Annotated in this window: 107 protein-coding genes (2 of these 107 cut by a window edge); 52 read left to right on the forward strand and 55 right to left on the reverse strand. The window is 54.6% G+C overall.

What is annotated here, in order from left to right; genetic code table 11:
- Both KP814_RS22155 and KP814_RS22160 read left to right on the forward strand, forming a co-directional pair.
- Positions 1 to 60 carry the 3' portion of a DUF3299 domain-containing protein gene (locus tag KP814_RS22155; RefSeq protein ID WP_216738822.1) on the forward strand. It extends 438 nt beyond the left edge of the window, so 60 of the gene's 498 nt are visible here — the last part of the coding sequence; its start codon lies beyond the left edge, outside the window; it ends in the stop codon at positions 58 to 60.
- Positions 61 to 163: 103 nt separating this feature from the next.
- Positions 164 to 1,312, forward strand: coding sequence for an HD-GYP domain-containing protein (locus KP814_RS22160; RefSeq protein ID WP_253938554.1), 1,149 nt, complete (start codon positions 164 to 166; stop codon positions 1,310 to 1,312).
- On the opposite strand, the gene thiI is transcribed toward KP814_RS22160, so the two are convergent.
- Positions 1,309 to 2,760 carry a tRNA uracil 4-sulfurtransferase ThiI gene (gene thiI / locus KP814_RS22165; protein ID WP_216738824.1) on the reverse strand — a complete coding sequence of 484 codons (1,452 nt, stop codon included), beginning with the start codon at positions 2,758 to 2,760 and terminating at the stop codon, positions 1,309 to 1,311. The two genes, KP814_RS22160 and thiI, sit on opposite strands and share 4 nt — an antisense overlap.
- A 382-nt stretch (positions 2,761 to 3,142) precedes the next feature.
- Here thiI and ppnN point away from each other — a divergent pair, with 382 nt between their 5' ends.
- Positions 3,143 to 4,510 carry a nucleotide 5'-monophosphate nucleosidase PpnN gene (ppnN, locus tag KP814_RS22170; RefSeq protein ID WP_253938555.1) on the forward strand — a complete coding sequence of 456 codons (1,368 nt, stop codon included), beginning with the start codon at positions 3,143 to 3,145 and terminating at the stop codon, positions 4,508 to 4,510.
- A 74-nt stretch (positions 4,511 to 4,584) separates the two neighbouring features.
- On the opposite strand, the gene hemB is transcribed toward ppnN, so the two are convergent.
- The 7 genes from hemB to KP814_RS22205 form a co-directional block, all read right to left on the reverse strand.
- Positions 4,585 to 5,568, reverse strand: coding sequence for a porphobilinogen synthase (hemB, locus tag KP814_RS22175; protein ID WP_216738825.1), 984 nt, complete (start codon positions 5,566 to 5,568; stop codon positions 4,585 to 4,587).
- A gap of 41 nt (positions 5,569 to 5,609) precedes the next feature.
- Entirely contained in the window at positions 5,610 to 6,812 is a 1,203-nt protein-coding gene (gene pcaF / locus KP814_RS22180) for a 3-oxoadipyl-CoA thiolase (RefSeq protein ID WP_216738826.1), read from the reverse strand.
- On the reverse strand, positions 6,812 to 7,471 hold the full coding sequence (locus tag KP814_RS22185) for an alpha/beta hydrolase (protein WP_216738827.1): 660 nt from the start codon (positions 7,469 to 7,471) through the stop codon (positions 6,812 to 6,814). Before KP814_RS22185 ends, pcaF begins: the two co-directional genes overlap by 1 nt.
- 22 nt (positions 7,472 to 7,493) lie before the next feature.
- Positions 7,494 to 8,345, reverse strand: a complete 852-nt coding sequence (locus KP814_RS22190; protein WP_216738828.1) for a 3-keto-5-aminohexanoate cleavage protein — start codon at positions 8,343 to 8,345, stop codon at positions 7,494 to 7,496.
- 30 nt (positions 8,346 to 8,375) lie between these two features.
- Positions 8,376 to 9,296 carry a DMT family transporter gene (locus tag KP814_RS22195; RefSeq protein ID WP_127968236.1) on the reverse strand — a complete coding sequence of 307 codons (921 nt, stop codon included), beginning with the start codon at positions 9,294 to 9,296 and terminating at the stop codon, positions 8,376 to 8,378.
- Positions 9,297 to 9,430: 134 nt separating this feature from the next.
- Positions 9,431 to 10,258: a helix-turn-helix domain-containing protein gene (locus KP814_RS22200; RefSeq protein ID WP_216738829.1), complete on the reverse strand. Its 828-nt coding sequence runs from the start codon at positions 10,256 to 10,258 to the stop codon at positions 9,431 to 9,433.
- Positions 10,259 to 10,464: 206 nt separating this feature from the next.
- Positions 10,465 to 10,788 carry a cytochrome c gene (locus tag KP814_RS22205; protein WP_216738830.1) on the reverse strand — a complete coding sequence of 108 codons (324 nt, stop codon included), beginning with the start codon at positions 10,786 to 10,788 and terminating at the stop codon, positions 10,465 to 10,467.
- Between the two features lie 299 nt (positions 10,789 to 11,087).
- Here KP814_RS22205 and hemH point away from each other — a divergent pair, with 299 nt between their 5' ends.
- Positions 11,088 to 12,089 carry a ferrochelatase gene (gene hemH, locus KP814_RS22210; RefSeq protein ID WP_253938556.1) on the forward strand — a complete coding sequence of 334 codons (1,002 nt, stop codon included), beginning with the start codon at positions 11,088 to 11,090 and terminating at the stop codon, positions 12,087 to 12,089.
- A 16-nt stretch (positions 12,090 to 12,105) separates the two neighbouring features.
- Here the strand turns inward: hemH and KP814_RS22215 are convergent, their stop codons facing one another.
- Both KP814_RS22215 and KP814_RS22220 read right to left on the reverse strand, forming a co-directional pair.
- Positions 12,106 to 13,755, reverse strand: a complete 1,650-nt coding sequence (locus tag KP814_RS22215) for a response regulator (RefSeq protein ID WP_216738831.1) — start codon at positions 13,753 to 13,755, stop codon at positions 12,106 to 12,108.
- A 123-nt stretch (positions 13,756 to 13,878) separates the two neighbouring features.
- Positions 13,879 to 14,598, reverse strand: a complete 720-nt coding sequence (locus KP814_RS22220; RefSeq protein ID WP_216738832.1) for an ElyC/SanA/YdcF family protein — start codon at positions 14,596 to 14,598, stop codon at positions 13,879 to 13,881.
- A 275-nt stretch (positions 14,599 to 14,873) separates the two neighbouring features.
- Here KP814_RS22220 and KP814_RS22225 point away from each other — a divergent pair, with 275 nt between their 5' ends.
- The 11 genes from KP814_RS22225 to KP814_RS22275 all read left to right on the forward strand — a co-directional run bounded on the left by KP814_RS22225 (position 14,874) and on the right by KP814_RS22275 (position 27,741).
- Positions 14,874 to 15,047, forward strand: a complete 174-nt coding sequence (locus KP814_RS22225; protein WP_216738833.1) for a hypothetical protein — start codon at positions 14,874 to 14,876, stop codon at positions 15,045 to 15,047.
- A 413-nt stretch (positions 15,048 to 15,460) separates the two neighbouring features.
- A complete protein-coding gene (locus KP814_RS22230; RefSeq protein ID WP_216738834.1) occupies positions 15,461 to 16,957 on the forward strand; it encodes a CoA-acylating methylmalonate-semialdehyde dehydrogenase in 1,497 nt (498 codons plus the stop codon).
- Positions 16,958 to 16,995: 38 nt separating this feature from the next.
- On the forward strand, positions 16,996 to 18,156 hold the full coding sequence (locus tag KP814_RS22235) for an acyl-CoA dehydrogenase family protein (RefSeq protein ID WP_216738835.1): 1,161 nt from the start codon (positions 16,996 to 16,998) through the stop codon (positions 18,154 to 18,156).
- The gene (locus tag KP814_RS22240; protein ID WP_216738836.1) at positions 18,156 to 18,938 is read left to right on the forward strand and encodes an enoyl-CoA hydratase; all 783 of its coding nucleotides are present in this window, start codon (positions 18,156 to 18,158) and stop codon (positions 18,936 to 18,938) included. Before KP814_RS22235 ends, KP814_RS22240 begins: the two co-directional genes overlap by 1 nt.
- A 42-nt stretch (positions 18,939 to 18,980) precedes the next feature.
- Positions 18,981 to 20,102: an enoyl-CoA hydratase/isomerase family protein gene (locus KP814_RS22245; RefSeq protein WP_253938557.1), complete on the forward strand. Its 1,122-nt coding sequence runs from the start codon at positions 18,981 to 18,983 to the stop codon at positions 20,100 to 20,102.
- 66 nt (positions 20,103 to 20,168) lie between these two features.
- Positions 20,169 to 21,059: a 3-hydroxyisobutyrate dehydrogenase gene (gene mmsB, locus KP814_RS22250; protein ID WP_216738838.1), complete on the forward strand. Its 891-nt coding sequence runs from the start codon at positions 20,169 to 20,171 to the stop codon at positions 21,057 to 21,059.
- A gap of 322 nt (positions 21,060 to 21,381) precedes the next feature.
- Positions 21,382 to 24,036, forward strand: a complete 2,655-nt coding sequence (locus KP814_RS22255; protein WP_216738839.1) for an ABC transporter substrate-binding protein — start codon at positions 21,382 to 21,384, stop codon at positions 24,034 to 24,036.
- 696 nt (positions 24,037 to 24,732) lie between these two features.
- Positions 24,733 to 25,221, forward strand: a complete 489-nt coding sequence (locus tag KP814_RS22260; RefSeq protein ID WP_011394613.1) for a type VI secretion system tube protein Hcp — start codon at positions 24,733 to 24,735, stop codon at positions 25,219 to 25,221.
- Positions 25,222 to 25,896: 675 nt separating this feature from the next.
- A complete protein-coding gene (locus KP814_RS22265) occupies positions 25,897 to 26,148 on the forward strand; it encodes a DUF2282 domain-containing protein (RefSeq protein ID WP_127968225.1) in 252 nt (83 codons plus the stop codon).
- The gene (locus KP814_RS22270; RefSeq protein ID WP_216738840.1) at positions 26,145 to 26,999 is read left to right on the forward strand and encodes a DUF692 domain-containing protein; all 855 of its coding nucleotides are present in this window, start codon (positions 26,145 to 26,147) and stop codon (positions 26,997 to 26,999) included. The genes KP814_RS22265 and KP814_RS22270 overlap by 4 nt, the downstream gene beginning before the upstream one ends.
- Positions 26,986 to 27,741: a DUF2063 domain-containing protein gene (locus KP814_RS22275; RefSeq protein ID WP_216738841.1), complete on the forward strand. Its 756-nt coding sequence runs from the start codon at positions 26,986 to 26,988 to the stop codon at positions 27,739 to 27,741. Before KP814_RS22270 ends, KP814_RS22275 begins: the two co-directional genes overlap by 14 nt.
- 52 nt (positions 27,742 to 27,793) lie before the next feature.
- Here the strand turns inward: KP814_RS22275 and KP814_RS22280 are convergent, their stop codons facing one another.
- The 3 genes from KP814_RS22280 to KP814_RS22290 form a co-directional block, all read right to left on the reverse strand.
- The gene (locus KP814_RS22280; RefSeq protein ID WP_127968222.1) at positions 27,794 to 28,246 is read right to left on the reverse strand and encodes a DoxX family protein; all 453 of its coding nucleotides are present in this window, start codon (positions 28,244 to 28,246) and stop codon (positions 27,794 to 27,796) included.
- A 78-nt stretch (positions 28,247 to 28,324) separates the two neighbouring features.
- Positions 28,325 to 30,394, reverse strand: coding sequence for a sensor domain-containing diguanylate cyclase (locus KP814_RS22285; protein WP_216738842.1), 2,070 nt, complete (start codon positions 30,392 to 30,394; stop codon positions 28,325 to 28,327).
- A 115-nt stretch (positions 30,395 to 30,509) separates the two neighbouring features.
- Positions 30,510 to 31,172, reverse strand: a complete 663-nt coding sequence (locus KP814_RS22290; RefSeq protein ID WP_253938564.1) for an ankyrin repeat domain-containing protein — start codon at positions 31,170 to 31,172, stop codon at positions 30,510 to 30,512.
- 237 nt (positions 31,173 to 31,409) lie between these two features.
- On the opposite strand from KP814_RS22290, the gene KP814_RS22295 reads away from it, so the two are divergent.
- On the forward strand, positions 31,410 to 31,697 hold the full coding sequence (locus tag KP814_RS22295; protein ID WP_216738844.1) for a SelT/SelW/SelH family protein: 288 nt from the start codon (positions 31,410 to 31,412) through the stop codon (positions 31,695 to 31,697).
- A gap of 116 nt (positions 31,698 to 31,813) precedes the next feature.
- Entirely contained in the window at positions 31,814 to 34,066 is a 2,253-nt protein-coding gene (locus KP814_RS22300; protein WP_253938558.1) for an ATP-dependent helicase, read from the forward strand.
- 6 nt (positions 34,067 to 34,072) lie between these two features.
- On the opposite strand, the gene KP814_RS22305 is transcribed toward KP814_RS22300, so the two are convergent.
- From KP814_RS22305 to KP814_RS22315, 4 genes are all read right to left on the reverse strand, one after another.
- Entirely contained in the window at positions 34,073 to 34,384 is a 312-nt protein-coding gene (locus KP814_RS22305) for a DUF2007 domain-containing protein (RefSeq protein WP_216738845.1), read from the reverse strand.
- A 40-nt stretch (positions 34,385 to 34,424) separates the two neighbouring features.
- On the reverse strand, positions 34,425 to 35,123 hold the full coding sequence (locus KP814_RS32910) for an ABC transporter ATP-binding protein (RefSeq protein ID WP_371824078.1): 699 nt from the start codon (positions 35,121 to 35,123) through the stop codon (positions 34,425 to 34,427).
- Positions 35,095 to 36,012 carry an ABC transporter ATP-binding protein gene (locus tag KP814_RS32915; RefSeq protein WP_253938559.1) on the reverse strand — a complete coding sequence of 306 codons (918 nt, stop codon included), beginning with the start codon at positions 36,010 to 36,012 and terminating at the stop codon, positions 35,095 to 35,097. Before KP814_RS32915 ends, KP814_RS32910 begins: the two co-directional genes overlap by 29 nt.
- A 166-nt stretch (positions 36,013 to 36,178) precedes the next feature.
- Positions 36,179 to 36,661 carry a DUF4442 domain-containing protein gene (locus tag KP814_RS22315; RefSeq protein ID WP_216738846.1) on the reverse strand — a complete coding sequence of 161 codons (483 nt, stop codon included), beginning with the start codon at positions 36,659 to 36,661 and terminating at the stop codon, positions 36,179 to 36,181.
- 129 nt (positions 36,662 to 36,790) lie between these two features.
- On the opposite strand from KP814_RS22315, the gene KP814_RS22320 reads away from it, so the two are divergent.
- Together KP814_RS22320 and KP814_RS22325 are read left to right on the forward strand one after the other, a co-directional pair.
- Positions 36,791 to 37,063: an acyl-CoA-binding protein gene (locus KP814_RS22320; RefSeq protein WP_127968214.1), complete on the forward strand. Its 273-nt coding sequence runs from the start codon at positions 36,791 to 36,793 to the stop codon at positions 37,061 to 37,063.
- A 199-nt stretch (positions 37,064 to 37,262) separates the two neighbouring features.
- Positions 37,263 to 37,580: a site-specific integrase gene (locus KP814_RS22325; protein WP_216738847.1), complete on the forward strand. Its 318-nt coding sequence runs from the start codon at positions 37,263 to 37,265 to the stop codon at positions 37,578 to 37,580.
- A 21-nt stretch (positions 37,581 to 37,601) separates the two neighbouring features.
- Here the strand turns inward: KP814_RS22325 and KP814_RS22330 are convergent, their stop codons facing one another.
- From KP814_RS22330 to KP814_RS22345, 4 genes are all read right to left on the reverse strand, one after another.
- Complete coding sequence (locus tag KP814_RS22330) at positions 37,602 to 37,976, reverse strand: hypothetical protein (protein ID WP_216738848.1); 375 nt, start codon at positions 37,974 to 37,976, stop codon at positions 37,602 to 37,604.
- Positions 37,977 to 38,081: 105 nt separating this feature from the next.
- Positions 38,082 to 39,053: a VanZ family protein gene (locus KP814_RS22335; RefSeq protein WP_216738849.1), complete on the reverse strand. Its 972-nt coding sequence runs from the start codon at positions 39,051 to 39,053 to the stop codon at positions 38,082 to 38,084.
- A gap of 17 nt (positions 39,054 to 39,070) precedes the next feature.
- Positions 39,071 to 39,574: a transcription elongation factor GreB gene (greB, locus tag KP814_RS22340; RefSeq protein ID WP_216738850.1), complete on the reverse strand. Its 504-nt coding sequence runs from the start codon at positions 39,572 to 39,574 to the stop codon at positions 39,071 to 39,073.
- A gap of 29 nt (positions 39,575 to 39,603) precedes the next feature.
- A complete protein-coding gene (locus tag KP814_RS22345; protein ID WP_216738851.1) occupies positions 39,604 to 40,041 on the reverse strand; it encodes a hypothetical protein in 438 nt (145 codons plus the stop codon).
- A gap of 590 nt (positions 40,042 to 40,631) precedes the next feature.
- Between KP814_RS22345 and KP814_RS22350 the strand changes: the two genes are divergently transcribed.
- The gene (locus KP814_RS22350; RefSeq protein ID WP_371824079.1) at positions 40,632 to 41,231 is read left to right on the forward strand and encodes a TetR/AcrR family transcriptional regulator; all 600 of its coding nucleotides are present in this window, start codon (positions 40,632 to 40,634) and stop codon (positions 41,229 to 41,231) included.
- 133 nt (positions 41,232 to 41,364) lie between these two features.
- A complete protein-coding gene (locus tag KP814_RS22355; RefSeq protein WP_216738853.1) occupies positions 41,365 to 41,661 on the forward strand; it encodes a hypothetical protein in 297 nt (98 codons plus the stop codon).
- A 69-nt stretch (positions 41,662 to 41,730) separates the two neighbouring features.
- Here KP814_RS22355 and KP814_RS22360 read toward each other — a convergent pair whose 3' ends face one another.
- The 9 genes from KP814_RS22360 to ftsY all read right to left on the reverse strand — a co-directional run bounded on the left by KP814_RS22360 (position 41,731) and on the right by ftsY (position 50,592).
- Positions 41,731 to 43,044 carry a HAMP domain-containing sensor histidine kinase gene (locus KP814_RS22360; RefSeq protein ID WP_253938560.1) on the reverse strand — a complete coding sequence of 438 codons (1,314 nt, stop codon included), beginning with the start codon at positions 43,042 to 43,044 and terminating at the stop codon, positions 41,731 to 41,733.
- A gap of 106 nt (positions 43,045 to 43,150) precedes the next feature.
- Positions 43,151 to 43,831, reverse strand: coding sequence for a response regulator transcription factor (locus tag KP814_RS22365; protein WP_216738855.1), 681 nt, complete (start codon positions 43,829 to 43,831; stop codon positions 43,151 to 43,153).
- A gap of 71 nt (positions 43,832 to 43,902) precedes the next feature.
- A complete protein-coding gene (djlA, locus tag KP814_RS22370; protein WP_216738856.1) occupies positions 43,903 to 44,709 on the reverse strand; it encodes a co-chaperone DjlA in 807 nt (268 codons plus the stop codon).
- Between the two features lie 133 nt (positions 44,710 to 44,842).
- Positions 44,843 to 45,610 carry a hydroxypyruvate isomerase gene (gene hyi, locus KP814_RS22375; RefSeq protein ID WP_216738857.1) on the reverse strand — a complete coding sequence of 256 codons (768 nt, stop codon included), beginning with the start codon at positions 45,608 to 45,610 and terminating at the stop codon, positions 44,843 to 44,845.
- Positions 45,603 to 46,493 (reverse strand): NAD(P)-dependent oxidoreductase, encoded by an 891-nt coding sequence (locus KP814_RS22380; protein WP_216738858.1) that lies wholly within the window; start codon positions 46,491 to 46,493, stop codon positions 45,603 to 45,605. Before KP814_RS22380 ends, hyi begins: the two co-directional genes overlap by 8 nt.
- An 84-nt stretch (positions 46,494 to 46,577) precedes the next feature.
- Positions 46,578 to 47,432, reverse strand: coding sequence for an RNA polymerase sigma factor RpoH (gene rpoH / locus KP814_RS22385; protein ID WP_216738859.1), 855 nt, complete (start codon positions 47,430 to 47,432; stop codon positions 46,578 to 46,580).
- Positions 47,433 to 47,672: 240 nt separating this feature from the next.
- Positions 47,673 to 48,707, reverse strand: a complete 1,035-nt coding sequence (gene ftsX, locus KP814_RS22390; RefSeq protein WP_216738860.1) for a permease-like cell division protein FtsX — start codon at positions 48,705 to 48,707, stop codon at positions 47,673 to 47,675.
- A 33-nt stretch (positions 48,708 to 48,740) separates the two neighbouring features.
- A complete protein-coding gene (gene ftsE / locus KP814_RS22395; RefSeq protein WP_216738924.1) occupies positions 48,741 to 49,403 on the reverse strand; it encodes a cell division ATP-binding protein FtsE in 663 nt (220 codons plus the stop codon).
- A gap of 58 nt (positions 49,404 to 49,461) precedes the next feature.
- Positions 49,462 to 50,592, reverse strand: coding sequence for a signal recognition particle-docking protein FtsY (gene ftsY, locus KP814_RS22400; protein WP_216738861.1), 1,131 nt, complete (start codon positions 50,590 to 50,592; stop codon positions 49,462 to 49,464).
- A 183-nt stretch (positions 50,593 to 50,775) separates the two neighbouring features.
- On the opposite strand from ftsY, the gene rsmD reads away from it, so the two are divergent.
- Positions 50,776 to 51,369 (forward strand): 16S rRNA (guanine(966)-N(2))-methyltransferase RsmD, encoded by a 594-nt coding sequence (gene rsmD / locus KP814_RS22405; protein WP_216738862.1) that lies wholly within the window; start codon positions 50,776 to 50,778, stop codon positions 51,367 to 51,369.
- A gap of 64 nt (positions 51,370 to 51,433) precedes the next feature.
- On the opposite strand, the gene KP814_RS22410 is transcribed toward rsmD, so the two are convergent.
- Positions 51,434 to 53,062, reverse strand: coding sequence for a hypothetical protein (locus tag KP814_RS22410; RefSeq protein WP_216738863.1), 1,629 nt, complete (start codon positions 53,060 to 53,062; stop codon positions 51,434 to 51,436).
- Between the two features lie 148 nt (positions 53,063 to 53,210).
- Positions 53,211 to 54,404, reverse strand: coding sequence for an acyl-CoA desaturase (locus tag KP814_RS22415; protein WP_127968197.1), 1,194 nt, complete (start codon positions 54,402 to 54,404; stop codon positions 53,211 to 53,213).
- A 315-nt stretch (positions 54,405 to 54,719) separates the two neighbouring features.
- On the opposite strand from KP814_RS22415, the gene mutM reads away from it, so the two are divergent.
- A complete protein-coding gene (gene mutM / locus KP814_RS22420; RefSeq protein WP_216738864.1) occupies positions 54,720 to 55,535 on the forward strand; it encodes a bifunctional DNA-formamidopyrimidine glycosylase/DNA-(apurinic or apyrimidinic site) lyase in 816 nt (271 codons plus the stop codon).
- Positions 55,536 to 55,737: 202 nt separating this feature from the next.
- Positions 55,738 to 56,082, forward strand: a complete 345-nt coding sequence (locus tag KP814_RS22425; protein ID WP_216738865.1) for a hypothetical protein — start codon at positions 55,738 to 55,740, stop codon at positions 56,080 to 56,082.
- Positions 56,083 to 56,176: 94 nt separating this feature from the next.
- Here KP814_RS22425 and cysQ read toward each other — a convergent pair whose 3' ends face one another.
- Positions 56,177 to 57,010 (reverse strand): 3'(2'),5'-bisphosphate nucleotidase CysQ, encoded by an 834-nt coding sequence (gene cysQ / locus KP814_RS22430; protein ID WP_216738866.1) that lies wholly within the window; start codon positions 57,008 to 57,010, stop codon positions 56,177 to 56,179.
- A 115-nt stretch (positions 57,011 to 57,125) separates the two neighbouring features.
- Here cysQ and yrfG point away from each other — a divergent pair, with 115 nt between their 5' ends.
- The 4 genes from yrfG to KP814_RS22450 all read left to right on the forward strand — a co-directional run bounded on the left by yrfG (position 57,126) and on the right by KP814_RS22450 (position 60,884).
- A complete protein-coding gene (yrfG, locus tag KP814_RS22435) occupies positions 57,126 to 57,803 on the forward strand; it encodes a GMP/IMP nucleotidase (protein WP_216738867.1) in 678 nt (225 codons plus the stop codon).
- A gap of 13 nt (positions 57,804 to 57,816) precedes the next feature.
- Positions 57,817 to 58,230, forward strand: coding sequence for a ribosome-associated heat shock protein Hsp15 (gene hslR, locus KP814_RS22440; protein ID WP_127968192.1), 414 nt, complete (start codon positions 57,817 to 57,819; stop codon positions 58,228 to 58,230).
- Positions 58,231 to 58,260: 30 nt separating this feature from the next.
- A complete protein-coding gene (gene hslO / locus KP814_RS22445; protein ID WP_216738868.1) occupies positions 58,261 to 59,118 on the forward strand; it encodes an Hsp33 family molecular chaperone HslO in 858 nt (285 codons plus the stop codon).
- A 230-nt stretch (positions 59,119 to 59,348) separates the two neighbouring features.
- A complete protein-coding gene (locus KP814_RS22450) occupies positions 59,349 to 60,884 on the forward strand; it encodes a phosphoenolpyruvate carboxykinase (protein WP_216738869.1) in 1,536 nt (511 codons plus the stop codon).
- Positions 60,885 to 60,961: 77 nt separating this feature from the next.
- Here KP814_RS22450 and KP814_RS22455 read toward each other — a convergent pair whose 3' ends face one another.
- The 3 genes from KP814_RS22455 to KP814_RS22465 all read right to left on the reverse strand — a co-directional run bounded on the left by KP814_RS22455 (position 60,962) and on the right by KP814_RS22465 (position 65,297).
- Positions 60,962 to 63,052 (reverse strand): TRAP transporter large permease subunit, encoded by a 2,091-nt coding sequence (locus KP814_RS22455; RefSeq protein ID WP_216738870.1) that lies wholly within the window; start codon positions 63,050 to 63,052, stop codon positions 60,962 to 60,964.
- Positions 63,053 to 63,131: 79 nt separating this feature from the next.
- The gene (locus tag KP814_RS22460; RefSeq protein WP_216738871.1) at positions 63,132 to 64,151 is read right to left on the reverse strand and encodes a putative solute-binding protein; all 1,020 of its coding nucleotides are present in this window, start codon (positions 64,149 to 64,151) and stop codon (positions 63,132 to 63,134) included.
- 63 nt (positions 64,152 to 64,214) lie between these two features.
- The gene (locus tag KP814_RS22465; protein WP_216738872.1) at positions 64,215 to 65,297 is read right to left on the reverse strand and encodes a hypothetical protein; all 1,083 of its coding nucleotides are present in this window, start codon (positions 65,295 to 65,297) and stop codon (positions 64,215 to 64,217) included.
- A gap of 341 nt (positions 65,298 to 65,638) precedes the next feature.
- Here KP814_RS22465 and KP814_RS22470 point away from each other — a divergent pair, with 341 nt between their 5' ends.
- Entirely contained in the window at positions 65,639 to 65,914 is a 276-nt protein-coding gene (locus tag KP814_RS22470) for an HU family DNA-binding protein (RefSeq protein ID WP_011394537.1), read from the forward strand.
- Between the two features lie 116 nt (positions 65,915 to 66,030).
- On the opposite strand, the gene KP814_RS22475 is transcribed toward KP814_RS22470, so the two are convergent.
- From KP814_RS22475 to gshB, 8 genes are all read right to left on the reverse strand, one after another.
- Complete coding sequence (locus tag KP814_RS22475) at positions 66,031 to 66,420, reverse strand: helix-hairpin-helix domain-containing protein (RefSeq protein ID WP_216738873.1); 390 nt, start codon at positions 66,418 to 66,420, stop codon at positions 66,031 to 66,033.
- Positions 66,421 to 66,496: 76 nt separating this feature from the next.
- Positions 66,497 to 67,792, reverse strand: coding sequence for a dihydroorotase (locus KP814_RS22480; protein WP_216738874.1), 1,296 nt, complete (start codon positions 67,790 to 67,792; stop codon positions 66,497 to 66,499).
- Positions 67,789 to 68,793 (reverse strand): aspartate carbamoyltransferase catalytic subunit, encoded by a 1,005-nt coding sequence (locus tag KP814_RS22485; protein ID WP_216738875.1) that lies wholly within the window; start codon positions 68,791 to 68,793, stop codon positions 67,789 to 67,791. Before KP814_RS22485 ends, KP814_RS22480 begins: the two co-directional genes overlap by 4 nt.
- Positions 68,794 to 68,852: 59 nt before the next feature.
- Positions 68,853 to 69,368, reverse strand: a complete 516-nt coding sequence (gene pyrR / locus KP814_RS22490; RefSeq protein ID WP_216738876.1) for a bifunctional pyr operon transcriptional regulator/uracil phosphoribosyltransferase PyrR — start codon at positions 69,366 to 69,368, stop codon at positions 68,853 to 68,855.
- The gene (gene ruvX / locus KP814_RS22495) at positions 69,352 to 69,828 is read right to left on the reverse strand and encodes a Holliday junction resolvase RuvX (RefSeq protein ID WP_216738877.1); all 477 of its coding nucleotides are present in this window, start codon (positions 69,826 to 69,828) and stop codon (positions 69,352 to 69,354) included. The genes pyrR and ruvX overlap by 17 nt, the downstream gene beginning before the upstream one ends.
- A gap of 43 nt (positions 69,829 to 69,871) precedes the next feature.
- Positions 69,872 to 70,429, reverse strand: a complete 558-nt coding sequence (locus KP814_RS22500) for a YqgE/AlgH family protein (RefSeq protein WP_216738878.1) — start codon at positions 70,427 to 70,429, stop codon at positions 69,872 to 69,874.
- A 94-nt stretch (positions 70,430 to 70,523) separates the two neighbouring features.
- A complete protein-coding gene (locus KP814_RS22505) occupies positions 70,524 to 71,417 on the reverse strand; it encodes an energy transducer TonB (RefSeq protein WP_216738879.1) in 894 nt (297 codons plus the stop codon).
- A 6-nt stretch (positions 71,418 to 71,423) separates the two neighbouring features.
- A complete protein-coding gene (gshB, locus tag KP814_RS22510) occupies positions 71,424 to 72,392 on the reverse strand; it encodes a glutathione synthase (protein ID WP_216738880.1) in 969 nt (322 codons plus the stop codon).
- Positions 72,393 to 72,773: 381 nt separating this feature from the next.
- Between gshB and pilG the strand changes: the two genes are divergently transcribed.
- From pilG to KP814_RS22550, 8 genes are all read left to right on the forward strand, one after another.
- Positions 72,774 to 73,160, forward strand: coding sequence for a twitching motility response regulator PilG (gene pilG / locus KP814_RS22515; protein ID WP_011394528.1), 387 nt, complete (start codon positions 72,774 to 72,776; stop codon positions 73,158 to 73,160).
- 59 nt (positions 73,161 to 73,219) lie between these two features.
- Complete coding sequence (gene pilH, locus KP814_RS22520; protein WP_011394527.1) at positions 73,220 to 73,582, forward strand: twitching motility response regulator PilH; 363 nt, start codon at positions 73,220 to 73,222, stop codon at positions 73,580 to 73,582.
- 18 nt (positions 73,583 to 73,600) lie between these two features.
- Positions 73,601 to 74,143 carry a chemotaxis protein CheW gene (locus tag KP814_RS22525; RefSeq protein ID WP_127968179.1) on the forward strand — a complete coding sequence of 181 codons (543 nt, stop codon included), beginning with the start codon at positions 73,601 to 73,603 and terminating at the stop codon, positions 74,141 to 74,143.
- A gap of 77 nt (positions 74,144 to 74,220) precedes the next feature.
- Positions 74,221 to 76,287: a methyl-accepting chemotaxis protein gene (locus KP814_RS22530; protein ID WP_216738881.1), complete on the forward strand. Its 2,067-nt coding sequence runs from the start codon at positions 74,221 to 74,223 to the stop codon at positions 76,285 to 76,287.
- A gap of 64 nt (positions 76,288 to 76,351) precedes the next feature.
- Positions 76,352 to 77,245: a protein-glutamate O-methyltransferase CheR gene (locus tag KP814_RS22535; protein ID WP_011394524.1), complete on the forward strand. Its 894-nt coding sequence runs from the start codon at positions 76,352 to 76,354 to the stop codon at positions 77,243 to 77,245.
- Positions 77,246 to 77,256: 11 nt separating this feature from the next.
- Entirely contained in the window at positions 77,257 to 85,437 is an 8,181-nt protein-coding gene (locus KP814_RS22540; RefSeq protein ID WP_216738882.1) for an Hpt domain-containing protein, read from the forward strand.
- Between the two features lie 4 nt (positions 85,438 to 85,441).
- Positions 85,442 to 86,488: a chemotaxis protein CheB gene (locus KP814_RS22545; RefSeq protein WP_216738883.1), complete on the forward strand. Its 1,047-nt coding sequence runs from the start codon at positions 85,442 to 85,444 to the stop codon at positions 86,486 to 86,488.
- Positions 86,489 to 86,624: 136 nt separating this feature from the next.
- Positions 86,625 to 87,095 carry a chemotaxis protein CheW gene (locus KP814_RS22550; protein WP_216738884.1) on the forward strand — a complete coding sequence of 157 codons (471 nt, stop codon included), beginning with the start codon at positions 86,625 to 86,627 and terminating at the stop codon, positions 87,093 to 87,095.
- Between the two features lie 49 nt (positions 87,096 to 87,144).
- Here the strand turns inward: KP814_RS22550 and malE are convergent, their stop codons facing one another.
- The gene (malE, locus tag KP814_RS22555) at positions 87,145 to 88,374 is read right to left on the reverse strand and encodes a maltose/maltodextrin ABC transporter substrate-binding protein MalE (protein WP_216738885.1); all 1,230 of its coding nucleotides are present in this window, start codon (positions 88,372 to 88,374) and stop codon (positions 87,145 to 87,147) included.
- A 364-nt stretch (positions 88,375 to 88,738) separates the two neighbouring features.
- Between malE and KP814_RS22560 the strand changes: the two genes are divergently transcribed.
- The 5 genes from KP814_RS22560 to KP814_RS22580 all read left to right on the forward strand — a co-directional run bounded on the left by KP814_RS22560 (position 88,739) and on the right by KP814_RS22580 (position 93,745).
- Positions 88,739 to 89,227, forward strand: a complete 489-nt coding sequence (locus KP814_RS22560; RefSeq protein ID WP_216738886.1) for a Fur family transcriptional regulator — start codon at positions 88,739 to 88,741, stop codon at positions 89,225 to 89,227.
- A complete protein-coding gene (gene znuC / locus KP814_RS22565) occupies positions 89,224 to 89,991 on the forward strand; it encodes a zinc ABC transporter ATP-binding protein ZnuC (protein ID WP_216738887.1) in 768 nt (255 codons plus the stop codon). Before KP814_RS22560 ends, znuC begins: the two co-directional genes overlap by 4 nt.
- Positions 89,984 to 90,775, forward strand: coding sequence for a zinc ABC transporter permease subunit ZnuB (gene znuB / locus KP814_RS22570; RefSeq protein ID WP_216738888.1), 792 nt, complete (start codon positions 89,984 to 89,986; stop codon positions 90,773 to 90,775). The genes znuC and znuB overlap by 8 nt, the downstream gene beginning before the upstream one ends.
- A gap of 169 nt (positions 90,776 to 90,944) precedes the next feature.
- Complete coding sequence (locus tag KP814_RS22575; protein ID WP_216738889.1) at positions 90,945 to 92,690, forward strand: alpha/beta fold hydrolase; 1,746 nt, start codon at positions 90,945 to 90,947, stop codon at positions 92,688 to 92,690.
- A gap of 131 nt (positions 92,691 to 92,821) precedes the next feature.
- Positions 92,822 to 93,745: a hypothetical protein gene (locus KP814_RS22580; RefSeq protein WP_216738890.1), complete on the forward strand. Its 924-nt coding sequence runs from the start codon at positions 92,822 to 92,824 to the stop codon at positions 93,743 to 93,745.
- A 23-nt stretch (positions 93,746 to 93,768) separates the two neighbouring features.
- Here the strand turns inward: KP814_RS22580 and KP814_RS22585 are convergent, their stop codons facing one another.
- On the reverse strand, positions 93,769 to 94,770 hold the full coding sequence (locus KP814_RS22585) for an AraC family transcriptional regulator (RefSeq protein ID WP_216738891.1): 1,002 nt from the start codon (positions 94,768 to 94,770) through the stop codon (positions 93,769 to 93,771).
- Positions 94,771 to 95,432: 662 nt separating this feature from the next.
- Between KP814_RS22585 and KP814_RS22590 the strand changes: the two genes are divergently transcribed.
- Both KP814_RS22590 and KP814_RS22595 read left to right on the forward strand, forming a co-directional pair.
- The gene (locus tag KP814_RS22590) at positions 95,433 to 96,116 is read left to right on the forward strand and encodes an SIMPL domain-containing protein (RefSeq protein WP_011394511.1); all 684 of its coding nucleotides are present in this window, start codon (positions 95,433 to 95,435) and stop codon (positions 96,114 to 96,116) included.
- Between the two features lie 55 nt (positions 96,117 to 96,171).
- A complete protein-coding gene (locus tag KP814_RS22595; protein ID WP_216738892.1) occupies positions 96,172 to 97,218 on the forward strand; it encodes a succinylglutamate desuccinylase/aspartoacylase family protein in 1,047 nt (348 codons plus the stop codon).
- A gap of 50 nt (positions 97,219 to 97,268) precedes the next feature.
- On the opposite strand, the gene folE is transcribed toward KP814_RS22595, so the two are convergent.
- The 3 genes from folE to KP814_RS22610 all read right to left on the reverse strand — a co-directional run bounded on the left by folE (position 97,269) and on the right by KP814_RS22610 (position 99,554).
- Positions 97,269 to 97,835, reverse strand: a complete 567-nt coding sequence (folE, locus tag KP814_RS22600; protein WP_216738893.1) for a GTP cyclohydrolase I FolE — start codon at positions 97,833 to 97,835, stop codon at positions 97,269 to 97,271.
- A gap of 35 nt (positions 97,836 to 97,870) precedes the next feature.
- A complete protein-coding gene (gene folM / locus KP814_RS22605; protein ID WP_216738894.1) occupies positions 97,871 to 98,599 on the reverse strand; it encodes a dihydromonapterin reductase in 729 nt (242 codons plus the stop codon).
- Positions 98,600 to 98,711: 112 nt separating this feature from the next.
- Positions 98,712 to 99,554, reverse strand: coding sequence for a 23S rRNA (adenine(2030)-N(6))-methyltransferase RlmJ (locus tag KP814_RS22610; RefSeq protein ID WP_216738895.1), 843 nt, complete (start codon positions 99,552 to 99,554; stop codon positions 98,712 to 98,714).
- A 167-nt stretch (positions 99,555 to 99,721) separates the two neighbouring features.
- Here KP814_RS22610 and KP814_RS22615 point away from each other — a divergent pair, with 167 nt between their 5' ends.
- On the forward strand, positions 99,722 to 100,687 hold the full coding sequence (locus KP814_RS22615; protein WP_216738896.1) for a DnaJ C-terminal domain-containing protein: 966 nt from the start codon (positions 99,722 to 99,724) through the stop codon (positions 100,685 to 100,687).
- 3 nt (positions 100,688 to 100,690) lie between these two features.
- The gene (locus KP814_RS22620; protein ID WP_216738897.1) at positions 100,691 to 101,029 is read left to right on the forward strand and encodes a chaperone modulator CbpM; all 339 of its coding nucleotides are present in this window, start codon (positions 100,691 to 100,693) and stop codon (positions 101,027 to 101,029) included.
- Positions 101,030 to 101,079: 50 nt separating this feature from the next.
- On the opposite strand, the gene KP814_RS22625 is transcribed toward KP814_RS22620, so the two are convergent.
- The gene (locus KP814_RS22625; RefSeq protein ID WP_216738898.1) at positions 101,080 to 102,075 is read right to left on the reverse strand and encodes a rhodanese-related sulfurtransferase; all 996 of its coding nucleotides are present in this window, start codon (positions 102,073 to 102,075) and stop codon (positions 101,080 to 101,082) included.
- Between the two features lie 269 nt (positions 102,076 to 102,344).
- Between KP814_RS22625 and KP814_RS22630 the strand changes: the two genes are divergently transcribed.
- Positions 102,345 to 102,851, forward strand: coding sequence for a DUF1993 family protein (locus KP814_RS22630; protein WP_216738899.1), 507 nt, complete (start codon positions 102,345 to 102,347; stop codon positions 102,849 to 102,851).
- Here KP814_RS22630 and KP814_RS22635 read toward each other — a convergent pair.
- Both KP814_RS22635 and KP814_RS22640 read right to left on the reverse strand, forming a co-directional pair.
- Positions 102,833 to 104,680, reverse strand: coding sequence for an ABC transporter ATP-binding protein/permease (locus KP814_RS22635; protein ID WP_216738900.1), 1,848 nt, complete (start codon positions 104,678 to 104,680; stop codon positions 102,833 to 102,835). The two genes, KP814_RS22630 and KP814_RS22635, sit on opposite strands and share 19 nt — an antisense overlap.
- A 269-nt stretch (positions 104,681 to 104,949) precedes the next feature.
- Positions 104,950 to 105,885, reverse strand: a complete 936-nt coding sequence (locus tag KP814_RS22640; protein WP_216738901.1) for an alpha/beta hydrolase — start codon at positions 105,883 to 105,885, stop codon at positions 104,950 to 104,952.
- Positions 105,886 to 106,078: 193 nt separating this feature from the next.
- Here KP814_RS22640 and KP814_RS22645 point away from each other — a divergent pair, with 193 nt between their 5' ends.
- On the forward strand, positions 106,079 to 106,963 hold the full coding sequence (locus KP814_RS22645) for a LysR family transcriptional regulator (RefSeq protein ID WP_216738902.1): 885 nt from the start codon (positions 106,079 to 106,081) through the stop codon (positions 106,961 to 106,963).
- 381 nt (positions 106,964 to 107,344) lie between these two features.
- Positions 107,345 to 108,700, forward strand: coding sequence for a cytochrome-c peroxidase (locus KP814_RS22650; RefSeq protein ID WP_216738903.1), 1,356 nt, complete (start codon positions 107,345 to 107,347; stop codon positions 108,698 to 108,700).
- Between the two features lie 12 nt (positions 108,701 to 108,712).
- Here the strand turns inward: KP814_RS22650 and KP814_RS33480 are convergent, their stop codons facing one another.
- Together KP814_RS33480 and KP814_RS22660 are read right to left on the reverse strand one after the other, a co-directional pair.
- Positions 108,713 to 109,831, reverse strand: coding sequence for a GGDEF domain-containing protein (locus tag KP814_RS33480; RefSeq protein ID WP_216738904.1), 1,119 nt, complete (start codon positions 109,829 to 109,831; stop codon positions 108,713 to 108,715).
- A gap of 90 nt (positions 109,832 to 109,921) precedes the next feature.
- Positions 109,922 to 111,256, reverse strand: coding sequence for a DUF2235 domain-containing protein (locus KP814_RS22660; protein WP_216738905.1), 1,335 nt, complete (start codon positions 111,254 to 111,256; stop codon positions 109,922 to 109,924).
- A gap of 391 nt (positions 111,257 to 111,647) precedes the next feature.
- Between KP814_RS22660 and xdp1 the strand changes: the two genes are divergently transcribed.
- Positions 111,648 to 112,379, forward strand: coding sequence for an exosortase-dependent surface protein XDP1 (gene xdp1, locus KP814_RS22665; protein ID WP_216738906.1), 732 nt, complete (start codon positions 111,648 to 111,650; stop codon positions 112,377 to 112,379).
- Positions 112,380 to 112,493: 114 nt separating this feature from the next.
- Here xdp1 and KP814_RS22670 read toward each other — a convergent pair whose 3' ends face one another.
- The gene (locus KP814_RS22670) at positions 112,494 to 112,958 is read right to left on the reverse strand and encodes a MarR family winged helix-turn-helix transcriptional regulator (protein ID WP_216738907.1); all 465 of its coding nucleotides are present in this window, start codon (positions 112,956 to 112,958) and stop codon (positions 112,494 to 112,496) included.
- 191 nt (positions 112,959 to 113,149) lie between these two features.
- On the opposite strand from KP814_RS22670, the gene KP814_RS22675 reads away from it, so the two are divergent.
- Together KP814_RS22675 and KP814_RS22680 are read left to right on the forward strand one after the other, a co-directional pair.
- Positions 113,150 to 114,367, forward strand: coding sequence for a GGDEF domain-containing protein (locus tag KP814_RS22675; protein ID WP_216738908.1), 1,218 nt, complete (start codon positions 113,150 to 113,152; stop codon positions 114,365 to 114,367).
- Positions 114,368 to 114,640: 273 nt separating this feature from the next.
- A protein-coding gene (locus KP814_RS22680; RefSeq protein ID WP_256446070.1) for a methyl-accepting chemotaxis protein crosses the window boundary here: on the forward strand, positions 114,641 to 115,343 show its 5' portion. Its footprint extends 71 nt past the window's final position; the window shows 703 of its 774 coding nt (coding positions 1–703); the start codon lies at positions 114,641 to 114,643; its stop codon lies beyond the right edge, outside the window.

A 115,343-nucleotide genomic window follows, 5' to 3' on the forward strand; every position in this document is an offset into this window, starting at 1 on the left:
CTGGCGGAGAGCGGCTACAGCATGCAGGCGGACGCCTTCGAGCCTTATCAGTACAACTAAGCGGCCAGACATAATTCCAGAGCCAGCTCCTGATCTCGACTACACTTTAAGTATCCGCGCTCCTGCGGAGCTTTAATGGAAGTTGCATCGACAAACCGGGAGAATGTTTGTGGCCAGCGAGTATCAGCCGGATTCTCTGGATATCCTCAACCATCAGGGCAGCGTACAGCAAAAACTGGAATATCTGCTGGAAAATCTCCAGCAGACCTACCCTTATATCTGCCGCATCGCCATCGCCATTTACGACGCCTTGCAGGATCAGCTCAAAACCTTCGCCTCCGCCGGCTCCAGCCATCCCCTGCTGGAGCACTATCAGACGGCGCTGCACGAAGTCTCCTCCCTGCAACATATGAAAGACAACAGGTTCATCCGCGTCATCAATGACATCGGCGATGAACTGGGCGGTGGAGAGAGTCCAACCCAGCACACGGAAGCCCTGCTGAAAGCCGGGTTTCACGCTTCTTACACCTTTCCCATGCGCTACAACGAGCGCTTTCTCGGCTTCGTGTTTTTCAACGGCGCGGAAAAGGACTGTTTTCAGGGCCGGGCGCTGGTGGATATGGATATGATCGGACACATGATCACTCTGATCGTGTACAACGAGCGCAGCAATATCCGCACGCTGATCGCCACGGTCAAATCAGCCATGCTGCTGACCCACTCCCGCGACCCCGAAACCGGCGGCCATCTTGAACGCATGGCGCGCTACTCCAGACTGATCGCCGCGCGTCTGGCGCCGAAACACGGCTTCTCCGACGAGTATGTGGAGCACATTTGCCTGTTCGCGCCCTTGCATGATCTCGGCAAAATAAAAGTGCCCGACAGCATTTTGCTCAAACCAGGTCGGCTGGAGGAAGAAGAACTGGATGAAATGCGTCGCCATCCGATGTACGGACATGAATTAGTGGACGCCTTGATTAATAACTACGGCCTCAATGGCGTCAGTCATGTGAACATGCTGCGCAATATCGTGCTGTATCACCATGAGACTCTGGATGGTGGAGGCTATCCCGAGCATTTGCGCGGCGAAGATATTCCCATTGAATCCCGAATTGTCAGCGTCGCCGACGTCTTCGACGCGCTTACCAGCGCCCGTCCCTACAAGCCAGCCTGGGACAATGACAAAGCCTTCGCCGAACTCAAGCGTCTGGCGGGAAACAAATTAGACAGGGGGTGTGTGGTGGCGCTGATGGATTGCCGCAAACAAATTGAAGAAATCCAACAGCGCTTCCGCGAGAACGAATACGGTTAAAGTGGTCGATACACCAGCACTTTGCGCCCGTTTCCGTTGAGATGACTGGCGTGCAACTGACTCATAACGCCTTTGTCGCAGAACAGCAGGTAACGGGTTTCTCCGTCCAGCTCCGCCATGCGGATTTCCAGCTCGTAGAAAGGCACCTGCAGAATTCTGTTGTTGGTCAGCATCAACGGCGCCTTTTCCTGCTCGTTGGGGTGACGAATGTCGATAATCACGTCGTCCAGCGAAGGCGTCGACACCACTTCCACTTCATCCACGGTCAGTTCCGACTGCATGATCTCGTCGATGTTGATCGCCCGGCGGTTGGCCAGCGCCTGTTCCAGCACTTGCATATCGAAGCGCTTCTCATCGTTCTCAATGCGATAATCCCGCGCTTTGGTGGTGGGGCGGTCGGAGATGACGCCACAGTATTCCGGCATGTTGCGGGCGAACTCTTCCACGCCAATCTGGCTGGCCATGCGGATAATGTCCTGTTTATCGGTAACGATCAGCGGACGCAGCACCAGCATGTCAGTGGCGGAATCAATCACATTCAGGTTGGTCAGAGTCTGACTGGACACCTGCGCCACACATTCGCCGGTAACCAGCGCCGTGGCGGACAGATCACGCGCGACCTGGGTCGCCGCCCGCAACATCATGCGCTTCAGTACTACGCCCATGTTGGAGTGATAGATCTTGTCCAGAATTTCCGCCACCACGCCTTCAAAGGGAACAGTGATGAATTTGACCCGCTGGCCGCCGCCGTACTTCTCCCACAAATACAGCGCCGCCTGCTTCACTCCCACTTCGTGAGCGGTTCCGCCCAGATTGAAGAAGCAAAAGTGCGTGCGCATGCCCCGCTTCATGGTCAGGTAGCTCGCGACGCCGGAATCGTAGCCGCCGGACATCAGGGACACGACCGGCTCCAGACCGCCGACGGGATACCCGCCCAGGCCTTCGTAGCGTTTCTCCACCAAGTAATATTTATCGTCGCGCACTTCGATGGAAATAATGACTTCCGGATTCGACAGGTCCACCCCCGCCGCCTTGGTGTGCTGGCGCAGTCCTCCGCCGACGTAACGCTCCAGATCCATGGAGGTGAAATCATGCTTGCCGGCGCGCTTGACCCGCACCTGGAAGCGTTTGCCTTCCAGTTGCTCTTCGTACAACGCCTTCGCGTTCAGGTAAATAGTGTGGAAGTCCGCCAGGGGATATTCATGCACCACCAGGAAGTTGGTGATTCCGGACACCCTTTGCAGGGCTTCAATCGCCCGTTTACTGGTGCGCTCGTCGGCGTCCGGCAGCAAGACTTCAATTTTGTCCCAAGATCCTTCAACCACCACGTTTTCGTCAATTTGACGCAATACGCGACGAATATTTATGCGTAACTGCTTGACCAGATCCTTACGCACCGGTTTACTTTTAATTGTGATTTCGGGAAATAATTTGACGAGAAACTTCATAATCTGGCCTGATCCAAATCTCAGCGGGGGCGCTATTCTACTATCATTCCCCCTGTCATGCATGGGCCGATCGCCAAAAATCCCCCTGCGCGGACAACGCCAGGGAGTGATAGCCAACTTCGCCCAGACGACTTACTATTTAGACTCCATCCGGAAAACCCGCTTACCTGCGCCGCGCCGGTCATCCTTACATTACCCTGCTCCCGGATGGGCTCTTATAAATGATAACAATAGCAGATTAGGCTCTATTGGCATTGCAGCGTCGCCACCGTCACGCCTGCATACGCCGTCAGGCTCTGGCTTGCTCCCACAGCCGTCCGCCGGAATCGGAACCGCCGGCCCCGCCGGCAAGTAGAAGTATTAGAAAAGGAAAGATATAGATATGAGTAACAAAATAACCGCACGCATCGCCCCGGAAGGCAGCCTCGATCTGGTCTCACAACACGAAGTCAACCTGTTGAAGGACCGCAGCAATCGCGGCGTGTATCGCCTGTTCCGACAATGCGCCCTGGCCGTATTGAACTGCGGCAACGAGTCCGACGATCCCAACACCATTCTGGCTGAATTCGCCGATTTCGATATCCAGCTGATCCAACAGGCCCGCGGCATCAAGCTGGAGGTGATCAATGCGCCTCACAACGCTTTCGTCGACGGCAAGATGATCAAAGGGATTCAAGAGCACCTCTACGCCGTGCTGCGCGACATCATCTACGCCAACAACGTGCTGTCTCACAACACCCAGCTGAACCTGAACAACGGCGAGGATATCACCAACTTTATTTTCCATATGCTGCGGAACGCCGGCGTATTGATTCCCCGTCGTTACCCCAACATCGTCGTGTGCTGGGGAGGCCACTCCATCAGCCGGGACGAGTATGACTTCACCAAAGAAGTCGGCCACTCCCTGGGTCTGCGCGGACTGGATATCTGCACCGGATGCGGCCCCGGCGCCATGAAGGGACCGATGAAAGGCGCCACCATCGCTCACGCCAAGCAGCGCATTCAGACCGGACGCTACATCGGTTTGACCGAGCCGGGCATCATCGCCGCCGAGTCGCCAAACCCCATCGTCAACGAGCTGGTGATTCTGCCAGATATCGAAAAGCGTCTGGAAGCCTTCGTGCGACTCGGCCATGGCATCATCGTCTTCCCCGGCGGCGCTGGCACCGCAGAGGAGATCCTGTACCTGCTGGGCATTCTGCTGAACCCGGAAAACGATTCACTGCCTTTCCCGGTAATTTTCGCCGGAGCCAAGAAAAATGAAGAGTACTTCGGCCAGATCAACGAATTTATAGGCCTGACCCTGGGTAAAGCCGCTCAACGTCGTTATCGCATCATCATCGACGACCCCGAGCTGGTCGCCCTGGAAATGAAGAAAGGCATCCAGGACGTCACTTATCATCGTAAAGGCTCCAGCGATGCGTACTACTACAACTGGTTGCTGAAGGTTCAACCGCAGTTCCAGCACCCCTTCCAGCCGACCCACGAGAGCATGCGCGCGCTGGCGCTGCACCGCGAACAGCCCATTCATGAGCTGGCGGCGAACCTGCGCCGGGCGTTTTCCGGCATCGTATCCGGCAACGTCAAGGAAGAAGGCGTACAGCTGGTGGAACGTCTGGGACCATTCGAGATCAGCGGCGATAAAACTATCGTCGGCTCTTTCGGATCATTGTTAGAGTCTTTCGTGAAGCAACAGCGGATGAAACTGCCAGGCAGCAAATACGTGCCCAGCTATCGCATTGTGGATTAAGAATGCGTCTTTGCTAGAAAGGAGAAGCACTGGCGGCGGCGAGCCGCCAGCGCCCAGGGATCAGAAGTCAGCGATCAGGTTTCCTGCAGCCAACGCGCCGCATCCAGGGCGTGGTAGCTGATAATCATGTCCGCGCCCGCCCGTTTCATACTCAACAAGGTTTCCAACACCACGCTGCGTTCGTCGATCCAACCGTTGGCCGCCGCGGCTTTCACCATGGCGTATTCGCCGCTGACGTTATAAGCCGCCATCGGCAGATCGAAGCGATCGCGAAGTTTGCGCAACACATCCAGATACACCATCGCCGGCTTCACCATCAGGAAGTCCGCGCCTTCTGCTGCGTCCAGCTCCGCCTCCCGCATCGCTTCACGCAAGTTGGCCGGGTCCATTTGATAGTGCTTGCGGTCGCCGCCGGCGGGCGCGGAATCCGCTGCATCCCGAAAGGGTCCGTAAAAGGCGGACGCGTATTTCACTGCGTAGGACATGACGGATACGTTCTGGAATCCGTCTGCGTCCAGCGCACGCCGAATCGCCGCCACCTGACCGTCCATCATGGCGGCGGGAGCGACCACATCCGCTCCTGCTCGCGCGTGACTCAACGCCACCTTGGCCAACAGCGCCAGGGTGCGATCATTATCCACGCCATCGCCGCAGAGCACGCCGCAATGGCCATGTTCCGCATACTGGCATAGACATACATCCGTGATCAGCGTCAGCCCTGGCGCCGCCTGCCTGATCAACCGCAACGCCTGCTGCACCGGCCCGTCTTCCCACGCGCTGCGCCCCTGAGAGTCTTTAACTTCAGGCAGCCCGAACAGCAACACCGCCTTGATGCCGCTGCGCCAGGCGCCGACGCAAAGCTCTACCGCCAGATCCGGCGACAGGCGCTCAACCCCGGGCATCGACGCAACCGCTTCACGCTGCTGAACGCCAGGGATGACAAACAGGGGATACACCAAATCCTCCACCCGCAACGCAGTCTCCCGCACCAAATCGCGTATGGAGTTATTGCGACGTAGACGCCGGGGACGAGCCACTGGAAAAGAAGCCTGCGCCATGATCCGTTTTCCTCTCTTCGATTATTAAATTTCAGAGCGGGTTAAACCCGCTCCAGCACCATTGCAACGCCTTGCCCTACACCAACACACATGGTGCACAATGCATAGCGCAAATTATGCGCTTGCAAATAGTGGGCGGCGGTTCCCACGATGCGCGCGCCGCTCATGCCTAGAGGATGTCCAAGGGCGATAGCGCCGCCATTCGGGTTCACATGCTCGGCGTCTTCCTTCACGCCCAACTCCCTCAACACCGCGATGCCCTGGGAAGCAAACGCTTCATTCAGCTCGATCAAATCCATGTCTTCGATGCTCAGCCCAGCCAGCGCCAATGCTTTGTTCACCGCCGGAATCGGGCCGATCCCCATTACCCTGGGTTCGACGCCTGCGCTGGCGAACGCCACGATTCTGGCCAACGGCCGCAAGTGCTGGCGGTCCACCATCGCTCCTGAAGCAAGCAAAATAGCCGCCGCGCCATCGTTAACGCCGGACGCATTGCCAGCGGTGACAGTGCCGCCCTCGCCAAACAACGGTCTCAATTGCGCCAGCTTTTCAAGAGTTGTCGCTCGCGGATGTTCGTCGCTGTCCACGATTAAAGCAGGCTGCTTACGACGCTCAACCATGACAGGAACAATTTCACGATCAAAAGCACCTCGCGCCCTGGCGTCGGCATAACGTTCCTGACTACGCAACGCAAACGCGTCCTGGTCTTCCCTGCCAACGCCATACTGCACCGCCACGTTTTCCGCGGTCTCAGGCATAGAGTCGACGCCGTACTGCGCTTTCATCAACGGGTTCACAAAACGCCAGCCGATAGTGGTGTCGTATACCTCCATGTTACGGCTGAATCCTTGCTCAGACTTGGGCAAAACAAAAGGCGCCCGCGACATGGACTCAACGCCGCCGGCAATCCCCAGCCCTAGCTCTCCACATTTGATCGCCCGCGCCACACTGGCCACAGCTTCCATACCAGAACCACATAGACGGTTAACCGTCATAGCCGGCGTCGTAACGGGGAACCCGGCCAGCAATGCGCTCATTCTGGCGACATTGCGGTTATCTTCTCCCGCCTGATTGGCGCAGCCGAATACAATTTCTTCGACAACGCCTTCATCCAGGCCTGCGTTTCTTTCCAGGATGGCGCGTAAAGGAATCGCGCCAAGATCATCCGCCCTGACTCCGGCCAAAGCGCCCGCGTATCTTCCAATCGGCGTACGTACGGCGTCACAGATATAAGCTTCGCTCATTATGCGCACTCCACGGCGGTTTCCTGGACGAGCATCTTCGACAACATCGCCCTTGCAGCCTCCAGTTCATCCCGATTGACTTTGTGCTCCATGCCTGGATAGACGCGCATATCAACACTCGCCCCCATATTTATGAAGACCTCCGCGGAGTCGCGCACACGCTCCAGCGGCACCCAGCTGTCAACATCGCTGGTTCCCAGGAATACGGGCATCTCGTCAAAGCTTCCCACGCCTTCCCAAATCATGCCTTTAGGTCCGAACAGACCGCCGGTAAAGGCCACCAAACCGCCCCAACGATCAGGATTGCGGTAAACGAACTCCGCCGCCAGACAGGCGCCTTGCGAGAAGCCCATAAACACGATCTTGTAACGGGAAAATCCTCGCTCTTCCAAGGCTGCAACGGTCGCCGCCAAGGTCTCCAGGCCGTAATTCAGCCATGGTTGGTTGTCTTCCAGCGCCGCCATAAAGCCGTGGGGATACCAGGTTCTTTCCTGCGCCGAAGGCAAGGCGTACAGCACGTTATCCAAGCCGATGCGCTCGCCCACGCGGAATGTGTCTTCTTCGGTTTGCCGACGCCCATGCAGCAACACTACGGCGACTTCCGCCTCACCGGACGTATCGCCTAAGAAAGTGACTGGGGTTTTCATATGTGGATTCATTGTTTACTCCCTTAAACTAGCGTTAGGCGACTGAAGCCGCTGCGTTTTGCGGAACCTTAATGCCCAGCATCATTCTCGCCTCGTCCGGCGAGGCGATCTGTCTGCCGGTTTCCAGTGAAAAGCGGGCGATGCGCTCCACCAGCTGGGCGTTATCCCGGGCCAGCTCTTTGTAGCTGTAGTACACGTTATCTTCCATACCGGTACGGACATGTCCGCCCAGCAGGATCGTGTGCAGATTGACAGGGAGCTGGTCCTTACCTATTCCCAGGGCGGTCCAGATACTGTCTTCCGGGATGCTTTCCGCGAAGTGCAGCAGGTTCTTGCAGGTTGCCGCGGCGCCGCCGCGAATTCCCAGCGCGAAGGTGAAATACAATGGGCCGGATAAGAAGCCCTCATTACGCAGCAACAGCGATTCATTGATCACGCCGCTGTGATACACCTCGATCTCCGGCTTCACGTCATACTCACGCATGTCCAGCGCCAGCTCGCGAACCAATGCAGGGGGATTGATAAAGGGTTTGTCGCCGTGGTTGACGGAGCCGCAATTGAAAGAAGCGATCTCCGGTCTGTAACGCAGGTGATTCCAGGCTTCGTTCTTGGGCAAGTCAGCAGGCAGGTTCAAGCCTGAAGTGCTTAGGTTAATGAGTATGTCGCAGCGATCCCGGATGCGCTGCACGATCTCTCCGTAAACCTCCGCGCTGTAACTGGGACTGCCGTCATCGTTACGCGCGTGGATGTGTGCGATTGAAGCGCCTGCGTTCCAGCAGTCGTACACCGCTTGAGCGATTTCTTCCGGAGTGTAAGGCACTCCAGGATTTTTCTGACGGCTGGTGATGCCGCCGTTAACCGCAGCAGTAATAATCAGCTTGTTCACTTTTCAGATTCCATACAAAGCAATGATTAATCAGGTACAGGATGCCGACGCCTCGCCGCGTTGCGGCAGCGAGGCCAGATATATGCCAGCTCCAATTAACACGCCTCCTGCGATTTCCCGCATAGTGAGCAGGTTTCCTGTAAGAGCGAAAGTAATTAAGGTGGCGAACAAAGGAGACAGGAACAAAAAGCCGCTGGCGTGCACAGCGCTGCCCAGCCGCAAAACCTGAAACCAAAGCCCCATCGCTCCGGTGGTCGCCGGAATGGCGAGCCACGCAAATGCGCCCCAGACAGACAAACTGACCGGAGCGCCAAATGGTTCTCCATTCAGTAAGGCGATCAGCGCCAACGCGATCGCCCCGATTAACATCTGCCAAAAAGACAGCGCCCAGACGTCTAGTTCAGGCGCGAACTTCTTGATCGCTACCGTCGCCGCCGCCCAACAAAACGCGCCGCATATGACCAGCAGTTCGCCAACGCCTAAGGCGCTGCTTCCGATACTGTCGAGTCCCAGGCACAGCGCTACGCCAAACAGAGCCACTCCCATGCCGGCGTACGCCAACGCAAATACCGTTTCGCGCAGGATAAGCCGGGCCATGACCGCGACGATCAGCGGCGCGCAAGCCATTAATATCGCGGCCTTAGGCGGCGCGATGGATTGCAGCCCTAAATTGAGGAAGGCCATAGAGCCAGTGGTTTGCAAAAGACCAATGACGATCACCTGTCCCCAGACCACGGGTTTGAGCTTTAAGCGCCCGCCGAAGTCTCCCCGCCAGATCAGCAATGGCGTGATGGACAACGCCGCCGCCAGAAAACGCAGACACACCGCCCACAACGGCGAAACCTCCGTCAGCACCGCCTTGGTGGCTGGAAAGGAAGATCCAAACAGAAAGGTTGAGATAAGGATGAGCGTCAGATAACGCTTGCGATCGCGGGAAGCAACAGCGGCCATGGCTTACTCTCAGAAAGACTATCGGGGGACCTGAGCTGCGCAGGCCGATGATTTGCATCCTACGCCTGTGCAGCCCGCCCTACTACCTGGGAGAAGCCAATGTTTACGCCGAACCGGACAAACCTAATAAAAAGTCAGCTTTCTGGTTGGCGCTGAAAATAAAGACTGGGAGCGACGCCCATAATGCGTCGAAACATAGCGGAAAAGGCGCCCGGCGTTTCGTAGCCAAGATCCGCAGCGATCAGCGTCACCGGGTCGCCGGCGGCGAGACGGGGGATTGCGTTGAGCGCGGCGACCTGCTGACGCCAGTATTGATAAGACACTCCCAGCTCATTGCGAAACAAACGGGAAAGCGTACGTTCGGACGCCCCGATTACAGTCGACCAATCTTTCAGTTCGCGCGGATCAGCCGGATTGGCCAGGATAGCCCGACACAGGTTCTGCAAGCGGGAATCGCGGGTGGCGGGAAGCCGTAACGGGCGCTCATCAGACCATTCAATTTCCTCTAAAATCAGTGACATAATTCGACCATCCCGGCCACCTTCGTCGTAATTACTGGGAACTCGCATCGCACGAATGATCAACTCCCTCAGCAACGGCGATATCTGCAGCGTGCGCGGCTTTTGCGGAAAACTCACGGGACAGGCATGGGGCTGGATGTACATGGTGCGCAGAGACACGTCGCCACGGGCGCGCATGCCATGCTCCACATTGGGCGGCATCCACACCGCCCGTTGCGGGGGTATCAGCCATACCCCCTCGTCGGTGACCAGCTCCATCACGCCTGACGTGGCGAAAATAAGCTGGCAACACTCGTGTTTATGCGGCGTAACCCGATATCCGCTGGAAAATTCACGGGCCCTGGCGACGATAGGTCGCTCGCCCCTGATAGGCATATATTCTCCGGAATCAAAATCGGCTGCCGTCACATCGGTTTGCTGTCTGACTGTCTGTTCTGTCATAACGCCCTGTTTTAACTCCTTTGGCAGCGATAATCAGCGTAACGGCGCTAATTATCCATGGCGTAAAGACAAGCTCAAGAAAGGAAAGCGCCTGAACCGTGAAGATATATGGGAGAACGAAGGAAAAGCGGCGGAAATCTGGGACTTGAGAGTGGTTGGAGCGGGACAAGCGCAGCCGTTGATCCGCGGCTGCGCGAAAGGTCAGCTTACTTCAGGCCGGAGAAATACGCAGCCAGGTTGGCGATATCGTCGTCAGACAGCGCCGCCGCCTGACCTTGCATGATAACCGCCTGACCGCCATTACGGTTTTTGCTGCGGTAGGCTTTCAACGCCTCCACCAGATACTGCTCGTTCTGGCCCGCCAGGTTGGGATAAGTTGGGATAACGGCCTTGCCGTCCGCGCCATGGCATGCCGCACAGACTGCAGACTTGGCTTTGCCCGCTGCTGCGTCCGCCGCTTGTGCGGACACGGAAAGCAGTATGGAAGCCATGCCGGCCAGGATTAAAGGGACTTTCTTGGCTACTCTCATCAGTAATTCTCCTTCTTGGAGTGTTGGAATTTTTGTCAAGCCTTTATAGCATAGGTCGCTCGCCGCCCACCAGCCGCCAAAAACTTATGCTTGAACGGTTGTCTGGACGTCGAAAATGATCCGTCCGCGCATGGGAAGCGTAGACACATTTCGTTCTGCGAAGGCGCTATAATTCAACGCCATACGCTCGGGATCGCAATTGTAAATATTCAAACTGCGCGCTTGCATTGACGCATTGCAGTTTTCAAAGCGCTCTCCCGATATAAAATTAATATCCCTTAGCTGGAATGCCTATCTGAATGATCATTAGTCCCGATAACACCCGGAGCGCCGTGCTGCTTGTCAACCTGGGCACGCCGGACGCCCCAGACGCCCCCGCCATACGCCGTTACCTGAAGCAGTTCCTCAGCGATCCCAGAGTGATCGAGGTCCCGCGCCTGATCTGGTGGGCGATCCTGAATCTGGTCATTCTTCGTTTGCGTCCCAGAAAACTCATTCCCAACTATCGCAAAATCTGGACGCCAAAGGGCTCGCCGATCAAAACCATCACGCAACAACAGGCCTGCGGACTGCAAAACGCACTGGGACAAGAACTGGGCGCACGCGTGCTGGTGGATTTTGCTATGACTTATGGCTCGCCATCCCTGCCGGACAAGCTCGCAGCGCTGCAACGCCAGGGCATCGAGAAAGTCCTGGTGCTGCCCTTGTATCCGCAATACTCCGCCACCACCACCGCCGCCAGCTTTGATGCGTTGGCTCAGGCGCTGGCGAAGATGCGCGACATTCCAGAGCTTCGCTTCGTCAAGCGTTACCACAATCMCCCCGCCTATATCTCTTCTCTGGTGGATAGCGTGCGCGCCCACTGGCGGGTGAGAGGACGTCAGGGCAAATTATTGTTCTCCTTTCACGGACTGCCCAAAGCTTATGTGGAAAAGGGCGATCCTTACCGTCGTGATGCGGAAGAAACCGCCCTCGCCGTAGCGAGAGAGTTGAAGCTGGATGAATCGCAATGGCTGATGAGCTTTCAATCCCGAGTGGGCACGGCGGAATGGCTGAAGCCTTACACCGACGCCACCGTTACCGAGCTGGGCGCCAACGGCTGCGAAGCCTTGGACGTCATCTGCCCCGGCTTCTCCGCAGATTGCCTGGAGACGCTGGAAGAGATCGAAGAAGAAAACCGGGGGCTGTATGAACAGGCTGGCGGCAAGGATTTTCATTACATCCCCGCCCTAAATGCAGAACCGGAGCATATCGAACTGTTACAGGAACTCTGCGAACAGCACCTACGAGGCTGGATCTGACCTTAACGACTCACTGTTATCCGGCGCTTTGCGCCTGCACGCCGCCGCCATGAGTTCCTTCAAACTTAGTGCGCAGATGTTGAAAACGGGGATACTGCTTGTGCGTAGGCTTGATATGCACAATGCGGTCAAAACAGGCGGCGCAGGCTCTACGCGCTGCGCCATCGCCAGGAGAGGAACTCAGCTGTTTCAACAACACCTGAGCCAGATTCAGGTTTAGGGCGGGATGTCTGGCGGAATACTCCAGCGCCTCGTTAAAGGCTGCGACAGCGCCTTTAAAGTCTTCCTGTTCGGCCAGTTTAATCCCCTGTTTATTCAGTTCCGCCGCTTTCTGTCGCGCCGCTGGGCTGACCGGCTCGTCACGCATTTCCTCAATACGTTTTTGCAGCTCCGGTTCATCCCCGTGCATCAATGACAATTGCGACAGGATGAACTCCGCCTCCAGATCTTTGCCGCTGGCCAGCAGCACCTGAGCGTACTCCATGACCCGTGAGCTTGGCAGGTTGAATCCAACCGATTGATACAGGGTCTCCGCCAACGCCAGTCGCTCGTCCCGCTCCTCTTCATGCTTCAGCATGCAGCAGGCCTTCGCCGCCACCACTTCATATTGAAAACGCGCGGTGTCGTTCATGACAAAGCGCTCGTCCATATTACGCAGGACCTCAAAGGTTTCCTGCAGCGCCGCTTCACGCATGACTTTTGGCTGCGCGCCGGCACGCTCACAGAGACTGCGGGAAAACCCCAGATGGTTGTCGAGCCGGTCGAAGATGCTTTTGCGTCCCAGCTCAACCGCATTACGAAACGCCTCCACCGCGCAGTCCACATCCTGATTTTCCCAGGCGATATCCCCCAGCCTGGCATGCCTGAGGATGGCCGTCGGCGATAAACCCACCGCATCCACCAGCCATTCCTGCGCTTCTTTACCCCGGTGCGTGTCCACCAACACCCGCGCCAGCAAGTCATAGGCCACCAGACAGTTTGGCGCCGCCTCCACCACCTTGCGCAGTAATTCTTCCGCTAAGTCGTAATCCGCCTGGGCGATATAGACTCTGGCCACCCCAACCTGCGCCCAGATCAGCGTGCGTTCCGACAGCACCTGTTGATACACCCGCAGCGCCTCATTGAGCACGCCAGTCTGGAAGTACAGCTCCGCTACGGTTTTTTCACACCAGCGCAAGTACTTGCTGCCACGGGCGATTTTTTCTTCACAGCGGGAAATCGCTTCGCTCCAGCGCTCCATATCAATGGCGTGCTTCAGCTCATATAACACCTCGTTGTCCACCAACAGGTTATCCAGACGCTGCTTCAGGACATCGGAAGTGATCGGCTTGTTGATGTAAGCGTCAGGTTGATGGTCAATGGCCGCGAGCACCATTTCCCGGGTGGTTTCCGCCGACATCATGACAAACAGGGAGGTGTAACGCAGAATTTTGCGCTCCCGCAGCTCTTCCAGAACATGCTGACCATTTCTGCCCGAGAGCTGGTAGTCACAGATGACGACGTCGAACAGTCCATGCTCGCACTTGTTGATAGCCTCATCGCCATCCGCCGCCATATCTATGTACCAGGCGCCGAATGATTTCAGCATTTTCTCCAGAGCAAGACGCAATTGGGTATTGCCGTCCACTATCAGGAAGCGTGCGTTGCGATATTCCCTGTTAAACATCAGTCTTCAGCTCAGTTTGAAATCTAGTAGGAAGCGTGCGTCGAGATATTCGAAGCGAGAATGTTTTAAGCATAGCATCGCCGCCACGGAGCGTCGGGAGACACGCCCGTTTTTTGATCCATTTCAATTTATGCTTGCGACCAGGTTGGCCCACAACGCGCCTAAATATTCGTGCCAGGCCTTCTGTGTCGCGGCCAGTCCGCCGAGCGCCGGCCGAAAGCGTCGCCAATCCAGTTCCCGATGATGTTTGATGGTATGTCCTGTGGGCGCCGGAATGGGATGCAGTCCCACGCCTTCAAATAGCTGCATCGCCCGGGGCATATGATAAGCCGAGGTCACCAGCGCAAATGGCTGATCCCCCATTCGCGCCTGCGCCGCCAGAGCCTCTTCATGGGTATCCCGAGGATCTTCCTGCAGATCGATCCGTTCACGGGGAAAACCCAGCGACTCCGCCAGTCTCGCGTAGGCTTCCGCGTTAGAGAGAGGGTCCGTACGCGCATAGCCGGACACCAGCAACCTCGCCTCCGGATTTAGCAGAGCCACCCGTATTCCCTCAATAATGCGATATATCGCATCGCCCTCTATGTAACTGGTGATAGGAAGACTCGAATCCGACTCATGATAACCGCCCAGCACCACCACATAGCGCACCTTCTGACCGGCGTAAGGCGGATACTGACTCTCCAGCGGCTCCATCACTTTGTCAGAGAACCAGGGGGTGCTGATAGTGAGCAATCCCAGCCAAACCACGCCGAGCATTCCCAGCGCCAATTTTCGTCTGCGCCCCCTGATCAGCATCATTAGCGCAATAAATGAGATCAGCAAAGCAAGGGGTAAGGGCATTGCCCAGTAACTAATGAATTTTTTTATAAAAAACATAAACTTGCCACTTTTATCCTTGTATACAAAAGCATCAAAAAGGCCAAGCTTTGCACAATTTAACAAAGCTCCGCCTTGAACCGCCCGCTCTAATTGGTTATTCTGCGGCCGCTTTTTCGAACAGCCGTTTACTCCTTGAGAACGTTAAATTTTCACTAACACACAGGAGGAAAGCTTTGGTTAGCTCGATGCAGTCAGTGCGCTAACCAAAGTTTTCATCTTAAATCTCGGGAGAAACCATGTTATTGGAAGCGCCTATCGAATCAACTCTAGCTGCGGTCCTGACGTTGTTCGGCATAACCTATACTGTTCGCACCGTACTTAACCACATGATCAAGCGCGCGCAGGAAAAGCGCGACGCAGCCACCGTCGAAGCGGGAGACACAGGAGCCTCCTCCACCGCTGACGCCTGATCGGACACTCGTCCAGATTACTCAAGCAACTGACTCAATGTCAGTTGCTTCCCTTACTTCCCCAAACGCCCCTTCACTCTCAAAATGCAACCGCTTGGGAGCTCTAAAAACTTAACAGCGTTTACTCGCATACTCCGGGCCCTTCGCGCCACCGCCGCTTCCTTAAAACGTTTCCTGGCTATTCCGTTTAGCGCCCACAGCCACAAGATTTTCTCTTTTTAAATAACGCATTTACGTCACCTCTTGGCGGTTATGGCTAATTCCCGTGGTGGATTCTGCAATGCCGTTGCGCCGCCATAAGGTCTAGAATGGCCCTATGCGAGCCAAGGCTCAGAGCGTAGAGGAAGACCGTGTGACATCTTCCAGAGCAGGCTCATTCTATCCATAAAAATAAGATTACAAGGAGTCCCAAAATGCAAACCAGGGTCCCGTTATATATAGACGGCTCATTTACGGAAAGCGCAGCCACTCGCCACATCCCGAATCTGAATCCGGCCACCCAGCTGAATCTGGCCAACACTCCCTGCGCCACCCCGGACGAAGTCAACCGGGCGGTGGCCAGCGCCAAACAGGCGTTCGAAACCTGGAAGGACGTCCCCGTCATCGACAGGGCGCGTCTGATGATGAAGTTCGTGCAACTTCTCAAGCAAAACCAGGACGAAATCGCAGAAATTCTCAGCCAGGAAACCGGCAAGATTTTCGCCGACGCCAAAGGCGATGTATGGCGCGGCATTGAAGTCGTAGAACATGCCTGCAACATCCCTTCCATGATGATGGGCGAAACCGTTGAGAACGTGGCGCGGGATATCGATACCAGCTCCTACATGCACCCGCTTGGCGTTTGCGCCGGCATCACGCCGTTCAATTTCCCGGCGATGATCCCCCTATGGATGTTCCCCATGGCGCTGGCCTGCGGCAACACCTTCGTGCTCAAACCCTCAGAGCAAGACCCGCTCACTCCCATGCGCATCGCGCAACTGTTTGACGAAGCGGGCTTTCCCAAAGGCGTACTGCAAGTTCTGCACGGCGATCGCGAGCAAGTAGACATGCTGCTGACGCATCCAGATATCAAAGCCATTTCCTTCGTCGGCTCAGCGCCTGTCGGACAGCATATCTACCGCACCGGCACGCAGCACCTGAAACGGGTGCAATGTATGACCGGCGCTAAAAACCACATGGTCATCATGCCGGATGCGGATAAGAAGCAGGTTATCTCGCATCTGACCGGCGCCTCCGTCGGCGCAGCAGGGCAACGCTGCATGGCCATCTCCGTCGCGGTATTCGTGGGCGAATCCGCACAGTGGCTGGACGAACTCAAAGCTTCTATGGCGGAAGTGAAGCCCGGCGCCTGGAACGACGAAGCCGCCGGCTACGGCCCGCTGATCAGTCGCGGTTCCAGAGATCGCGTGTTGGGTCTGCTCGCCAAGGGCAAAGAAGAAGGCGCACAGTGTCTTCTCGACGGCTCCAGCTTCACCCACCCGGATTTCCCTGAAGGCAACTGGGTTGGTCCAACGCTGTTCAGCAAGGTCACTCCGGAAATGACGATCTATCGTGAGGAAATCTTCGGTCCCGTGCTGCTCGCCATGCAAGTGGACACCATTGACGACGCCCTCAAGCTGATCAATGACAACCCCTTCGGCAACGGCGTCTCGCTGTTCACCAATTCCGGCGGGGCTGCGCGCCACTTCCAGCGCAATGTGCAAGTGGGACAGGTCGGCATCAACATCCCTATTCCCGTGCCTCTCCCCTTCTTCTCCTTCACCGGCTGGCGTAACTCTTTCTATGGCGACCAGCATGCCTACGGCAAACAGGCGGTGCGTTTCTACACCGAAACCAAAACCGTGATCAGCCGTTGGTTCCATCATGGCGAAGAAGTGCAAGGCCCGAACCTGACCATTCAAATGCGGTAAGGGTGCGGTGATAGGCAACTGTTAAGAGTGTATGTATCGTGAATTTTGAACTATCCGAACAGCAAATTGCTTTCCGCGACAGCGCCCGCGCCTTCGCCGAGAAAGAACTGGCGCCCTTCGCCGCCGAGTGGGACGCCACCGCCCACTTCCCTGTGGAGACAATCCGCAAAGCGGGCGAAATGGGCTTTCTGTCCCTGTATACCCCGGATGAATGGGGCGGCCTGGGCTTGCCCCGTCTGGACAGCTCGATCATCTTCGAAGAGCTGTCACGCGGCTGCACCTCCACCACCGCTTACCTGACCATTCACAACATGGCCACCTGGATGATCGCCAGCTTTGGCCATGATGAGTTGCGTCAGGCCTGGCTGCCCAAGCTTGTCTCCGGCGAGCTGCTGGCGTCCTATTGCCTCACTGAGCCCAACGCAGGTTCAGACGCCGCCTCTTTGCGCACCTCTGCGAAGAAGGACGGCTCCGACTACGTCATCAACGGCTCCAAGATGTTTATTTCCGGCGCCGGCAGCACGGATGTGCTGGTGGTGATGGCGCGCACCGGTGAACCCGGAGCCAAAGGCGTGTCCGCGCTGGTCGTGCCCGCTGACGCCCCCGGCGTCACTTACGGTCGCAAGGAAGACAAGATGGGCTGGAATAGCCAGCCCACGCGCGCGATTACGTTCGATAATGTGCGCATTCCCCAAACCAACCGCCTTGGAGCGGAAGGCGAAGGCTTCAAGTTTGCGATGATGGGACTCGATGGCGGTCGCATTAATATCGCAACCTGCTCCATCGGCACCGCCCAGGCGGCGCTGGAAACCGCGCAGCGTTATATGCAGGAGCGTGAGCAGTTCGGGCGCAAGTTGTCCGACTTTCAAGCGCTGCAGTTCAAACTGGCGGATATGGCTACGGATTTAGTGGCGGCCCGCCAGATGGTGCGGCTCGCTGCGTTCAAACTGGACTCCAAACACCCGGAAGCCTCCACCTATAGCGCCATGGCCAAACGCTTCGCGACAGACGCCGGCTTCAAGGTCTGTAATGACGCATTGCAAATCCACGGCGGCTATGGCTACATCAAGGAATATCCGCTGGAACGCTTCGTTCGCGACAGCCGGGTGCACCAGATTCTGGAAGGAACCAACGAAATCATGCGCGTCATCATCGCACGCCGCCTACTCCTCGAACACGCCATGGAGACTATTCGCTAATGACAGGCACCGAGAAACTCCAACTTGAAATCATTGAGCGCACCGCCGTGCTCACTATCGCCAACCCGCCCGCCAACACCTGGGATGAAACCAGTCTGCCGGCGCTCAAGGCGTTAATTCAGCAACTCAATGACAACAAAGACGTTTATGCGCTGGTGATCACCGGGCAAGGCGAAAAATTCTTCTCCGCCGGCGCAGACTTGAACCTGTTCTCCGATGGAGACAAAGCCAGAGCGCGCCACATGGCGCGTATCTTTGGCGAAGCATTCGAAACCCTATCCAACTACCGCGGCGTATCCATCGCCGCAATCAACGGCTACGCCATGGGCGGCGGCTTGGAGTGCGCGCTCGCCTGCGACCTGCGCATCGCCGAAACTCATGCGCAAATGGCGCTGCCCGAGGCCAGCGTTGGCCTGCTGCCCTGCGCGGGAGGCACACAGAATCTTCCCTGGCTGGTCGGTGAAGGCTGGGCGAAGCGCATGATATTGATGGGTGAGCGAGTCAACGCTGAAACCGCGCTTAATATCGGACTGGTGGAAGCAGTCGTGGAAAAAGGCGCCGCCCGCGAGACCGCACTGGCCTGGGCGGAAAAAGTCGCGCGTCAGAGCCCACCCGCAGTGCGCGCCTGTAAAGAACTGATTCAGTCCGCCCGTAGCGCGCCGCAACGTATGGGCCTGCCGGTAGAAAGAGAACTGTTTGTGGATCTGTTTGATACCGAAGACCAGAAAGAGGGTGTAAACGCTTTCCTCGGAAAACGCTCGCCTCAATGGAAAAACCGCTAGAAGGCGACGCCTGACAATATTGAATAGATGGAAGAGAGTGGAATGAGCGAAAAACCTGTTTTATTTGAAGAGCGCGAATGCAGCGATGGTCACCGCATCGGCGTGATCACCCTGAACGTGGAGAAATCGCTCAACGCGTTGAAGCTGAGCATGATCGAGTCGATGTACAGCGTCATGCAGGAATGGCGGCTGGACGACAAAATCGTCGCGGTATTTATGCAGGGGGCGGGCGATAAAGCCTTCTGCGCCGGCGGCGATATCGTGCAGATGTATGAATCCATGTGCGACGCAGGCGAGGGTCCGCCGGCTTACGCAGAAGAGTTCTTCACGCGGGAGTATCGTCTCGACTACCTCATTCACGTCTATCCTAAACCTGTCGTCTGCTGGGGCAACGGCATCGTTATGGGCGGCGGACTGGGTCTGATGGCCGGAGCCAGTCATCGCATTGTCACGGAGTCTTCCCGTATCGCCATGCCTGAAGTGACCATCGGGCTCTTTCCCGATGTCGGCGGCACCTGGTTCCTCAACCGCATGCCCGACGGAGCAGGCCTTTATCTGGGACTGACCGGCGCCGCCTGTAACGCAGCTGATGCGCTTGAGCTGGGTTGGGCCGACGGCTTTTTACCCCATGCGCAAAAGGAAGCCTTTCTACAAGCGCTGACCAGAACCTCCTGGAGCAGCCCTGAAAGCAACCATACTCGTGTCACGCAACTGCTGCGCTCCTGGAATGAGCAGCATCAGTCGCAACGTCCGGGCGGTCAGGTGGCGCAGCATCGCGCCATGATCAAGCAGGTTACCCAGGGCGACTCCGTCACTCAGGTGGTGGACGCCATTTTGAACTACCCCACCGTGGATGAATGGGTTGGCAAAGCGCAGAAATCTCTGCGTAACGGCTGCCCGACCACCGCACATCTTGTGTGGCGGCAAATTCACGAGGGCGGCGGCCTGAGCTTGCCTGACGTCTTCAAACGTGAACTGATTATGGCAGTGCAGTGTACGATGCACCCCGAGTTCCGCGAGGGCGTGCGAGCCCTGCTCATTGATAAAGACTTCAAACCGCAATGGCGTTACCCGTCGTTTGCGGATGTTCCGGAGGCGTGGGTGGATGAATTCTTCTCTTCCCCCTGGGACATCAGTCCCTTGCATGACTTAGCAGTACTGTAAGCACAAGCAACGGTCCCGGACCTTCAATTAATCACCCAGACAAAAATAACAATCTGGAGGGAAACCATGAAAACTATCGGATTTATCGGCCTCGGGCACATGGGTGGCTCTATGGCTCACAACCTGCTGAAAGCCGGATTTGAGTTACGTGTTTTCGACTTGGTCAAAGATGCGGTCTCTGCTGCGGAGAAGGCTGGCGCCACTGCTTGCGGCAGCGCCCTGGAAGCCGCCCAAGGCGTTGATGCGGTGATCACTATGCTGCCGGCCAGTGAGCACTCTGAAGCCGTTTATCTCGGTGAAAACGGCCTGCTGAACCAGCTTAGCGAGCGCCCTCTGCTAATCGATTGCTCCACCATCGCGCCAGAGACATCTCGCCGCATCGCTGCGGAAGCCAGCAAGAAAGGTTTCGCCATGTTGGATGCGCCAGTTTCCGGCGGCACAGCGGGAGCCACAGCAGGGACGCTGACCTTCATTATCGGAGGCTCGCCTCAGGATCTGGAAAAAGCGCAGCCAGCTCTGTCAGCAATGGGTAAAAACCTGTTCCACGCAGGCGATCACGGGGCCGGACAAGCCGCAAAGATCTGCAACAATATGCTGTTGGCCGTTCACATGATCGGTACTGCGGAAGCGCTCCAACTGGGCGTCAATCTGGGACTCGATCCTAAGGTGCTTTCCGACATTATGCTGAAAAGCTCAGGCAGAAACTGGTCTTTGGAACTTTACAACCCCTATCCTGGCGTTATGGAAAACGCACCTGCCGGTCGCGAATATGAAGGCGGCTTCGCCGTTAATCTGATGAATAAAGATCTCGGCCTGGCTTTGGAGGCGGCTATTCAAAGCCGCTCCAGCACGCCAATGGGCGGCTTGGCCAAGTCTCTGTATCAAGCGCACAGCAGACAAGGGTCTGGACTGCTGGACTTCTCCAGCATCCAAAAATTATTCGCAGACAAAACGTGACAACTTTGTAAAATCTCGTCAAAAAAGGCGGCCTGAATGCCGCCTTTATTTTTCACGGAAGCCCCATTCCATGGGCTCTCGCACCTCACCCGAATAGCCTAGACCATACTCACTAAATAAATATGAGAGAATATCAGGCAAGATAAAAACTGATCAAAGTTGAATCGACTTTGAACAGATTCCGGCCACACACTTAGGCCCGGCAGTTGGAATCCAAAACCATCCTTCAGTCTCCGCGGAATCTTCCGGCGTCAACGCGCCCACCCCGCTTTTGTCCGGATGGGAGACAGAATAATTTGTCCAGATCTGAATAGGGACGTTGATGACGGCTATTGCAAAGTTCACAACAGACACTCCGGCGCCCGCCTCGTTCGAGGACGCGGCGAGCTATAACGCGGCCGACTCAATGATCGGCCGCGTGCTTAAAGGCATGTACCGCCTGGAATATCTCCTGGCCGATGGCGGCATGAGCCGGGTTTATGTCGCCCGTCAGTTGTCGCTGGACCGGCTGGTCGTCGTCAAAGTATTGCGCTCTGGCGCTCCGAATGTGGGCTATATCCAGCTCTTCTATCGCGAAGCCCGCATCGCGAGTCAGCTAAATCACCCCAATGTCATGCAGGTATTCGACTTCGGCGCCACCGAAGACAATATGCTGTATCTGGTGGCGGAGTTTCTGCAAGGAGAAGTCCTGTCCGACCTCATGGAAAAGCACGGGAACGGACTGCCGCTGGAAAATGTCGTCTGGCTTATCGAACAGATGGCCGCAGGTCTGCAGGCGGCGCATCAGCTCAATATCGTCCATCGCGATCTCAAGCCCGGCAACATCATGGTGGCCAAGGTATCGGGCAATCATTCCGTCGCCAAGCTGCTCGACTTCGGCATCAGCAAACCGCTGGAAGAACAGGATCTGCAATACACCCAGATGGGTCTGGTGGTGGGTACGCCGGGCTATCTCGCCCCTGAACAGATCGACAGCTCAAAAGACATCGACGGACGTGCGGATATCTATGCGCTCGGCGCCGTCCTTTATTACTGCATCACGGGCGAGCGTCCTTTCAATGGCGAGACGCATCACCACATCATGGCGCAACAGCGCAAATACCTGCCGCAGCCCTTAAGTGATAAAGAGCTGGCTGACCCGCGCAATAAAATACTGGAGCCTGTGCTCACCAAAGCCATGGCGATTGACCCTGCGGATCGCTACGAAAACTGCCTTGATATGGTCCGCGACCTGCAATTGCGGGCGCGAAACGCCGTACGCAACAGCAATGATCACGGCCTGAAGCTGGTCAACCTGACCACTTACGCGTTTGTCTTTGCTGGCGAACTGGCGGAAGGCGTCGAACGCACCATCGTCCTGAAAAAACTGAAGACCAAGTTTTCCATCAGTGACGCCGGCCTGAAAAAAATGTTCAGCGGTAAGCGTATTATCGTTCGCAAGAACCTGAACCTAAGTCAGGCGAAGAAGCTTCAATCCGCCTTTAAAGCCGCCGGAGCCATCGGCCATGTAGAAGATATGAACCCGGCGACGCTGGTTGACCCCGCTCATTCAAGAGAAGAGCGCGCTTTCAGTCAGCCTATTGAAGTAGACTCAACCACACTGACCAAGTCGCTTCACCTCACTCGTAACGGAACATCCGGCTCAACCAGCCAGTCTCATTCTGGTATTGCAACGCAATTGCCCCAGCCGCACGAGTCGAAGAAGCGCTCGGCATTCCGCCTCCCCGCCGCAGTTAAATACTTTTTTGCTGGGGCCGCCATTGTCATGGGCTTGTTATCAGCCAGCCTGTTATCGCCAAAAGTACGCTACCAGCTGTCCGATCTGAACGCAGAGCTTAATGGTTGGTCCGCGCCACGGGGAGTGAACGAGAATGAGATTCGCATAGGCATGAGCGCCCCGATAAGTGAAGAGGGCCAATCGCAAGGCAGTTCCGCCAGACGCGGAGTACAGGCCCGTTTTGAAGAACTCAACGCCAAAGGCGGCATCCATGGGCGTATGCTGACATTACAGGCCTTCGACGACGCAAATCAGCCGCTGAAGTCCCGTATCAACATGCAAACGCTGCTATCACAGAACGGCTCATTCGCTCTTATTGGCAATATTGGCGCACCGGAAGTCCTCCTCCCGGCAATTATGGAGCAACAGACGCTGGTGATCGGCGTGCAATCCGGCGCGGCTGCACTACGCCGCAATCCCCCTGATCGTTACGTTTTTAATTTCCGGGTTGGCTATGCAGATGAAACCTTCGCTATCGTGCGCCACTTTGTGGATATTCAGGAAGTTGAACCCAGCCGAATCGCCGTACTTTATGAAGACACCGCCTCCGGACGTGACGGGCTTGCTGGAATGGAGCGGGCTCTCGCTTTCTATAATGTGCACGCACGGGATATTCCGCAGTTCACCTACCAGCCCTATATAGAGCAAATCGAAGGTCCTGCCCGTCTTTTTCTCCAAGAGCAAAGTGAAATTCAGGCCCTGGTCGTTATCGGCAACTATGCCGCCACAGCGAGAACAATTAATCGCATCCGCAAAGCAGGTTGGGAAGGACGAATCGCCGTTGTATCCTCCGCCAGCACTGATGCGCTGGCGCAAGACTTAAAAAGTCTGGAAGCGCCGCACACAGCCGGACTTATCGCAACCCAGGCAACCCCTCCAGTGCATTCGTATGCAACCGGTGTCCTGCGCCACCGTCAGGCTATGCAGCGCTACTTCCCAAATCACAAACCTGACGCGCAATCCCTTGAAGGCTATCTGGCCGCATCACTATTTACCGAAGCCTTACAGCGGGCTGGTCGCAACTTTAATACGGAAACAATGGTCTCCACACTGGAAAGCCTGAAAGATATTGACCTCGGGATTGGAGAGTTGATCTCTTTCAGTTCCATTGATCATCAGGCCAGCGAAAACGTCTGGGCTCTTCAGCTCAACAAGTCCGGCGCTTTTGAACCGCTCACGTTGACCTCGAGAAGCTGGTGACGACCAGTCTTCTCGAATAAGCCTCTCTCCCTCAATCAATTCCATTCGCGAATAATTTCGTTTTCTTCCGTTACCTGCTTCCTACATTTATTTTCCTTACGCTCATAGCGAACAAAATATATACAGACCATTCATCGCGCCGGCAAAATCCAACTTAAATTCATTGTTAACACCACCCAGATAAAACAATAGGATTATGCCTTTTGATTGGTTTTATTTTAGTTACAACCCATCTTATGAAAGCACATAAAAATAATTTCAATTAATAATACTCAGAGTGAATAATTGGAATTTATATCAGGACAAATTAAATAGTGTCAGAGTGATTTAAAAAATGGGGACAGAGTGAAGATACAGGCATATAAGTAATTTAAGGACATCATTACACTCTCAACAAAATAAATAGGGTCAGAGTGAACTAGATTTGGTCAAAATAAAGCCATCAGAGTGGAGTAAAAGTCGTACTCCCTTTACAATTAAATAGTGTCAGAGTCGATTTAAGTTGTTAAAAAATAAGGATTTTACGTATTGCCACCCTTTACCCTCTTCTCTATTATGCTGTCTCAACGGGATGCCGCAGGCCTCTGAAAAAAATTTACTTTTTCATGAAATTTTTTGACGGCATTTCCAATTGATAGACGCTTTATATAATGTCGATCACAAAACATTCGTAAACTACAGAATAGGGAATACACCATGGCTATTTACATGAACTACGACGGTCTGAAAGTTAAAGGCAACGTAACTGCTGAAGGCTACAAAGACTGGATTCGTCTGGACAGCTTCCAATTCGGCGTTGGTCGCCACATCACTATGGAAGCAGGCCATATGTCCAACCGCGAAGCTACTCGTCCTAGCATCAGCGAAATCTCCGTTTCCAAGCTGATGGACAGCGCTTCTTCCGGTCTGTTCAAAGAGTCTTTGACTGGTACTGCTGGCGTTAAAGTTGTGGTCGACATCGTTCGCACCCAAGCTGACAAAATCGAAAAATACGTTTCCTACGAAATGGAAGACGTAATGATCAGCAGCTACAGCGTTTCCGCTGGCGCAGAGTCCGCTCCTAGCGAGTCAGTATCTCTGAGCTTCTCTAAAGTGACCATGTCTTACACTGCTTCTGACAAGAAGCACGCTGGCAAAACTCCAGAGCGCGTTGGTTACGACCTGGAAGCTGGCAAAAAACTGTAATAGTTTTTTCGCTAACCAGCAGAAAGTGCGGATGGGCTTCGGCCCCTCCGCATTTTTATTTGTCAGCCCAAAGCCGCTTCCCCCTTATTACTTCCTCACCAATATCCTCTCTTTATAAGCCTAAGTCATAGGCAGTTCAGACAGAACGCACTCGTCCATGTTCCTGATGTAAATCCGGGAAATCTCCCTACAATCTCAAGTTTTATTAACCGTTTAGATTCCGGCGGTTAGGACTCAGACTTTAAGTTGGAGGGGAAATATGGATTGGGAGATAGACTCTATCATGCAGGAGGCTGAGCACAGCTCAGGCTTAAAAGTCGCATTTAAACTCACTGGTGGCGAGCTCAGCCAGATAACGCCATTCAACGTGCCAACCAGTATGGACCCGACCACACTGTGTGCGCTTATACGATCCGCCCGTGAAACCATTCTAGCCCGCCAACACGTCAGGCCCTATAATTCCCGATATCCAGCCCAGAATTCGTCGCAGCCGCCTCGAACAGAAGTGAAGGTTATACGCCGTCGAAAACTGCTGGTTAAGGAAAGTTAATCAAAGAATTGGCTTCGTTGCAGAAGTGTTGTGAACTTTTTTCTTCGCAGCAGGTCAAAATTGCCAGCACCAAACATTCAGTGCATTGCAATTTATCAAACCAAATCAGTTAAAGGATAAAGTAGATGAAAGCTAAAAATACTGCCGCAGCCACCGCTATCGCAGCCGTTCTTGCTCTGGGCGTTGCAGGTTCCGCAAACGCAGCCAAACCAGGTTTCGAAAAATGCGCAGGCGTCGTAAAAGCTGGCATGAATGATTGCGCCGCAGGCAGCCACGGTTGTGCAGGCCAGTCTACAGCAGACAATGCATCTGATGAGTGGATCTACGTTCCCGCCGGTACTTGCGAAAAACTGTCAGGCGGCAAAGTTAAGTCATGATTCCAATGCCGCTTTGGCGGCAGGCGACTGGGCCGATTTCCGGAGCGGGAATCGGCCTCCGCTCTTGCCACTTCGGTCATATCCTCGAAAAACGCCCTTCTCTTCCCTGGTTCGAAGCCCTCACCGACAACTACCTGACTGCTGGCGGCGTAGCCAAAAAGCGCCTGCTTGATATCGCCTCTATCTACCCTGTCGCATTACACGGCGTCGGAATGTCTTTGGGCGGCACAGAGCCGTTAGATAAGGACTATTTACGTAAACTCCAAACCTTGAGCCGTGAGTTACGCCCGGCCTGGATCTCAGAACATCTTTGTTGGACCTCTGTCCACGGCGTCGATTTGCATGAGCTCATGCCGCTGCCATATACGGAGGAAACCATACGCCATGTCGCTGAACGCATAAAAATCGTGCAGGATACTTTTGAGACCCGGATTCTGCTGGAAAACGTGTCCAGTTATCTCACTTATGACAGCTCTTGCATGAGCGAGTGGGATTTCCTGAGTCAGATTGCAGAAGACGCGGATTGCCTGCTGTTACTCGACATCAATAATATCTACGTCAGCGCCATTAATCATGAATTTGACCCGCGCACTTATATCGACGCGATTCCTGCACAGCGTGTAGCTGAATACCATTTGGCGGGATTCGAAGACAAGAAGACCCACCTCCTTGATACCCACGGAGCCCCGGTGGACCAGCGCGTCTGGGATTTGTATGAATACGCCCTGAGAACCATTGGCGCAAGGCCGACTCTTATTGAGCGGGATAATGATATTCCCGGCTTTGAAGAAGTCGCCGCCGAGGCCGCAATCGCTCAGCGCATGTTGGAGGAAGTAGATGTCGCTGCGTGATTTACAACTCAGTATGCTCGCGGAGATTCGCCAGCAAGGCGAGTGCTTGCAGGTCAAGGACAAAACCAGCTTGAACGCACGCACCTGTGTGGATATCTATCGCGACAGTTTACGGGAAACCCATGTCCGCGCTTTGCAGACTATGTTTCCAGTCTGCCAGGAACTGTTAGGAGAAGAGTGCTTCCGCGCGACGAGTCGCCGCTATTTTGCAGAAGTTCCCTCTAAAGAAAACTCCTTCACAGAGTTTGGCGCCGCATTTGTCGCCTTTCTCGCTGATTTTACGCCTCTTCAACATATCGAATTTCTTACTGATGTAGCCAAGCTGGAGTTGCTGATCCATATTGCGGAAGAAGCAGACGATCATGTCAGTGATGACTGGGCGCAGTTCAATGACTACTGCGCTCAAGGTCTTCCGCTACAGTTTCGCCTGCCTGCAAACGCCACGCTTTTGCAATGCGCTTACCCGGCGCATGAAATATGGGCTGCGCATCAACCCGGTGGAGATCTTGCCTCCGTCGAGTTATCTGAGGACAACTTTTACTTGATGGTCTGGCGTCCGGAATGGAGCGCCAGAATAGATCCTTTGGACGCGCCCACTTTCCGTTTTCTGCTGTTCATCGAGGAACTCTCTGACTTTGAAGAGGTGTGTGAGCGGTTCGCCGAAAACTTCCCGGAAGCCGACTTGGGCAGCCTACTACAACAATGCATACAAGCAGGATTTATCGCCGGATATATTCCTTAAGCATTAAAAAAGGGAGCTAGTACAGCTCCCTTTTTTCGGTCAGTTATTGGAATCAGGCGGTCGGCAAATAACGTTTACGTAGCCAATGATCCGCAGACAGTAAACCAGGACCGTAGGCGACAATCACAGATAGCAGCCCGCCCCAGAACAACAGCTCTTTCACTCCCACTGCGCCAATTAACTCAGCCGCAGAGTAGATACCGACGATACTCAACGCCAACAAGCCAGCCGCGCCGACACGGGCGCCCAAGCCTACCACCAACAGAACAGAGCAGATCAGCTCAACCGCCGTAGAGGAATAAGCAGCGAAAGCGGGAGAAACAACAGGAACGGAGTACTCATACTCAAACAACGCCAATGTGGTGCTCCAGCTCTTTATCTTGGTCATTCCGGACATGAAATAGATTTTCGCCAGGTAAATCCGGATGGCCAGCAAATATACTGGCTGCAACATCTCCACTGCCTTGATTCCCCATTGAAAAGGCATGATTAGCGCGTTCGGCATTGTTATTTCCTCTAGATATATTGAATTGCACAGTTAGACCGGGCTGCTCGCCGAAGGTTCCCTGAGTATTACAAATGATCACGAATATTGCTTTTCCTGGTACATCCTGCTGTCCGCCACGTTCAACAATGTATCCAGGCAAACGCCGTCTCCTGGATAGGCGGCGTACCCGATGCTAACGTCCAGGTTACAGCTGACGTTTTTGATATGAATAGGACCGCGCAGGCTGTGTTTGGTCTTGTGGATAATGCCGTGGAGCTGATCTTTGGAACAGTGCCCATTCAACAGAACGACAAACTCGTCGCCACCAATTCTCGCCACCGTATCCGACTCGCGAAAGCTTTCCCGCAAGCGCTGCGCTACCGCCACCAAGACCGCATCGCCGACATCATGTCCATATTGATCATTGATCGGCTTGAACTTGTCCAGATCACAATACAGAACCACAATTTCGTTCGCGCATCGCCTGGCCATATGTTCCGCTTTGGTGAACAGCTCATCCAAAAGGCGGCGATTGGCGAGACCAGTCAGATCATCATGGTTCGCCATTTCTTTGAAGCGGGACTCCGCCTCTTTCAGCTGGGTGACGTCGATCACAGATCCCAGAATGGAGGTGCGCCCATCCCGGTGGGTGATGGGACGGCTGGTGTAATTGAAATAGCACAGTGAACCGTCTTTACGAATGGTGCGCAGGCAACCATGAAAAGGTTGATTGATCTTCAAGGCGCGCTCCGTCGCATTACGCAGCTCATCCCGATCCGAGGGATGGATAAAGCTCATGAAGGCTTCAACGCTGAGGCTTCTGGCTTCAAAAGGCAATCCAACCATAGAGCAAAACTCCGCGTTGCAGCATACGCTCCATTGTTCAGGCAAATACTCAAAAGAGCCTAGTTGGGCGATCGCCTGCACCAGACTGAGCTGCGTGTTTTTCTCCTCCAGTTGTTCCGTACGCTCCTTTACTTTGGACTCAAGATCCACATTGATTTTCATGACTTCACGTTGGGTTCTCACCCGCATACGCAAACTGACGATCAGCAGCATAACCAACAAAGAGAGAAAGCCGACAACCAGCACAACACCCCAAAACAACGTCTTGTGCTGCTGATACAAGGTCACCGGACGAAACAGCAACACGCTGTCCGCCGGCAACTCATCCTCTCCAATATCAAACCGCAGCATCTCACGATAATCAAACACGTAGCGGTTTGGGCTATCGGTTACGACCGGGATATCACCCACCGTTTCGCCCCTGAGCGCCCTCAGTCCGATATCGGCGGCGACGCGCGCCTGCTCGAAATGAGAGACGACTTTCCCTCCCAGAATGCCTTGACCGATTCCATGCATCCATAAATGAAACAAAGGCGCTTTAAGATGATCGCGGATCAAAGACAGGCTTTTCTGAAACTCAAGGGTTGCGCCATTCTTGTCCCGGAACAGAGAGATCAGAAGCACAGGCTCATTGGCGGGTATCGCGCGCAGCTCCGCATAAAGCTCACCAAAACTCAGTTGCTCCAATGACAGCACCCGAAAGTTGCGGTCCTGACTTCTCGTCATGAAGTGAATGAAACTACCAAGATCGTTACGCCCGGTGGTCGTCGCGTCCGTAATCACGGTAATCGGCGCCTTGGCGCCGTATAAGCGCCGCATCAACTGCACCGTGTCGTCCATTGAAATAGCCTCAACAACGCCAGTCACCCCACTTCTTCCGCTGAGACTAGCGGCGAGACGTTCGTCATTGACGCCGAAAAAGACGATTGGCGTCACGGCGAAGAGTTCCGCTTGTCGCTCCAGAGCAAAGTGAAGCGCATTATCATCGCCCACAATCAACAGCTCGTAGGAAGGCAACGCTTGTAACTTTCCCTTCAATAATTCGTAAAAGCGTTGATAGTGTTCGGGGCTGCTGAGGCGCTTGCTGTCCATGAACTCGATATCGAGCTCAATGTTCTGCCCGTCGAAGGCGCTGTTAAGCCCCCTGACCTGCTCAGAAAACGTGGGAAACTGTGGATGATACGAGCTGATGAACAACACGCGACGGGTTGCATCATGAATACCAGGGGTTATCGCAGACACTCCGTTGCACGCCAGCATCACGCAAAGGAAGCCGACGGCGACGAACACCCCCAGACTTCGTCCAGGAGATACGCACATAAACCTGATCCCGACCAACACCGCAGCGCATTGAAATGGGCGAACGCCACGCTGATTGTTATTTTCTGCGCCCTTTATCAGTCTAGGACGCAGTTCAATTTTTATCCAACCTCAGCTAGGAGCGGGCGCCAGACTGCAACAACAGCATTTGCAGGTCCTGTAAACCTTTGCGTTGCGCCGTACTCAGCGCTGAGTCGCCAGTGGCGTTGCGATAGTTAACGTCAACGCCGGCGTCTACCAAGAGCTGCGCCATCAATAGAGAGTTCTGCTCCACCACATACATCAACAGAGATCGTCCCGCATACACGACATTGACGTCAGCGCCTGCTTTTATCAGCGCCTTGGCGGTGGATAGGTGGCCATTTTGCACCGCCAGCGCCAGCGCTGTGGCGCCATTCGCCATCGGATAATCCAGCTTGGCGCCGGCCGCCGCCAGCACCTTTACGCCAGTGGCGTCGCCCCGCTCAGCCAAGTAGTGCAAGGGTGACGGCGCACCTGCGCGGAGCCCCACATTAGGATCTGCGCCTGCTCGCAGCAATGCGATCACCGCTTCCGTATCGCCATTTTGAGCTGCGACATCCAAAGCGGAACCCACTGGGGCCACGACATTCACTGGACTGCCCGAGGCCAGCAAACTGCGCAGACGCCCTTGGTCGCCCTGCTGTGTCGCCACAATGACTTCGGTCGGCTGTTCCGCCGTTAACACCGCCGTTTGCTGTTGGGACGGGTGTGAACTGCAGGCGCTTACCACAACGCTGATCGACAGCGCGCACAGCATTTTCGACAATAGCGTCCAAGAAATTTCAACGCCCGTCCTGCAGGCGAAAAGAAGAGAAAATAGGGGGAGTTGACGGTATCGAATGCAAAGCATGTTTGTTTCCTATGCCGCTGCTTATGTCTTAATTATTATTCGCGTTGGAAATACAGGCGCTCGACGATGCTTACCGCACTCCACCGTCGTCTCACCTGCAATTTATAATAGGGAAAAACTTATGCGGAATATGCGGACCACACCATGAAACCCAAAATATCCATACGTTACTGCCCTCTGTGCGGCTGGCTGCTGCGATCCGCCTGGATGGCGCAGGAGTTGCTGACGACATTTATCGACGAACTTGAAGAAGTCGCCCTGGTTCCCGCCGGCAAAGGCGAATTCAAAATACTCTGTGACGCAGAGACTATCTGGGATCGCAGTGTGCATGGCGGCTTTCCTGATGTCGCGACACTAAAACAGATTGTCCGAGACGCCGCCTGCCCCGATAAGTCACTGGGCCATATAGACAAATCCCGCAACAGCGGATAATCCCACTCCCCACGTCTGAAATTAGGCTGGAGGCCAACCTCTCCTGTGGTTAAACTTAGGCCCCTCGATCAGGGGCCTATGAGCCCGGTCTCTCCAACCATCACTATCAGGCGAGCATGCAGTTAACCGAAGAGCAGCAGCGGATCATCCAGTCCGGCTTTGAGCACAGCGTTATCACCGCCGTCGCCGGCAGCGGCAAAACAACCACTCTCGCTCACCGAATCCATCATCTGATGGACCAGGGACATGATCCGCGCCGTATTCTGATATTGATGTTCAACCGCGCAGCCAAAGAAGACTTCGAGCGCAAGCTGCGCGAAGTTGCGGGCGCGCATTACCGCGAACTGCCGGAAGTCCGCACTTACCACGCCATGGGATTACGCCTGTATCAGCGCTTCATCCGCGAAGGTGTGCTACCGGCGTTTGTAGGGCAAGTGCTGTCGGATCAGGAGATTCACTTCCAGCTCTGGCAATTGCTGCGTCGGCACGCACCCGAATCGCACCAGGACAGCGTCAAGCGCAATAAGAAAGAGTTCATTGAGCTGGCTTCTCGTCTGCTGGATATGAGCAAAACGTCGCTGCTGCCACTGCAGACCGTCTTCGAACAATTGGAATATCGCAAAGAACTCGCGTTTCTCATTGAAGTCGTCAACGGCTTTGAAGCCTGGCGCAAGTCGCATGCGCGCATCAGTTTCGCCGACATGCTTTACGAGCCGGTCAAATGTCTGCAGGAGTCCCCGGATCTGGTAAAACTGGTCGCGGACAAAATGGATGTGATCCTGGTGGACGAATATCAGGACACCAACGAGATCCAGCACTTACTGCTGCGTTATATCGCCGGTAAACGCGCCCGGGTGACCGTTGTAGGCGATCCTGATCAAACCATCTACGAGTTTCGCGGTGCGCAACCGGAGTTCATTCTCAATCGCTTCGCGGAGGAGTTTGAAAGCCCTCGTGAATTCACTCTTTCGTATACCTTTCGCTACGGCCATAAAGTCGCCTTGCTCGCCAATCACCTGATTACTCACAATCATGGACGCAAGGATGTTCTATGTCGCTCGCACACAGGGACGCCCGCCACTGAGGTCAACGTACTGCAGGGCGGCGATGAAACTCGTCAACTGGTGCTGCAATTAGGGCGACAGCTTAACAGCGGCGGCGAGCCGGAAGAGATCGCCATTTTATTCAGAGTCTGGTCCCAGGCCGTGCCCATTGAGTTGGCTCTTCTGGCCCACCGCATCCCCTATCGTATTGACGGAGACAAAGGCGCTCTGGCGAATCGCGAAGTTATGCACATCCAATACGTGCTGGAAATGGCTTCGGGACGGCTGAGTATGCTGGAGGAAAACAAGCGCGCGGAGGTGCTCGCCGGCCTGCTGCGCTTCCCCCATGTCGGATTGAAAGACGACACCCTGCGCGAGCTGGCGCATATACTGGCGCAACACGACGCTCATTGGGGCGATCAACTGTTGGAATGGATTCCTGACTCGCTCCACGCCCTGCAAAAACGCAAGTTGAAGCGCACCGCTCAAGCCTGGAGCCTCCTGCCGAAAATGAAAGGTTCCGCCGCGGATATCGTGCGCTTTTATATTGACGATACGGAGTTGTTCAAGACCCTTGAGGAGCTTGCCCTCACCCATGAAACCGCTGACGAGCGCATTAATAACGTGCTCGGCATAGAACATTACCTCGCCACGCTGAACCTGCCTTCTTTGGAGACGCTGCAGCATTTCGATGAATTGCGGCGTCTGGCGGGAGCGCAGAAGCAGCAAGGCGGCGTCACCTTATCCACCATGCATCGCACTAAAGGTCTGGAGTGGCCTGTGGTGATGATCATCGGGCTGAACGAACAATATCTTCCCTACAGTATGCGCGGCGGCGAAGACATCGTTGACCACCTGCAAGCGGAACGGCGACTGCTGTATGTGGCCATGACCCGAGCCAAAGAAGCCCTGTATCTGTTCACTCCAACCCTGAACAGCAAGGCCGCGCTCAGCAAAGATGACAAACCCAGCCGCTTTGTTAAAGAAGCCAGCATTGACGTTTCCACGACCGTGGGCGCGTTTCTGGATCAGCGCAAGCAATCTAAGACCAAAGATTCAGGCCATTACGAATCGACGCAACGACTGACGCCCATCGCCACCCGTTATCTCGAATGGCACGACGTTAATTATGAACAACCAGCGCAGACCGCCGCAAAGGAGCCTGAGCAGATCTGGTCCGGTGATCGGGTGCGCCACAGCATTCTGGGCGAGGGTGAAGTCATCGCCGATCTCGACGACGCTTTTCAGGTGGAGTTTGAGGATGGTCGCAGAATGAATTTCAGCAAGAAAAGCGCCCATCTGTATTTCAGCTCTCTGGGCGGGTGAGGCAAATTACATCAACCAAAACGCAGTGACTAATCCGGTGATGAAGCCGAATAAAAAGATGCCAATCCACCCGGTAAATTGACTGGCCGGCGTATGCGCGTCTTGCACTTGGGAGTTTTCCCAATCTCGCAGAATTGAACGGGCCTGCTCGTAATCCACGTCATTAACGGAAATCCTCACCAACCCCGCCGCCGGCAATTCTCCCATTCCCCCCTGCAGGAACTCGCCGTCGATAAATCCCGTAACGCCGGATTGCTCGAGCACGCCTTTAATCATGTGAGCTTCCAAGACGTTGGCGGCTTCATAGACCTGACGCACACGCTTCTCCTTTCATCGCCAAAAATCGTCAGAGGCCAGCTCAGTGCTGGCGCTCGCCATAAAGCTGCGCATACAGACCCCGTTGCTGCAACAACTCTTCGTGTTTGCCTTCCTCGGCAATGCGACCGTCTTCAAATACATAGACACGGTCCGCCTGCTTCACTGCGCTGAGGCGGTGAGCAATGATCAGTGTAGTGCGCTGATCGAGGAAGTCCGCCAGCGCCCGATGCAAGTTGTACTCGGTTTCCGCATCCAAAGCCGACGTCGCCTCATCAAGAATCACCACTTGCGGATCGGCCAGAATCATCCGGGCGATCGCCACACGCTGCCGCTGCCCGCCCGACAGCCTGACGCCTTGCCGACCGACCAAGGTATCCAGCCCTTCCGCCAAGTTCTCCACGACCGCCTTCAGTTGCGCCACTTCCAACGCTTGCCAGAGTTGCGCGTCAGTATGCGGTCGTCCCATCGTCAGATTCTGTCGCAGACTGTCATTGAACAACGTGGGATGCTGCAATACCGTGACCACATGCTCACGCACCCGATGGTGGCCAATCCGTTGAATCGGCACGCCATCGAACAGGACGGAGCCCTGGGAAGGCGAATACATCCCCAACAGCACCTGCACCAAAGTGGATTYCCCCCCGCCGCTGGCGCCGACAAGCGCCGCCTTTTCCCCTGGATTGATATGCAAAGAAACGCCCTGCAACACGTCAGGGCCATCGCCGTAGGAAAAATGCACATTCTCCACATCCAGCGCGACGGTCCTTTTTCCGGCGAAGGGATTGGTTTGCGGCGGGGTTGGCGGCGTCGCTCTTCCATTCGTACTGCACCGCGTGATTGCGAACGCCCCAGGCGTGATCCAAAAGGCGACGAATGTAATGCTGTTCGCGGTTAGCGGCGCGGATCTGATGAATCCCATCCAGCGTTTCCGTCAGCGCTTCCTGAAACAGCTCCAACGCCTGATTTTCCCGGCGCTTGAGTTCTTTGACCTTTTTACCGAGGCGCGTGGTCAGATAAATCACGAAGGGATTAAAAAACAGAATCAGCAGCGCCAACTGCCAGTGCACCCACAATAACACCGCCGCAGTGCCGACTATCGTCAGCAACGCCACCAGCAAACGGCTGACCGAGCTGCCGATGAATTGATCAATGGTATTGAGGTCAGTCACATAGCGGGACGCCACCGCGCCGCTCCCCATGACTTCGTACTCGGCCATGGAAATGCTGCTGAGGCGGCTCAATAGATCCTGCCTGATACGGCAAATAATATCTTTGGAAATACTGGCGAAATGCCTGCCCTGCCACACATTCATGAGTAGAGAAAACGAGCGCAAGACCAGAGCGGCGAACACCATGACGCCAATGTAAAACGCAGCCCCGTGTAATGACTCTGGAGAATACTGGTTAATCAGCGCAATCACAGGACCAGGTTGCTCCAGCAATACCTCATCCACCAGCAAAGGCAACAGTAACGGCACAGGGACCGCCGCCAATGTAGCCAGCACCGCGATCAGGTTCGCCCTCGCCAACTGCGGCTTGTAGGCCAGCACCATATTCCGGATTCGCCGCCAGTCATATCGTTCGTTGGCGGTTTCAGTACGGTCAGTATGGCGTTGTTGGTCTGGCAAAATGTCCTCCGCGACTTACTTCGATCAAACGCAATGAAAAGCGTCTGGGCGACAGCCAGAACGGCGACGCAGACGCCTGTTGCGATGACTCCATTCTAGTGCGACGGCCTGACGGGCGCTAGCCGCATCTCGCCCTCCTCCAACAGACTTTTTCGACGGTTGGCGATCAGCGCCGCTTAGGCGTCCAGGCCCAGATCATTTCCGCCATGACCGGCTCTTTGTCTTCACTGTCAGTAATCGCGACAGCCACCGTCACTTCGCCTTTTTCAAGCGTCTGAATCGCGTGTACCTGCTCCTCCGTCAAATGGGCTTCCGCGCGCATATCGCCTTTCGCCCGCTTCACGTAATCCAGCTTCATGGTTTTAATGACCGGCACGGCGTGATCCGGCACATTCATTCCCACCAGGAAGCCCGTAGCCGACTCTGCAATCAACGCATTGGCGACAGCATGCACGGAGCCAATATGATTTCGCACGGCGCGACGATTTTTCAGTGTAATAACGCAACGGCGCTGGGTAAGCTCTTCCACGACGATACCCGTAGTTCCCGCGTACTTGACCGTCTTTCCGAAAAACAGAGACAAGGCTCTGCTGCGGGCGATCTCCGGCAACAAATTAATTTTGCTGACAATAGACATTAATTTATTCATGTTCTTTACCTGCGTTTATTATTGGGCCCCAGGCGACGAAACCGATCACGGAGGGGTTAAATGACCTTCAGTCAGTTTTGCCGCCGGGCTATAATGCCCTTTCACACCCAAACAGTTAAGGACTATGCAATGAGTGACTTACAAAAAGCGTTCGAAGAAGCGCTCAATTACGTCAAAACCGCCGAGGGCGACTTCTCTCCCTCCAATGAAATGAAGCTGGAAATGTATGCGCTTTTCAAACAGGCCAGCGAAGGCGATGTCAGCGGTTCCCGTCCCGGTATGATGGATTTCGTGGGACGCGCCAAGTACGATGCCTGGGCGAAGCTGCAAGGGGTGTCCAAAGATGAAGCGATGCAGCGTTATGTGGACGTCATCGCCGATCTGAAAAAGCGCTACAGCTAAGCGCTTGCCGGGAAACGGGCGCTGAGTTCGTTTCCCTTTGTCTCTCCAATTAGACTCATCCCAGAGCCCGAAAAACCTAACAAAATAATCAACCGGCAATAGTTTGCAAAAGCTTCATCAAACCAACTTTGCAGGCAACATTTCGTTGTAATAGAATTTAAGGATAATTATAAAAAGAAGAACCAGCGAGGTTATCGTAATGGAAACTGCTGAATTAATGTTGCCGAACGAACCTGAATTTATTTGCCAATTGAAGCAGGCGATTGAGTCGCAGGGCTTCAGTCCCCGCACCGAACACTCTTACCTGCATTGGATTTATCGCTTCATTTCCTTTAATCAAAACCGCAGTCCAAAAGAACTTGGCGAAAAAGACGTGCGTCGCTTTCTGCGCTATGTCGCTACAACCCTGAGCGCTTCGCCTGCGCGCTGTAAACAGGCACTGAAGGCATTACGCTTCATGTATCAGGATGTGCTGAAAAAACCACTGCCAGGACTGGATGATATGCAACCCGCCTAACGACGATCTTCGGGCCTGCAGTTAGCGCTCTGTCGTAATCAGATAATCGTAAATATGGGTCGTCGGCGTCACGGGCGTGAAGCGAGGCTGTGGCGCATCAGCGGGAATGGATAGCGCCCGAAACTCATCCTGCGTTTCCCTTTTTTCAGCTTGAGCAGTGCGTTCCTTTAGTTCAAAAGGCGCATCAGTCTCTTCTCCCGCCGCTGGAGCATCCAAAGAGCCACCGATGACAGCCGCGGATAACGCGGTAGAGTCCAGAGACTGCAAAGGAAAGGTTTCGAGCGTCGACTTTTCTTTATACCCCTCCTGAACGACAGGAGCTTCCGCCGCCATCGCCTGAGCACAGAAGCAAAAGGATACGGTAACAGACAATAATATTTTTCTTGTTGTGAACATGACTATCCCCAGCAAATATTGATCAGGGTATCGTCCTATTCTATGGACGGCGCAGGCGGGTTCACCGCCTTTCGCCGTCATTCGTGACCAAGTTCACAAGGTGAATTACTTTTCCAGACGGATGTTATCGACAATCATCCACTTGGCGCCGTAATCATGGGTCGTGAAGATGAAGAAGTTGCGCACATCGGATACATCCAGACGACGGCCGGATTTAGTCATGGTCCACTCGTCAAAATCCAGGGTGTAGTCATTCCACCCTTTCTTAGCCTGAAGGCGAATATTAACCCGGTCCTCAAACTTGTCTGTCGGCATGTCCAAATAGAACCCATCGTCCAAACGAACAGCTACATGCATGTCCTTCTCTGCGTACACGGAAAACGACAGCTTGGAATAGCCAGTCCAGTCGCGAGGAAACTCAATGAAAGACGCGCCCGGGAAAACATCCTGTTTGCGCAATTCGATATACAGCGCCTGCTCGCCATGGCTGGCGTGCTCCCGGGTAAGTTTGATCACCCGTCCTGTCCAGCGCTGACGATCACGGGCGGTTTCAAAATCCGCCAGCACAGGGAACTCTGCGCTTTGATGCAGTGAGATGTTAACCGCCTTCGCCACCGGCAAGCATGTGTACAAAAACGCAGCGATAGCCAAGACACAACGCAGAACGACGAAAGAGCGATGACGTACGCCTTCCGACGGCATCACCAGCATCAATCCCATCAGGGCGCCGGCGACATCCGCGAACACATCTCCCCATGAAGGAGAACGCCCGATATGCGCCTGAATCAATTCCACCACGCCAGCGAATACGAACGCCGCCACGGGCGTCAGCAACCACAGTCTATTGGCGCCGAATCGGCGTATCTGCGGTAGACGCAACGCCAACGCCACCACAACGGCGGTCCAGACGACATGACCGAAATCCCAAAGCGCGTTGTACAGCATGGAGGAGCTTTTGTGAGGCCCCACATCCGCAAACAACAAATACAGGCCCGCGACAAACGCCAGACCGAACATCCAATGAAACTTACTTCTCTGAACAGGCGCCTGTGGCGCAGTCGCATACATCATAGTCACCCGCGGAACCAAACGCTTTACGCGCCGCAATATTCAATTTCAATTACAAAATAGGACTTCCGGCCGGAAGGCGTCGTCACTATCACTTCATCATCTACTTGCTTCTTCAACAGCGCCTTCGCCATAGGGGAGTCAACGCTGATGTAACCTTTTTGAGCGCCCAGCTCGTCCGATCCAACGATGCGGTAACGATGCTCATCGCCTTCTTCGTCTTCCAAGGTCACCCAGGCACCAAAATAAACCCGGCTTTGGTCCTCCGGCGGACGATCCACCACCTTGAGCTCATCCAACCGCTTGGTCAGGTAGCGAACGCGCCGATCTATCTCACGCAGTTGTTTTTTGCCATAGATATACTCGGCGTTTTCACTGCGGTCGCCCATTGCCGCGGCTTCAGACACGGCCTTGGTGACTTCCGGGCGTTTTACTTTCCACAAATACTGTAGCTCTTCGCGCAAGGTGCGCTCGCCTTCCGAGGTGATATAACGGGCTTTCGGAGGGCTGGGAGGGCGATAACGACTCATCTTAAGTTCTCACCATAAACTGGGCGCGCTCAAGGACGCTCACGCTTGCTTTTTTTGAAAAGATAAGCGCCAGTGAACGCCGCAATCAAACCGCCGACATAACCCACAACGAACACGTATGAGGGAATCAACGTTGCGTCGCTTTCCCCGCTCCCGGAACTGAGCGCAAACTGCATAACCGTCAGCAGCCCCCACATGGCCAAAACGTGCCAATACTCCAGGAATCCCGCCATTCTAGCTGTCAGATAGCCCGCCAGACCATCAAAAGCAATACCTACTCCTATCAGAATAGCCATTAGCGCAAAGGCGTCGCTGGGGTTGCCGAGGAATGCCTCAAGCTCCTCTTTGGAGGCGCCTCCTGCATGCATCATCGCAAGATAAAAGCCAGCTATGAGCCGAATGGCGATTATAGAGCCGCCAAGGTCAAAAACAGTTCCTAGAATGACTGCTCGGAAATTCAACGTCATAAGAAAATTAACTGCCGTATCTGCACGATGAGTTGACTGGCGCCGTATGTCCCCTGTTTGATGGCCACCGGTAAGCAGGGACTGAGGCGTTGGTACAGGGTCAAATTCTATCGCGGCGGACAAAAAAAATCCCCTGCAAAACAGGGGATAATCTAGGCAGTGGCTAACGCTCTTAAAAAAAACAACACTCAAGGGCAGGACAACAACTACGTCAACTGGCACATAAAAAAACAAACCTAAAACACTGTGCGTTGCGCGTTTGGGTGAAACCTTCTTTTCACCATCCTTGGAGCTAAGACTACGGGATGGCTTATTGCCCCAAGGTGGATTAATTATTAACCTTTTTTAAAGGGCGGAATTCGTTTGAAAATATGACTTAACTTTCTGTTTTCAGAGAATATTCAGGGATACTTGACTTTCATCATGAAAAATTCCCGTTTTCCTGCATTCAATAGTTGAATTTAGGGTTCCGCCACTGTTATTGTCACGAACTAATCTGATGCAATCGGAATACCCCAGGTTAGATAGAGCTAATGCGCCCAGTCAGGCCCCCCGAAGAAGTTGAGCAACTTAAAAGGAATATTCTCGATGTGGCCTTGCGCCTCATCGTTCAGGAAGGATTCGCCGCCCTCACCATGCGCAGGCTTGGCAAAGCCCTCGGCATGACCGCGCCGAACCTCTACAACTATTACCAAAGCAAAGACGAAATCTACGTCACCCTGATGATTCAGGGCTTCAGCAAACTCCGCGCCTATCTGATAAAGAGAGCGGATGCGGAGCAAGACGCCATCGCCCGCGGACGCGCTATCATGCGCGGCTACATTGAGTTTGGACTCAGCCAGCCCGAGCATTATGAGCTGATGTTCTCCTCTCACGCGCCAAAATTCCGTGAATACAAAGGAACAGACATAGAACCTCTGTCCAATCAGGAATACGCGCTTTCCATGGAAGTGGCCAATTTCGCTGAGACTTGTCTGCAGTCAGTCCTGGATCGTGTCGGCCTAAACGCATCCGGCGATCAGCGCCGCACCATGTTGATCGAACTATGGAGCCTGCTGCATGGCATGGTCAGCCTTCATTTGACAGGCAATACCGCTTATTTGACGGATACGCCGCTGGAAACCTACGAGCACATATTGGATTTGCTGCTGCAGCGATTTGTGGATCGCCACCGGGAACAACAAAGCTAAAGCGCTCAGTTCAGGCAAGCCCAGCAAGGCCGGGGCGGGATGGAAAAATTAGGTTGTCTCCTCTATTTTTTGTAGGTAGGTTCTGCACAACCTCATCACCTATCCTAGCGGACAGCCCAGGGAAAAATTCATCATGAAGACCCAAGATATTCTCAATAATGCATTGAACGGGCTCGATTACATCGGCTACCAATTGGAGCACTACGGCGTCACAGACAAAGTAAACCGCCACGCCGTCCTGGCGTTCATTATGGCGGAGCAAAAACATCTTGAAGGCGAACTGGATAGCATCAGCGCTCGCGTAGGGGTGCAGAAAGCCAGAATTGAGCGGGCGCGCAGGCAAGTGGAAGGGCTCGTGAATACCACCCTGGAAACGGCCGCTTATCCGCTCAAACAAACTCTGAGCCTGATAAGATCCCGCCTGAACTAAGTTTTCTCTCGATACGATTGAAGAGGACTGCAGGAGAGGAAGAGTAGGACTTTCCCTCTCCTCTCAACGTCAGCTTGGCAAGGCGGGCGTTTTTCCCGGCGAGTCCTGCTCCGGCGCAGATGCAGCAGGCAGCGCTTTGGGGATAGGTAATTTCATTTCAGCACGCAAACCAGGCTGGTTATCCCTCAACTCCAACGCGCCTTTGTGCATTTCGCACACGGCCTTCACCATACTCAGCCCCAACCCGTTGCCCGGCAAGCCCCGCGTCTTATCTACCCGATAAAACCGCTGCACCACCTTGTCGCGCTCGTCTTCGGCAATACCAGGGCCTTCATCCCATATGCTGATGACAGCTTGGTCAAACGCCCGCAATCTGACACCGACGTTACCGTTTACTGGGGTATATTTGATGGCGTTATCCAGCAAGTTAGCGATGGCCTGGAACAGTAAATCCCGGTCGCCCTTCACGATAATGCCCTGGGCGAGGTCCAGCGACAGTGTCTGCGACTTATCCGCCGCCAAAGCTTCATATAACTCAACGGCGTCGGCCACCAGGCCATGCAGATCCACCTCAGAGAAGTTGGCGCTATAGCCGCCAGATTCGATACGCGCGATTCGCAGCAATGCATTGAACGTCTGTAATAGCTGATCCGCCTCGCCGATGATTTCCTGCACCACGGCGCGGGCATCCTCAGGCAGATCCTTCTGGCATAACAACTCCAGTCGACCGCGGACACGGGTCAATGGCGTTCGCAAATCATGTGCGATGTTGTCAGAGACGTGACGAACTCCCGCCATCAGGGCTTCGATCTGGTCCAGCATACGGTTCAAGTGATCCGCCAGCTCGTCGAAGTCATCACCAGAGCCGCGCACTGGAACGCGCAATGACAGGTTACCCTGCATAATCTGACGGCTGGTGTGGGTGATCGCTTCAATTCGCCGTCGCGTACTTTTCGCCAGCGCCACGCCCCCCAGAAAAGCCAATCCAAGGGTAATGGCCACCCCCCAGGTCAGTGAGCGCTCGATCAACTCCCGCACCCGGAAAAGATCAAAGATATCCCGCCCCACTAACAAACGGTAGCCGCCTCGTAGCGTGAACACGCGCGCGCGCGCCATGTGGGGAGCTGCGAAGCGGCCTCCTGAACGATTCAGATAAAAGCCGATCCAACCGTCTTCATCTTCCACCAAAGCAGGCCACTCATTCAGATTACCCGCCAGCGGCTGCAGGTCGGAATTGACCAGCAGATACAATGATTCGCCTTGAGGATCGTTCAGTACTCGCTCATTCATGACGCTGACCATACCGCGCAGCCCTTGCCGACGATATTGCTCAGCCAGTCCTTGAATCTCAGCCTGGATGGTTTCGTCGAACTGGGCGGACATGAAACCTACTGTCGCCCAGTAAATGAAGCCTAGAAGGAAGAGTACAGAGGCTGCGAAGAGCAGCATGTACAATATTGCGAACTGAAATGCCGAGGTGCGTAATAGCTTAGGCAGCTTCACGTAGGACGTACCCTGCTCCACGAATGGTGTGCAACAGGGGGGTCTCAAAATCCTTATCGATCTTGGCCCGCAGACGGCTGATATGAACATCGATAACGTTGGTTTGCGGATCAAAGTGATAATCCCACACTTTCTCCAGCAGCATGGTGCGCGTCAGAACCTGACCGGGATTGCGCATGAAGTATTCCAGCAAACGAAATTCCCGCGGCTGTAAATCAATGGACAAACCATTGCGCTTGACTGTACGCGCCAACAGATCCATTTCCAGATCCGCCACTTTCAGCGTGGTGACGACGTCCTGTTGCTGCTGAGAACGACGCAGCAGAGCTTCGATACGCGCCAACAACTCGCTGAAGGAGAAGGGTTTAACCAGATAGTCGTCGCCGCCGGCGCGCAAGCCCTGAACGCGATCGTCCACTTCGCCAAGCGCGCTTAACACCAGCACGGGTGTTTTAGAGCCGCCAGCGCGCAGCATGCGCACGACGGACAAGCCGTCCAGCTCAGGCAGCATACGATCCACAAGCAGCAGATCATAACTTTCGGTCGTGGCCATATGCAGGCCGGTTTTTCCGTTTTCAGTGGCGTCAACCACATATCCGCTTTCTTTGAGTCCCTTACTCAGATAGGCAGCTACATCTTTGTCGTCTTCAATAACTAAAACTCGCATTTTTCATCCCCGTCTCTTCACTACCTGATACCACTACAGAAACAGAAGTTCCTTGCCAACAGCGCCCGAACTCATCCGCCCCGCGCCCGCTTGATTTGCTCATAGGCGGTGCGGATCTCCTGAGTTTTCTCCGTCGCTATCTTAACCATTTCCTCCGGCAGGCCCTTCGACACCAGCTTATCCGGATGGTGCTGACTCATCAGACGCCGGTAGGCTTTCTTAATTTCTTCATCAGTAGAGTTTTCATTCACTCCCAGCGCGGCGTAAGCGTCCGATAGACTCGGCGTCTTTTCTTTCGCGCCGGCGTGGAAACCTTCCTGGGCGTATCGCTGTCTGGCGATAGCCATCGCCAGCAAGCCTTCAAATTGATGACGGCTGAATCCCAGAGTTTCAGCCACTTCACGCAGTATACGTTGTTCATTGGCGTGCAGATCCTGATCCGCCAGCGCAGTCGCCAGCAATATTTCCAGGAACATCTGCAGTAAGTTGGCGCGACGATGGCATTCATCCCGGAACTGGAGCAATACCGCTTGCAGGTCGAACTCCGGCTGCTTACCGCGATTGAATAATTCAATCGCCAACTTTTCCTGTTCCGGATTCAGTTGCATACCCGCCATGATGTGGCGCGCAGCCTGAATTTCCACCTCACTGACGCGGCCATCAGCTTTGGCGACATGTCCCATAACGCTGAACACGGCGGTGAAGAAGGCCGTTTGCACCCGCTCCTGATCGCCTGCGCCCCAGTTCGGCGGCTCTAATTCGATCCGCTGCACGCCGACGTCAAAACTATGTCCGATTGCAGCGCCGAGCAATCCCCCCAAGGGACCACCTAATGCATATCCAAATGCGCCGCCGATAACTTTTCCCCACCAGCCCATTAAATTCCAAGTCTCCAGTCGTCGTCTGATGTTAATTTACTAAGCTAGTAGTTCATTATTTACCCATTGCGTAGTCTAGGTACAGGGTAAATAAACGCCCAGTTAAGATTTAGTAATTTGGGGGCGAGGCCGCTTATTGCAACCACCCCAGCGTATCCCGCGTATTTCCGAGGGGAAAATATTCTGCGCTCACCCACCCTTGATAACCCATTTCATCAAGCTGGTAGAAAATATATGCAAAGTTGATTTCGCCAGTTCCAGGTTGATGACGCCCTGGATTATCGGCGAACTGAATATGTCCGATATTGGCGAGATGACGCTTGATTGTCCGCACCAAATCCCCCTCCATCACTTGCATATGATAGATATCATATTGATATTTAAGATTATTCACACCTAATACCTGAATCGCACGCAGCGCCTTTTCTGTGCTGTCGACCAGAAAACCAGGGACATCCAGGCTATTGATCGCTTCCAACGTCAGCACAATGCCCTCGTCATTCAGCTTTTTCGCCGCGTAGCGCAAATTCTCGGTCAGCGTGAGCCATGCCAGCTCATCGCTTACTGAAGCAGGCTTTATCCCCGCCAGGCAGTTCAATCTGGGCGCGCCGAGAGCCTTGGCGTATGCGATCGCCAATTCCACCCCTTCCCTAAACTCTTTCTCCCGGCCCGGAATGCATGCAATTCCGCGCTCACCGGCATCCCAATCCCCAGCAGGTAGGTTATGCAGTACTACACTGACGCCGGCGCTCTCTCGGCTGGCGGACAATAAAGCTTTATCCCAGGCATAAGGAAACTGCATTTCCACTCCGGTGAATCCAGCTTCAGCGGCCGCCGCAAAACGCGCCTCCATGGGAACGTCCGTAAACAGCATGGAAAGGTTGGCTGCGAACTTAGGCATCCTTATGCTCTCCATCAAGACGAATCTGATTAAGCGCCTCAATGTGCAGCAATAGGCCACTGTGGTCCACATTCTCATGCCCGGCTTCCAACAAAGCCTGATATTCCTCGAAAACCTGTTCGGTGAGGGGCAGAGTTAACCCCTCCGCTTTGGCCTCATCAAGGATCATGGTCAAATCTTTGTGCTGTACTCTGGCTGTCGCTCCTGGCTGGAAATCGCGCTCCAGCATGCGGCGGCCGTGTAAATCCAGAATACGGCTTGATGCGAACCCGCCCAACAACGCCTCTCGCACCGCCACCGGATCAGCGCCGCCTTTGGCCGCCAACATTAAGGCTTCGCCCACAGCGCCGATGGTGATTCCCACAATCGCCTGATTAGCGAGCTTCGCCAGTTGCCCAGCTCCATGAGGACCGATGTAGGTGGTTTTACCCAATGCGCCGAAGATAGGCTGGGCTTTGTCATACTGACTCCGCTCGCCCCCCACCATTATCGATAACGTCGCCTGCGCCGCCCCCACCGTCCCGCCTGAGACGGGCGCATCCAGGTGAGCCACCTCTCTTGCTTGCAGATAACCAGCGTGTTTACGCGCTAATGATGGCGGGATAGAGCCCATATCGATGACTAAAGCCCCGGGCGGAACAGCATCTGCAACGCCCTGCCGCATCAGAATGTCGTCAACCACCGAACCGTTTTCCAGCATCAAAATAACGACATCCGCCTTTGCAACCGCCTGCGCAGGCTCGTCAGCGATATGGGCTCGCTCAGCAAACGCTTCGGCCTTTGCGCGAGTGCGGTTCCATAGCGTCAAGGAATAACCAGCGCCTAACATATTCTCCACCATGGGCGCGCCCATCAAGCCGACGCCAAGAAAAGCGATATGCATGGTATTGTTTCCTCTAAAGGTGGGCAGCAGAGTCACCGCAAAAAAAAACCGCCATACGGCGGTTTTTTCAATATCTGGCGTCGCTTATGCTTCAAGCATCAGCTTGACCTTCTTCATTGCATTCTTTTCCAGCTGGCGTATACGCTCAGCGGAAACGCCGTACTCATCGGCAAGCTCATGCAAGGTGGCTTTGCTTTCAGCCAGCCAACGCTTTTGAATGATGTCTTTGCTGCGTTCATCCAACTGAGTCAGCGCGTCGTGGAGACGACTGTTGGAGTCTTCCTCCCAGTTTTCATTTTCCAGCATCATCGCCGGATCATAGCGGCGATCTTCCAAATAGTTCGCCGGAGCCCTGAACGCCGTTTCGTCGTCTTCATCCGCGCCTGCGTCAAAAGACGTATCCTGGCCAGCCAATCGGCTTTCCATTTCCCGCACAACATGGGTATCGACGCCCAAGTCCTCCGCAACGGCTTTGGCTTCGTCATTGGTCAACCAAGCCAGACGCTTCTTGGCGGAGCGCAGGTTAAAGAACAGTTTGCGTTGCGCTTTGGTGGTCGCCACTTTGACGATACGCCAGTTACGCAAAATGAATTCGTGAATTTCCGCTTTAATCCAGTGCACCGCGAAGGAAACCAGACGAACGCCGAACTCAGGGTTGAAGCGTTTAACCGCTTTCATCAATCCAATATTCCCTTCCTGGACCAAGTCAGCCTGAGACAGACCGTATCCGGAATAACTCTTGGCGATATGCACCACAAAGCGAAGGTGAGCCATGACTAACTGTCTGGCTGCGTATAAGTCCTCGTTCTGGTGGAAACGTTCCGCCAATTCGCGCTCTTCTTCAGCGCTGAGAACAGGAATGCTGTTTACCGCGTGAACGTATCCCTCCAGATTCCCTACTGGAGCAAGCATTTCTACAGGCCGTAAACTGGTACCCATTCAAAATCTCCAATTATCTTACTCGACGTGAAATATAGCACTTGACGATTGGACTGCCAACGCAGTCTAAAGTTCCCCATTGTAACGATATGTAACGCTGCAATCGACTTTATCGTCCTCGTCTGAAAGCCTCTGCGAGCCTATCCCTATCAAGCCCGCCGCCCGCACTGGATTACAGGACTTAACTGTAATTAAGGCCGGCTGTCATTATTTCAATAGCTGGACGATATTAAAAATTGGTCATTTAGGCTCAATATCATCCAAATGCCGTCTTACGGCGAGCCAGGCGCCGCCGCAGCCCAGGAAAGAGCCCGTCAACAGCAGCAAGGAAGAGGCTTCAATAGACAATCCGGACAAGTTGAAGCTGCTGTAATACAACGCCGCTAACTGGTTCACCGGTCCGCTCAGCCAGAGCAGCGCCATGTTCACCAATAGCCAGGCTAATAAAGCGCCGCCTACGCCATACCAAAAACCGGTATACAAGAACGGTCTGCGCACAAAGGGATCGGTACCCCCTACCAGCTTGACCACCAGAATTTCGTCTTTACGGTTCTCAATCGCCAAGCGGATGGTGTTGCCGATGATCAGAATGACCGCCAGCCCCAATAAGGCCCCTATGGCCAGGGTGCTGCGCCCCAGCACTTCAAACAAGGCATTCAAGCGCTTCACCCACTGCAGATCCAATTGCACATTGTCCACTTCAGGAAGCTTGGACAACGTTTCCGTGAAAGCCTGCACCTTTTCCGCTTGCCCGTATTCCGGCGCGGGCTGCAATACAATCACCGCCGGCAACGGGTTATCATCCAGATAAGCCAGTACATCACCCCAACCAGACAGAGACTTGAACTCCTCCAACGCCTGAGTGCGGTTAATGAACTGCATCGACTGCACCTCAGGACGCTCTTTAAGCTTCTGCGCCAATTGATACGCTGCCTGGTCGTCCACATCCAGCTTCATATAGAGCGATACCCGCGAGGCGCCCTCCAGCCCTTCCGTCAGTCCGCCCAGATTGCCGAGCATGACAAACAAGCCACACGGTAAAGCCAGCGCCACAGCGATCACCAGCCATGTCATCAGACTGGACAAAGGACTTCGTATCAGGCGCATTAAGCTGTCGCGGGCGATCAGACGGTGGTGGGAAAAGTAGGCTTCCAGGCCGCTTTGCTCTAACCCGGCGGAGGCGCCCTGACGCGGCGGCGCTTCCGCTGGCGGAGGAGGCGGCTGTTTACGACCCGATCTTGAAGGGCTGGCTCCGCGCGGTATGTTTTCTTTCATATTCTTTTATTCTCTTCGCTCGGGAGATTTCAATCAGCCGCGACCGGCCACCAGTTGGCCATGATCCAGTCGCATTACGCGATGCTTCATATGAGAGATCAGCGCCAGATCATGGCTGGCGATCAGCACGGTCACACCGACCTGGTTAAACTGCTGGAACAATCGCATGATCTCGGCGGATAACTCAGGGTCCAGGTTTCCTGTCGGCTCATCGGCAAGCAGCAATGGCGGTTTGTTCACCACCGCTCGGGCGATGCCCACCCGCTGCTGCTCCCCTCCAGATAGAGTGATGGGCAATGAGTTTTCTTTCTTCAACAACCCAACCTTATCCAGAGACGCACGCACCCTTCTTCCGATCTCCCGGGAGGAAACGCCTGCGATTTCCAATGGCAAGGCGACGTTTTGAAATACAGTGCGATCAAACAGCAAATGGTGATTCTGGAACACAACCCCCACATGGCGACGGAAATAGGGAATTTGCCGGCGGGGAAACTTCTCCAGATTCTGACCGCCGATATAAATGCGCCCCTGATTGGGACGCTCCATGAGCATGATCAATTTCAGAAGCGTGCTTTTGCCCGCGCCAGAGTGCCCGGTCAGAAACGCCATCTCACCGCGCCGCAATGAAAAGCTGACCTCAGACAGGGCTTCAAACCCGCCGCTGTAGCGTTTTGAGACCCGATCAAAGTGGATCATGCTGTCGCCGATCATAAATTTCCTCTTTGCCTCATCGCCTTGCTCTTAAGCCTCGGTTTTATGCGTCAAACAGCGCATCCACAAATTCGCTAGCGTTGAATGGGCGCAGATCGTCAATACCTTCCCCTACGCCAATATAGCGGATCGGCAATCCATGCTGCTTGGCGATGGCGAACAGGATGCCGCCTTTCGCCGTGCCATCCAGTTTGGTGATGGCGATACCTGTGACGCCGACCGCCTGACGGAACAACTGAGCCTGGCTCAGCGCATTCTGTCCTGTACCTGCGTCCAGCACCAACAACACCTCATGAGGCGCGTCCGGGTCATGCTTCTTGATGACGCGAACCACTTTCTCCAGCTCGGACATCAGATTCTCTTTGTTCTGCAGACGTCCCGCGGTATCAGCGATAACAATGTCCACTCCACGGGACTTAGCCGCCTGCACCGCGTCAAAAATGACGGAGGCGCTGTCCGCGCCGGTATGTTGCGCGATAACAGGCACATTGTTGCGCTCACCCCAAACTTGTAGCTGCTCCACAGCAGCGGCGCGGAAGGTATCTCCGGCGGCCAGGACGACAGAGCGGCCTTCCTGCTGGAATTTATTCGCCAGCTTGCCGATGGTGGTGGTCTTACCGACGCCGTTCACGCCCACCACCAGAATCACATAAGGGGTCTTGTTTTCGACTTGCAGAGGGCTGGAGCATGGCTCTAACAGGCCACGGAGCTCTTCTTTCAGGGCTTCATAGAGCGCAGATGAGTCTTTTAACTGATTACGATCGAGCTTTTCAGTAATGGCCTGAGTAATCTGCGTCGTGGCCTCAATGCCCACGTCGGCGGATAACAACAGGGTTTCGATTTCTTCCAGCAGCTCTTCATCTATCGCCTTGGCGCCGGCGAACAGCGCCATAAGGTTCTGGCTAAACTGGCCACGGGTTTTGCTCAAGCCTGTGCGCACCCTCGTCAACCATCCGCCGGAAGGCTCTTGCGCAGCGACCTCTTTTGCAGGCTCAGGTGGCGTCTTTGCCGGCGTGACGCCCTTCGTTTCAGCTTGCTTCTGCGTTTCAGGCGGGCTCAGTTCGAATGAGCGCGGACGCGGGAGGCTATTTCTACGGGACAGAATGTCGGCGATCAATAACAATACCGACAGCCCCATCAGGGCCATAAACACATAGTTGATCATTGAATGCATATCAGAGATGTCCAAAACTTAGGCGAAGATGCAAATGGGGCCCTATTCTATTAACCTGCGATGTTCGTACGCAAGGCTAACGGCCCTACCTGCTCCGCCGCGCTCAAATATAGGCGGCGAAATTGAGGACGTGACGCCCTAAGCGCCTGGTAATTTACATTTCATTCGGACTACACACATAGCATGAGACATAAAGGCAAGTCCGCCCCTGAGTTGGGCCAATTGCGCATTATCGGCGGCTCCCACCGGGGTAGAAAACTGACGTTTCCCGCTTTGGACGGCGTGCGCCCAACCCCAGACCGGGTGCGGGAAACGCTATTCAACTGGCTAATGCCCATATTTCCCGGCCCTCGCTGCCTGGATGTATTCTGCGGCAGCGGCGCGCTGGGATTGGAGGCGCTTTCCCGCGGCGCGGCGGATGTGACCTTTATTGATCAAAGCCCAGTGATTGCATCTCATTTGAAAAGCCAAATACAGCTTCTACGCGCGGATAACGCCAGTGTGGTGAACGCAGACGCGTTGAGTTGGTTAAGAGCGGCATCGCCGGACAAGCCCTGGGAGGTTGTATTTCTTGATCCGCCTTTCAGAAAAGAGTTTCTTGCTCCCGCCCTGCAAATCCTGGCGGAAAGACAACTGCTTGCAGCAAACGCCTATGTATATATAGAAGCGGAGGTGGAGCTCAATCCCCTCCCACTGCCTCCCGGCTGGAATATTTCCCGCCATAAGACAACGGGGCAAGTGCAATATGCGTTATGTCAGGTTCGCCAGCCAGACTGATTTTTTAGCGGCGCTCACTACCGGATAACGCCGCACTCAGGCTTTCATCTTCAGTAAGCGGTTATCAAGGATATACGGGAAGACTGTAGCCGCGAGCGAGGATGTGCTCCCAGATATTGGCTTCCGAGTCGGATACCGTCATTAAGTCAAAATCCAATGGCGAGCCGCCGTCCACAACGTTGACAGTGCTGGCGTTTTCATCACTCAAGTCACTATCCAGATCCCGATCATATAAAAAGGCGCCGCCTGCATACATGCAGATATTGGTTGGGGCATAGGTAATATCTGACGAACCATCGCTGGAGACGATGTATTTGTCGCTGGTCGAGTCATAAGTCAGAAACTGTCTCTGGGCGTATTGATTAAAGTCCGTTGGGCTGTGATCGCCTCCCGGGCCAGCCCAGTTGCAGATAAATCCATTAATTTGGCCGCTCAGACTCTCCTGAACCCTGTCGCCAAAACCAAAGTATGCTTCGCCTCCGGCCGTGGTCTCTATACCTACATCTAAAATCCGCGCATGGGAATCGCCTGAACCCGCCTGCCACGAATAAGAATAGAGGCCCAGCAGACTGTCAGTATTAAACTCAGCAGTAAATACATTAAAGTTGTCCGCCCACGCCCCACCCGGATCAACAGCAAAGGCCTCGCTCAATACCGTAGAGGAAACCAGATTATCCCGGATATCCGCTGCTGGCGTCGTACTGGCCCAGCCACAGGCTGTAGCGCTTCTTGATTGCAAAGTGACGTTGGTGGAACCCGTTTTCTTGTAGTGGACGGAACCATTGTGGGAGACGTTGTTATCCCCCACGCCGCAATTACCGCCAGTGAAAACGTCCTCTACAATGTACGAAAATAAACCTTCGAACAGACCCGTGTCACGATCAGTAATCGCGTGTTGTAGACTCAATACGATATTGCGAGCTCCAGATCCGTCGTCGTAGCTCACGGACAAACTGTAAGACCAGACAGAGCCGCCGGCATCCAGGCTCATGGTCGCACTGTTAAAAGTCATGCTGCTCAGACTCAACGCGTTCAGCTCATCCGTCAGGTCGACACTCGCTCCCGGGCTGATATCGTCCGGCCAGGTCGCGCCAGTAGACTCGTAAACCGCCACCATCCCGGCCAATGTCAGCATCCCCATTCCTACTCGCGCTTGAACATCCCGCATTCGCGCGTTCAACTGGGCCGCCGCACAAGCTTCCCCGTCCTCCGTGCTGGCGTTCCAAATCCCCAGATCCCCACTCGGCAGTTCGCCCGAGCCGGGATCGCCCATCCCCGCGTCAGGGTGGTTTTGCCACTTTAATGTCGGTCCGTAACAGGAGGCATTACCACCGCGGGTAAAGAACGCCGTCGGATCAAAGCTCGCAGTCAACGCCAAGTCTCGGCTCAAAACCCGAGAGATGGTCGCAGACGTTTCCGTGTAGGCGCTTGAAGACGCCACCGCCAAGGCGGAAAACGCAACACGGGGAAGTTCCTTCCGTTGCGATTTGTCGCCAACGCTTAGAGCGCCCAGACCACTGGAGGCGTCCACAGGACTGGCCACAGTCACGCCTGTGGGGAAATCAACCGTAGCGGACACGCTTCCGCTACTACCGCTATCTGATGAGTTGTTGTCAGAATCACACCCGCCAAGGATGAGCAAGGTGAGCAAAGAGATATATAAGAAAGTCCCGACTGTGCTTTCGCTTTTCATGTTTCCTCCTGATAGATGAACAGCGCAAAGTGCGGCGGACTGATTCTCGCCTGAGTCAGAGGAAAGTATGGTCAATGATTAAGGAAAGAGGAGAAAAAAGACCGGCTTCCGCCGGTCTTTCCAGAGATATGCCAGGCAGATAAAGCCGCTATCGCGCCACCGCAGGCGCCGGGACCAAAGAGAAGGATTTCAGCCAGGCGGCAAACTCCTCCAAATGGCGCACGCCGCTTTGCTCCGCCTGATGACACCATTCACGCAAAGCCGCGACTTTATCCTGATATTGCATGCCTGGCTGACGTTTCCAGATCGCCTGCAGCTCTTTGCTCTTTTGATAGATCATCTGCAGGGTTTCATGCTTCGCCAGCACTTCCTGCAAGCGGTGATGTTCTTGCGGATGAATCAGAGATTCCTCCCGATACATCAACTTACGCACTTTCTGCAGTAATGTGCGTTCTTCCGGTGGCAGTTGCAGCTTGCGCTCATTTAGTAACGGAGCCAGCACTTTCTTACGATACTGCACCATCACTTGAAAGCGGTTGTTGGCGATGGCCATCAGTGTATCCACATCCAGCAGCGCCTTTCCGGGCACCTGATGCGCAATTGGGCCGACAGGCTTGGCTTTGGCCAGACGAAGAAATTCAAAGATCTTGATCCACATCCAGCCAATATCAAACTCCCAGGGTTTAACGGAAAGCTTGGGCGAATGCGGATAGGTGTGATGATTGTTGTGCAGTTCTTCGCCGCCAATGAAAAAGCCCCAGGGCGAAATATTTCTGGCGTTGTCGGTGCATTCAAAATTGCGGTAGCCAAAGAAGTGCGCAATCCCGTTAATAACGCCAGCGGCAAAGAAGGGAATCCACATCATCTGCACCGCCCATACGGTAATTCCCTTAGCGCCGAACAGCAGCAGGTCAATCACTGCCATGACGGTGATGCCAATCCAGTTGTAGGGAGCATATAGGTTACGCTCCAGCCAGTCTTCCGGGGTGCGTTGTCCGTAACGCTTGAGGGTTTCCTCTGTAGCGCCGGCTTTATAGAGCTCCGCGCCACTCCAAAATACGGTCTTCAGCCCTTTTTTCACCGGGCTGTGCGGGTCCTCTTCAGTCTCACACTTCGCATGATGTTTACGGTGTACAGCTGTCCACTCTTTCGTAATCATGCCTGTTGTCAGCCACAGCCAGAAACGGAAAAAATGTGCTAACGCCGGATGCAGATCGACTGAGTTATGAGCTGAATGACGGTGTAAGTAAACAGTGACGCTCACAATGGTGATTTGCGTAAGAATCAGGGTCGCCAGGACGGTTTGCCAAGCAGTCAGCCCCAGCAGGCCTTCATACCACATGTGGAAATCTCTCTTGTTGTATCCCGAAATTTGAGCGTACAAGTGTACGCTAAACTTTGCGCGCCCGCATATTAAAGTTTGTAAGAAATTGCTGAAAAGCCGGCCTGAAACGGGACGATGTTCGCACTCTGCAATCAGCGATTACAAAGGCTAACTCATGCTATCTCGGGGAAGTTCTCTATAGGTTTTTCGCAACCTCATGGTTAGACTGTGATTTTTACGCGGCGAATGCTCAGAGCCCCACCTTTTCCGTGGGGTATAATCAAGCCGATAACGTTCACCCTCTTACCCAGTTCGAAGACAAAGGTTTACCCCGTGCCAGAATTACCAGAGGTGGAAACCACCCGCAGAGGCGTCGCGCCCCACATCACCGGCCGTAAAATTCTTAAAGTAAATGTCTATGAACCACGGCTACGCTGGCCGGTGCCAGCCGACTTGCCTGCCGCCGCCGAGGGCAAAACGGTGCAGGACGTCACCCGGCGCGCCAAATATCTGTTAATCAATCTGGGTGAAAATGAGCTGCTTTTTCATTTGGGAATGTCCGGCAATCTGCGCATCGTGGCGCCGGAAACCCCACGCATGAAGCATGATCATGTAGATATATTGCTCGAAGGCGATATAACTCTGCGTTACAACGATCCGCGACGTTTCGGCTGCCTGTTGCTGCTAAATCCGCCAACGCAGGAACACCCCCTGCTGAGACATCTCGGTCCTGAGCCCTTGAGCGACCAGTTCAGTGGAGAGCTTCTTTATAAGTTGTCCCGACAACGCAAGTCACCGGTAAAAACATTTCTCATGGACCAAGCCATCGTGGTCGGCGTAGGCAATATTTACGCGAATGAAGCTCTGTTCCTGGCGGGCATCCGCCCCACGCGACCAGCAGGAGAAGTTAGCCTAAAACGTTATCAGGCTCTGGCGGATGCGGTAAGAAAAGTACTAAGCGACGCCATCAACATGGGCGGCACCACTTTGCGTGATTTTGTAGGCGGAGACGGCAAGCCCGGTTATTTTCAGCAAACGCTGCGGGCTTATGGTCGTGGCGGACAGCCCTGCATCCTGTGTAAAACGGAACTCAAAGAAATCAAATTAGGCCAGCGGGCAAGCGTGTTTTGCCCCTCTTGCCAACGGTAAGATAAGCTGACTATCGCTACAGGCGCCTGATGGGAGAATGTCACAAACTCAACAAAAGGCGTCGACAGGGGCGCGGCAAAGTTAGAAAATACACAAAATATTATTGCAAAACAGCTGATTCTTTTTTAGAAAGTTTTCAAAAGCCTGTTATATTTGTCTTAATAGATAGACTATTGGATTTGTTAATTGGGAGAGTTCACCCATGCGCCAGACGCTTATTCGTTGGATTAGTATTGTTGTCGCCACTGCAGCTTTTGTCATGCCTACTGCAGGATACAGCGAAACCGTGGAGGAAAAGCCATCCGCGTTGGCCATGACCGGTGACGCTCTGTTCGCCCGTCCAGTGCTGTTCGGCATCACCGTCATTGGCTCTGTCGTTTATGTCGCGTCACTGCCCTTTTCCGCCTTGGGTGGAAACGCTGGCGAAGCGGCGGAGACTCTGGTTATCGGCCCAGCCAAAACCACTTTTGTACGCTGCTTGGGCTGCACCCGGGTTGGCCGTAAAGAGAAAGTGGTGACTTTGGGCGACGAAGGCGCTCAAAATTAAGTCGACAGACTACGTTTAGAATACAAAAAGCCGGCGTAAGCCGGCTTTTTCGTTTTAATGCCCCTACCTTTGAAGCAGGGCTTCCGCAACTAGACTAGAGCACCAGCTCTTTCCATACTTCGCCATCGTCTGCGATAGCGTGAAAATGCGGATTCAAGATGCTTTCTTTAGAGTTATAACGCAACGGTTTGTATTCTGCGTCCACCATAACGCCCCCCGCTCCAAGTAGCACCGCATGTGCCGCAGCGGTATCCCACTCGGAGGTCGGCGCCAGACGGGGATACCAATCCGCTTTGCCTTCCGCCACCAGACAGATTTTAAGAGAACTGCCGATGCTCTTGCGTTCTAGTTTTGCAAAGCGCGCTTCCGCTTTATCCAGCATAGGCTGCAGCGCTTCGCCTCCATGACGACGGCTGGCCACCACCACAACTTCCGCCTCCGGGTTCAGCTTGCGGGCGGCGATCGCATGAGATGCGCCATTCTCCGCCAAAAATGCGGCAGCGTCGCCATCCAGACTCCAGCCATAATATAACTGGCTTCTCACAGGCACATACACCCAACCTGCAACCGGAAAGCCTTCATGAATCAACGCGATATTGACAGTGAACTCACCGTTTCGGTTAATAAACTCCTTGGTGCCGTCGAGCGGGTCGACCAGCCAATAGGTCGTCCACTGGCGGCGCTCTTCGTAGTCCGGCAAGGTGGACTCCTCCGACAGCACAGGAAACCCTTCCGGCATTTTTCGCAGGCCTTCGGCAATAATTGCATGGGCTCTGCGATCCGCCTGGGTCAATGGGGAGTCATCGTCTTTGGTGGTGATTTCAATGGATTCCGCTTTTTCATATACATCGAGAATCGCTGCTCCGGCCGCATCCATAATCCCTTGAATTTCGGCATGCATACGCTCAATGGTGTTTTTATCTATCATGTAACCTTGTCCTGATGGGAAGGGGGACGACGCCATCTTTGCGCGCGCCTGTCCTGTACTCTTTGAAAGAGTTACAATCTAACAGAGTTACTCATGAAGTAAAGAAGGTTATTGCATGCTGGATTGGAGCGCCATCGACACCATATTGCTTGATATGGATGGCACATTACTGGACTTACATTTCGACAATTTTTTCTGGATGGAGCACCTGCCAAAGCGCTTGGCGGAGCTTAAAGATATTCATCCAGAAGTTGTGAGCAAGGACCTGCTCGATAAAGTCCGCCAACTGCAGGGGCAGCTGAACTGGTACTGTCTCGACTATTGGAGCCGTGAGCTGGACGTCGACATTCCCACGCTAAAAGAAGAAGTTCGACATCTTATTGGCTATCGCCCCTTTGTTGAGGAGTTCCTCAAGACAATGCGGGACAGCCATCATCGAGTGGTAATGGTGACCAATGCCCATCGCAAAAGCCTTGACCTCAAGTTACGCCAGGTCGACCTGACGCCTTATTTTGACAACATTGTCAGCTCCCACGACTTTGGGGTTCCCAAAGAGGACATCGCATTTTGGAGCCGTTTGCAGGAGGTTGAGCCATTCCAGCCGGACAGAGCGCTATTGATAGACGACAGCTTACCCGTACTGCGCTCAGCCAAAGAATACGGCGTCGCGCACTTGCTGGCGGTCTTGCACCCGGACAGTAAGCGCCCCGCAAATGAAGAGACGGAATTTAAGGGCATTCTGCACTTCGATCAGATTTTGCCTGCCAACGTCTTCGTCAACAGTAAAGTTTAGAGACAGGTAATAAATGAAGGAGCAGGCTTCAGCGACAGAACACAAAGTGCGGTTGGATAAGTGGTTATGGGCCGCGCGCTTCTACAAAACCCGCACCCTCGCCAAAGAGGCCATTGAAGGCGGCAGAGTGCACTATAATGGAGCCCGCGTTAAGCCCGGACGGGTAGTTGAAGCCGGGGCGGAGGTCACGCTCAAACAGGGCTGGTCGGAAAAGACTGTGCTGGTACTGGACATCTCCGAAAAACGCGGCCCGGCCCCTGTGGCGCAGAAGCTATATCAAGAAACGGAAGCCAGCGTCGAAAAACGCGAACAACTGGCCTGGCAGCAGAAGCAGATTCAGGCGGCGCAATTGCCGCCGGCGCGCAGGCCGACGAAGAAGCAACGGCGTATGATCCACCGCTTCAAAGAACAAGCTGAACACGATTAATATTGATTAGAGCAGGATATTTCCTCACTCATGAAAGCCGATTTACTGCAACGCTTTATTTTTGACGAACTGGACATCCGCGGCGAACTGCTGGTTTTGGAAAAAACCATACAGGACGCGCTGTCTCGCCATGACTACCCACAGGCCATCCAGTCTTTACTGGGCCAGGCTTTAAGCGCGGGTCTGCTGCTGAGTGCGACGCTCAAAATCAAGGGTGACACCACCCTGCAGGCCACCGGCGAAGGGGAGTTACGCCTATTGATGGCTGAAGCGACTCATCGCCGCACCGCCCGCGGCATCGCTCGCTGGGAAGGTACGCCAAACAGCGCGTCATTAAAGCAATTGCTGGGAAATCGCGCCGCTCTCGCGATAACTATTACGCCTCAAAATGGTCAGCGCTATCAAGGCATTGTGCCTCTCTCTTCGGATTCACTTTCCGCCTGTCTGGAAGAATACTTTGAGCGCTCCGAGCAGCTGGCGACCAGAATCTGGCTATATGAGTCCAACGGGCGCTGGGGTGGACTGCTGTTACAACAACTTCCCGCAGCCCGTGGCGGCGAGCACTCCGCTGAAAACTGGGAGCGTATCGTTGCGCTATCCGCCACGCTAACGGCGGATGAGTTATTCAGTTTGCCCGCGGAAGAAGTGTTGCATCGCCTGTTCCATGAGGAGTCCGTCAGAGTCCTGCAGGAAGAACCCGCCAGTTTCTGGTGCTCCTGCTCAGAAGAGAGAACCCTGGAAGTGGTTAAATCCCTGGGCCGCGAAGAAGCCTTATCCATCTTGGATGAGAGCGGCGAAATAGAAATGAACTGCCAGTTTTGCATGCAGCGCTATAGCTTTGGCCGCGAGCGCATAGAGCAGTTATTCGACTCCCCCACCCTTCACTGAACCTGACGCGCGCGCGAACCGTTTCGCGCACCCCGGCCGGCCCCCACGGGGCGGGCCGGAAACGCCCGCAGGACTAGGCCTTACGCACACCCGGAAACTGTCGTCTTTTCAACCTGCTTTTGGCATAATAGCGCCCCTGTTTGCGATAACGCAGCGCGTCCCGAGCATAACAAAACCTAAAAGAACGGCGGCGTCTGCGCCTATGATTGTTATAATGAGGGCGAGGTTAAGTGAGCAATATATATACAGATCTTAGTTCAGCCGAGTTGGTTGAACAGTCTATTTGCCGTAAAGAAGGCCGCATGGCCGCCAACGGCTCCCTGGTGGTCAACACCGGAAAACGAACGGGACGCTCCCCAATGGATCGTTTCATCGTACAGGAGCCCAGCACTGCGGATGCGATCGACTGGGGCGCGATTAACCGCCCCTTCGATGCAGAGAAATTCGATGCGCTTTGGGACCGCGTCGAAGATTACATCTCCACCCGCGACCGATTCGTTTCCCACCTGCACGTAGGCGCCGATCCCGAGCACTACCTACCTATCAAAGTCACCACCGAAACTGCCTGGCACAACCTGTTCGGCCGTAACCTGTTCATTCGCCCCGAGCGTTACAACCCGGCGGACAAACAGGAATGGCAAGTGATGAACATTCCAGACTTCGTGTGCGAGCCTGAACGCGACGGGACCAACAGCGATGGCGCAGTAATCATCAACTTTGCGCGCCGCAAAGTATTACTGGCCGGCATGCGGTACGCAGGAGAAATGAAGAAGGCGATGTTCTCCGTGCAGAACTTCCTGCTGCCGGAAAAAGACGTGCTGCCCATGCACTGCTCCGCCAACGTCGGCGAAGATGGTCAGACATGCCTGTTCTTCGGTTTGTCCGGCACTGGCAAAACCACGCTGTCTGCTGACGAGTCCCGTTTTCTGATCGGCGACGATGAGCACGGCTGGGGACGCGGCACGGTTTTCAACGTGGAAGGCGGCTGCTATGCGAAGTGTATCGATCTAAGCCAGAAAAATGAGCCGGTTATCTGGAACGCTATTCGTTTTGGCGCCATCGTCGAGAACGTTGTCATTGACGATCAAGACCGCACGCCGGACTACACTGACGTATCTCTGACCGAAAACACTCGCTGCGCCTACCCGCTTGAGCACGTGGAAAAGCGCGTGCTGGAAAACCGCGCAGGCGAACCGTCTGCGATCGTCTTCCTGACTTGCGATATGACTGGCGTATTGCCTCCCGTTTCCATCCTGAGCAAAGAAGCAGCGGCTTACCACTTCCTGAGCGGCTATACCGCCCTGGTAGGCTCCACCGAGATGGGCTCCAGCTCCAAGCTGAAATCCACTTTCTCCACCTGCTTCGGCGCACCGTTTTTCCCTCGCCCTGCTGGCGTTTACGCAGAACTGTTAATGAAGCGTATGGACGAATTCGGCAGCAAGGTTTATCTGGTCAACACTGGCTGGACCGGCGGCTCCCACGGCGTAGGCAAGCGCTTCAGCATTCCTGTGACTCGCGCCATCATCAGCGCCATCCAAAGCGGTGAGCTGGCGGATGTCGAAACGGAGCACCTGGAAAAACTGAACCTGACTGTTCCTAAAGAACTGGAAGGCGTAGACAGCGTACTGCTGAACCCGCGCAACACCTGGGCGGACAAAGAAGCTTACGACGCCAAGGCGCAGGATCTGATCCAGCAGTTCGTGGAGAACTTCAAAAAGTTCGACGTTTCCGACGCTATCCGCGCAGCGGGTCCTTCTTTGGACTAAGCGACGGCTCTGTCAAAAAACCCGGTTCGCCGGGTTTTTTTATGTCCAGATTTTACCGTCAACGTATCAGAAGCTGGCTAGCTCCATGCTTGATAAGCTAATGGCCCAAAAGCCACGATGACCAAAGCGCTACCCAGCACCAGCAGCGGCATGAGAATACGTTCATGACGTTGATAGAAGCTTCCCCCTTCCATTTGCGCCAAGCGGATTTCCTCTTCTCCAACCACTTGCCGTGTTAATAAATGATTGAGCGCCACTGGTGGGCTTAAATAGCCCAATTCAAAGGCCACCAGGGTCACCATCCAGAAATGAACGGGATCGACGCCATTGTCATAAGCAATCCTGGCGATGGTCGCACTGACGAGAATGACGGCGCCATAAGGGTCCATCACCATCCCTATCACCACTAATATCGCCACCAACATCAGCATGACAATCCAGACACTGGCGAAGCTGTGCGGGAAGATTTCCATCAGGCCAGAACGCTCTATCACGCCACCTACACTGACGGAAAGACCCATTAAGAATAACAGCGCGCCGATATGAGTCGTCGTTTCATTCGTCGCCGAGCGCAATGCCTTCTCAAATCCAGCTTGTTTTCCTTGTTTGGAAGACTCTTTTGTTTCCGCCACGCTTGGTTTTCGATAGCGCTCGTAAATCAGGATAGTCAGCATCATCACCGGCAATATGCGCGGGGCGGTAAACTCATTGAGAGCAACGCCTAATCCCCAGGAATAAACCAGAGCGACGGCGCTGATCGCCAACACATAAGGGATAAGCGGTTTTAACGCGGCCAGCATGGCTGGCGCAGCGACGCGCACCGGAGCCAGCGCAATAGGGCTGCACCGGTTCATGGTCATACTGAAGGCGGCGAACAGCATTAACGTCAGCACGAATACTTTGCCGCCCCAGCCGAACAATTGATCCGTAGTCACTTCCCGGTTCAAATAGGCGATGATCACCACCAGCAGACAAGGACGCAGCACTACGCCAAGGCTGCCGGAAATAGCTGTGGCCGCTAAGGCCAGTTGGCGGCGCGCCCCGGCTTTACGTAGTTCCAGATAGATAACCGAGCCCGCCGCGATCACGAATATGCCCGAGGCGCCGGTATACGCCGTGGGTATGGCGGCGACAGCGATCGCCACAAAGGCGAGCATTTCCGGAGGCATCTTCCAAGGGTGAAATACATTGAACACCAGGCTGGCGAGCCTTGTCTCCTTCAGCATCATGCCAATCCAGACATATAGCCCGACATTCAGGAACATGTCGGATAAATCCATCATCTTATCCAGATAGATACCCACTCCCGCGACATGTCCCTCCAGCATGAAGTAGGTTCCGGATATCAGACACATGGTGGTATACAACGGCACGCTCAGTAACGCTCCGCCAAGGCGGCCCCCTGGCTTGGCGTCATCCGGCGTTTTGATCAACTGCCAGAGGCTCATCAGAGTCAGAGCGCCAAACCCGGACATCCACAACAGATGCAATGCGTCCCGTTGCGGCGATTCGCCGCCATGAGCCACCCCCAACTCACGGAAGGACCAGGAAGACGCGAACAACATCGCATTGGCGATCAGTTGCAAAGCGGTGGAAACACGATGATCCAGCGCCGTCGCCATCGGCCGCATGGCGATATGGTGACGACCGGCGGTCGCAGTGGCCGCGCAGATCAACACCAGAATCACCAGGATAAAGCGCTGAGAAGTCAGGCCAAATGCGATGACGTCCGCCACAAACAGCTCCCCGGCGCGGAACGCCCTCAGCCCTGGGGTGATGCGATCCTTGGTGGCTTCATAGCGCTGAAACTTCTCGACGCACGCGGCCTTGGCGTTGAGTAAAGACGCCCGCAATGTCGCAGGATCGACAGGGTCCGGCTCGAACAATCCCAGATCGTCGGCGGGGGCTTGCTGTTGCGCCATCAATCGCTGCAACTCAGACTCAATATTTGGGTTAGGATTACACTCCGGCGCGACCGGCTCAGTACGCAACTCGTAATATCCCGGCCAAATCGCCTGCCCCATTTGCAGAATTTTATTGTGGATATCGCTGGCGGCGCCGAACGCCACCACCGCCGCCAAAAGCAGACAAACCGGTAATGATGAAAACCACTCCCGCCTGGTCCGGCCGATGGCTACGCCGGACTCATAGGCTAGGGAACCATTCATGATTTAGTGCAATCCAGATGATGTTTGATGACCGCCCGCCGGCCTCCGGGGCTATGCGCCCAAGCCGGAACGGTACGGATTACTCGAGGTTTTCCACGCATTCCGCGGCAGTGGGGTTGGTCTTGCAACGGACTTTACGCATCAGCGTCAAAGCGCGACTGTCGTAGGCGCCCTCGTCCCGCAAAGCAATGCGCACCTCGCGCAGCAACTTGTCGTAGCCTTCCAGCTTTTGCGCCGCCGGGCGCATCCAGTACTCGTCCTTAATCTCCGCTTCCGCATCGCGGATGATTTGGTAGGCTTCCTCATATCGGCCCGCCGCGTACTCCCGCGACAATTGGCCATAGCCTTCGGGGAAGCGGTCCTGGCGAATAATGATCTGGAAGTTCATCTGCGCCAGTTTGTAATTGAACACGCCGCCATCCGGCTCCAGTCCCTTATAAAGCTCCAATGGGGTGTAGGCCACCGCCGGTGCGTAGGCGACATCCACATTGCCGTTATTGAATTTACCGGCGAAGTTGCTGGAGTTAGCGCTCACTACCGAGGCGCCTACACGGCGCACCATTGTTAAAGCCGCGTTGTCGTAATCCAGGGTGGCGACCTTTTTGCCTTGCAACTCCTCTACGGAATCCAGATTACGATCTCGAATAAACAGATAAACGGCGCCGGCAGGTAGAATGCCAGCCACTTCAAACTCACCCTGCGTCAGCAGCGCCGCCGCCTTGGGTTGGTTCAGCGTCTGCAGCAGCAGTTTCATTTCCTCATCGCCAGGGATCGCGCCCATCGCTTCCAATGTGCCGGTAAACCGGTTGAACTCCCGGGCGCGAGTGCCCGTCAATAACACAGCGTCACACTGCCCGGCTTTGAAATCTTCCGCCGCCACCTTTTCGTCGGTGTAAGCGCGCAAATCCAGGTTCACACCCCAACCCAGCGCAGATGGCTTCGCCGTCTTCATGATATTGAACAGTGGACCGTTGGCCCCAATCGGATCAAACACGCAGAACGAACGCGCCACCATTTCCGCGCTGGCGGAACCCGCCAGCGTCATGACGGCGGCGCAGGTCAGAGCCGCCAGTTGTTTTCTTATCGCCCTTGTTTTCATTTTAATTTCCCAGTCGTTAGCCTCTTTGAGATTGATCCGGTGCGCTCTCGCCATGCCGGTCAGCTACAAAATATCGCTGAGATCCACAGTCTCCGCTGTGGTTTGCTTTTTATCGTCCCAGAACTTACCCAACGCGCCCACCGGCGTGCGATGGCCGGTATGCTCCGTCCACATGCGATCGGACAACCCGGTCAGCATGGTCGTCGCCAACTCGTCCAACAGACGCGCCTCGGGAGGGGCTTCTTTGTTAGCCTTGGACTTGGCATGGGCGCGAATAACCTGCTTTACAGCAGCCACATCCCCTTTTCCGTATGCGGCCAGGGCTTGAAATACATGCGCCAGACGCACGCCTGCGCGCTCGCCTTTCTTCGCCGCAGCAGCCAGTCTCAATGATGCGTTCTCGCCCTTGGGTTCAGCGCCAGGCAGCATGGACCAAACTGTCGCGCGAATCGCCATGGGCGCGCCCCACCACTTGTCATCATCCACACATGCTGCGGAGCGTTCGACTTTCGCCGCGATATTCGTGGGTACGCCCAGCCCTGCTCCCGACGCAATTTCGTTGTTAAGCGCCTGCAAGCCGGCAATCATGCCCATCATCCATATGAATTCGTCGTAGTCTTCGTCAAGTTCCGGACAGGCTCCACCAGGTTCGCCATATTGGGCGACGAGATGCTGATAGGCTTCGTAGTTGCGCTTGGCCGCAAGGGTGTTAAAGCGTTTTTGCGCGATTAACGCATCTTCGGCTTCCGCAGCGTCCTGATCCCGAATCGCACGCATATAGCGCAGCTCTTCATTGAGGGCGCGGGATTCTGCGCACATACCGGCGGAGCCGTAGATCATGACAGCAAGAGAATGGGGTTCGTCGCGGACGCGACCAAAGGACATCAACATGGGCGCCAGGGCTTCCGACATGCCGCAGTTCATGGAGACATCGTCCGTGCTGAGAACAAAGGGAGTCTGATGTTCCTGCGCAAAGCCCACCATGACGTCGCCAGTGGTCTTGTACATCACATTGCGCGTCGCGCCGCATCCAGCAAGCGCCAGAGTCATGGCGAGAACCACCGCGCGCTTGCTGGAAAGCCGCTGTCGGACCGGTCTGACGCAATGCAGTAACGCAGATGAAAACCTCAAGAAATGTGGGCTCACAAAAACCTCCCAGTTGCCTTTTGTCTTTATTCTTCGATGTCGCCGCAGCCGGGCGAGCATAGGGGTTTATGCTTAGGACGGGCCAGATTATGGACAAACTGGAAGGTTTTTTGTGAGATGAACGGCACAAAGCGCAATAAATTTGGCACAAAAAGACAAAAAACGATAAATACCGTTACCAAAGCCCCTTTCAAAAAAGGCCGAAATTACGCCGCCGCGCATTTGACAGGGCTCCGGGAGCCGCTATAACTAAAGGAGCGCTGGGCCTGAAGCAGGGTTTGTAGGACTTCGGCTCACAGCGTTCGCCACCAATAACAATACAAACCCGATAGGAGAAGAGTATGCGCAAACCTGAACTTGCCGCAGCGATTGCAGCACGCACGAATTTGTCGAAAAGCAAAGCTGCGGAGGTACTGAACGCGTTAACCGATGAAATAGCCGACGCGGTATCCCGTAATGAAACCGTCTCACTGATCGGATTCGGAACCTTCAGTCAGCGCAATAGGAGCGCACGTACAGGTAAAAACCCCAAAACTGGGGCCGCTATTAAAATTCCTGCCAGCAAAACCGTTGGGTTCAAGGCTGGCAAGCTCTTGAAGGATGCCGTCAATAAATAATAGTAGCGGCGGAAGCCCCGTCCTGCCCGCTATCCGTCCGGACAGGCGGGAACAGGGCGCTTCCGCCGCAGAAGTCTAAGAAGACCTGAAGGATCAGAAGGTTGTAAGCAACGGACTCAGACCGTTATTTTTTCCGCCAGATCCGCAAAGATATCTTCATTGATTCCCTGCACCAGTTTCAGGTCTTCCGGTTTGGAGAACGGCCTCGCTTCAGCAATCTTCTGAGCCGTAGCGCGGCCAATTTTGGGCAAAGCAGTCAGCTGCTTAAGCGTAGCGTGGTTAATGTTGACCAGCTCATCCGCGTCGGCAATGGCCTCTCTCTCCAGTCCACCCTCAGATTGTCGCGCGCTCAGCAACTCGGTCAATTCATCCAGGCGCTTCTCGACAGCGACGATTTCATACTGCAACGCCACCTGTTTATCCAATGCGTCCGCAGTATTGCGGGAGATGTTCGATAACTGATAAATAATAACCAATACCGCTATAAACAGGATGAAAGATCCCATTTCCCAACCTCCTTCAATCAACTCGTCATTGTCTCGTCAAAACTGACAAGCGTCGCCAATAAGTGAACGTGGAATGCTACTCCATCATCAACGCGCGATCATACACCACACGTCCTTCCACAATGGTTTTATAGGCCAGTCCAACCACTTCCGTATCCAGCCATGGGCAATTCTTGCCTTTGGACACCAGATTTGATTCGGTCACCAGCCACTTCTCAGTCGGATCAATCAGCGCCACATCCGCAGCGCTTCCAATCTGTAAGCTCCCCGTAGACAACTCCAGCACCTGCGCCGGACCTGTGGTCAGCGCCCGCATCGCCGCATCCAGACGCAACTCGCCAGACGTCGTCAGCGCAATGATCTGCGGCAATACCAGCTCAATCACCGACATGCCTGAACGGGTTTCCGCGAACGGCGCCAGCTTGGCTGCGCTTTCATGTGGCTGATGATGAGAACAGATGGCGTCGATCACGCCGTCATTCACGCCTTTCAGCAGTGCTTTACGGTCTTCCTCCCGTCGCAGCGGAGGGCGCACATGAAACGCAGGATTAAAGTCTTTGATCACCGCATCGGTGTAAATCAGGTTCGCCAGCGCCACATCACAGGTGACTTTCAGGCCACGACGTTTAGCATCTGCGACCAGCTCGACCGATTTTGCGCAGGACAATTGTCCAAGGTGTATCCGCGCCTCAGTTTCCTCCGCCAGAATCAACCACTGCGCTACCGCCATGGTTTCCGCAATAGCGGGAATACCGCTCAGCCCCAGCAATCCGCTGGTGGCGCCCTCATGTACGCAGCCATCTTTCGCCAGTGCGTAATCTTCCGGGCATACGAATATCGTGATGTCCTGAGAGCAGGCGTATTCCAGACAGCGCTTCATGACCTGATTGTCCCGGAAAGGATAGCGCAGATTGGAAACGCCAACGCAGCCCGCCTCGCGCAGCGCGTGCATTTCGCTCAGTTGCTCGCCGGCCAGCCCTTTGGTCAGCGCGCCGATGGGCAGTATCTTCGCCTTGCCTGCGGTCAGCGCCTGATCGTATATAAGATTGGTCACCGCCGCAGTGTCATTGACGGGCGATGTCGCCGGAGGACAGCATAGCGTAGTAAAACCGCCCTTCACCGCCGCCAGCGACTCGCTGGCGATGCTTGCTTTATGTTCATAACCCGGCTCGCGCAGATACGCACACAGATCCACCAACCCGGGCGTCACCCAGGAACCAGCTGCCTCAATCATCATATCTGCATTGAAGTCGGCTGGCGCCGCGCCGATCGCGACGACTTCGCCATCAGCAATGTATAAGTCCGACTGGGTGTCCAGACTTTGAGACGGGTCGATGATTCGACCGCCTTTTATGAGTATCCGCCCGCTCACGCAACCTCCTCATCCGCTGTCAATTCAGCTATCTGGCCGCTCATCGCCATGGACATGACCGCCATCCGCACCGCAATGCCATTGGTCACCTGATTCAAAATGACGGATTGCGGACCGTCGGCGACGGCGGACTCTATCTCTACCCCCCGGTTGATCGGGCCGGGATGCATGACAATCGCGTCAGGCTTGGCCAAGGCCAGTTTGTCCTGAGACAATCCATAGAGACGGAAGAATTCCTGCTCGCTGGGCAGGAGGGCGCCTTCCATCCTCTCTTTTTGCAAACGCAGCATGATCACCACGTCCACGTCCCGCATACCTTCCTTCATGGAGCTGAACACTTTGACGCCAAACTGGTCAACATAGGGCGGCAGCAGCGTATCCGGCGCAATAACCCGAACTTCCTCGGCTCCGAGCAGGTTTAAGGCTTGAATCTGAGAGCGCGCCACCCGCGAGTGCAGAATATCCCCCACGATGGCGACTTTAAGCCCTTCAAATTTATGCTTGTGCTGGCGAATGGTCAGCATGTCCAACATCGCCTGAGTCGGGTGCGCATGGCGGCCATCGCCAGCGTTAATGACGGAGACTCTTGGCGTCACTGATTTAGCGATGAAATGCGGGGCGCCGCTCTGCGCGTGACGCACTACGAACATGTCCACCGCCATCGCTTCCAGGTTGCGCAGCATGTCGGACAATGATTCGCCTTTGCTGGTGGCGGAGGTGGTGATGTTGATATTCAGAACGTCCGCCGACAAACGTTTGGCGGCCAGTTCAAAGGTAGTGCGGGTGCGGGTGCTTGCTTCGAAGAATAAATTGGCGACGGTTTTGCCGCGGAGTAAAGGAACTTTCTTGATTGATCTGGAGCCGACTTCAATAAAGGTGTCCGCCGTGTCCAGAATGTCCGTGAGATGCTTCCGGCTCAGCCCTTCGATGGTCAGAAAATGTCGAAGATGCTGAAACCGGTTCAACTGCAGGGGACTGAGTTCGTCGTCTATGCTAGGCATGGAAATCAATTCTCAGGTTGATGGATTTCGCCCATGTGTGAACTTGTCGCTAAGGTCTTTCAGCTGGAGCCTGTTTTCTCCCGCAGCTCCACCGCCAAAGGGTCCGGCCCCAGCAGTTTCACACGTTGATTTGACTCCAGCCGCCGGCTGGCGCCGACCACATCCGGCTGTATGGGAAGGTCGCGACCGCCCACATCCATGAGCGCGACGAGAAGGATACTTGCCGGCCGGCCAAAGTCAAAAAGTTCGTTCATGGCGGCCCGAATCGTTCTTCCGCTCATAATCACGTCGTCCACCAGCACGACATCCCGACCTTCTGTTTCGAAAGGCAAAGACGAGGCTTTAACCTTGGGGTTCAAGCCGATGCGAGTGAAGTCATCGCGATAGAATGAGATATCCAGCTCGCCCACCGGGCCATCCCAGCCCAACAGGCTTTGCAGTCGTCGCGCGACCCATACGCCGCCAGTATGGATGCCTACGAGCGCAGGCTTATCGATATTGCGTTCCGCGCAGAGCAGTTTGAGTTTTTCGACCATGTCCCGCATGGCCGCATCAACATCAATCAATGATGTCATCGGATTTTCCTTGTTTACGAGGAGGATGAAGAAATGCGTCCAGATTGTCGGCGTGGGTTTCCAGCCAGCTTTCCACGATAAAGACCGCGGCGATGGAGTCCACAGCGTAGCGTCCGAAGTCGCGATGCCCGTAGCGTTCCCTCACCATGGATTTGGCTTCGCTGCTGGTGAGCCGCTCGTCCGCCATTTCGACGCGCAGATTATATCTCCCGTGCAAACGCCGAGCGAACTTCCTGGCGCGCAACGCCATTTCACTGACGCTGCCGTCCATATTCAAAGGTTCTCCCACGATAACCAGCGCAGGCTTCCATTCTTCCAACAGCGCTTCAATCGCCTCCCATCGGGGGATGCCGTCCTGAGCGGGAATTTCCTTGAGAGGAGAAGCCGTCATCGATACCGACTGTCCGACTGCCGCGCCAAAGCGCTTGAGTCCGAAGTCAAAGCCTACCACTGTCGCCATAATTTACGTGTCGAGCCTCCCGAACGTCCTCTGCGTCACAGCTTCAGGCATGCCCGGAAATCGACGAGAGACGGTGATAATCGATACCCACCCGTCCCAATGCGGAAACGACTTTGTCACTGTCCGGCGTACGGAAAATGATAGCGGAGTCAGCAGGACAGGTGATCCAGAAATTGTTGGAGATTTCCTTCTCCAATTGGCCGGCGCCCCACCCTGCATAGCCAAGCGCCACCAAGGTGCGGTCCGGACCGACGCCGCGAGCCATGGCCTCCAGAATGTCTTTGGAAGTGGTTATACAGATGTCAGGAGCGATCTCAATAGAGGATTGCCAGTCGCCTAAAGGCGAGTGCAGAACGAAGCCCCGCTCAATTTGCACGGGACCGCCGGAATATACCGGCATAGCGATGCCTTCGCCGCCCAGCTCAAGTTGCTCCAGCATATCGCTAAGCCGAATATCCAAAGGCCGATTGATGACGATCCCCATAGCGCCTTCGTCATTGTGGTCGCATATATAGCTGATGGTCCCTTCGAAATTAGGGTCCTTGAGGTGAGGCATGGCAATCAGAAATTGATTGCGTAATGTAGACATTGATGAACTCATGCAGTTGCGGCCTTTTTAACTGCCTGTATAGTTCTAAGCATAAACCAGTTAACCCCGATGCGGCAAAAAACCAAAGGGATTAACCGGAAAGTTGTCATGAATCAGTAGCGTACATGCGCTCTCCAAAAGAGAAAGTACGGATGATTTCCAACAGGTCCGACTCTTTACGCATCTCTTCAGTGAACGGTGGGAATGGCTCAGCGAGGCGGATAATCCGGACCACCGCGTCGTCCAATATCTTGGCGCCGGAAGAGGACAGGATATTGATTTCCTGCACTTGCCCATCAGGCTCAATGATGACGGCTACGCGAACTTTCCCTTCCAGCTTGCGCTTACGCGCCTCTTCCGGATAGTTGATGTTGCCAATGCGCTCCAACTCCCGACGCCACTCTTCCATATAATACGCGCTGGCGGTCTTTCTCGCCGACACCGCCGTCAAACGCGTCACGCGGGGACGCTTGGCGTACGCCTGTTGCTGTTCGGAAAGCTTCGCCTCCAAACTGGCGATCTCCAGACTGCGCTGCAGCAACTGACTGCGCTCTTCTGGAGGAGCCTCTTCCGGATTATCCTTCTTTGGCTTTTCCGACATGCTCATGTCACGATCGGAAGTCTTGTTCGCAACCACCTGACGTTCGGCAGAGGCTTCCCTGGGTTTTACCGCTTCAGGCTGAAGCTGCGCGACTTCATGAGTTTCTATATCACGGAAGTCCGCCTGCTCAGTGGTAGTGAGCTCTTTCTTATCTTCTTCCGAACCACTGCCTTTTTGATTGGACTGCGCGAGAAAGTCGGCGTCCTCCGGCTCTTCTTTATCATCAAATTGAGCCAGGGTGACCTCGACTGTCAGAGGAACAGGGCGCTCTGGTTCGATAGTAAAGGTAATTCCCAACACAATCGCCGCATGTACGGCGATAGCGAAGAACATACAAAAACCCAGGCGATCAAAAGCGGTGACTCCCGCAGCCGGAGAAGAAAGCGACTTATCACTCATATTTATTTAAACAACAATATCCCGACGTGACTTTAATAAAGACGACAAATAATCCATTAATTGTCCCGCTATATCCAAATGATAAAGTTTATCCAACTCTCTAATACAGGTAGGACTAGTGACATTTATTTCTGTGAGGTAGTCGCCAATTACATCCAGTCCAACAAAGTGCAGACCCTTCTCTTTTAACACCGGTCCGACGCGTGCGCAGATTTCTTTATCCCGCTCACTCAGTTCGCGACCTTCGCCGCTGCCTCCCGCCGCCAGATTGCCGCGGTTTTCGCCCTGCGACGGAATCCGGGCCAATGCATAGGGAACCGGCTCGCCGTTGATCATCAGAATACGCTTATCGCCGTCTTTGATCTCCGGCAAATAACGCTGCGCCATAATCTGGCGACGCCCATTGTCCGTGAGCGTTTCGAGAATAACGCCAAGGTTAAAGTCCCCGGCTTTCACGCGGAAGATGGACTTGCCGCCCATGCCGTCCAACGGCTTGAACACCACATCCTCATGCTCCGCAAAAAAGCGGCGCAGGCGCATGACGTCGCGGCTGACCAAAACAGGCGGGCACAGATCCGGGAACTGGGTGGCGAATAACTTCTCGTTACAATCGCGCAGGCTCTGGGGCCGATTAACCACCAGCGCGCCCTCGCGCTCTGCTGCTTCTAGGATGTGGGTGGCGAACACGAATTCACTATCCACTGGCGGATCTTTGCGCATCAGAATCAGGTCAAGCGACGCCAGCTCATCCACAAATTCGTCCTGAATCTCGAACCAACTGGAAGGGTCGTCCGCCACCTGCAGCGTGCGCATCCGCGCATAGGCCCGCCCCTGCTCCAGGTACAGATCTTCCTGTTCCATGTAATACACGGACCAACCGCGTTTTTGGGCCGCCAACAGCATCGCGAGCGTGCTGTCTTTTTTAACGTTGATGTCGGCGATGGGGTCCATCACCACACCCAACCTGATAGTCATATCCGCACCTACTTAAATGCGTTAAAAGACGGTTGCAAAAATTAACTGGGCGCCCGGTAAACGGGCGGGCATAATGATGCCACTTTCCGGGCCCAAAGCCCACTTCTGTACTATCTTATTTTCTGTACTAGTCTGCTAATTAAAAGGTAGTCAGGTTCCAATTGTTAAGGTTGTTAGTGGTTTTGTGACATTTATACACAAAGATTTTCTTTGCCTTACTGGGCATCTGAACTATAAATAGTATTTACTTATAGATTGCGTTGTAATTCTATGTTAAAAAAGCCATTAACATGTCTGACGCCGCTTTCCGACGTAAATCAGCCAGCCGAATTAGTGACTCACACAACGAAAACATGACCTCATTACCAGGGCCATATTGAGATGGAAGATAACTTTGAAAACCTCAAAATTATGGTGATTGACGATAGCAAGACGATTCGTCGTACTGCCGAAACGCTTCTAAAAAAAGTCGGCTGCACTGTAATTACCGCGACAGACGGTTTCGACGCCTTGGCAAAAATCGCCGATTCTCACCCGGACATCATTTTTGTCGATATAATGATGCCCCGGCTCGACGGCTACCAGACCTGCGCGCTTATTAAAAACAACAGCGCATTCAAGAGCACTCCCGTTATCATGCTGTCAAGCAAAGACGGACTCTTCGACAAGGCCAAGGGACGCATTGTGGGGTCGGACCAGTATTTGACCAAGCCTTTCAGCAAGGACGAACTACTGGGTACAATTCGAAATCATTTGCCGAAGAAATGATGTCAGTTTATTAAGCTACACTTTTTTTACAGGGTTACACATGAGTTTTCGGGGGAATTATGGCTCGCATACTTATCGTAGATGATTCGCCAACTGAGGTCCGCAAGATCTCAAGTATTCTGGAAAAGCATCAACACGAAATCTTAACCGCCGACAACGGCGCCGACGGCGTGGCGCTAGCCCGCTCGGAAAAACCTGACCTTGTCCTGATGGACGTCGTTATGCCCGGATTGAACGGATTCCAGGCGACTCGTCAGCTGACTCGCGCAGAAGAAACCGCCAATATTCCGGTGGTTATCGTCACTACCAAAGACCAGGAAACTGACCGTGTATGGGGTACGCGTCAGGGAGCCAAGGGCTATCTGGTCAAACCTGTCAATGAAAGCGATCTGATCAATACGATCAACGAGCTCATCAGATAGGCGGAGCCACTTTTTATCATGTCAATTACTACGGACCCGTTTGCCGTACTTGCCGAGATTGAAGCCAAGAGCAAGGCCTTAGCAGAGGGTTTGCCTGCGCAGGAAGACGTCATTGAGTTATGGAACGGAATCGGTTTCTCTCTGGCGGGACTTAACTTCGTCGCAGCAATGGGAGAGGTGGTTGAAATCCTCCCGGTCCCCCGTTTCACACAAATTCCAGGCGTTAAAACCTGGATGCAGGGCGTCGCCAACGTACGTGGGCGGCTTCTTCCTATAATGGACCTGACTTCTTTCTTCGAGCTGCCGCAACAAACCCGCAGCACGAGAAACAGGCGCGTACTGGTCATTGAGCAGGGCGATGTTTTCAGCGGCCTGATAGTGGACGGCGTGCTTGGCATGCAGTACTTCCCGGTGGACAGCTTCCAAAAGGACGCGCCGGATATCCCGGAAGTGCTGAGACCTTACGTAAGCGGCTTTTACGCCCGTAGTAACGAACGCTGGATTGTATTCGATACGACCAGTCTGGTGGCAGATTCCAATTTCATAAACGTAGCGCAGTGAGAAATCGCTGCGCAGCTATTACAGCGTCTGCTACGCTGTTAGATGGTTAGAGTTGAAAAGGCTGGGGAGCCAAAGCAATGATATCAATATCTGGAAAAACTTCGTCCGGACAGGGTGCGAACCCTATTCAGCTAGCCATGTATGGCGTGGTGATTGTGGCGGTAATCGCCCTTCTCTACGTTATATTTACGGTAAACCTTAACGCGAGTCAGGATAAGACCTACATCAGTTACGCTTCCGAGCTGCGGGTACTTTCTCAGGAGATCGCAAAGAACTCCTCGGAGGCCGCTGACGGTAAATCGCAGGCTTTCGAAGAATTGCGCCGCTCCCGGGACGATTTCCAACGCTTGTGGGATTATCTGACCAAAGGCAACCCTGAGCGTAACCTGCCTGCCGTAGAAAGCGTGCAGATGTCTAACGTAACCGGCCTGTGGGACGACGTACGTGAGGCGGCGGACCAGATCCTCGGCTCCAAAGACACCGTTCTGCAGTTGCACCAGGTCGCCATCACACTCAACGACACCATTCCCCAGCTACAGGTTGAGTATGACGACGTTGTACAGATTCTTTTGGAAAACAACGCGCCCGCCGATCAGGTCGCGGTAGCCCAGCGTCAGTCACTGCTGGCGGAACGTATTGTACGAAGCGTTAACAAGGTACTCGCCGGTGGCGAGGACGCGGTAACCGCTGCCGACCGTTTCGGCCGCGACGTAAACTTGTTCGGTCGCGTACTGAACGGGATGGTCGAAGGCAACCAGGTTATGGGCATCACCAAAGTGGCTGACGAAGACGCTACTTTCGGTCTGGAAGCCATCGCGGAACTGTTCGAATTCGTTAACGAAAACGTAGACACCATTCTTGAAACGTCCCCTGAACTGTTCCGGGTGCGTGAAGCTGCGAACAACATCTTTGAGAAATCTCAGGCGCTGTTGACCGAGACTTCCAAACTGAACGAAGTATTCCAGACTCAAGCTGAAGGCCGTCTGGTTAGTGACCAATTGGGTTACGCCCTGCTGTTCCTCATCATCGTTGCGATCTTGATCATCTTCTACATCGGTTCTCAGGAATCCAAGAAGCGTTACGAAAAAGAGGCTTCCCAGAACGAGCAGAACCAGAACGCGATCCTGCGACTGCTGGACGAACTGGCCGACCTCGCGGACGGCGACCTGACTACAGAGGCGACGGTAACCGAGGACTTCACGGGCGCGATCGCCGACTCCATCAACTTCGCGATCGACCAGATGCGTCAGTTGGTAACCTCCATTAACGAAACCGCTGTACGGGTAGCGGGCGCAGCCCAGGAAACCCAGGCGACTGCGATGCATCTGGCCGACGCTTCCGAGCACCAGGCGCAGGAAATCGCTGGCGCATCCGCGGCGATCAACGAGATGGCCGTTTCTATCGACCAGGTATCTTCCAACGCCGCCGAATCAGCAGCGGTTGCGGAGCGGTCGGTTGCGATCGCGAAGAAAGGCGCAGAAATCGTACAGTCTACTATTCGCGGCATGGATAACATCCGTGAGCAGATCCAGGAAACTTCCAAGCGGATCAAGCGTCTGGGTGAATCATCCCAGGAGATCGGGGATATCGTATCGTTGATCAACGACATTGCCGACCAAACCAACATTCTGTCTTTGAACGCTGCGATCCAGGCATCTATGGCCGGTGACGCAGGTCGAGGCTTCGCGGTTGTTGCGGACGAGGTACAGCGCCTTGCGGAACGTTCCTCTGCAGCGACCAAGCAGATTGAGGCACTGGTAAAAACCATCCAGACAGACACCAACGAGGCGGTAATCTCCATGGAACAAACCACCGCAGAGGTGGTGCGTGGAGCGCGCTTCGCACAAGACGCGGGTGTCGCCCTGGAAGAAATCGAGAACGTATCGAAAAACCTTGCGGACTTGATCCAGAACATCTCGAACGCCGCACGTCAGCAGTCGTCTTCAGCAGGTCACATTTCCAATACGATGAACGTTATCCAGGAAATCACCTCGCAGACTTCCGCAGGTACGAACGCGACAGCGAAGTCCATCGGTAAACTGGCGGAACTGGCCAACCAGCTGCGTAACTCTGTAGCAGGTTTCAAGCTGCCTGACCAGGTAGGTCACAGCAACGAGGAAGACCTGGACATCGACGCCGCCTAAACCTGTGTTGATGTTCCAATGACCTATCGTCCGACAACAGCAAGGACACGACTAAGGCGCCACTATGGCGATCAATGATGGCACTGAAGTTGAGGGATCATGGAGTTTAAAAACCCTGCCGCCAATGGAAGATCAGGAATTCTTCCGGTGGCAGGCGTTGCTGGAAAAGCGCACTGGAATGAACTTGCCAATACAGCGCAAGACATTTCTGCAGACCAGCTTGGGCATTCGGATGAGGGAAATCGGCTGCCCCTCCTATCAGGAGTACTTTCACAAAATCGTTGACAGTCCATCCGGCGTCGTCGAATGGGCCATCCTGGTAGATCGGCTGACGGTTCAGGAAACCCGGTTTTACAGAGACGAAGATGCGTTTGGATTGGTCAAGGATTATCTGCTGACCCGGCCGGTTGAAGCACTGGCCAAGTCCACCATCGAAGCCTGGAGCGTAGGCTGCTCAACCGGAGAAGAGCCTTACACGCTGGCCATGATCATCGAAGAGTGTCTTGAAGCTCTGGGATTGGCCAAGTACTACGGCGTTACCGGCACGGACATATCCTCGCCGGTGCTGGAGAAGGCTCGAACCGCTGTTTATCCGGCACGCAAACTGGTCACCCTGAACGAAGAACGCAAAGAGAAATTTTTTGAAAAGCGTAACGGGAATCTCTACGCAGTTATCCCGCGCTTGAAAGAGAGAGTGTGTTTTGCAAGGGTTAACGTGCTTAACCTTAAAGACGCGCCGATGCATGGCATGAACATTATTTTCTGCCAGAACTTATTGATTTATTTCAGACGCTGGCGGCGGAAGGAAATTCTTAACCGCTTGGCTGAACGCCTGGTGCCAGGTGGCATTCTGGTATTGGGACTGGGAGAAATCGTTGACTGGACCCACCCTCTTTTGCAGCGGGTCGGAAGTGACAAAACTCTCGCTTTTATCAGGCGAAACGAGCGCAACAGTTAATTGGAGAAGTTATGGCGGGCAACCATGACTATGTAGCTCTTGATTGGGTTAAGGGCGAAATCGACAGTACACTTAAGCAAGCGCAGTTAGCGCTTGAGGACTACGTCAACAACACTGAAGACAGCGCCAAATTACGCTTTTGTCTGAATTACATACATCAGGTCCATGGAACTCTGCAGATGGTCGAGTTCTATGGCGCCGCCTTGTTGGCGGAAGAAATGGAGAAGTTGGCGCAGGCAGTCCTGCAGGAAACCGTTCCGCACCCCGATGAAGCCATCGAAGTGCTGATGCGGGCGATTCTGCAACTGCCTAACTATCTTAACCGCCTGCAGTCAAGCCGGCGCGATCTGCCCGTCATTCTGCTGCCGATTTTGAACGACCTGCGCGCTTCGCGCGGTGAATCGCTGCTTTCCGACACATCACTGTTCACCCCTGACCTTTCCATGGCTCGCGTCGCGGCGCCGCCAGGAGTGAACCAACGCCTGCACGACGACAAAGTCATCATGCAGTTGCGCAAGTTACGGCAAATGTATCAGTTCGCCCTCGCCGGAGTTATCCGCGAAAGCGAGCTGCCGGCTAACTTCAGCTATATGGGCAAGGTCTTCAAACGCCTTGAGTCCCTCTGCCGCGATACCGCGCAAGGACAGATCTGGCGGGTTGCTCATGCCTTCATCGAAGCCTTGGTGAATAACGGCATCGACCTGTCTTCCGCGATCAAGAACCTGTTGCGCGCGCTGGATTACCGCATCAAGAAAGTCATTGATGAGAACATCGACATTCTGGTGCAGGCGCCGCCTGAAGATTTACTGAAGCACTTGCTCTACTACGTCGCTCGTTCCGACGCCCGCACCCCCGCCATAGAAGGCGTGCGTGAAGATTACCGTCTGGATCAGGCTCTCCCCAGCGACGAAGAAGTGGATATCGAGCGTCAGAAAATGTCCGGCCCGGACAAAGGCGCGATTGAATCCGTAGTAGAAGCGCTTAACGAAGAGCTGGCCCGGGTTAAAGACCAACTGGACCTGTTCGTCCGGGGCGAATTCAAAGATAGCAGCGACTTGGCGGAGCTATTGCCGGGGCTGCATCAGGTCGCCAACACCATGGCGGTTCTGGGCCTGGGTATTCCCCGTAAAGTGGTGCAAGAGCAGATCGATTTAATTGATACCCTGTCCTCTGGTACGGATACGCCAGACGACAACGTATTGATGGACATCGCCGGAGCGCTCCTCTACGTCGAAGCCACGCTTAGCGGCTTCAGCGACGACGCAGGCTCACAGCGCGCCAGCAGCGGCGACAACGCTGGCGGCGCAGCGATACCGAAAGAGCAGGTCGACAACGCTCACGAAGCGGTTATTCGTGAAGCCCGTAACGGCCTGGAGCAGGCGAAAACCGATATTGTCGAGTACATCGCCTCTCACTGGGATCGCTCCGAAATTGAAAGCGTGCCGAAGCTGCTGCAGAGCATCCGCGGCGGACTGCGCATTATCCCGCTGGAGCGCGCCGCCGATCTGTTGGACGCCTCCGCGCGATATATCCAGGACCGGTTGCTCGACAGCGACCAGTCTCCAGACTGGAACCAATTGGATACGTTGGCCGACGCCATCACCAGTATTGAGTACTATTTGGAGCGTCTGAGCGAAGGCAGCCAGGACAACGAGTTGATTCTGCAGGTTGCTGAAGAAAGCCTGGCGCAACTGGGCTATCCGGTGGGCGACGCCGTCGCCATCGCGCCGCAGACCGTGGCGGGCACTGCGCCGACAATGTCCGCGCCGCCCGAGTCGTCACGCGACAAAGCCTCCGACAAGGAGCTTATCGACGACGAAATCGTCGAAATCTTTGTCGAAGAAGCAGAAGAAGTTCTTGCGACCATTCACAATTATTTCCCCAGCTTCCAAAGCAATCCTGACGATCAGGTCGCCCTGGCGGAAATCCGTCGCGCATTCCATACCCTGAAAGGCAGCGGCCGTTTGGTCGGCGCCACCACACTGGGCGAGTTGGCCTGGAGTGTGGAGAACATGCTTAACCGCGTGATCGACGGTTCCATTACCGCCACGCTGGAAATGTTCGAACTGCTGGAAGGCGTGATCAACAAGCTGCCTGAGCTGATTGAGCGCTTTAAGACTGGTCAGGAAATCAACGATGTAGATCAGTTCGTCGCTAAAGCCGAAGCGCTGGCGGCGGCCCGTCGCCTCTCCCGTGAGAAAAGCTCGGCGTCAGATATCGATCTGTCCGTCCCCAAAGAAGAGCCCGCTCCTGCTCCAGTTGAAGAACCTGTAGCGGCTTCCGAACCAGAAGCGCCTGTTGTTGAAGAAACACAGCCAGAGCCCATTGAGCCACCGTCTATCCCTGAGCCCGTCGCTGAAACCGTAGAGGTTCCAGAACCGGAGGAAGAAGACGAAGATGACATGATCGATGACGAAATCATCGAAATCTTCGTCGAAGAAGCGGCTGAAGTACTGGACACCATTGGTCAGTACCTGCCCTCTTATGTGGCCAGTTACGACAATCAGGAAGCATTGATCGAAGTTCGCCGCGCCTTCCACACATTGAAAGGCAGCGGTCGCCTGGTCGGAGCTACGCTCGTTGGCGAATTGGCCTGGTCTATTGAGAATCTGCTGAACCGTATCATCGACGGCACTATTTTCATGAGCCAGGATATTGGCGAGCTGATGCAGGCTGTGACCAAAATCCTTCCTGACCTTGTCGAAGACTTCAAACTGCGTCGTAAGCCCAGCCATAATACGCAACCGTATATGGATCAGGCTCACGCCATCGCCAAGGGCGAGATTCCCAAGCCTTTGAAGCTCGATCAGGACGCTTCCGCCAGCGAGTCAGGCGAGCCGACCCTGGACATCGACCCGGCCCTGAAAGACATTTTTAAGGCGGAAACAGAAAGCCATCTTGAGACGCTGGCGACGTTCACCGCCAAAGCCGCCGCCAATGGCGAGCCTACGCCGATTACGGACGAAATCTCCCGCGCCATGCATACGCTCAAAGGCAGCGCCAATACCGCTGGCATTGAGCCTATCGCCACCGTAGTGGTGCCGCTTGAGAAATTTGTCAAAGAAGCCCGCGCTCGCGGCGTCAGTGTGGACAGCGACATTCGCGAACTGTTGCAGGAAGGCGCAGGTTTTGTGCGTCGCGGCCTGGATCAAATTGAAAGCACACCGCTGAAGCCGCTGGACGGCGCCAACGAATACCTGGAGAAGCTGGCTACCGTCAGCAATCGCATCCTGACTAACGCCGCGCAAAGCGATGTGCTGCAGGCCACCAGCAAGCCCGATCCGCAACTGATCAATCTGTTCTTAACAGAAGGTGTTGATATTCTGCTGGACGCCGAGCGCATACTTAATGAGTGGAGCCAGGATCCGAACTCCAAAGAAGATTTGAACAAGCTGGTCACTGAGCTGACCACCTTGTCCCGCGGCGCAGAAGTGGCCGGCCTGGAAGATGTCGCAGAGCTTTCCCGCGCGCTGGAAACCGCTTATGAGCTGGCGGAAGCTGGCGGCGCCAACACAGACGATCGTTTCTTCACTATCGCGAAACGCGGTCATGACGTGCTGATCAGCATGATGGACCAGGTTGCAGCGGGTCTCGCCACGCAGCCTGACGCATCATTGATTCAAGAGCTATACGCCCTGGCCAAGCCAGTTGAATCAGCGCCTGCAGGGGATGTTCCTCCCGTCGCGGAAGTCGCCGAAGAAGAAAGCCTGGAACCAGTCGCCCACTCAGCGGATGACGAGATTCCTCTTCTGGACGACGTAATCATCGAAGAGGCGGAAGAAGACGATCTCGCCGAAGATATTAATTTTGATATTGGTCTGCCTGAAGAGCCGGAGGTGATTGAACCTTCAGCAAGCTTCATGGAGGAGATCGAAGAAACGCCTGCGCCTGTCGCTTCCGGCGGCGTAGTGTACGAACTGGACCCAGAGCTAGCGGACGTGTTCCTGCAGGAAGCCCAGGACATCATTCAATCCTCCGCGGATGTTATGCAGCAGTGGTCGCAGGATCTTCATAACATTGCGTTAGTTCAGCAATTACAGCGCGATCTGCACACTTTGAAAGGCGGCGCCAGACTGGCGGGCATTCCTCCTATCGGCGACCTCTCCCATGAGCTGGAAAGCCTGTTCGAAGGTATCGTAGAACAGCGCGTCACGCCGGATGAAGAAGCCAGCAACTTGTCTTTGCTGGCGCACGACACCCTGGCGGGCATGGTCGACTCCGTCACCGCCACGCGCACCTGTAATGACGCTCAGGATCTGATCGACGCCCTGCACGCTTATCTGTCCGGCGAGCGCTCGGCAGAAGACGAAGAGGATGAAGGCGACGAGGTTTCCTACGACGAAGCCAGTCTGCCGACGATGGATTTCAACGAAGAGGAAGAAATTCCTGTCCTTGAGGAAGTCGCGCCCCTTGATCCAGAAATGGTCGAAATCTTCCTTGAGGAAGCTCAGGACATTATCCAGCGCACCGGCGAGACCATGCATAGCTGGTCTGAAGAGCTGGGCAATCTGGAGCATTTAAAAGAACTGCAGCGTGATCTGCATACGCTGAAAGGCGGCGCCAGAATGGCGGAGATCAAGTCCATCGGCGACTTGGCTCACGAGCTGGAAACGCTGTTTGAAAGAATGACAGAGGGCCGTCTGTCGCCAGAACCCGCCATGGTTGGTCTGGTGATGGAGTGTCACGACCGTCTGGCGGGCATGGTGGACGCCGTCGCCCAGAACCAGGTGGCCTCCCCTGCTCGCGACTTGATCGGCCGTGTTCACGACATGGCGCAAGGTGCCGGTCATCACTACGCGGATGGCGAAGACGACTATATCGTTGACGCACATCCGGAAGTGGAAGCCGCTGTTGAAACTTCTCCTGAGTCCCAGGTGGATCAAACGGCTATAGAGCTGGAAGGTCTTGCTGACGCCGAAGAGATCACTGCGGAGCCTGCGCCGGTTGAAGAAGCGCCCATCGAGAATCCAGTTTACGACATCAGTGGCCTGGATCAGGAACTGGTTTCCATCTTCCTGGAAGAAGCCAATGAATTGGTGGACTCCACCGCCCGCAACCTGCAGAGCTGGTTGGGCGAACTCGAAAATATCGAGCATGTGAAGGAACTGCAACGCGCCCTGCATACGTTGAAAGGCGGCGCGCGTATGGCGGAAATCAAGCCTATCGGCGATTTGGCCCACGAACTGGAAACATTGTTCGAGGGTATTGTCGAAGGTCGTTTCCTGGCGGAACCGTCACTGTCTGACTTGATGCTGGCCTGCCATGACCGTCTGGCGGAAATGGTGGATAGCGTCACTAGCAACAGCCCGGTGCGCGCGGCAAACGATCTCGCCCAGCAAGTCATCAAATACTGCGCGCAACATGATCTGGCGGCGAAAGGCCCTCATGATCGCGAAGACACCATTTTGGACATCGAGCGCGAACAGCAGTCTCTGCTGGATTCCGCTCAGGAAACCAGCGACGAAGATCTGCGCAGCATATTCCTGGACGAATCCAGGGACATCATGGACGCAGTGATTGACTGCTTTGATCGCTGGAAAGCCAATCCAGATAATATTACGCCGGCGAAAGAGCTGGTTCGGGACCTGCAAACCCTGAACGGCGGCGCCAAGCTGGCGAATATCGACAGCGTGCATGCTCTCACTGAAGCGCTCACCGAGCGTATGGAGAGCGTCGTCGACGGCAAGCATCAGGTGCCTGACGAACTGATTACGCTGGTGGACCGCTCCATCCGTTACATCGGTCGCCTACTGGATCAGATTGAACAACTGGAGCAACCAGAAGTTCCCAATGAACTGATCCGCGAACTGAAAGAAGTCGGTAGCGGCGAAGAACTGCCCGCTACTGAGTTTGCGTTGGATGTCGACCCGGAAATCCTGCAAGTCTTCGTAGAAGAAGCGAATGAGCTGCAGGCCAGTCTGGAGCGCGAATTCAACGACTGGACCCGTGAGCCCCGCAACAGCGTACATGCGGACTCCATGTCCCGCGCATTGCATACGCTGAAAGGCGGCGCGCGTCTGGCGACCTTGACCAACATCGGCGACCTGGCGCAGGAAATCGAATCCGTCGTCAAAGAAGCTTATGACCACAAGCATGAGCTGGACGACGCCCTGCGCAGTGAAATTGAGATCCTGTTCAATCGCCTGAAGAGCGAAATCGGTCAGGTTAAAAACTTCTACAGCAGTCAGCAAGAAGCCGAAGTGGAAGCTGTAGCGGCGGAAGCGCCGAAGAGCGAACCTGAGGCCCTGGCTGAACGCATGGTGCAAATGCAGCGTGAGCAAGCCGTTCCCGCTGTCAAAAAAGAAGAGCCGGCCAAAACCGAGATACAGCCCGCACAACCTGCGGCGCAACGTCAGGCGGCCGCGGAAACCGTCAGGGTCTCCGCCAACCTGCTCGACAACCTGGTTAACCTCGCGGGTGAAACCAGTATCACCCGTGGTCTGCTTGAACAGCAGATCAGTGACTTCACCTACACGTTGGAAGAGATGCAGTCCACCATCGACCGTCTGCGCGAGCAGTTACGTCGGATGGACATGGAGACGGAAGCTCAGGTTCTGTTCCGCATGGAAAAAGAAAGCGGCGTCAAATACGAAGACTTTGACCCGCTGGAAATGGACCGTTACTCCTCTATCCAGCAATTGTCGCGAGCGTTAAGCGAGTCCTCCTCGGACTTGACCGACCTTCGTGAAACCATGATGGATAAGGCCCGTGACGCGGAAACCCTGCTGCTGCAACAATCCCGCATCAATACGGAGCTGCAGGAAGGGTTGATGAAAACCCGCATGGTTCCGTTCACCTCGATCGTGCCCAGGCTGCGCCGTATCATCCGGCAGGTAAGCTCCGAACTAGGCAAGAAAGCCGACTTCGAAGTGTACAACCCGGAAGGCGAGCTGGACCGTACCGTATTGGAGCGCATGCTGGCGCCGTTGGAGCACATGCTGCGTAACGCGATCGACCACGGGGTGGAAATGCCCGAGCAGCGTCGCGCCAAAGGCAAATCGGAAACCGGACGCATTGAGTTGTCGGTAGGCCGTGAAGGCGGCGACGTTGTACTGATTCTTTCCGACGACGGCGGCGGCATCAACGTCGACGCGGTCAGAAATAAAGCCATTAAGAGCGGCTTGATCGACGAAGGTACGCACCTTAGCGATCACGATATGCTGCAGTTTATCTTCCAGGCAGGCTTCAGCACCGCGGAGAAAGTTACTCAGATTTCCGGACGCGGCGTCGGTATGGACGTTGTGGCCAGCGAGATCAAACAGCTTGGCGGACGCGTCACTATTGACTCCAAGCCTGGCCACGGCACGCGCTTTATCGTCCACCTGCCGTTCACGGTTTCTGTGAACCGGGCGCTGATGGTGAACACCGGCGAGGACTATTACGCGATTCCGTTGAACACAATTGAAGGTATCGTGCGCGTCAGCACCTACGAGTTGGAGGAGTACTACAAACCCAACGCGCCGCTGTACGAGTACGCAGGTCAAAAATATCGTCTGCAGTACCTGGGCAGCCTGTTGAAGAGCGAACACCATCCGAAACTGCAAGGTCAGCCTCTGCCCTTGCCGGTCATTCTGGTGCGCGGCGGCGGCGATCAGCCTTTGGCCCTGCAGGTGGACAGCTTGATGGGCTCCCGCGAGATCGTTGTAAAAGGTCTCGGCACCCAGTTTTCTTCAGTGCGCGGCGTCTCCGGCGCCACCATCCTGGGGGATGGTAGCGTGGTCGTGATTCTTGACTTGCCTGCGCTTATCCGCAGCGACATGTCTCACTACGGCCCAAGCCTCATTCCGACGCTCAAACCAGCCGGGGAGCCTGCGCGCGCAGCATCCGGCCCAACCACCGTTATGGTGGTGGACGACTCGGTTACGGTACGGAAGGTTACTTCCCGTCTGCTGGAACGGAACGGTATGGAAGTCATTACCGCGAAGGACGGTGTGGACGCGATCGCACTGTTGCAGGATCACAAACCAGACGTCATGTTGCTGGATATAGAAATGCCGCGTATGGACGGATTCGAAGTGGCGAGTCTGGTGCGTCACGACGAGCGCCTGAAAGATGTGCCGATCATTATGATCACCTCGCGTACCGGACAGAAACACCGCGAGCGTGCTATTTCAATCGGCGTTAACGAATATCTCGGTAAACCCTTCCAGGAAAAAATTCTGCTTGAGACGATAGAACGACTAGTGGAATAACTGGATGTCAGTGCAGGCTGCAAAAGTGGGCATTATTTCGGACTGCCCTTTACAGCGGCATATCATGCAAAGCGCGGTGGAAGGATACGGTTTTTCGGTGATCGCCAGCTGTGATCCTTCCCGGCTGAGCACGGAGCTCTTAGAGCGCCACGCCGCTGCCGAGGTATGGATCGTCATACTGACCGACGAAGACCGTTGGGCGGACGCCATTGATACGCTGATCGATCATAGCGAAGCCCCCGTCTTGTTCGGATTAGGCGAAGCGCCCAATAAGCACAGCCTTGATTACGCCAAGTGGGAGCGGCGCCTGTTCACCAAATTGGTGGAGTTGCTGGGCGAACCGCCCACACTTAACCAGGCCAGCGCATCTCTAACCGCACTGGAAGCTTCTCCTGGCGGTCCTTCCGCGCTGCCATTGCCTCATCATATCCGGCCCGGCGGCGTTAACGATCCAGTGGAAAGGGTATGGATTCTAGGCGCGTCTTTAGGCGGTCCCGCGGCGGTGAAGAGCTTTCTCGACTGCTTGCCATCAGGCCTGCCTGTCGCCTTCGTTTATGCTCAGCATATCGACCAGAACGCCGCCAATGTATTGGTGCGGGTGTTAGGTCGTCATTCAGCCTTCGATCTAAAAGAAGTGCAGCACGGCGCGCGCCTGCATTACGGCGAAGTGGTGATCATGCCTGTCGACCACGAAGTGGTGTTCAGTGTTGAGGGTACGATGGAAGTCCGAGGAAACGCCTGGCCGGGTCCTTATGGACCCTCCATTGATCAGGTCATGTTGAATGTCGGCGGTTATTATAGCGGCCGTTGTAGTGCAATTATTTTCAGCGGCATGGGCAATGACGGTTCACTCGCCGGCCCTCTGTTGCGCGCCTATGGCAGTCGAATCTGGTCGCAGACTTCGGACACCTGCGCCAACAGCTCAATGCCGGACTCCGTCGCCGCGACGGGATGCGTGGAATTTCGCGGTTCGCCGCATCAGTTGGCGGAAAAGTTACTGAAAACCGTAGAGCTTGAGGAACTGGCGAAGCGCAAGCGCGGCCTGGCCTGACGTTCCCTAACCCAGTCTGTTAAGCTAGACTCAGACTGAAGCTCTATCGGCTTGGACCTGCGGCTGGTCCAGAGAAGATATTCGCGCCCGCCGTGAGACAGGCGCCGGTAAGACAAACGATTTCGAGGATAGATTCATGGTGGAGCAAACCTCCGGACAGATCTCCTGTTTACTGATTCCCGTACAGGGAAAGAACTTGCTATTACCCAACGCCAGCATCGCTGAAATCGTTGACTATCAGGCGCCGGAGCCCGTTGAAGACGGCGCGGACTGGTTCCTGGGCTACATCCGCTGGCGCGGTCTGCGTCTGCCGCTGGTGTCTTATGACATGGCCAATAAATCCGCCACAGGCGCACAATCCGCCCATACCCGGATCGCCGTCACCAATACCATTGGCGACAAGCATAAACAACTGCCATTCATGGCGTTCGTCACCCAGGGCCTGCCTCGTTTGATGAAAGTGCGGAGCGAAGAAGTCAGCGCCCACGAAAAAGCCGATCTGGGCCCTATGGACAAGATGATGGTGAAGGTCAGCGGCGAAGAGGCCATTATTCCTTCTCTGGAACAAATGGAGCTGCTCGCACTACAGGCGGTTTCCGCACGCTGATCGATTTACCGGGGCGCTCATGCGCCCCAGTCGTTTATAGAGTCAACGCTCAGCTTTCCTTATCGGAAAGATAGTGCCGCCGCCCCCAGCCTTTTAGTTCGTCCAGTTTCCGCAATCGATCCGCCATATCGTTCAGGGTTGCGCTGATCGCCGCCTCTCCTTTCAGCATCGCGGGCAACTTATAGGTAAATAATCCCCAGAAACGTTTCATTTCCGGCACATCCGGCATCAGCTCTCCTTTTTCAGCGGATACGAAGGTGTGGCGGATCAAAGGATCAGCAGAAAGCTCTTTCATTAGCTGAACATTGGCCACCGCGCCCAAGGGCTTGTCAGTATTTACTTTCTTTAGCCCCTCATAAGTCAGCAGATAGTCTTCCAGAAAACGCTGGGCCGCCTCTTTGTTTCTTCCCGCAGAATTGATTCCCGCCGCCAGCACGCCGACAAAAGGACGCCCTGGATGCTCCGCCGTCAGCCCGGGAATATAGTCCACGCCAAAGGAGATCCCCGCGTCGCGGATCTCACGCCAAGACCAGGGACCGTTGATGATCATCGCCACGTCGCCTTTCTTAAAGCCGTTCATCATAGAACCATAGTCTGCAGTCTTTTCCAGTACGCCCTGATCCAGGAGCTGCTTGATTGCTTGCACAGCATCGACAGAGCCACGGCTGTCAAAGCCGACGTCCGCCAGATTATAAACGCCGTCGGACTTGCCAAAGCTGTAGCCGCCGGCGCCAGCGATAAAGGGCCAGCTGAAGTAAGTATTCTTGTAGTCCCACTCAATGGCTTTCTTGCCTTGTTTACGCAGGTCGCGATCCAGCGTCATGACTTCCTGTAGCGTACGCGGAGGCGCTTTCACCAGTGCCTTGTTATAGATCAGGCTCACCGCTTCTATGGCGATGGGAAAGCCATATATATCGTCGCCAACCGTCAGCGCCCGCCAAGTGAAAGGCGCTACGCTGTCGCGCATCTTTTGAGAGGGGGTAACCGGCTCCAAAAAGCCGTCATTGATCCAGGGACCAAAACGTTCATGGGCCCATATGACAATATCCGGACCTTGCGCCGTGGGCGCGAGGCGGTCGAATTGAACGGTGAGATCGTCCGGCGTCTCCACCTTCACTTTCATACCAGTGGCTGCGGTGAATGCGGCGCCCGCTTCGGCGACGCCTTTTGAGCCTTTGTCGGCTCCTATCCAGACAATGAGAGAGTCTTTTTCAAACGCGCAGGCGAAAGTGCTGACTAAGCATAACGCCAGTGTGAAAAGGTTCTTTAGCGCTGACATTCTTATTTTACCTCTGAAGTCTCACGGGGTTCGAAGTCTCGACCCGAGGACTCAGCGCGACCTTCCTGGCAATCCGGCATACGCCGGTTTCATTCCGCCCTGATTTATATTTTTATAATGCGGACGTCGACAAGCGCCTGTCGAACATCCAGCCAAGGATTATGGACCCTAACCGGCGGTTTTGCATACAAGCAACCTTATAAAAACGCGAAATTTCGCCACTTTGGCGACCTGTTTCACGTCAGGCGCGGCGATGAACGCCGTTGACGGTTTCAGCGCAAGCTCAATTGTTATAACATTACATTTCTTACGCCTCCGCCGACGACGGCGCTAACGCCTGCATTGCAACTCTTGCGGAATCATTATGAACAGCCAATCTGACAACGCCGTGTTTCAGCAACATAATCACGCCTCCTGCATTCATGACGCGCTGATTACCGCCAAGAAACTCTGTAAAGAACGCGGTCTGAGACTGACTGACACACGCCTGCGGGTGCTGGAGCTGATCTGGCAATCTCACAAACCCATCGGCGCCTATGACATCCTGGCTCAGTTTGGACAGGAAGGTCGTAATTCCGCGCCGCCAACCGTATACCGGGCGCTGGAGTTTCTGCAGGAAAACGGTCTTGTACATCGCATTGCGTCGCTCAACGCCTTCATGGGCTGCGTTTGTCCGCAGGAAGGTCACCAGGGCGGCTTTTTGATCTGCAAACAGTGCAAACGCGCGCAGGAAATTACTGAGGACACTCTGCGCAAACAGTTGTTAAGCCTGGCGCAGGAGCAGGATTTCGAAGTGGAAAGCATGACGTTGGAAATCAGCGGCCTGTGCACCACCTGCAGGACCGCCCAATGAACGCGCCGCCATTGATACGTCTGCAAGACGTCACCGTCGAAATCCAAGGCCGCACGCTGATTGAAAACGTCACGTTCGACATCAATCCCGGCGAGATTATCACGGTCATTGGTCCCAACGGCGCCGGCAAGTCCACGCTGGCCAAAGCGCTATTGGGCATACAGACGTTGAGTCGCGGGGAAGTGTTGCGCCGTCCCGGCCTGAAAATCGGCTATATGCCACAACGCTTTCACATCGACGCGTCTTTGCCTCTGACCGTCAAACGCTTTCTGCAATTGGCGCACAACCCGCAACGCTGGCGTGAAGCGCTGCAAAGAGTGGAAATGGAGCACGTCGCCAAACAGCCCATGCATACCTTATCCGGCGGCGAGCTGCAACGTGTGCTGCTGGCCCGGGCGTTACAGCGGGCGCCGGACTTATTGGTGCTGGATGAACCCGCGCAGGGAGTGGACGTTACCGGTCAGGCGGAGCTGTACCGCCTTATTCGCTCACTTCGGGATGAACTGCACTGCGGCGCGCTGCTGGTCTCTCACGATCTTCATTTGGTGATGGCGTCTACGGATCAAGTGTTATGCCTGAACCGGCATATCTGCTGCGCCGGGCATCCAGAAAAAGTGTCCAACGAGCCCGCTTTCATCAATCTGTTCGGCACTCAGGCTGCGCGCTCGCTGGCGGTCTATCACCACCATCACGACCATCATCACCATGCCGACGGCACCGTCGCCGCCGGCAGCGAATGCTCTCACGGCGGCCACCATGTTTGATATTCTCATTCCCGCCCTGTTGGGGGGCATTGGTCTGGCTTTTATCACCGGTCCCCTGGGCTGCTTTGTGGTGTGGCGACGCATGTCCTACTTCGGCGATACCCTGTCCCATTCCGCGTTGATGGGCGTCGCCTTAGGCTTGATGCTGGAGGTGAACGTCAGCCTCGCCATCACCGCCGGATGCGTGCTAATGGGCCTGACACTGGCCCTGATGCAGAGGCAAAAGCACATCGCTACCGACACGCTGCTGGGCATCCTGGCGCACAGCTCCTTGTCTCTGGGCCTGGTGGCGCTGAGCTTTATGCGGGATCAGCAAGTGGACCTGATGAGCTATCTGTTCGGCGACCTGTTGGCGCTCAATTATCAGGATGTCATTTGGATTTTCGCCGGTGCGGTGGCGGCCATCATCATGCTCAAGCTGCTGTGGCGCTCCCTGCTGATGATGACTCTGAACGAAGATCTCGCAGCGGTAGAAGGCTACAACGTATTACGCACCCAGTTACTATTGATGCTGATGATGTCGCTGGTCATCGCTCTCGCTATGAAAGTCGTCGGCGTACTGCTGGTGACCTCCTTGCTGATAATCCCCGCCGCCGCGGCCCGGCCCTTCAGCGATACACCGGAAAAAATGGCGGCGCTCGCCATCGCCAGCGGCGTCTTCGCGGTGGTGGCCGGACTGAGCCTGTCCTGGTGGTGGGACACTCCCGCCGGACCATCGGTCGTCGTCGCGGCGTTCGTCCTGTTTTTAAGCAGCATGGGCGCGCACCGCCTACGCCACGCTTGACCCAAAGCAAAGCCGGCGAGCATTACGTTTCGCCGGCCGTCTTTCACGGTTGCTTTCAAAGCCTCAACTCCTTACTGTGATCATTCCACAAGCAGTCCCCGGATCTACCCAGGACGCGCTCCTGCGTTTCGCGTCGTGTTTTAACGTCTACTAAAACAAAGAGGCTAACGTGGACGACAGCTCTCTATTTGCGGAATCCAAGGCGATTGACCGCCTCCTGCATGCGTTTATCGGGTACGGCACTGGCGGCAATTCTCCCGCCGCTTTCATTCAGGCGTACACAGACTGGGTCAGTCATGCGGTCATGGCGCCCGGAAAGCAGGCTGAACTGGCCAAAAACATCTCCCGCAATCTGCTGCGTTATGGCGTCTATTGCTCCCGCGCCATCGCCAACCAGAACCCGGAGCCAGTCATTGAGCCCCTTCCCCAGGATATCCGTTTTCGGAACGAGGAATGGGGCCACTTTCCCTTTAATCTGGCCTACCAATGGTTCCTGCTTTACGAGCAGTGGTGGCACTACGCAACCACGGATATTCCCGGCGTGTCGCCCCGCAACGAAAATATCGTCTCCTTTTGCGCGCGTCAGATATTGGATTTGATGTCTCCATCCAACATTCCCTGGTTGAATCCGGAGGTCATCAAGAAAACCCTGGAAACCGGCGGCAAAAATTTTCTCGACGGCCTGGAGAACTGGCGCGAAGACGCTCAGCGCCTGCTCAATGGCGACCCGCCTGTCGGCTCAGAAAACTACAAGGTTGGCGAGAACCTCGCCGTGACTCCGGGCAAAGTGGTTTATCGCAATCGCCTGATAGAACTGATTCAGTACGCGCCTACGACTGAGAGTACGTACAAAGAGCCAGTGCTTATCGTTCCCGCGTGGATCATGAAGTACTACATTCTCGACCTGTCGCCGCATAACTCCTTGGCGCGCTATCTGGTGGAGCAAGGTCATACGGTATTTATGATTTCCTGGCTGAATCCGGATGGCAAAGATCGCAATCTCGGCATGCAGGATTATCTGCGTCTGGGCGTGATGGAAGCGCTGGACGCTATCTCCGCCATTGTTCCCGACGCGCCGCCGATACACGGCGTCGGCTATTGTCTCGGCGGCACCCTGCTCAGCATCGCTGCCGCCGCGATGGCGAGAGATGAAGATAAACGACTCGCCACCATCAGCCTTTTCGCCGCGCAAACAGACTTCAAAGAAGCTGGCGAACTGATGTTGTTCATCAATGAAAGTCAGCTCACCTTCCTGGAAGACCTGATGTGGGAACAGGGCTATCTGGACGCCACGCAAATGTCCGGCGCCTTCATGATGCTGCGTTCGAAAGACCTGCTGTGGTCGCGCATCGTACGCGAATATCTGCTGGGCGAACGCAGCAAGATGAACGACTTGATGGCCTGGAACGCGGATACCACCCGCATGCCCTATCGCATGCACTCGCAATATCTGCGCAGTCTGTTTCTGAATAACGACCTCGCCGAGGGCCGTTTTGAAGTGGATGACAGTCCGATATTTTTACGCGATATCCGCATTCCCATCTTCGTCGTTGGCGCCACCAAAGATCATGTCGCGCCCTGGAAATCCGTTTATAAAATCCGCCGTCTCACCAGCTCCGCGGAGATTACTTTCTTACTGACCAGCGGCGGCCACAACGCCGGCATCATCAGCGAGCCCGGTCACCCGAGGCGCAGTTATCAAATCAACACCCGTTACGGTAAGGACCGCAATTACAGCCCCGACGACTGGCTTAACATCGCGTCTCGCCATGACGGTTCATGGTGGCCAGCCTGGAGCCAGTGGCTGCGGGATCACAGCAGCTCTGAGCAAACCTCGCCTCCGCCGCTTGGCGCGCCGGATTCCGATTATCCGCAACTTTGTGACGCACCGGGCACTTATGTATATCAAAGATAAAGGCTTTCAGGCTTCCGCTTGATGCGGATAATAGGGAACTCTATAGTTACCGGCTGTCACGAATATGGAGTACGCTTTCAGCGGAAGTAGGTTGGTAACCGCCTGGGGGCGGCAATTATCCGGAGGATTCAATGCAGTCCCGCAATATGTACGGGTTTTTACTTTCTCTGCCATCACTCCTGGCGCTATTGGTGGGGCTATCGCTAACCGCAGCGATGTCCTATTTTTCCAATAAGCAGCAAGAAAAAGACGCTCATGCGCGTTTTGTCCAGGAAGCGCAGTTTATTGCACAAACGGTCCGCCGCACGTTCGAGCAAAATCGCGCCGCTGCGGAATTGTGGTTTCGCATGTGCAGCGCTCGTCCCGAGTCGGAGGACGCGGCCACTGACGCCACACGAGTGTTTTTGCAGGGATTTCCCAACATCAGCTCCATTGAGCACCTGGTTATCGCCAAATCCGCCGATGATAGCCGTCGTTTCAGCGTAACGGACATCAACAGCCTGCAACCCCTGACGCTCAACGACATCAAGCGCGTCACTGAACTGCCCGAGCTACAACCCGCCTTCGACGAGGCGTGGCGCAGCGGGGAAACTATCGCAACGCCGGTGACCCGCATCAACTCGCAGAACCCCGCCTATCGAGGTGAAGTTCGCTATATCCGTCGCGTCGACGATATGCTCATCGCCATCAGTTTCGATCTGGAGCACAGCCTGAAAACCGCGGTCGTCGACTACAAGCCTGAGGGCTTCACCCTATCCATGTTTGACTTGATGCGCTACGCCAGCGACCCATTAGTGAAGCTGGTGCTGCCGCCGGACGGTGAGGAGAATATTAAGAAACGCAAATCCTGGCTGTACAGCGATACGCTGGAACTGCCAGAGCGGCAGTGGCTGTTGCGCATCACGCCCAATCAGGCCTTCCATGATCAAACCAATAACCGTTACACCGTCACCCTGTTTATCTCCGGCGCCATCATCAGCATTCTGTTGTCGCTACTGCTCGCCCGTCCCACGCGGAAGAGTGGTGAGGCGGACACAGATGCGGAAGGGTTTTAGAAGGCTAAGCCTTATGACGCCAGCTATTGCTGACTGCGATAGTTGGCGGGGCTTTCCCCGGTCCAGCGCTTAAACGCGCGGCTGAATGCGCTCAGCTCGGAGAATCCCAGCAGAAAAGCGATTTCACTAAGGGAATACTTGCCTTTTTGCAGATAATCCAAGGCTTTATCCTTACGCACCTGCTCCACCAGTTCCTGGAATGACACATCTTCCTGTTTCAATTTGCGGTACAGGGTGTGGCGCGACATGTTCATTTTCTCCGCCACTTTTTCCGCTTCGATATCGCCTCGGGACAAACGTTTGGCCACAATCGCCTTTACTTTGTGCGACACCGTACGGCGCAGGGACAGCTTTTGCAGCAGCGCCTCCACCTGGCGAGTTAGCGCCTGATGCAGATAGGGATTACGCTGGGGCAGTTCAAAGGTAAGAAAGTCTTTATTGAAGGCGAGGGAGCAACAGGGCTGGCCGAAGCTCACCGGGCATTGAAATATACGCTCGTACTCAGCGACATACTCAGGTTCGGGGTGAGAAAACCCCACTTTGGTCAAGAAGATCTTCTCGCTGACAAAGCGTCGCGCCCTGGTCACTGACAACGCCAGCATTCGATCCATGCCCGCGCGGTGATAATACTCGGGGCGTTCGCAGTGATACTCAATGACCGCATCGTCCCCCTGCAGGTGAAATTCCGTACGCACGCCCTCGTTCACTAGCGCAGACAGACGTACGTACTGCTTTAACCCCTGCTCCAGAGTGCGGTTGTTGAAGATAATGTGTCCAATCACCCCCATGCGACGCGAATCAACCCACTCTCCTACGTGCAGGCCAACAGCAGGGTCTTCCAAGGTTTCTTCTGCACGCGACCACAACAGATTATAAGCCGGTAACGGGACACGATAGTCCTGATCCTCCAGCATGGAGAGGTCCAGCTCAGCCTCAAGCGCCAACGCATTGATATCCATCCCTCGCTCAGCAAGCCAAAAGCAAAGCGCTTTAACGGTGGAACCGGCGACAGTGGGCTGATCCATATCAACTAATCTCAACCATTTAAATGGGACTGTTAATTATTATTAGCGGCCAATATAACAATCATCCACGTATGGCGGTAAGAGTCGGGGGCGATTTTTCCGCAACAATGCAGACGCTGTAGCAATTACAGAAGAAGCCGACCTTAGCTGCCCAAAGTTGCAACAGAATGTCAAAAGCTTAACACAGGAGGTCAAGCCGGTTTTCTTTCGCCTTGATAATATGAATCCCGTAAACGTGAAGCAGTAGCCATCGTTTAACTGTGTTTTCAGGCCCTAGAGAACCGACTCAGGCCACTTGACTTAGGGAGAGACAAGTATGATGTATGATGAAAATTGGAAAGTCTGTGTTCCAAATACTGACCAAGAGCAAGCAAATTTTGCAGCGTTGGACGAGTATCTCAACAGCATCTACTACTGTTGACACCCTTTGGACTCCAGCCTGATGAAAGTGCACAATTCCTGCCGCGAAATTTATTTCGCGGTTTTTTTTGTCCTGAATAAAGTACGTTGCTGAATTTTTTCTCCCTCCCCCTTCTTTACTAACGCGTCCCTTCGTAAATTCATTCGCCACCGCATCTCCTTAACTAAATTTATCTTTAGCCCTCAGGATCATTTTGCTATGTTGCTGAACAGCAACTATTTTTAGGATTAGGGAGAAAATCATGTCGATAAGCAGATTTCTTGTACTCAGCGTTCTGGCCATGCCGGCGTTCGCTGCGGAGCAAACCAATTACGATCGCGTTCAACTCTCCACCGAAGCCAAAGGCGAACTGGAGAACGACATCATGCGCGTCGTACTACACTCCCAATCACAGCAGAAAACCGCGCAACAGGCGGCGGATGATGTAAACAAGGCCATGCGTTGGGCGCTGGATGAAGTAAAATCCGCCAAAAGCGTGAAGTATCAGACTCAGGATTACCGCACAGATCCCCGCTACAAAGAGCAAAAAATCGTAGCCTGGAACGCGGAGCAGTCCCTGAAGCTGGAAAGTAAAGATATCGAAGCGCTGTCCGGCCTTATTGGCGAACTGCAGGAGCGTTTGAAAGTACAAAATGTGGAATTCGACGCCTCTGACGCTCTGAAAGCGGCCAAAGAAAACGAACTGATCGGCGAAGCGCTGAAATCATTTGGCGAGCGCGCCAAGTTGATTACCTCCCAACTGGGAGCGCAGAGTTACAAAATCGTAAACATGAATATTTCAAGCAGCGGTCCCGTCTATTATGCGCGCCAGGAAATGCGCAGCTTCGGCGCAGCCAAGATGGCCGACATGGCGACGCCTGCCGTCGCAGCCGGCACGCAAACGGTCACCATGACCGTCAATGGCGAAATCGAACTGGTGCGGTAACGCTTGGCGAACTTCGGACGAAGCCGCCGCTTGAAGACAGTCAGGATGTGCAAAAATGGCGGTTAAGTCCAAACCCTTTGAATTTCTCGGCGCGCAGGTCGCGCCGGGACATCGTCAACAATTCGAGCTTCCCGTCGGACAGCTCTACACCCAAACCGATGTCTCCATTCCTGTCGAAGTGGTGCATGGCAGGTCCAAAGGTCCGCGTCTGCTGATTTGCGCCGCGATACATGGCGACGAACTCAACGGCGTAGAGATCGTGCGGCGTGTATTGCACGCCACCTGGTTGAAAAATCTGAAAGGCACCCTGATCGCCGTTCCCATCGTGAACGTGCTGGGCACCATTCATCGATCCCGTTACTTACCTGACCGACGCGACCTCAATCGATGCTTTCCCGGTAGCGAGAAAGGTTCACTGGCGGCTCGTATGGCGCACCTGTTCACCACCTGCGTATTGCAGCAGGCGGACTACGCCATTGACCTCCATACAGGAGCGATCGATCGCAGCAATCTTCCGCAAATAAGGGTGCATTTGGACAACCAGAAAGCGGCGGATCTGGCGCATATGTTTGGCGTGCCGGTGATTATTGATGCGGAAATCCGTGACGGCTCCTTTCGCGGCGCCGGAGACGATCTTGGCGTACCGATCATTACCTATGAAGCGGGTGAAGCGCTGCGCTTTGACGAGAACTGCATCGCCGCCGGCGTTCGTGGCGTGCGCCGGGTGATGGAAGAACTGGGCATGATCAAGATGCGTGTGAAAGGCAGAGCTAAAGCTACGCCAGTGGTGGCGCGTTCCTCACAATGGGTGCGGGCGCCGGTAGGCGGATTTCTGCGTGCTTTGAAACCCCTGGGAAGTCGGGTTAACAAAGGAGACTTGCTGGGTTACCTGAATGGCCCCCTGGACAGCCAGGGCGAACCCATTTTATCGCCCTGCTCCGGCATTGTCATAGGACGCAGTAATTTGCCGCTGGCCCATGAAGGCGAGGCGATCTTTCACATTGCGCGCTTTAATCAGGTGGACTTGGCGGAACAGGTAGTGGAGACATTCCACTCCGATATGGAAGATCATATTTCCCGCAGCGAAGCGCCCATCACCTGACAAGCGCCTGTGCGGAGGCCGCCGCGGTGCGGCGCCCCTGTCGATAGCGCTTACAGCGCCCGACGGCTATGCACCAACGTGAGGAACTCACTGCGGGTGGAAGGATTGTTGCGCATGGAGCCCAGCATGACGGATGAACTCATAACCGAGTTCTGCTTCTCAACGCCGCGCATCATCATGCACATGTGGCGCGCTTCAATGATCACGCCGACGCCATGAGCGTTGGTGACCTTCAGGACGGCTTCTGCGATCTGTCGGGTCAAATTCTCCTGAATCTGCATACGACGTGCGAACATATCCACAATGCGCGCAAACTTCGATAAGCCCAACACTTTGCCATTCGGAATATAGGCAATGTGGCAACGCCCGATGAAGGGCAGCAGATGGTGTTCACACAGGGAGTATAATTCGATGTCCTTAACCAGAACCATTTCGTCCGTATCCGACTCGAAAATCGCTCCGTTGGTGACTTCCTCTAACGACTGGTTATAGCCGCGACACAGGAACTGCATCGCTTTGGCGGCGCGCTTAGGCGTATCGCGCAGTCCCTCTCGGTTAACATCTTCTCCGAGGGATTCAATAATTGCGCTGTACTGCGCGACCAGTTTGTCTAACATGTTGGTTCCTCTACATTACCTATGGATCATTATGATCAACGGATATGACGTCCGCCATCGAGCTTGATTTCCCGCCCGGTCATATACGAGCAGTCCAGGATAAAGGCGATCGCCTGCCAGACCACGTCGGGACCGGGCTCAATCCCAAGGGCGGACTTCCTTAAGGTTTTAGTTCGGTAGTCCGGATCGTCGCCGTCATTGAACATCAATAACGATGGAGCGATAGTGTTTACCTTGATATGCGGCGCGTAGCGTTTGGCGAAAGATCGGGTCATGCTTTCCATTCCCCCTTTCGCGGCGGCGTACGCAATATGGTTGTCACTTCCTTTTTCAACCACGTAATCGGAAATATGAATGATATCGGACCATGGGTTACGTCCCTGCTCCAGCAGGTCGTAACAATGCATATTCAGCAGGTAAGGCGCCGTCATGTGTATCGCCACCATATCCTGCATCACCGCCCGGTAGTCCGTATCCTCACTCCGGTCGGGAGCCCATGAAGACGCGTTATGTATCAACGCCCTAAGTGGACCCACTTCCTCCTTTAACCGTCGTATAAGCCGTTCGACGGAGCTTTGTTCCGTAAAATCCACCTGCAGACATATCGCCCCGCGCTCCCGCAGTTCGGCGATTTCCGGCCGCTCGGAGCGATAGGTCATAGCGACCCGCTCGCCTTTTTCAAGCAACCGCTGCAGACAATGGAGCCCAACCCTTTGGGCCGCTCCGGTTATTAATATTGTTCCTTGGCTAGTCCAATTCACCACACAAACCTGTATCCAATGAATTCATGTCCAGTAGGCTGCGGCGCCGGCCGCATACCCTTTGTGTCATCCTCAAGCGTCGGCGCTCTCCCAGGCCGGCTTGTCGCTGCGGTAATTACTCCGCTATCAGCCAATCAGCGCTACAGGAGGCTTTGGGGTCGCCGCGAAGGGCTTCGCTGAGGTGCGCCCAACCCGCCTGCAGTTGCTCATCGAGCCGCCAGGGCGGATTGACCACAAGCATACCACTTCCGTACATTCCGCGCGCCACCGGCGTTAAGATCAACTCGCTGCGCAGCGTCTTGTGCAAAGGAAGCTGGCGCATCAACTCAAGCATTTGTTCATGACGCTTCTCCGCAAGTACGGGATACCAGATGGCGATGACCGCGTTCGACCACTTCTTCGTAAGTTTGCTTACATAGGCGGGAATACGTTGATAGTCGTCCTTCAGCTCATAGCTGGGATCAATCATCACCAGGCCGCGCTTCTCCGGTGGCGGCGACATCGCCATAACGCCCTCGAAGCCATCTCTTTGGTGAATATGGATTTGCCTGTTCCGGCCAAACTGACGCTTAAGTTCCGCGTACTCTTTGGGGTGCAGTTCGCACAAAGCCAACTGGTCCGTCTCACGCAGGAAACCAGCGGCGATAGCCGGAGAGCCGGGATAGCGGGTCAGTTTTCCAGCGTCGGGATTCAACCCTCTCACCGCCGCCAAATAGGCGTCGAATTCCGGCGGACAGGTCCCCTTGGCCTGCATCAGCGGCAAAATGCCCGCCGTCCACTCTGAGGTTTTTTGCGCTTCCTCCGAGGTCAGGTCATAGTCGCCGCGGCCTGCATGGGTTTCCAGATAGCGCCAGGGCGTGGATTTTTTACACAGCGCCTGCAGCAATAAAGACAGCACCCAATGCTTGTGGGCATCGGCGAAGTTGCCTGCGTGATAGACATGTTGATAGCTCAGCATAGAGGGCGCTGACTCCTTCCCCTGAAAAAGCCGCCTATTTTATGTGGTCCGACGTTGAATGTCGCCTTTTCAGCATTATATCTGACCTATGGCAATGCCCGCCCGACCTTGGGCTGGATATTCTAACGGCAATGAGACGCAGGGTCTGTGAAGGTTGGTAAAAATCTATGGAATTCAAAGACTATTACAAGATTCTCGGCGTCGCGGAAGCAGCATCCGCCGATGACGTCAAAAAAGCGTACCGCAAGCTCGCCCGTAAGTATCATCCGGATGTCAGTAAAGAACAGGATGCGGAGGTCAGATTTAAAGAAGTCGGCGAAGCTTATGAGGTATTGAAAGACCCGGAAAAACGCGCGGAGTACGATCAACTCAAGCGCATGGGCGCCTATAGCGAAGATGGCCGTTTTCGTCCGCCGCCAGATTGGGAGTCCGCTTCAAACTTCAACGGCGGCGGCTTCACCGAGGCGGACGCGCGCCACTTCAGCGACTTTTTCGAGTCCATCTTCGGTCGCGGCGGCTCCGCCCATCGCACCTATAAGCAGGGTCATCAGCAGAGCTTCCGCATGCGCGGCGAGGATGTGCACGCCAAAATCGCCTTGTTCCTGGAGGAAGCTTTCCACGGGTGTGAGAAACAAGTTCAGGTGCAAGTGCCGGAGATCGACGAATACGGGCTGGTAGGTCATCGCAGCAAATCTCTCAATGTGAAAATTCCAGCCGGCATGGGACCCGGACAGCACATTCGTTTGCGCGGTCAGGGCGCGGCGGGATTTGGCGGAGCTGAGAACGGCGATCTGTTTCTGGAAGTGGAGCTCGCTCCCCACCCGGTGTACTCCGTCGACGGCAAGGATATTTACCTGACTCTGCCCGTCTCGCCATGGGAAGCTGCGTTGGGCGCCACTGTGACAGCGCCAACATTGAGCGGTAAGGTCAACGTAAAAGTTCCCAAAGGCGCCAGCAGCGGACAAAAGCTGAGACTGAAAGGTAAAGGGTTGCCCGGCAATCCTGCCGGAGACCAGATTATCGTACTGCAGGTAACCTTGCCCAAGTCCCATAGCGCAGATGCGGAAGCGCTTTATAAGGAGCTTGCGGAAAAAGAAAAATCCTATAATCCGCGCAGCAAGTTGGGGGTGTGAGAGATGACGCGTAAAACGATCATCAGCACGGTGGAAGTGCTTGGACAAAGCGACACCTACACGTTGCGCGAATTATGCGAGCGCGGCGGCGTCAACGCCGAGTTCATTATCGAGCTGGTCAGTTATGGCGTCATCGCGCCAGTGGAGGAGCGGCCCGCCCACCAATGGCAGTTCGATACGCTGGCCCTTGCGCGATTAAGTCGGGCGATGCGCCTGCAGCGTGACCTGCAGCTCAACCTGCCCGGGCTCGCCATGTCATTGGATTTATTGGACGAGGTCAACGAACTCAGACGCGAAGTGGCGCGACTGAACCAACAACTCAGCCGTCTGATTGCGGATTAAGGCAGGGGAAACCACAACGAAAAAGGCCGGCGTTTAAGCCGGCCTTTTTGCTATTCAGCGCCCTGAGTCAGGTGCTGATGATAGTTTTTGCGCTTCAGCTTTTTCTCAGCCTGGCGCTTCTTGATGGCTTTGGCCGCTTCAGAGCCGATGTGCTCTTCTCCGCGTGACTTGGCCAGTTCGATCTGCTGCTCACGCGCTGCGAAACGGCGAAGCTGGTCTTCGGAGACCTTGTCATAACAATGAGGACAGCTGACGCCCTTCTTGTAATGCTCGCTCTGCATATCTTCCGTGCTGATCGGCATACGACAGGCGTGACACTGGTCATAGCTGCCTTTGTTGAGGCCGTGATCCACCGCCACCCGGTTATCGAATACGAAGCACTCGCCTTCCCAGGTTGATTCTTCCTGAGGCACTTCCTCCAGATACTTCAGAATGCCGCCTTCCAGATGATAGACATCCTCAAAGCCCAGCTCTTTCAAGTAAGCAGTGGATTTCTCACAGCGAATGCCGCCGGTGCAATACATCGCCACTTTTTTATGTTTGGCTGGATCAAGATTGCTTTTGACGTAATCTGGAAACTCACGGAATGTTTCCGTATTTGGATTGATCGCATTCTTAAACTTGCCGATTTGCACTTCGTAATCGTTACGAGTGTCGATCAGCAACACCTCAGGATCGGTAATCAGCGCGTTCCAATCCTGTGGTTTGACATAAGTGCCCACCACACGTTTCGGATCAATGCCCTCCACGCCCATGGTGACGATTTCTTTCTTCAGTTTGACTTTGGTTCGATAGAACGGAATGTTCTCATCGTAGGATTCTTTGTAGCTCAGGTCCGCCATACGAGGATCGGACTTCAGCCAGGCCAGCAGCGCATCCATCCCCTCGCGGGTTCCGGAGACCGTGCCGTTTACGCCTTCGCGGGCCAGCAACAGGGTGCCTTTGATTTCATTTTTCTCCATGACTTCAAGCAATGGAGCGCGCAGCGCCTCAAAGTCGTCGAGGGCGACGAACTTGTACAGCGCACAGATAACATACTGTGACATTCACTTTTCCTATATTGCGTGCTGGAACGTAAAACCAGAGCAAAAAATTTGCGGGCGACATTATACTCAAATTTTAACCAATCGCACGTCGGAAAACCGTAACCGCTAAAAAGTATGTCATTAAGTTACGTCTTCCCACTCGGAGCCAGTTAGAATGGGGAGCCCGGCGCCAGGATCTGTCGGCGCCGTCTGGTTAGCTTGTATTTACCGGCCATGACCGGCCTTATGACCGCAAATAACCAACTCTTATCATCGCTGGAGGCGATATTATGTCTATATCCATGTACCAGACTTCCGTCCCCATCTTTATCCGCATGCTCGGCAACCTCAACCAGATCCTGGAGAAAGCCGCCGCCCACGCGGAGAAAAAAGGCTTCAATCCTCAAAACCTGGTTAATTACCGCCTGTATCCGGATATGCTGCCGCTTTCTTCCCAGATTCAGATCGCCACCGATACGGTGAAAGGCTGCGTCGCCCGGCTCTCCGGCCAGCAGCCGCCGGTCTTCGAGGACAACGAGACCACATTGGCGGAGTTATCCGCCCGGGTCACCAAGACCATTGATTATGTAAAAACCTTCACGCCAGAACAGATCGACAATACGGAAGAAAAGACCATTCAACTGAAGCTGGGCTCTTATACGCCAACCTTCACCGGTCAGCGCTACCTGTTGCACTTCGTGCTTCCCAATCTGTATTTCCACATCACCACCGCCTACGCCATCCTGCGCCATAACGGTCTAGACATCGGCAAAGCCGATTATTTGGGCGTTGAATAATTCTCGTCTGAGGCTTCTTGCTCCGGCCCGGCGGCCGGAGTTTCCGCATCCTCCCGTTGCTGAATGCGCCAAAGGTTGGCGTATACGCCATTGCGCGCCAGCAGTTCAGAGTGCGTCCCCTGCTCAGCGACTTTCCCTTCCTGCAGCACCACAATCGAGTCGGCGTCGATAACCGTAGACAGCCGGTGGGCGATCACCAGACTGGTCTGCCCCTGAGAGACCTCCCTGATCGCCTGCAACACACTTTGTTCAGACTTGCTGTCCAACGAAGAAGTCGCCTCATCAAACACCAGTATGGGCGGGTTCTTCAAAATCGCGCGGGCGATAGCGACCCTTTGTTTTTCCCCCCCGCTCAACTTCAATCCACGCTCTCCCACCAACGTATTGGCGCCCTCAGGCAAACGTTGGATAAACCCTTCCAGATGCGCCATACGGATAGCGCGCCACACGTCTTCATCCGTCGCATCAATCCGACCATAACGGATGTTTTCGTATATGGTGTCGTTAAACAGCACCGTATCCTGAGGCACAATCGCAATCGCAGAACGCAGCGACCTCAACGCCACCTCCCGAATATCCTGCCCATCCACTTTTATCGCGCCGCCATTGACGTCATAGAAACGGAACAGCAGTTTGACCAGCGTCGACTTCCCCGCCCCGCTGCCTCCCACCACCGCCACTTTGCGCTGCGGTTCAATGCGGAAGCTAACGCCTTGCAATATGGGGCGTTGGGTCGAGTAGCCGAAATGGACGTCAGAAAATTCAAGCGCCCCCTGTCCAACCTGCAACTCCGGCGCGCCCACTTTGTCAGGCACTTGCGAGGTTCTGCGCAACAATACGAACAGTTGCTCAATGTTGGCGAGCGAGCCTTTCATCTCGCGGTAGATAAAACCCAGGAAATTCAGCGGCATGAATAGCTGCATCATAAAAGCGTTGATAAGGGCGAAGTCGCCTAAAGTCATGTCTCCCGCCACAACCTTTTGCGCAGCCAGAATCATCATCGACGTCATGGCCAGCGCCACAATAAACGCCTGCCCGCCGTTCAGTACAAATAGTGACAGGCGGTTCTTGCGCCGCGCCCGCTCCCAACGCGCTAGGTCGGCGTCATAGCGCTGCGCCTCGTATTCTTCATTGGTGAAATATTTCACTGTCTCGTAGTTGAGCAGACTGTCCACCACCCGGGTATTGCTTTCAGAGTCAGCGCGATTGGCTTCCCGCACATGCTCCGTACGCCAATCCGTCGCCACCACGGAGTAAGCGACGTACAACACCACGGCGACAAAGGTGATCAGCGCGAACCACAGGGAGTAGTTCATCAACAGCAGACCGATCACCATGAGGATTTCCAGCAGCGTGGGCGCGATATTGAACACCATAAACCGCATCAGAAAGCTGATGCCGGACAGCCCTCGCTCGATATCCCGAGACAGGCCGCCGGTATTGCGATTTAAGTGGAAATCCAGATCCAGGGAGTGCAAATGCTGAAACGCCTGCAGGCCGATGCGCCGCATGGCCCGCTCCGTCACTCTTCCAAATAATGCATCGCGCACTTCGCCGAACAGCACATTGCCGAGCCTTGCCGCGCCATAGGCCAACAGCAACGCCAGCGGCAATCCCACCACGATGTTGGCGCGCCCCGAATCGAGGCCATCGATAATGTACTTAAGAATAAACGGCAAGCCGACGCTGGCGCCCTTAGCCCCCATCAGACATAACAAAGCCAATGAAACCCGGCGTTTATGCTCAAGCAGATAAGGCCACAAAGATCGGAGAGTTTTGATCCCCGCTTCGTTGTCCGGCGCATCGGTGGCGGAACTGGAACGTCGCATAATGATATATCAGTCGTTAACAGGGTCAGTGTTAGGCCACAGCCTGCGTTAGGACGCGCCGGCGTAATAGCTAAATATAAGTACGTCACACGCTTGCAGCGCGGACAGGGAGCCCATCACTATAACAAGTACTTATAGCCCATTCCCCGCCAATTCTCTTATTGCGGCTCGAGATCGCGACCATTGAAAGAGTCTGAGAAGAGCGCCGAAAAGCATTGGCGAGGCGAATCATCGCCCAACCGCCATAATGACGCTCCCCCCGATCACGTTTAAAAGTGAGAGACAAGAAACTCGGACATCAACTGCATAGCGCGTTCCGCCGCGTCAATCTGAGCAAATCCATTAGGAAATACATGCGGCATCGCTTCCCAGACATGCGCGCTGACCACGGCTCCGGCCGCCTGCGCCTTTTCTGCGTACGCCAGGGAATCACTCAGCAGTATCTCGGCCGTTCCTACATGAATCTGCAACGGAGGCAATCCGGAATGCTGACCATACAGGGGCGAGACTTTCGGATCATATGCATCGTGGCCAGCAAGGTAATATCCGGCAAATGCCGCCACCGCGTCATAGGTCAGATAGAACTCCTCTTCGGCGCGCTCTTCGTGGCTCGCCCCCGTCAGAGCCAGATCGGTCCATGGAGACATGGTCACACAGCAAACCGGCGCGAGCCCATAAGCGCCCTCTTTGTCAGCGCCGATCTGCTCAGCCAATGACAGAGCAAGCCCACCGCCTGCGGAATCCCCCACGATGGCGATCTGTTGGCGTCCCGCCGCAATCAGCCCCGCGTATACCGCTTTCACCTGGTTCAACGCTGACGGAAACGGATGCTCGGGCGCCAGTCCGTAATCTGCGATAAACACATCGATTCCCGTCCGCGCGGCGAATTGCCCGGCAAAATGCCGGTAGGCATGCGCGGAACCGACCACATAACCACCGCCGTGCAAGTAGAGAATAACCGCGCCGGAAAGCACGTTTTTAACCCGCACCCAGACTCCCGGCACGCCGCCCACGGTATCGGAGTGATACTCCACACCAGCAGCGGCGGGCGTTTCTTCTATCATCTGATTATAGCTATCACGCGCCTGCGGACCGTTGAGCATGCCCTTGAAAGGAGCGGATTGCTGGCGTATGGCGTCTACAACGGCAAGGTCAGTCGGGCTGACGGGATGGTTGGTGAAGAGTTCGTTTTGGTCTCGGGACATCTTTTTACACCTCTGTAACTCGGACAACTTACGACAGGCGCGATACAACAACCGCTACGGGGCGGGGTTTAAGAGCCGCTACGGGGCGGGGTTTAAGAGCCGCCTGCTTGCGCCCTGCGAATGGAACTCGGGTAGAATAGGCCATCCCACAAATGACAATAAACAACCAATATTCTGACGGAGCGTTCCATAAATGAAACAAGCTATTGTCCTGGACGCCCTGGCGCACTTCGACCTCGTCGCGCGCCATGGCGGCTTCAGTCGAGCGGAACAGGCTTCTGGCAAACCTAAGGCCACGCTTTCCCGACAGGTTCGGGGATTAGAGGATCAGCTGGGCATTCGTCTGATCAACCGCGACAGCCGGGCTTTCGCCCTGTCTGAAGAAGGACGATGGCTGCACGAGCGTACACGCGACCTACTGGCCGATCTGAATGAGGCGGTGACTGCGTTGACCCACGACCGCGCTCCTGCCCGCGGCCGCCTTCGCGTCAGTTGCCCGATGATGTTTGGACATATGGTGATGGGACGGCGCGCCGCCGAGTTTGCGCAGGCCTACCCGGAAATCCAGTTGGAGGTGACGGTGGAAGAGCGCGAGGTGGACCTGATTGAAGAAGGGTATGACGTCGTCATTCGCGTCAATCCCCGCCCGGATAGCCAGCTTGTCGGCCGCTGCATACTGCGCAACGTCCAACACCTCGTGGCCCCGGCCGGGCTCTCGCAACCCCGTGATGAAACAGTTCCCATACCTGCGGTCACTCGTTCCAGCACGCCAGACGAACGCACGCTACGCGTGCTGGATGGCCAAATTGAACGGGCTTACCTGCTTCGCAGCGCACTACGTCTGCCCTCCCCGCTGATGCAGCGCGACGCGGTGCTCACCGGCGGTTTGGTCGCCATCTTGCCCTATGCTTTAATTGCACAGGATCTGGCCACCGGAACCCTGGTCGACTGGGGACGCCTGCCCACCCCACCAGTGGAAGTCTGGGCGCTACACGCCAGCCGCCGCCTCACCAGCGCCAGAATAAAAGCCTTCATAGATTTTCTGAGCGACCAGGCGGCGTTACCGCCGCCGGGTTAAATACTAAGACAGGATTTGTCCCATCTGACGGGAACCGACTGGACGCCTACGGCGGAACAGGATCAATTATGCGGGCTGTATATCCATGCTCTACATGCCCTTGCCCCAACTACAACAAGGCCGCAATTCGTCGCCCCCGCAAGAAACGTAACATTCTGTTTACAAAGAAAATTCATTTTAATAAAGTCGTATAGGCCTACCTAACGAAAAAGCAAAGGAGAGCTACGCCACCAAAAGTACAAAGTCGGGTCAATTTCAGAGGCTCCGGGTTAACCAAAATACGAAAAATGATGCTAGAACCCGCATCGCCTCATACAAGCTAACAACAAATAATACAAAGCAGAGGAAGCATTACTGCGACAGCTTTTCAGGGAGAATGCTGTGACTCGTTCCAATCAAAATAATCTCTTACGTCGTTCTATCGCACTTACTATTTTAACCAGCGCACACGCCTTGGCCGGGCCTTTACCGACGCCTGTCGTCGATTCGGATTACTACGATAATGGCGATCCGGCTCCAGCTAAATATGAGTTGGGGCGGATGCTCTTCTTCGACAAAATCATGAGCGGCAATCGCAATATTTCCTGCGCCACTTGCCATAACCCTCTTCTGGCCACAACGGACGGACTGTCTTTGGGCATCGGCGAAGGCGGGCGATTTATCGGCCCTTATCGCACCACAGGTTCCGGCGACGACGCCGTGCCCGGTCGTATAGGTCGACATGCGCCACACCTTTATAACCTGGGCGCGCGGGAGTTTATTCATCTCAACTGGCAAGGCATCATGGAGGGCAATGCGGACAAGCCCAGCGAAATCAGTATTCCAGCCGGTCCGGAAAAACCAGGTGGGTTAGATAACGTGCTAGCCGGACAGGCGCTGTTCCCCATCGCCAACATCAATGAGATGATCGGACAGCGCGGCGAGAATGAAATCGCCGACTCCGTCCGCCCCGGCAATGGTCGCTTCCGTCCCATTTGGGAAGGTTATCTGAAACGCATCCGCGCCATTCCAGAATATGTCGAGTTATTCCAGGCCGCATATCCCAATATCAGCCTGCCTGAAGATATCAAGATCGCTCATTACGCAAACGCCATCGCCGCTTTTGAAACCAACGCCTTTCGCGCCGACAACAGCCGTTTTGATCAGTATCTGCGAGGCGATGTCGACGCTCTCAGTCCGAAGGAAGTGGAAGGTATGAACTTATTCTATGGCGCGGCAGGTTGCGACAGCTGTCATAGCGGTAAATTCCAGACCGACCACAGCTTTCATAACATCGCCATGCCGCAAATCGGCCCCGGGCCGGAGGCGCGCATGCCATTAGAGGATCGCGGCAGGACGGAAGCCAGTCGTGAACAGAGCGACTTCGCCAAGTTCAAAACACCCTCGCTGCGTAACGTCGCGCATACCGCTCCGTACGGCCACAGCGGCGCTTATGCATCATTGGAAGGCGTCGTCAGACATCATTTGAATGCACTGGAGTCATTGGACAACTACGACACATCGCAGACGTTGATGCCCTCTCGCAGCGATCTGGACGAGATTGACTTTCAGGGGTACGAGGATGTTTCGTTACGGGACAAGATCGCTCAAAACAACGAGCTACGCCCCAACCCACTATCGGATGCAGAGGTCAGCGCTTTAATCGCCTTCCTGCATACGTTGACGGACGCAAACAGCCTTGATCTTCGTAAACTGATTCCCAACCAGGTTCCTAGCGGCATTGCAGTCAGTGATTAATATTGAGTTGTACTAGGTAAGGGTATCCGCGGTTTGCTCCGCGGATACCACTCGATTACGTCCCGCGCCTTTGGCCGCATACAAGGCTTGATCCGCTCTGGCGATCAAGCCTTCCATAGCCTCGCCCTCTTCCAGCTCCGCCGCGCCAAGAGAGATGGTGACGCGAAACTCCGGCGCCACTTCCGGAAATGAAATATCCATGACCGCCCGCCGTAATCGTTCTGCTGTAATGAAAGCCCCATCAAGGGGCGTTTGCGGAAGAATCAGTAAAAACTCCTCTCCGCCATAGCGTCCTAAACAATCGATAGAACGCACCAGGGACTGCATGGTTTCCGCCACTTTTTTCAGCACGGCGTCCCCCGCCTGATGGCCATAGGAATCATTGATGCGTTTAAAGTGATCGATATCCAGCAGACAGAGCGACAAAGCGCCTGAACTACGCCGACAACGACTGAGCTCATTGGACAGTTGCTTCATTAATTCCCGTCGGGTGCAGAGTCCGGTCAACTCATCTGTACTCGCCATCACGCTGATTTTTTCCAGCGCTTCATTCAATTGATGATTCTTCGCCCTCAGGCTCGCGCGTAAATTACTGATGAAGCCGCCAATCAGAGCCATCTGCGCCATGACCATGAAAAGCGCGGTCAACAATACAAGTTCCGAGTTCGGCGTCACTAAGCGCGGTTTGAGCCATAGCAGCAGACCAAGCAGCCCCAGATACCCGCCGAAATAAGCTGCAGCAACGCGAATATAGCGTTTGGTGTCGATGCCGAGGATGCCATATAGCAGAGGAATGATAGCCACCATCGCCACTGCGCTGCGGGCCTGGTTGTCGTCCATGAAATACATGATATACAGCGGAGGAAATAAGGAGACCAGCATCTGCTCTTCCGTGAGGTTGGGATCTTTACGGCTTAAATTCCAATTACTCAGGAAGCACAGGTAAAAACCGCCGTTGATGGCGACGCTCATGATGAGGAAATGCACCGCATAGCGCAGCTCAAGCAGGCCTGACGCCCACCCCGCCATGGCGACAGCGAAGGTGAGGAGATAAGACCCAAAGGTCATCAGCGTGCGGCGCTTGCGAATGTGCTGATGACTCTTTATACGCTCGTCCAGGCTGCTGCTCACTTTCCTTTGCGCTCCTTTCCTTTCGATTCATTTCTACTCTCTGGAGCCACCCTGATCTCCAGTCGCAAAGGAACGGAACCGCTTAATCCGTCATGCAGCGAATGCCAACCCCGCCTCTTGTCCATTACGCCATTTCACTTCCGCAAAACGCTCGCCCCATAATGGATGCCGAACAGTAACACGGTTTTGTTCGCTGATAGCGCCGACCGCCTCCAGGCGGGCGCCAGCGCCGGAGTAATCCAGTACCCGGCAAAGTTCTCCCGTTCCGGTAAGCGTCGCGCTCACTGCGGCTTCGTCCACAAGAATGCGCTCACATCTACGGGGATAGAACAGGGGGACATGATCATTGAATGCAGCGTACAAGTTGCCCTTATTGAGCCCGGAGCCTTTATTGTCCGACCTGACTTTCGCAAAGTGATGAATTTTCTCATTCACTCCCAGCTCCAACCCAAGCTCTTCTCGCTGCTGAGGGCCAATCGGACGACAGAACTCGCCCATCGCGGCATAAATACCGTTGAATTCATCATGCAAGGAACCCATTTCACGGTGTTCCTCAGCGGTGGACATCACCATGGACGAATCAATATAGAGGCCATGAGCCCTGGCTTGTTCACTCATGAACGCCAGGGTCAAATCAGACAATTCCGCTTCGCTGTAGCCGCCTCCCACATCAGAATGGCTGCCCGGCAACCAGACCTGCAGTATGCGCTGGTTATCCCGATCGCGACGCAACTCGGAAGCGTCAGGATGATGGGTCCACAGATCCGGGGAAAACGGCTTGCGCAACTCATCAATCGCAAGGGCCTGCACGGCGAACTTCACCGTATCGGACAACTGAGTGTCATGGAACCCCACCCAGCGTCTGGACAGCGCGCGCAAACCCGTAATGGGAGCGCCCAACGCGCCAACGGTGTCCCACACCCCCATGAACTCAATTTCCACGCGCCGATTCTGACTCTCCACCAGATCAATCAAGCGACGGGCAGTGTAGGCCTGCGCCAACTGCTCACGTTCTTCTGGTTGAGTGCGATAGTAGCGATAGGCTAATGGGAAGTTTTTCATTTCATATTTCGGCAGTAACCCGAATAAATGAATGAAACCGGCGAGAGACCTGACGGTGTAGGCCCCGCGGCTGAATCCAAACAAATAGATACGATCACCTTCCGACCAGTTATTAGCCAGAAAGCGATAAGCATCCATGACATTATCGGACAGTCCTGCACCCAACGCGCCCCCAACAAAACGGTCCCACAAACCGTTCACACCCACGCCCATATCGTAGAACACCACCTGATGCGCCCCTTGGTAACAAGGCGTAATAGAGCGCACCAGTTTGAGCACATTCGTAGGATGACAATTCACATCCTGTTCGGATTCCGGTCTATTCCAAGTACCATCGCAGCAGACAACTATCGACTTGCCCATACATCCCTCCCCCGTATTGCATTGCGGGCCGGTCTTCGATCCTTGTCGGCGCAGGCATGCGTGGCGTCAATCGCGCGTTCTCCAGCAGAATCGAAGAGGCATCAGCGACCAGGGAAATTTCACCTACTATTTCCCTTTACACATGTATAAAAAATAGTCTACCGCACTAAAAATGCAATCCGCCCCGAAGGCCTTGCACGCCAAGGCCACGCACAAAGAAAGTTATCGTAGACCTTCTTTATTGGGCGAGACAAAGCGTCATATTCCTTTACACTATCAACCTTAACAATATACCTAACTCTTTGTTTTAAAACATGTGGCACGCCTATTGCTATCTAATGAGCCAGAATTTCACTACAACCTCAAAGATATTTCTTAATGGAGTAACGACATGTTCAAATTTATCGCAAAAAGCGTACTGGTCTCCGGGCTGACGGTTTCCTCAGCATTCGCAAGCACTATCTCCTGGGACCTGAATGATGGCGTTGCTTACGGTTCCTACAACAACTCTATTTCTTACTCTAAAGACGGCTTGGGCCTGACTGTCACCGCATGGAGCGACACCAAAGGTTCTTCCGACAACAAACTCGAAGATGCGCGTCTGGGACGTTGGGACGGCCTGGGCGTTTGTAACGACGACGAGTACAGAGCGGATCGTTGCGCCTCTCCTGAGCATTCAATTGACAACGACAGCGGCTACGGCGCCGACTACGACATGATCATGTTGTCTTTTTCTGAAGCCGTTAACCTGAGCTCTTTCAAGAACGGCTGGTACTACTCCGACTCCGACGTTTCCATTCTGGCCTACACTGGCGGCGCTTCCGCTTATGACCTGAATGACAAAGAGTGGAACGATCTGTTGGGCGACGGCTGGAGCGTGGCGGGCAACTACGCCGACACCAAGAAAAACGAAACTGCAACTGGCACTGACATCGCGTCCAAGTTCTGGTTGATTGGCGCTTACAACCCTGCCTTCGGCGAGAGCTGGTCTTCATACAATGACCACTTCAAACTGAGACATGTCACCATCGAAACTGTCGATGTTCCAGAGCCTGCGACTGTAGCGCTGATTGGTCTGGGTCTGGCTGGCTTCGGCTTGTCCCGTCGTCGTAAAGCAGCGTAACTCACGCTTAAATAAAAAAGCCGGCGACGCCGGCTTTTTTATATTTGACCCGTCCTGAATTGAGTTGACACCTATTTCAGAACTAGACACCAACGTATAATTTTCAACAACGCCTCACTCTAACTTCTCACGCTTCAACAACGCCTGACGTAATTCTTCCAGTTGCTTCCGCAACGCCTTCGCTTCATCCATCTTTAAACCGGAAATGCAAAGCACCTGCTCTGGAATGCTTTCCGCAGAGTCTCTTAATTGTCTTCCCGCTTCCGTTAAAAACAGACGCACGACTCTTTCATCTTCCGTTGAGCGTTTACGTTGCAGCAACCCCTCTTTTTCCAGACGCTTAACTACTGGGCTCAGAGCGCCGAGATCCTGGGTCAATTGTTTCGCCAGCTCTGAAGAGGTCAGCCCTTCCTGCTCCCAAAGCACCAGCATGATCAGATACTGCGGGTAGGTCAGCCCCAACTCGCTCAATAGGGGTTTATATAGTTTACTCATCGCCAACGAAGTGGAGTAAAGAGCAAAACAAAGCTGCTCGCCAAGTTTTAAGGCCTTTCCGGGAGGGGTCGTCATAATCGTCATTCTCTTTTTCTGGTCTCGCAGCGCGCTCTGTGCGAGGAAAGCGGCTAATATTTAAATTATCCGCAAGCTGCCCGGAGCATTGTACGCCATCCATCGGGTCGAGACAGAGGAACTGGCATGCGCGTTTCAAGGCGTGAAAAAATAGCAGTATGCGCTTATAGTCAAAAATTTACTCCTATTGGGAATATCCCATGCGAGGATTCGCCTTCCATCGCAATTCGCCAAATAATCGGGACCTCCCACCGGAGTTGCGAGATGAACTGGAGCAACAGCGCAAACGTGACCTGGCCAACCGCCAGCGCCCCGGAATCCTGTTCTATCCCGCAACCTGGGTGTTCATCTCGGCGGCGATCATGTTTAGTTCTCCCACCCCAGAGAAATCTCTTTGGCTGGCTTATGTCGCCCTGCTGATCATTGCCGTATCAGGCTATCGTTATTACGCGATGCACCAGTTCATGCGTAAGCTTGAGGTAGGGCATGAGGCTTCTTATATACCTCTATTATTTGGCGCCAGCTTCAGCGCAGGTCTGTGGGGCGGCATCGCTGCGCTATCAGTGCTTCCTACGCCTTTTTCACCGCACTTCCCTTTGTTTCTTACCTGCACTCTCGGACTGTGCGCCGGCGGCGCCGCATCCCTGGCGATTCTGGGTCGCATGGTGAATCTGTTCATCATTTGCCTGCTGGGCCCTATGACTCTGGCGCTGTTTTCCCCCTACGCCACCCAACCTGGCGCGGTCGGCTTTTTATTGATTACTTTCGGCCTGGGTATGAGCTGGATCTCCACCTTGCCCCGTCACGAATACGAAGTCGCGGTGTTAAGCATCATAAAGCTGTCACAACAGGCCAAATACCTGACCGAACTGACGATTCAAGATGGTCTGACCGGCGTCAAAAACCGCCGTTATTTTGACCAAATTCTAAATACCGATTTGCGGCGAGCCTCCCGGTTGAACTACCCCATATCACTCCTGCTCATCGACATCGATCACTTCAAACGGGTCAATGATCGCTACGGCCACTTGGTTGGCGACGAGTGTCTGGTGCAAACCGCACAAACCCTGATGCGACAGTTACAACGCAACAGCGATGTCCTCGCTCGCTATGGCGGAGAAGAATTCGGCATCATTTTGCCGGGCGTGGATGCGGAGGAAGCCGCCGCGCTGGCGGAGAAATTACGCAAAGCGGTGGCGGCATGCGCCGTGTGGAATCTATCGGACCCGGTATCCGTCACGATCAGCATCGGCGGGGKCAGCGGCGTTCCTCGAGAGACCATGACGCCCAAACAACTCCTGGAGCTTGCGGACAAAGCGCTCTATCAGGCCAAGTCTTATGGTCGTAATTGCGTATTCTGGTCCTCGCTGGATGGCGTTCTGACGCCTATAGAGTCAGAGAAAGGACCGCAATACTGACCCCTCATCTTTATGAATTTTAAATAGATTTGCGCAGGCGAAATTTACCGCCTGCGTCTACACTCAAGAATACTCCTTGACGCCATCCACCGGCGCAGGCCTGCTTAAATCGGGCGATGACAAAAAACATGACCACAGGCGGATAAGAATATGTTCGGATTCGGCAAACCACGCGCAAATGACGACCAGACCATCATAGACAACTCACGCTTGCGGGAGTTGGAGCGCAAAGCGGAATTGCTAGACAGGCTTATGGAGAAGAGCCCTGCGGCCATGGCGAAATCGATCCACGACAATGCCGTCAAAGTAAAAAAATCCACAGAAAAGCGACTGTCTGAAATTCAGGACAGTTGTCATCAGTTGGAAGCGTTTATAGATCACTCCGCACAAATCAAAGGGGTGACGGAACAATCCGTGGAGGTGGCGGTGGGCACCGTCGACACCACCCAGCAAAGTGTGGCCGACATCAAGCAACTGTCCTCAAATATCGAAGCCTCTTCGCGCTACATCAATGAATTCACCGATCTGCTGTCCTCGTTGGAAGAAAGCAACAAGACGATCAATCAGCTAGTCGAATCCATCAAAGCTATCGCCGACCAAACCAACCTGCTCGCCCTCAACGCTGCTATCGAAGCCGCTCGGGCGGGTGAGCACGGCAGAGGATTCGCCGTCGTCGCGGACGAAGTACGGCAACTGGCCACCACCGCCAACGAATCGGCGGAAGAAATACAAAGCGAAATAAAGAAAATCACCGACATTTCCGGACGCGTCATCCAGAAGCAGCAGGAAGTGTCCGAAGTCATAGGCAGCAGCGTCACTATCGCCAGCGAAACCGTTCGCAATCTCAACCAATTAATGAGTTCCGCCACTGAAAGCGCGGAGGCGGCAAAAGGCGTCGCTCGGGATTTCGACCATCTTTCACAAGAGCTCGATTCACTTAATCATCGCACTCAGAATCTATTGGAAGACACTCATA

Source organism: Hahella sp. HN01, assembly GCF_018986435.1.
Taxonomy (GTDB): domain Bacteria; phylum Pseudomonadota; class Gammaproteobacteria; order Pseudomonadales; family Oleiphilaceae; genus Hahella.

Coding starts and splice junctions, on each gene's coding strand:
- KP814_RS22160 (WP_253938554.1), top strand. CDS start 164: ATGTTTGTGGCCAGCGAGTATCAGCCGGATTCTCTGGATATCCTCAAC.
- thiI (WP_216738824.1), bottom strand. CDS start 2,760: ATGAAGTTTCTCGTCAAATTATTTCCCGAAATCACAATTAAAAGTAAA.
- ppnN (WP_253938555.1), top strand. CDS start 3,143: ATGAGTAACAAAATAACCGCACGCATCGCCCCGGAAGGCAGCCTCGAT.
- hemB (WP_216738825.1), bottom strand. CDS start 5,568: ATGGCGCAGGCTTCTTTTCCAGTGGCTCGTCCCCGGCGTCTACGTCGC.
- pcaF (WP_216738826.1), bottom strand. CDS start 6,812: ATGAGCGAAGCTTATATCTGTGACGCCGTACGTACGCCGATTGGAAGA.
- KP814_RS22185 (WP_216738827.1), bottom strand. CDS start 7,471: ATGAATCCACATATGAAAACCCCAGTCACTTTCTTAGGCGATACGTCC.
- KP814_RS22195 (WP_127968236.1), bottom strand. CDS start 9,296: ATGGCCGCTGTTGCTTCCCGCGATCGCAAGCGTTATCTGACGCTCATC.
- KP814_RS22200 (WP_216738829.1), bottom strand. CDS start 10,258: ATGACAGAACAGACAGTCAGACAGCAAACCGATGTGACGGCAGCCGAT.
- KP814_RS22205 (WP_216738830.1), bottom strand. CDS start 10,788: ATGAGAGTAGCCAAGAAAGTCCCTTTAATCCTGGCCGGCATGGCTTCC.
- KP814_RS22215 (WP_216738831.1), bottom strand. CDS start 13,755: ATGTTTAACAGGGAATATCGCAACGCACGCTTCCTGATAGTGGACGGC.
- KP814_RS22220 (WP_216738832.1), bottom strand. CDS start 14,598: ATGCCCTTACCCCTTGCTTTGCTGATCTCATTTATTGCGCTAATGATG.
- KP814_RS22225 (WP_216738833.1), top strand. CDS start 14,874: ATGTTATTGGAAGCGCCTATCGAATCAACTCTAGCTGCGGTCCTGACG.
- KP814_RS22230 (WP_216738834.1), top strand. CDS start 15,461: ATGCAAACCAGGGTCCCGTTATATATAGACGGCTCATTTACGGAAAGC.
- KP814_RS22240 (WP_216738836.1), top strand. CDS start 18,156: ATGACAGGCACCGAGAAACTCCAACTTGAAATCATTGAGCGCACCGCC.
- KP814_RS22245 (WP_253938557.1), top strand. CDS start 18,981: ATGAGCGAAAAACCTGTTTTATTTGAAGAGCGCGAATGCAGCGATGGT.
- mmsB (WP_216738838.1), top strand. CDS start 20,169: ATGAAAACTATCGGATTTATCGGCCTCGGGCACATGGGTGGCTCTATG.
- KP814_RS22255 (WP_216738839.1), top strand. CDS start 21,382: ATGACGGCTATTGCAAAGTTCACAACAGACACTCCGGCGCCCGCCTCG.
- KP814_RS22260 (WP_011394613.1), top strand. CDS start 24,733: ATGGCTATTTACATGAACTACGACGGTCTGAAAGTTAAAGGCAACGTA.
- KP814_RS22265 (WP_127968225.1), top strand. CDS start 25,897: ATGAAAGCTAAAAATACTGCCGCAGCCACCGCTATCGCAGCCGTTCTT.
- KP814_RS22270 (WP_216738840.1), top strand. CDS start 26,145: ATGATTCCAATGCCGCTTTGGCGGCAGGCGACTGGGCCGATTTCCGGA.
- KP814_RS22275 (WP_216738841.1), top strand. CDS start 26,986: ATGTCGCTGCGTGATTTACAACTCAGTATGCTCGCGGAGATTCGCCAG.
- KP814_RS22280 (WP_127968222.1), bottom strand. CDS start 28,246: ATGCCGAACGCGCTAATCATGCCTTTTCAATGGGGAATCAAGGCAGTG.
- KP814_RS22285 (WP_216738842.1), bottom strand. CDS start 30,394: ATGTGCGTATCTCCTGGACGAAGTCTGGGGGTGTTCGTCGCCGTCGGC.
- KP814_RS22290 (WP_253938564.1), bottom strand. CDS start 31,172: ATGCTGTGCGCGCTGTCGATCAGCGTTGTGGTAAGCGCCTGCAGTTCA.
- KP814_RS22295 (WP_216738844.1), top strand. CDS start 31,410: ATGAAACCCAAAATATCCATACGTTACTGCCCTCTGTGCGGCTGGCTG.
- KP814_RS22300 (WP_253938558.1), top strand. CDS start 31,814: ATGCAGTTAACCGAAGAGCAGCAGCGGATCATCCAGTCCGGCTTTGAG.
- KP814_RS22315 (WP_216738846.1), bottom strand. CDS start 36,661: ATGAATAAATTAATGTCTATTGTCAGCAAAATTAATTTGTTGCCGGAG.
- KP814_RS22320 (WP_127968214.1), top strand. CDS start 36,791: ATGAGTGACTTACAAAAAGCGTTCGAAGAAGCGCTCAATTACGTCAAA.
- KP814_RS22325 (WP_216738847.1), top strand. CDS start 37,263: ATGGAAACTGCTGAATTAATGTTGCCGAACGAACCTGAATTTATTTGC.
- KP814_RS22330 (WP_216738848.1), bottom strand. CDS start 37,976: ATGTTCACAACAAGAAAAATATTATTGTCTGTTACCGTATCCTTTTGC.
- greB (WP_216738850.1), bottom strand. CDS start 39,574: ATGAGTCGTTATCGCCCTCCCAGCCCTCCGAAAGCCCGTTATATCACC.
- KP814_RS22345 (WP_216738851.1), bottom strand. CDS start 40,041: ATGACGTTGAATTTCCGAGCAGTCATTCTAGGAACTGTTTTTGACCTT.
- KP814_RS22355 (WP_216738853.1), top strand. CDS start 41,365: ATGAAGACCCAAGATATTCTCAATAATGCATTGAACGGGCTCGATTAC.
- KP814_RS22360 (WP_253938560.1), bottom strand. CDS start 43,044: ATGTCCGCCCAGTTCGACGAAACCATCCAGGCTGAGATTCAAGGACTG.
- KP814_RS22365 (WP_216738855.1), bottom strand. CDS start 43,831: ATGCGAGTTTTAGTTATTGAAGACGACAAAGATGTAGCTGCCTATCTG.
- djlA (WP_216738856.1), bottom strand. CDS start 44,709: ATGGGCTGGTGGGGAAAAGTTATCGGCGGCGCATTTGGATATGCATTA.
- hyi (WP_216738857.1), bottom strand. CDS start 45,610: ATGCCTAAGTTCGCAGCCAACCTTTCCATGCTGTTTACGGACGTTCCC.
- KP814_RS22380 (WP_216738858.1), bottom strand. CDS start 46,493: ATGCATATCGCTTTTCTTGGCGTCGGCTTGATGGGCGCGCCCATGGTG.
- rpoH (WP_216738859.1), bottom strand. CDS start 47,432: ATGGGTACCAGTTTACGGCCTGTAGAAATGCTTGCTCCAGTAGGGAAT.
- ftsX (WP_216738860.1), bottom strand. CDS start 48,707: ATGAAAGAAAACATACCGCGCGGAGCCAGCCCTTCAAGATCGGGTCGT.
- ftsE (WP_216738924.1), bottom strand. CDS start 49,403: ATGATCCACTTTGATCGGGTCTCAAAACGCTACAGCGGCGGGTTTGAA.
- ftsY (WP_216738861.1), bottom strand. CDS start 50,592: ATGCATTCAATGATCAACTATGTGTTTATGGCCCTGATGGGGCTGTCG.
- rsmD (WP_216738862.1), top strand. CDS start 50,776: ATGAGACATAAAGGCAAGTCCGCCCCTGAGTTGGGCCAATTGCGCATT.
- KP814_RS22410 (WP_216738863.1), bottom strand. CDS start 53,062: ATGAAAAGCGAAAGCACAGTCGGGACTTTCTTATATATCTCTTTGCTC.
- KP814_RS22415 (WP_127968197.1), bottom strand. CDS start 54,404: ATGTGGTATGAAGGCCTGCTGGGGCTGACTGCTTGGCAAACCGTCCTG.
- KP814_RS22425 (WP_216738865.1), top strand. CDS start 55,738: ATGCGCCAGACGCTTATTCGTTGGATTAGTATTGTTGTCGCCACTGCA.
- cysQ (WP_216738866.1), bottom strand. CDS start 57,010: ATGATAGATAAAAACACCATTGAGCGTATGCATGCCGAAATTCAAGGG.
- yrfG (WP_216738867.1), top strand. CDS start 57,126: ATGCTGGATTGGAGCGCCATCGACACCATATTGCTTGATATGGATGGC.
- hslR (WP_127968192.1), top strand. CDS start 57,817: ATGAAGGAGCAGGCTTCAGCGACAGAACACAAAGTGCGGTTGGATAAG.
- hslO (WP_216738868.1), top strand. CDS start 58,261: ATGAAAGCCGATTTACTGCAACGCTTTATTTTTGACGAACTGGACATC.
- KP814_RS22455 (WP_216738870.1), bottom strand. CDS start 63,052: ATGAATGGTTCCCTAGCCTATGAGTCCGGCGTAGCCATCGGCCGGACC.
- KP814_RS22460 (WP_216738871.1), bottom strand. CDS start 64,151: ATGAAAACAAGGGCGATAAGAAAACAACTGGCGGCTCTGACCTGCGCC.
- KP814_RS22470 (WP_011394537.1), top strand. CDS start 65,639: ATGCGCAAACCTGAACTTGCCGCAGCGATTGCAGCACGCACGAATTTG.
- KP814_RS22475 (WP_216738873.1), bottom strand. CDS start 66,420: ATGGGATCTTTCATCCTGTTTATAGCGGTATTGGTTATTATTTATCAG.
- KP814_RS22485 (WP_216738875.1), bottom strand. CDS start 68,793: ATGCCTAGCATAGACGACGAACTCAGTCCCCTGCAGTTGAACCGGTTT.
- pyrR (WP_216738876.1), bottom strand. CDS start 69,368: ATGACATCATTGATTGATGTTGATGCGGCCATGCGGGACATGGTCGAA.
- ruvX (WP_216738877.1), bottom strand. CDS start 69,828: ATGGCGACAGTGGTAGGCTTTGACTTCGGACTCAAGCGCTTTGGCGCG.
- KP814_RS22500 (WP_216738878.1), bottom strand. CDS start 70,429: ATGAGTTCATCAATGTCTACATTACGCAATCAATTTCTGATTGCCATG.
- KP814_RS22505 (WP_216738879.1), bottom strand. CDS start 71,417: ATGAGTGATAAGTCGCTTTCTTCTCCGGCTGCGGGAGTCACCGCTTTT.
- gshB (WP_216738880.1), bottom strand. CDS start 72,392: ATGACTATCAGGTTGGGTGTGGTGATGGACCCCATCGCCGACATCAAC.
- pilG (WP_011394528.1), top strand. CDS start 72,774: ATGGAAGATAACTTTGAAAACCTCAAAATTATGGTGATTGACGATAGC.
- pilH (WP_011394527.1), top strand. CDS start 73,220: ATGGCTCGCATACTTATCGTAGATGATTCGCCAACTGAGGTCCGCAAG.
- KP814_RS22525 (WP_127968179.1), top strand. CDS start 73,601: ATGTCAATTACTACGGACCCGTTTGCCGTACTTGCCGAGATTGAAGCC.
- KP814_RS22530 (WP_216738881.1), top strand. CDS start 74,221: ATGATATCAATATCTGGAAAAACTTCGTCCGGACAGGGTGCGAACCCT.
- KP814_RS22535 (WP_011394524.1), top strand. CDS start 76,352: ATGGCGATCAATGATGGCACTGAAGTTGAGGGATCATGGAGTTTAAAA.
- KP814_RS22540 (WP_216738882.1), top strand. CDS start 77,257: ATGGCGGGCAACCATGACTATGTAGCTCTTGATTGGGTTAAGGGCGAA.
- KP814_RS22545 (WP_216738883.1), top strand. CDS start 85,442: ATGTCAGTGCAGGCTGCAAAAGTGGGCATTATTTCGGACTGCCCTTTA.
- KP814_RS22550 (WP_216738884.1), top strand. CDS start 86,625: ATGGTGGAGCAAACCTCCGGACAGATCTCCTGTTTACTGATTCCCGTA.
- malE (WP_216738885.1), bottom strand. CDS start 88,374: ATGTCAGCGCTAAAGAACCTTTTCACACTGGCGTTATGCTTAGTCAGC.
- KP814_RS22560 (WP_216738886.1), top strand. CDS start 88,739: ATGAACAGCCAATCTGACAACGCCGTGTTTCAGCAACATAATCACGCC.
- znuC (WP_216738887.1), top strand. CDS start 89,224: ATGAACGCGCCGCCATTGATACGTCTGCAAGACGTCACCGTCGAAATC.
- znuB (WP_216738888.1), top strand. CDS start 89,984: ATGTTTGATATTCTCATTCCCGCCCTGTTGGGGGGCATTGGTCTGGCT.
- KP814_RS22580 (WP_216738890.1), top strand. CDS start 92,822: ATGCAGTCCCGCAATATGTACGGGTTTTTACTTTCTCTGCCATCACTC.
- KP814_RS22585 (WP_216738891.1), bottom strand. CDS start 94,770: ATGGATCAGCCCACTGTCGCCGGTTCCACCGTTAAAGCGCTTTGCTTT.
- KP814_RS22590 (WP_011394511.1), top strand. CDS start 95,433: ATGTCGATAAGCAGATTTCTTGTACTCAGCGTTCTGGCCATGCCGGCG.
- KP814_RS22595 (WP_216738892.1), top strand. CDS start 96,172: ATGGCGGTTAAGTCCAAACCCTTTGAATTTCTCGGCGCGCAGGTCGCG.
- folE (WP_216738893.1), bottom strand. CDS start 97,835: ATGTTAGACAAACTGGTCGCGCAGTACAGCGCAATTATTGAATCCCTC.
- KP814_RS22610 (WP_216738895.1), bottom strand. CDS start 99,554: ATGCTGAGCTATCAACATGTCTATCACGCAGGCAACTTCGCCGATGCC.
- KP814_RS22615 (WP_216738896.1), top strand. CDS start 99,722: ATGGAATTCAAAGACTATTACAAGATTCTCGGCGTCGCGGAAGCAGCA.
- KP814_RS22620 (WP_216738897.1), top strand. CDS start 100,691: ATGACGCGTAAAACGATCATCAGCACGGTGGAAGTGCTTGGACAAAGC.
- KP814_RS22625 (WP_216738898.1), bottom strand. CDS start 102,075: ATGTCACAGTATGTTATCTGTGCGCTGTACAAGTTCGTCGCCCTCGAC.
- KP814_RS22630 (WP_216738899.1), top strand. CDS start 102,345: ATGTCTATATCCATGTACCAGACTTCCGTCCCCATCTTTATCCGCATG.
- KP814_RS22635 (WP_216738900.1), bottom strand. CDS start 104,680: ATGCGACGTTCCAGTTCCGCCACCGATGCGCCGGACAACGAAGCGGGG.
- KP814_RS22640 (WP_216738901.1), bottom strand. CDS start 105,885: ATGTCCCGAGACCAAAACGAACTCTTCACCAACCATCCCGTCAGCCCG.
- KP814_RS22645 (WP_216738902.1), top strand. CDS start 106,079: ATGAAACAAGCTATTGTCCTGGACGCCCTGGCGCACTTCGACCTCGTC.
- KP814_RS22660 (WP_216738905.1), bottom strand. CDS start 111,256: ATGGGCAAGTCGATAGTTGTCTGCTGCGATGGTACTTGGAATAGACCG.
- xdp1 (WP_216738906.1), top strand. CDS start 111,648: ATGTTCAAATTTATCGCAAAAAGCGTACTGGTCTCCGGGCTGACGGTT.
- KP814_RS22670 (WP_216738907.1), bottom strand. CDS start 112,958: ATGACGATTATGACGACCCCTCCCGGAAAGGCCTTAAAACTTGGCGAG.